The 115,343-nt window shown below is 73.5% G+C and carries 94 protein-coding genes (2 of these 94 running past the window's edge); 26 read left to right on the top strand and 68 right to left on the bottom strand.

Annotated elements, in window-relative coordinates; translation table 11 throughout:
• The 3 genes in view from ACN27C_RS21990 to ACN27C_RS21980 are tightly spaced (at most 38 nt apart) and all read left to right on the top strand, a layout consistent with a single transcriptional unit that may run on beyond the window.
• Positions 1-489: the 3' portion of an ABC transporter substrate-binding protein gene (locus ACN27C_RS21990; protein WP_121682949.1), read on the top strand. The gene continues 366 nt to the left of window position 1, outside the view; 489 of the gene's 855 nt are visible here — the last part of the coding sequence; its start codon lies off the left edge, out of view; its stop codon occupies positions 487-489.
• A gap of 38 nt (positions 490-527) precedes the next feature.
• Positions 528-1,304, top strand: coding sequence for an amino acid ABC transporter permease (locus ACN27C_RS21985; RefSeq protein ID WP_422747808.1), 777 nt, complete (start codon positions 528-530; stop codon positions 1,302-1,304).
• The gene (locus ACN27C_RS21980) at positions 1,301-2,041 is read left to right on the top strand and encodes an amino acid ABC transporter ATP-binding protein (RefSeq protein ID WP_422747806.1); all 741 of its coding nucleotides are present in this window, start codon (positions 1,301-1,303) and stop codon (positions 2,039-2,041) included. The genes ACN27C_RS21985 and ACN27C_RS21980 overlap by 4 nt, the downstream gene beginning before the upstream one ends.
• A gap of 9 nt (positions 2,042-2,050) precedes the next feature.
• Here ACN27C_RS21980 and ACN27C_RS21975 read toward each other — a convergent pair whose 3' ends face one another.
• From ACN27C_RS21975 to ACN27C_RS21870, 22 genes are all read right to left on the bottom strand, one after another.
• The gene (locus tag ACN27C_RS21975) at positions 2,051-2,971 is read right to left on the bottom strand and encodes a carbohydrate ABC transporter permease (RefSeq protein WP_120569535.1); all 921 of its coding nucleotides are present in this window, start codon (positions 2,969-2,971) and stop codon (positions 2,051-2,053) included.
• Positions 2,968-3,993, bottom strand: a complete 1,026-nt coding sequence (locus ACN27C_RS21970) for an ABC transporter permease (RefSeq protein ID WP_252448134.1) — start codon at positions 3,991-3,993, stop codon at positions 2,968-2,970. The genes ACN27C_RS21975 and ACN27C_RS21970 overlap by 4 nt, the downstream gene beginning before the upstream one ends.
• Positions 3,990-5,669: an extracellular solute-binding protein gene (locus tag ACN27C_RS21965; protein ID WP_421501000.1), complete on the bottom strand. Its 1,680-nt coding sequence runs from the start codon at positions 5,667-5,669 to the stop codon at positions 3,990-3,992. The genes ACN27C_RS21970 and ACN27C_RS21965 overlap by 4 nt, the downstream gene beginning before the upstream one ends.
• A 107-nt stretch (positions 5,670-5,776) precedes the next feature.
• A complete protein-coding gene (locus ACN27C_RS21960; protein WP_120569532.1) occupies positions 5,777-6,466 on the bottom strand; it encodes a RibD family protein in 690 nt (229 codons plus the stop codon).
• Positions 6,463-7,092 carry a GTP cyclohydrolase II gene (locus ACN27C_RS21955; RefSeq protein WP_121684974.1) on the bottom strand — a complete coding sequence of 210 codons (630 nt, stop codon included), beginning with the start codon at positions 7,090-7,092 and terminating at the stop codon, positions 6,463-6,465. The genes ACN27C_RS21960 and ACN27C_RS21955 overlap by 4 nt, the downstream gene beginning before the upstream one ends.
• Before the next feature lie 69 nt (positions 7,093-7,161).
• Positions 7,162-8,145 (bottom strand): lysylphosphatidylglycerol synthase transmembrane domain-containing protein, encoded by a 984-nt coding sequence (locus ACN27C_RS21950; protein ID WP_120569530.1) that lies wholly within the window; start codon positions 8,143-8,145, stop codon positions 7,162-7,164.
• A 51-nt stretch (positions 8,146-8,196) separates the two neighbouring features.
• Complete coding sequence (locus ACN27C_RS21945) at positions 8,197-9,006, bottom strand: SAM-dependent methyltransferase (RefSeq protein WP_422747802.1); 810 nt, start codon at positions 9,004-9,006, stop codon at positions 8,197-8,199.
• Positions 9,003-10,040: a glycosyltransferase family 4 protein gene (locus ACN27C_RS21940; protein WP_422747800.1), complete on the bottom strand. Its 1,038-nt coding sequence runs from the start codon at positions 10,038-10,040 to the stop codon at positions 9,003-9,005. The genes ACN27C_RS21945 and ACN27C_RS21940 overlap by 4 nt, the downstream gene beginning before the upstream one ends.
• A 4-nt stretch (positions 10,041-10,044) precedes the next feature.
• Positions 10,045-10,443, bottom strand: a complete 399-nt coding sequence (locus ACN27C_RS21935) for a 6-pyruvoyl trahydropterin synthase family protein (protein ID WP_120573745.1) — start codon at positions 10,441-10,443, stop codon at positions 10,045-10,047.
• Positions 10,444-10,445: 2 nt separating this feature from the next.
• Positions 10,446-11,465, bottom strand: coding sequence for a zinc-dependent alcohol dehydrogenase (locus ACN27C_RS21930; RefSeq protein WP_422747798.1), 1,020 nt, complete (start codon positions 11,463-11,465; stop codon positions 10,446-10,448).
• A 49-nt stretch (positions 11,466-11,514) separates the two neighbouring features.
• On the bottom strand, positions 11,515-11,787 hold the full coding sequence (locus tag ACN27C_RS21925; protein WP_422747796.1) for a hypothetical protein: 273 nt from the start codon (positions 11,785-11,787) through the stop codon (positions 11,515-11,517).
• Positions 11,788-11,882: 95 nt separating this feature from the next.
• Complete coding sequence (locus ACN27C_RS21920; protein WP_422747794.1) at positions 11,883-12,935, bottom strand: ABC transporter ATP-binding protein; 1,053 nt, start codon at positions 12,933-12,935, stop codon at positions 11,883-11,885.
• Complete coding sequence (locus ACN27C_RS21915) at positions 12,932-13,729, bottom strand: ABC transporter permease (protein WP_302907462.1); 798 nt, start codon at positions 13,727-13,729, stop codon at positions 12,932-12,934. Before ACN27C_RS21915 ends, ACN27C_RS21920 begins: the two co-directional genes overlap by 4 nt.
• Positions 13,726-14,508: a molybdate ABC transporter substrate-binding protein gene (modA, locus tag ACN27C_RS21910; RefSeq protein ID WP_422747791.1), complete on the bottom strand. Its 783-nt coding sequence runs from the start codon at positions 14,506-14,508 to the stop codon at positions 13,726-13,728. The genes ACN27C_RS21915 and modA overlap by 4 nt, the downstream gene beginning before the upstream one ends.
• Positions 14,505-14,906 carry a TOBE domain-containing protein gene (locus ACN27C_RS21905; protein WP_121684982.1) on the bottom strand — a complete coding sequence of 134 codons (402 nt, stop codon included), beginning with the start codon at positions 14,904-14,906 and terminating at the stop codon, positions 14,505-14,507. Before ACN27C_RS21905 ends, modA begins: the two co-directional genes overlap by 4 nt.
• A 94-nt stretch (positions 14,907-15,000) precedes the next feature.
• Positions 15,001-17,142, bottom strand: a complete 2,142-nt coding sequence (locus ACN27C_RS21900; protein WP_422747789.1) for a heavy metal translocating P-type ATPase — start codon at positions 17,140-17,142, stop codon at positions 15,001-15,003.
• 127 nt (positions 17,143-17,269) lie between these two features.
• The gene (locus ACN27C_RS21895; RefSeq protein WP_244933326.1) at positions 17,270-17,560 is read right to left on the bottom strand and encodes a hypothetical protein; all 291 of its coding nucleotides are present in this window, start codon (positions 17,558-17,560) and stop codon (positions 17,270-17,272) included.
• A gap of 30 nt (positions 17,561-17,590) precedes the next feature.
• Positions 17,591-17,974: a DUF1622 domain-containing protein gene (locus ACN27C_RS21890; protein ID WP_120569521.1), complete on the bottom strand. Its 384-nt coding sequence runs from the start codon at positions 17,972-17,974 to the stop codon at positions 17,591-17,593.
• Between the two features lie 91 nt (positions 17,975-18,065).
• The gene (locus tag ACN27C_RS21885; protein ID WP_013286776.1) at positions 18,066-18,731 is read right to left on the bottom strand and encodes a TcmI family type II polyketide cyclase; all 666 of its coding nucleotides are present in this window, start codon (positions 18,729-18,731) and stop codon (positions 18,066-18,068) included.
• A gap of 52 nt (positions 18,732-18,783) precedes the next feature.
• The gene (locus tag ACN27C_RS21880; protein ID WP_350816802.1) at positions 18,784-20,010 is read right to left on the bottom strand and encodes a cytochrome P450 family protein; all 1,227 of its coding nucleotides are present in this window, start codon (positions 20,008-20,010) and stop codon (positions 18,784-18,786) included.
• Complete coding sequence (locus tag ACN27C_RS21875) at positions 20,007-20,327, bottom strand: putative quinol monooxygenase (protein WP_120569519.1); 321 nt, start codon at positions 20,325-20,327, stop codon at positions 20,007-20,009. The genes ACN27C_RS21880 and ACN27C_RS21875 overlap by 4 nt, the downstream gene beginning before the upstream one ends.
• Positions 20,324-22,603 (bottom strand): FAD-dependent oxidoreductase, encoded by a 2,280-nt coding sequence (locus tag ACN27C_RS21870; protein ID WP_422747785.1) that lies wholly within the window; start codon positions 22,601-22,603, stop codon positions 20,324-20,326. The genes ACN27C_RS21875 and ACN27C_RS21870 overlap by 4 nt, the downstream gene beginning before the upstream one ends.
• A 183-nt stretch (positions 22,604-22,786) precedes the next feature.
• On the opposite strand from ACN27C_RS21870, the gene ACN27C_RS21865 reads away from it, so the two are divergent.
• The gene (locus ACN27C_RS21865) at positions 22,787-23,545 is read left to right on the top strand and encodes a class I SAM-dependent methyltransferase (RefSeq protein ID WP_422747783.1); all 759 of its coding nucleotides are present in this window, start codon (positions 22,787-22,789) and stop codon (positions 23,543-23,545) included.
• Between the two features lie 129 nt (positions 23,546-23,674).
• Here the strand turns inward: ACN27C_RS21865 and ACN27C_RS21860 are convergent, their stop codons facing one another.
• Together ACN27C_RS21860 and ACN27C_RS21855 are read right to left on the bottom strand one after the other, a co-directional pair.
• Positions 23,675-26,389 carry a LuxR C-terminal-related transcriptional regulator gene (locus ACN27C_RS21860; protein WP_422747781.1) on the bottom strand — a complete coding sequence of 905 codons (2,715 nt, stop codon included), beginning with the start codon at positions 26,387-26,389 and terminating at the stop codon, positions 23,675-23,677.
• Between the two features lie 95 nt (positions 26,390-26,484).
• On the bottom strand, positions 26,485-27,372 hold the full coding sequence (locus ACN27C_RS21855) for an alpha/beta hydrolase family protein (protein WP_393159110.1): 888 nt from the start codon (positions 27,370-27,372) through the stop codon (positions 26,485-26,487).
• Positions 27,373-27,506: 134 nt separating this feature from the next.
• Here ACN27C_RS21855 and ACN27C_RS21850 point away from each other — a divergent pair, with 134 nt between their 5' ends.
• Complete coding sequence (locus tag ACN27C_RS21850) at positions 27,507-28,832, top strand: aminotransferase class V-fold PLP-dependent enzyme (RefSeq protein ID WP_422747779.1); 1,326 nt, start codon at positions 27,507-27,509, stop codon at positions 28,830-28,832.
• Positions 28,833-28,845: 13 nt separating this feature from the next.
• Here the strand turns inward: ACN27C_RS21850 and ACN27C_RS21845 are convergent, their stop codons facing one another.
• The 8 genes from ACN27C_RS21845 to ACN27C_RS21810 all read right to left on the bottom strand — a co-directional run bounded on the left by ACN27C_RS21845 (position 28,846) and on the right by ACN27C_RS21810 (position 39,711).
• Positions 28,846-29,727: a DUF1963 domain-containing protein gene (locus tag ACN27C_RS21845; protein WP_422747777.1), complete on the bottom strand. Its 882-nt coding sequence runs from the start codon at positions 29,725-29,727 to the stop codon at positions 28,846-28,848.
• Between the two features lie 55 nt (positions 29,728-29,782).
• Positions 29,783-30,916 (bottom strand): glycoside hydrolase family 26 protein, encoded by a 1,134-nt coding sequence (locus ACN27C_RS21840; RefSeq protein ID WP_233585523.1) that lies wholly within the window; start codon positions 30,914-30,916, stop codon positions 29,783-29,785.
• 17 nt (positions 30,917-30,933) lie between these two features.
• On the bottom strand, positions 30,934-32,802 hold the full coding sequence (locus ACN27C_RS21835; RefSeq protein ID WP_422747774.1) for a glycosyltransferase family 2 protein: 1,869 nt from the start codon (positions 32,800-32,802) through the stop codon (positions 30,934-30,936).
• 110 nt (positions 32,803-32,912) lie between these two features.
• Positions 32,913-34,019: a glycosyltransferase family 39 protein gene (locus ACN27C_RS21830; protein ID WP_350816810.1), complete on the bottom strand. Its 1,107-nt coding sequence runs from the start codon at positions 34,017-34,019 to the stop codon at positions 32,913-32,915.
• A gap of 201 nt (positions 34,020-34,220) precedes the next feature.
• On the bottom strand, positions 34,221-36,545 hold the full coding sequence (locus ACN27C_RS21825; RefSeq protein ID WP_422747772.1) for a glycoside hydrolase family 3 N-terminal domain-containing protein: 2,325 nt from the start codon (positions 36,543-36,545) through the stop codon (positions 34,221-34,223).
• A gap of 39 nt (positions 36,546-36,584) precedes the next feature.
• Positions 36,585-37,451, bottom strand: a complete 867-nt coding sequence (locus tag ACN27C_RS21820; RefSeq protein WP_121683748.1) for a carbohydrate ABC transporter permease — start codon at positions 37,449-37,451, stop codon at positions 36,585-36,587.
• Complete coding sequence (locus ACN27C_RS21815; RefSeq protein WP_121683747.1) at positions 37,448-38,446, bottom strand: carbohydrate ABC transporter permease; 999 nt, start codon at positions 38,444-38,446, stop codon at positions 37,448-37,450. The genes ACN27C_RS21820 and ACN27C_RS21815 overlap by 4 nt, the downstream gene beginning before the upstream one ends.
• Positions 38,443-39,711 carry an ABC transporter substrate-binding protein gene (locus tag ACN27C_RS21810; RefSeq protein WP_233585521.1) on the bottom strand — a complete coding sequence of 423 codons (1,269 nt, stop codon included), beginning with the start codon at positions 39,709-39,711 and terminating at the stop codon, positions 38,443-38,445. Before ACN27C_RS21810 ends, ACN27C_RS21815 begins: the two co-directional genes overlap by 4 nt.
• A 177-nt stretch (positions 39,712-39,888) precedes the next feature.
• On the opposite strand from ACN27C_RS21810, the gene ACN27C_RS21805 reads away from it, so the two are divergent.
• Positions 39,889-40,893, top strand: a complete 1,005-nt coding sequence (locus tag ACN27C_RS21805) for a LacI family DNA-binding transcriptional regulator (RefSeq protein WP_120569507.1) — start codon at positions 39,889-39,891, stop codon at positions 40,891-40,893.
• 209 nt (positions 40,894-41,102) lie between these two features.
• A complete protein-coding gene (locus tag ACN27C_RS21800) occupies positions 41,103-42,296 on the top strand; it encodes an endo-1,4-beta-xylanase (RefSeq protein ID WP_121683745.1) in 1,194 nt (397 codons plus the stop codon).
• Between the two features lie 69 nt (positions 42,297-42,365).
• Here ACN27C_RS21800 and ACN27C_RS21795 read toward each other — a convergent pair whose 3' ends face one another.
• The 4 genes from ACN27C_RS21795 to ACN27C_RS21780 form a co-directional block, all read right to left on the bottom strand.
• Complete coding sequence (locus ACN27C_RS21795) at positions 42,366-42,926, bottom strand: DUF5872 domain-containing protein (protein ID WP_121683744.1); 561 nt, start codon at positions 42,924-42,926, stop codon at positions 42,366-42,368.
• A gap of 45 nt (positions 42,927-42,971) precedes the next feature.
• Entirely contained in the window at positions 42,972-43,502 is a 531-nt protein-coding gene (locus ACN27C_RS21790; protein WP_422747767.1) for a hypothetical protein, read from the bottom strand.
• A 65-nt stretch (positions 43,503-43,567) separates the two neighbouring features.
• Positions 43,568-44,281, bottom strand: coding sequence for a hypothetical protein (locus ACN27C_RS21785; protein ID WP_121683742.1), 714 nt, complete (start codon positions 44,279-44,281; stop codon positions 43,568-43,570).
• The gene (locus tag ACN27C_RS21780; protein ID WP_121683741.1) at positions 44,274-44,882 is read right to left on the bottom strand and encodes an RNA polymerase sigma factor; all 609 of its coding nucleotides are present in this window, start codon (positions 44,880-44,882) and stop codon (positions 44,274-44,276) included. Before ACN27C_RS21780 ends, ACN27C_RS21785 begins: the two co-directional genes overlap by 8 nt.
• Before the next feature lie 40 nt (positions 44,883-44,922).
• Between ACN27C_RS21780 and ACN27C_RS21775 the strand changes: the two genes are divergently transcribed.
• A complete protein-coding gene (locus ACN27C_RS21775) occupies positions 44,923-46,497 on the top strand; it encodes an FMN-binding glutamate synthase family protein (protein WP_364809012.1) in 1,575 nt (524 codons plus the stop codon).
• A 56-nt stretch (positions 46,498-46,553) separates the two neighbouring features.
• The gene (locus ACN27C_RS21770; protein WP_422747764.1) at positions 46,554-47,756 is read left to right on the top strand and encodes a sugar efflux transporter; all 1,203 of its coding nucleotides are present in this window, start codon (positions 46,554-46,556) and stop codon (positions 47,754-47,756) included.
• A gap of 12 nt (positions 47,757-47,768) precedes the next feature.
• Here the strand turns inward: ACN27C_RS21770 and ACN27C_RS21765 are convergent, their stop codons facing one another.
• The gene (locus ACN27C_RS21765; RefSeq protein WP_120569499.1) at positions 47,769-48,419 is read right to left on the bottom strand and encodes a class I SAM-dependent methyltransferase; all 651 of its coding nucleotides are present in this window, start codon (positions 48,417-48,419) and stop codon (positions 47,769-47,771) included.
• Positions 48,420-48,594: 175 nt separating this feature from the next.
• Between ACN27C_RS21765 and ACN27C_RS21760 the strand changes: the two genes are divergently transcribed.
• From ACN27C_RS21760 to ACN27C_RS21750, 3 genes are all read left to right on the top strand, one after another.
• Entirely contained in the window at positions 48,595-48,825 is a 231-nt protein-coding gene (locus ACN27C_RS21760) for a DUF2188 domain-containing protein (protein WP_013286814.1), read from the top strand.
• Positions 48,826-49,060: 235 nt separating this feature from the next.
• A complete protein-coding gene (locus ACN27C_RS21755) occupies positions 49,061-54,526 on the top strand; it encodes a carboxyl transferase domain-containing protein (protein WP_422747762.1) in 5,466 nt (1,821 codons plus the stop codon).
• Between the two features lie 138 nt (positions 54,527-54,664).
• Complete coding sequence (locus ACN27C_RS21750) at positions 54,665-55,057, top strand: SCO5389 family protein (RefSeq protein ID WP_252448093.1); 393 nt, start codon at positions 54,665-54,667, stop codon at positions 55,055-55,057.
• Positions 55,058-55,097: 40 nt separating this feature from the next.
• Here the strand turns inward: ACN27C_RS21750 and ACN27C_RS21745 are convergent, their stop codons facing one another.
• A complete protein-coding gene (locus tag ACN27C_RS21745; protein ID WP_013286817.1) occupies positions 55,098-55,502 on the bottom strand; it encodes a Fur family transcriptional regulator in 405 nt (134 codons plus the stop codon).
• A gap of 229 nt (positions 55,503-55,731) precedes the next feature.
• On the opposite strand from ACN27C_RS21745, the gene ACN27C_RS21740 reads away from it, so the two are divergent.
• The 3 genes from ACN27C_RS21740 to ACN27C_RS21730 are packed head-to-tail and all read left to right on the top strand — an operon-like array spanning position 55,732 to position 58,114.
• A complete protein-coding gene (locus ACN27C_RS21740) occupies positions 55,732-56,283 on the top strand; it encodes a copper chaperone PCu(A)C (RefSeq protein WP_357829097.1) in 552 nt (183 codons plus the stop codon).
• The gene (locus ACN27C_RS21735; protein WP_422747758.1) at positions 56,280-57,506 is read left to right on the top strand and encodes a Dyp-type peroxidase; all 1,227 of its coding nucleotides are present in this window, start codon (positions 56,280-56,282) and stop codon (positions 57,504-57,506) included. Before ACN27C_RS21740 ends, ACN27C_RS21735 begins: the two co-directional genes overlap by 4 nt.
• Before the next feature lie 20 nt (positions 57,507-57,526).
• Positions 57,527-58,114, top strand: a complete 588-nt coding sequence (locus ACN27C_RS21730; RefSeq protein ID WP_421501019.1) for a copper resistance CopC family protein — start codon at positions 57,527-57,529, stop codon at positions 58,112-58,114.
• Positions 58,115-58,232: 118 nt separating this feature from the next.
• On the opposite strand, the gene ACN27C_RS21725 is transcribed toward ACN27C_RS21730, so the two are convergent.
• From ACN27C_RS21725 to araB, 9 genes are all read right to left on the bottom strand, one after another.
• Positions 58,233-59,222, bottom strand: a complete 990-nt coding sequence (locus tag ACN27C_RS21725) for a LacI family DNA-binding transcriptional regulator (RefSeq protein ID WP_199733094.1) — start codon at positions 59,220-59,222, stop codon at positions 58,233-58,235.
• Positions 59,223-59,539: 317 nt separating this feature from the next.
• Positions 59,540-61,609 carry an RICIN domain-containing protein gene (locus tag ACN27C_RS21720; RefSeq protein ID WP_120573741.1) on the bottom strand — a complete coding sequence of 690 codons (2,070 nt, stop codon included), beginning with the start codon at positions 61,607-61,609 and terminating at the stop codon, positions 59,540-59,542.
• A gap of 248 nt (positions 61,610-61,857) precedes the next feature.
• On the bottom strand, positions 61,858-63,360 hold the full coding sequence (gene araA / locus ACN27C_RS21715; protein ID WP_120569493.1) for an L-arabinose isomerase: 1,503 nt from the start codon (positions 63,358-63,360) through the stop codon (positions 61,858-61,860).
• Positions 63,361-63,386: 26 nt separating this feature from the next.
• Positions 63,387-64,379, bottom strand: a complete 993-nt coding sequence (gene yjfF, locus ACN27C_RS21710) for a galactofuranose ABC transporter, permease protein YjfF (protein WP_091417258.1) — start codon at positions 64,377-64,379, stop codon at positions 63,387-63,389.
• Complete coding sequence (locus tag ACN27C_RS21705) at positions 64,376-65,446, bottom strand: ABC transporter permease (RefSeq protein ID WP_422747754.1); 1,071 nt, start codon at positions 65,444-65,446, stop codon at positions 64,376-64,378. Before ACN27C_RS21705 ends, yjfF begins: the two co-directional genes overlap by 4 nt.
• A complete protein-coding gene (locus tag ACN27C_RS21700) occupies positions 65,443-66,984 on the bottom strand; it encodes a sugar ABC transporter ATP-binding protein (RefSeq protein ID WP_422747752.1) in 1,542 nt (513 codons plus the stop codon). The genes ACN27C_RS21705 and ACN27C_RS21700 overlap by 4 nt, the downstream gene beginning before the upstream one ends.
• A gap of 75 nt (positions 66,985-67,059) precedes the next feature.
• Entirely contained in the window at positions 67,060-68,055 is a 996-nt protein-coding gene (locus tag ACN27C_RS21695) for an ABC transporter substrate-binding protein (RefSeq protein WP_120569490.1), read from the bottom strand.
• 96 nt (positions 68,056-68,151) lie between these two features.
• Positions 68,152-68,835: an L-ribulose-5-phosphate 4-epimerase gene (locus ACN27C_RS21690; protein ID WP_422747750.1), complete on the bottom strand. Its 684-nt coding sequence runs from the start codon at positions 68,833-68,835 to the stop codon at positions 68,152-68,154.
• A complete protein-coding gene (araB, locus tag ACN27C_RS21685) occupies positions 68,832-70,514 on the bottom strand; it encodes a ribulokinase (protein ID WP_422747748.1) in 1,683 nt (560 codons plus the stop codon). The genes ACN27C_RS21690 and araB overlap by 4 nt, the downstream gene beginning before the upstream one ends.
• Before the next feature lie 639 nt (positions 70,515-71,153).
• Here araB and ACN27C_RS21680 point away from each other — a divergent pair.
• Positions 71,154-72,809 (top strand): glycoside hydrolase family 27 protein, encoded by a 1,656-nt coding sequence (locus ACN27C_RS21680; RefSeq protein WP_120569488.1) that lies wholly within the window; start codon positions 71,154-71,156, stop codon positions 72,807-72,809.
• Positions 72,810-72,868: 59 nt separating this feature from the next.
• On the opposite strand, the gene mmsB is transcribed toward ACN27C_RS21680, so the two are convergent.
• The 7 genes from mmsB to rph all read right to left on the bottom strand — a co-directional run bounded on the left by mmsB (position 72,869) and on the right by rph (position 82,764).
• Positions 72,869-74,119: a multiple monosaccharide ABC transporter permease gene (gene mmsB, locus ACN27C_RS21675; RefSeq protein ID WP_091417239.1), complete on the bottom strand. Its 1,251-nt coding sequence runs from the start codon at positions 74,117-74,119 to the stop codon at positions 72,869-72,871.
• Positions 74,116-75,654 (bottom strand): multiple monosaccharide ABC transporter ATP-binding protein, encoded by a 1,539-nt coding sequence (gene mmsA / locus ACN27C_RS21670; protein ID WP_422747744.1) that lies wholly within the window; start codon positions 75,652-75,654, stop codon positions 74,116-74,118. The genes mmsB and mmsA overlap by 4 nt, the downstream gene beginning before the upstream one ends.
• A gap of 83 nt (positions 75,655-75,737) precedes the next feature.
• Positions 75,738-76,877 carry a multiple monosaccharide ABC transporter substrate-binding protein gene (chvE, locus tag ACN27C_RS21665; RefSeq protein ID WP_422747742.1) on the bottom strand — a complete coding sequence of 380 codons (1,140 nt, stop codon included), beginning with the start codon at positions 76,875-76,877 and terminating at the stop codon, positions 75,738-75,740.
• Between the two features lie 201 nt (positions 76,878-77,078).
• The gene (locus tag ACN27C_RS21660; protein WP_120569484.1) at positions 77,079-78,431 is read right to left on the bottom strand and encodes an endo-1,4-beta-xylanase; all 1,353 of its coding nucleotides are present in this window, start codon (positions 78,429-78,431) and stop codon (positions 77,079-77,081) included.
• Between the two features lie 184 nt (positions 78,432-78,615).
• The gene (locus ACN27C_RS21655; RefSeq protein WP_422747740.1) at positions 78,616-79,710 is read right to left on the bottom strand and encodes a 12-oxophytodienoate reductase; all 1,095 of its coding nucleotides are present in this window, start codon (positions 79,708-79,710) and stop codon (positions 78,616-78,618) included.
• A 42-nt stretch (positions 79,711-79,752) separates the two neighbouring features.
• Positions 79,753-80,121 carry a MerR family transcriptional regulator gene (locus tag ACN27C_RS21650; RefSeq protein ID WP_091417166.1) on the bottom strand — a complete coding sequence of 123 codons (369 nt, stop codon included), beginning with the start codon at positions 80,119-80,121 and terminating at the stop codon, positions 79,753-79,755.
• 48 nt (positions 80,122-80,169) lie between these two features.
• A complete protein-coding gene (rph, locus tag ACN27C_RS21645; protein WP_422747738.1) occupies positions 80,170-82,764 on the bottom strand; it encodes a rifamycin-inactivating phosphotransferase in 2,595 nt (864 codons plus the stop codon).
• A 299-nt stretch (positions 82,765-83,063) separates the two neighbouring features.
• Between rph and ACN27C_RS21640 the strand changes: the two genes are divergently transcribed.
• Both ACN27C_RS21640 and ACN27C_RS21635 read left to right on the top strand, forming a co-directional pair.
• The gene (locus ACN27C_RS21640; protein WP_422747736.1) at positions 83,064-87,212 is read left to right on the top strand and encodes a SpoIIE family protein phosphatase; all 4,149 of its coding nucleotides are present in this window, start codon (positions 83,064-83,066) and stop codon (positions 87,210-87,212) included.
• Positions 87,209-87,508, top strand: coding sequence for an STAS domain-containing protein (locus tag ACN27C_RS21635; protein ID WP_120569480.1), 300 nt, complete (start codon positions 87,209-87,211; stop codon positions 87,506-87,508). The genes ACN27C_RS21640 and ACN27C_RS21635 overlap by 4 nt, the downstream gene beginning before the upstream one ends.
• Positions 87,509-87,539: 31 nt before the next feature.
• Here ACN27C_RS21635 and ACN27C_RS21630 read toward each other — a convergent pair whose 3' ends face one another.
• Positions 87,540-88,421, bottom strand: coding sequence for a universal stress protein (locus ACN27C_RS21630; RefSeq protein WP_422747734.1), 882 nt, complete (start codon positions 88,419-88,421; stop codon positions 87,540-87,542).
• Between the two features lie 21 nt (positions 88,422-88,442).
• Positions 88,443-91,136, bottom strand: a complete 2,694-nt coding sequence (locus tag ACN27C_RS21625) for a cation-translocating P-type ATPase (protein WP_422747732.1) — start codon at positions 91,134-91,136, stop codon at positions 88,443-88,445.
• A gap of 109 nt (positions 91,137-91,245) precedes the next feature.
• Between ACN27C_RS21625 and ACN27C_RS21620 the strand changes: the two genes are divergently transcribed.
• The 4 genes from ACN27C_RS21620 to ACN27C_RS21605 all read left to right on the top strand — a co-directional run bounded on the left by ACN27C_RS21620 (position 91,246) and on the right by ACN27C_RS21605 (position 94,070).
• Entirely contained in the window at positions 91,246-92,058 is an 813-nt protein-coding gene (locus ACN27C_RS21620) for a hypothetical protein (RefSeq protein ID WP_422747730.1), read from the top strand.
• 41 nt (positions 92,059-92,099) lie between these two features.
• Positions 92,100-92,288: a ribonuclease gene (locus tag ACN27C_RS21615; protein ID WP_422747728.1), complete on the top strand. Its 189-nt coding sequence runs from the start codon at positions 92,100-92,102 to the stop codon at positions 92,286-92,288.
• A gap of 35 nt (positions 92,289-92,323) precedes the next feature.
• Positions 92,324-92,797 (top strand): hypothetical protein, encoded by a 474-nt coding sequence (locus ACN27C_RS21610; protein ID WP_422747726.1) that lies wholly within the window; start codon positions 92,324-92,326, stop codon positions 92,795-92,797.
• Positions 92,798-92,873: 76 nt separating this feature from the next.
• On the top strand, positions 92,874-94,070 hold the full coding sequence (locus ACN27C_RS21605; RefSeq protein WP_422747724.1) for an MFS transporter: 1,197 nt from the start codon (positions 92,874-92,876) through the stop codon (positions 94,068-94,070).
• 48 nt (positions 94,071-94,118) lie between these two features.
• Here ACN27C_RS21605 and ACN27C_RS21600 read toward each other — a convergent pair whose 3' ends face one another.
• Positions 94,119-96,323 (bottom strand): carbohydrate-binding module family 20 domain-containing protein, encoded by a 2,205-nt coding sequence (locus ACN27C_RS21600; RefSeq protein WP_422747722.1) that lies wholly within the window; start codon positions 96,321-96,323, stop codon positions 94,119-94,121.
• Between the two features lie 411 nt (positions 96,324-96,734).
• Between ACN27C_RS21600 and ACN27C_RS21595 the strand changes: the two genes are divergently transcribed.
• Both ACN27C_RS21595 and ACN27C_RS21590 read left to right on the top strand, forming a co-directional pair.
• Positions 96,735-98,381 (top strand): right-handed parallel beta-helix repeat-containing protein, encoded by a 1,647-nt coding sequence (locus ACN27C_RS21595; protein WP_120569473.1) that lies wholly within the window; start codon positions 96,735-96,737, stop codon positions 98,379-98,381.
• A 42-nt stretch (positions 98,382-98,423) separates the two neighbouring features.
• Positions 98,424-98,924 carry a DUF421 domain-containing protein gene (locus ACN27C_RS21590; protein WP_120569472.1) on the top strand — a complete coding sequence of 167 codons (501 nt, stop codon included), beginning with the start codon at positions 98,424-98,426 and terminating at the stop codon, positions 98,922-98,924.
• 66 nt (positions 98,925-98,990) lie between these two features.
• Here the strand turns inward: ACN27C_RS21590 and katG are convergent, their stop codons facing one another.
• From katG to ACN27C_RS21575, 3 genes are all read right to left on the bottom strand, one after another.
• Positions 98,991-101,267, bottom strand: a complete 2,277-nt coding sequence (gene katG / locus ACN27C_RS21585) for a catalase/peroxidase HPI (RefSeq protein ID WP_422747719.1) — start codon at positions 101,265-101,267, stop codon at positions 98,991-98,993.
• Positions 101,264-101,719, bottom strand: coding sequence for a Fur family transcriptional regulator (locus ACN27C_RS21580; protein WP_422747716.1), 456 nt, complete (start codon positions 101,717-101,719; stop codon positions 101,264-101,266). The genes katG and ACN27C_RS21580 overlap by 4 nt, the downstream gene beginning before the upstream one ends.
• Positions 101,720-101,858: 139 nt before the next feature.
• Positions 101,859-102,860 carry a glycoside hydrolase family 11 protein gene (locus ACN27C_RS21575; RefSeq protein WP_120569470.1) on the bottom strand — a complete coding sequence of 334 codons (1,002 nt, stop codon included), beginning with the start codon at positions 102,858-102,860 and terminating at the stop codon, positions 101,859-101,861.
• Between the two features lie 518 nt (positions 102,861-103,378).
• Here ACN27C_RS21575 and ACN27C_RS21570 point away from each other — a divergent pair.
• A complete protein-coding gene (locus tag ACN27C_RS21570) occupies positions 103,379-104,956 on the top strand; it encodes a ricin-type beta-trefoil lectin domain protein (RefSeq protein WP_422747714.1) in 1,578 nt (525 codons plus the stop codon).
• A 31-nt stretch (positions 104,957-104,987) separates the two neighbouring features.
• Here the strand turns inward: ACN27C_RS21570 and ACN27C_RS21565 are convergent, their stop codons facing one another.
• From ACN27C_RS21565 to ACN27C_RS21545, 5 genes are all read right to left on the bottom strand, one after another.
• Entirely contained in the window at positions 104,988-105,467 is a 480-nt protein-coding gene (locus ACN27C_RS21565; RefSeq protein WP_121685343.1) for a hypothetical protein, read from the bottom strand.
• 44 nt (positions 105,468-105,511) lie between these two features.
• Positions 105,512-107,164, bottom strand: a complete 1,653-nt coding sequence (locus ACN27C_RS21560; RefSeq protein WP_422747712.1) for a class I adenylate-forming enzyme family protein — start codon at positions 107,162-107,164, stop codon at positions 105,512-105,514.
• A 116-nt stretch (positions 107,165-107,280) separates the two neighbouring features.
• Positions 107,281-108,045 (bottom strand): ABC transporter permease, encoded by a 765-nt coding sequence (locus ACN27C_RS21555; protein WP_121685341.1) that lies wholly within the window; start codon positions 108,043-108,045, stop codon positions 107,281-107,283.
• 23 nt (positions 108,046-108,068) lie between these two features.
• Positions 108,069-109,043, bottom strand: coding sequence for an ATP-binding cassette domain-containing protein (locus tag ACN27C_RS21550; RefSeq protein WP_357794824.1), 975 nt, complete (start codon positions 109,041-109,043; stop codon positions 108,069-108,071).
• Positions 109,044-109,091: 48 nt separating this feature from the next.
• Positions 109,092-110,288, bottom strand: a complete 1,197-nt coding sequence (locus ACN27C_RS21545) for a glycosyltransferase (RefSeq protein WP_422747709.1) — start codon at positions 110,286-110,288, stop codon at positions 109,092-109,094.
• A gap of 71 nt (positions 110,289-110,359) precedes the next feature.
• On the opposite strand from ACN27C_RS21545, the gene ACN27C_RS21540 reads away from it, so the two are divergent.
• Positions 110,360-111,298: a 3-oxoacyl-[acyl-carrier-protein] synthase III C-terminal domain-containing protein gene (locus ACN27C_RS21540; RefSeq protein ID WP_422747707.1), complete on the top strand. Its 939-nt coding sequence runs from the start codon at positions 110,360-110,362 to the stop codon at positions 111,296-111,298.
• Between the two features lie 977 nt (positions 111,299-112,275).
• Here ACN27C_RS21540 and ACN27C_RS21535 read toward each other — a convergent pair.
• The 3 genes in view from ACN27C_RS21535 to ACN27C_RS21525 are tightly spaced (each overlapping or abutting the next) and all read right to left on the bottom strand, a layout consistent with a single transcriptional unit that may run on beyond the window.
• Positions 112,276-113,301 carry an aminotransferase class I/II-fold pyridoxal phosphate-dependent enzyme gene (locus ACN27C_RS21535; RefSeq protein WP_422747705.1) on the bottom strand — a complete coding sequence of 342 codons (1,026 nt, stop codon included), beginning with the start codon at positions 113,299-113,301 and terminating at the stop codon, positions 112,276-112,278.
• A complete protein-coding gene (locus ACN27C_RS21530; protein ID WP_422747703.1) occupies positions 113,301-114,575 on the bottom strand; it encodes an FAD-dependent oxidoreductase in 1,275 nt (424 codons plus the stop codon). The genes ACN27C_RS21535 and ACN27C_RS21530 overlap by 1 nt, the downstream gene beginning before the upstream one ends.
• A protein-coding gene (locus ACN27C_RS21525) for a prenyltransferase (RefSeq protein WP_422747701.1) crosses the window boundary here: on the bottom strand, positions 114,572-115,343 show its 3' end. It continues 929 nt past the right edge of the window; 772 of the gene's 1,701 nt are visible here — the last part of the coding sequence; its start codon lies beyond the right edge, outside the window; its stop codon occupies positions 114,572-114,574. The genes ACN27C_RS21530 and ACN27C_RS21525 overlap by 4 nt, the downstream gene beginning before the upstream one ends.

Below are 115,343 nucleotides of genomic sequence, written 5' to 3'. Positions count from 1 at the left end.
TTCGGCAACGGCTACGACTTCGGCTACTTCGGCCTGGACGTGCCCGCGGGCTCCCCGATCACCGGCTTCGACCAGCTCGCCGGCAAGCGGGTGGTGGTCGTCCAGGGCACCGTGCAGGACGACTACGCCACCAAGCAGAACCTCGACCCGGTGCGGGTGCCGGACTACAACAGCGCGATCAACCAGCTCAAGGCCGGCACGGCCGACGCCTGGATCGCCCCGGCCGAGATCGGCGACAAGTCCGCCGCCGACAGCAACGGCAAGATCAAGGTCGCGGCGAAGCAGCTCAGCCCCACCCCGACCGCGTACGCGGTGGCCAAGGGCGACGACAAGCTGCGCGAGGCGCTGAACAAGGGCCTGGACGAGGTGATCGCCGACGGCACCTGGAGCCGTCTGCAGGCCGAGTACTACCCGGGACGGCCGATCCCGGCCGACTTCAAGCCCGGCAGCGGGTCGGTGGCCGTGCCGTCGCCGTCGGCCGCCTCCTGAACCGGTAACCGAGCACGAGCGGGGCGGACGGAGCGGACATGGATCCACTGAGCACGCTGTGGGAGACGTTCTTCGACTGGGACTCGATGCGCGAGGCGCTGCCCGAGATGCTCACCGTCGGGCTGCCCAACACGCTCACCCTGGCGGTCTCCGCCGCCCTGCTCGGCTCGGTGCTGGGCATGCTGCTGGCCGTCGCCGGCATCTCGCGTACCCGATGGTTGCGGTGGCCGGCGCGGGTCTACACCGACGTGTTCCGCGGCCTGCCGGCCGCGGCGACAATCCTGCTCATCGGCGTCGGCCTGGCGCCGCTGGGCATGCAGGTGTGGGGCCCGAACCCGTATCCGCTGGGCGTGCTGGCGCTGTCGCTGATCGCCGCCGCCTACCTGGGTGAGATCTTCCGGGCCGGCATCCTGAGCGTGGAGGCCGCCCAGTTGGAGGGCGCGCGGGCGCTCGGCTTCTCCTGGGGCGAGGCGATGCGCCTGGTGATCATCCCGCAGGGCGTACGCCGGGTGCTGCCCGCCTGGGTCAACCAGCTCATCGCGCTGATCAAGGACTCCAGCCTGGTCTACTTCCTCGGCCTGCTGGCCAGCCAGCGGGAGTTGTTCCGGATCGGGCAGGACTACGCGGCGAACACCGGCAACCAGTCCGCGCTGCTGCTGGCCGGTTTGTTCTACCTGTTGCTGACCGTGCCGCTGACCCACGCGGTCAACTGGCTGGACCGGCGCCTGCGGCAGGGCCGGCCGGTCGCGCCGCCCGAGCCCGAGCCCAACGCCGAGCCGGCGGACCTCACTCCGTCCGGAAAGGATCCGCGATGACCACCACCACGACCTCGGTCAGCCTGGCCGTCCGCGACGTGCACCTGGCCTTCGGCGCGCACCGGGTGCTGCGCGGCGCGGACCTGGACGTGGCCCGGGGCCGGGCGGCCTGCGTGATCGGCCCGTCCGGGTCCGGCAAGTCGACGCTGCTGCGCACCGTCAACCGGCTGATCGAGCCGGACCGGGGCGACGTGCTGCTGGACGGGCGCAGCGTGCTGCGCGACGACCCGGACGCGCTGCGCCAGCGCATCGGCATGGTGTTCCAGCAGTTCAACCTGTTCCCGCACCTGAGCGTGCTGCGCAACATCACCCTGGCGCTGCGCAAGCTGAAGAAGCTGAGCGAGGACGAGGCGGTGGCGCTGGCCCGCGCCCAGCTCGACCTGGTCGGCCTGGCCGGCAAGGCGGACGCGCGGCCGGCGCAGCTCTCCGGCGGCCAGCAGCAGCGCGTCGCCATCGCGCGGGCGCTCGCGCTGCGCCCGCAGGTGATGCTGTTCGACGAGGCGACGAGCGCGCTGGACCCGGAGCTGGTCAAGGGTGTGCTCGCGGTGATGGCGGACCTGGCCTCCGCCGGGATGACCATGGTCGTGGTGACGCACGAGATGGGGTTCGCGCGCAGCGTCGCCGACACGGTGGCGTTCATGGACGCGGGCGTGGTGCTGGAGGCCGGGCCGCCGGAGGCGGTGTTCGAGGCACCGGAGCACCCGCGGCTGCGGCGTTTCCTGTCCCAGGTGCTCTGAGCAGGCCGGTCAGCCCTTCACCGCACCGATCAGCACGCCCTTGACGAAGTGCCGCTGGATGAACGGGTAGACCGCGACGATCGGCGCGACGGTCAGCACCACCACGGCCATCTTGATCGCCTCGGTCGGCGGCATGGTCACCCCGCTGCTGGCGCCGGACGTGTGCGGGGCCTGCCCGGCCAGCAGGTAGCTCTGGAGCACCCGCTGGATCGGGTACATGTCGTTGCGGTCGATGAACAGCAGCGCGTCGAACCACACGTTCCAGTAGCTGACCGCGTAGAACAGGCCGACCACGGCGATCACCGCGCGGGACAGCGGCAGCACGATGCGCGCGAGCGTACGGAAGTCACTCGCGCCGTCGATGCGGGCGCTGTCCAGCAGTTCCGACGGGATGCCCTGGAAGAACCCGCGCACCACGACCAGGTTGAACACGCTGATCGCCGGCGGCAGGACCAGCGCCCAGATGGTGTCCTTCAGGCCCAGCCCGGTGACCACCAGGTAGCGCGGCACCAGCGGCGGGTAGACCAGGAACGGGATCAGGAAGTACGCGAGCAGCCAGCGGTGGCCCAGCGTGCCCGGCCGGGACAGCCCGTACGCGGCGAGCACGGTGACGGTCAGCGCGATGGCGGTGCCGAAGACGGTGACGAGCGTGCTGATCCACAGCGCCCGGGTCACAGCGCCACCGGCGAAGATCGTCTCGTACGCGGACGTGTCGACGCCGCGGGGCACGACCACCAGGCCGCCGGCCCGCGCGATGGTCTCCCGGGAGGAGAGGCTGGTCACCAGGATCACCCAGAGCGGGAACAGCACGCCCGCCACCAGCACGGTGAGCGCGACGGCCTTGAGCCCTTGCCCGAGGCGGGTGGGCGGCTCCTGCCACACCGGCCGGCGGGATCGGTCGCCGGCGGCCCGGCGGATGAGCGTGGTCATGACTTCGAGTAGATCCCTCGTTCGCCGAGCATGTGCGCCACGCGGTTCGCGGCCAGGATCAGCACCAGCCCGATGACGGCCTTGAACAGTCCGGCCGCCGCGCCGTAGCCGTAGTTCCCGGTGGCGATGGAGAAGTGGTAGACGAAGGTGTCCAGCACCTCGGCGGCCTGCCGGCCGACGGCGTCGCGTTGCAGGAGGAACTGCTCGAAGCCGACCGAGAGCGCGTCGCCCAGCCGCAGGATGAGCAGCAGCACGATCACCGGGCGCAGGCCGGGCAGCGTGATGTGCCAGAGCCGCCGCCACCGGCCGGCGCCGTCCGCGGCGGCGGCCTCGTAGAGGTTCTGGTCGATCGTGGACAGCGCGGCGAGGAAGACGATGGTGCCCCAGCCGACGTCCTTCCACACCGCCTCGACGGTGACCAGGACGATGAACGTGTCCGGGTTGGTCATCACGTTCCACGGCTGCATGCCGGCCTCGCGCATGCTCTGGGCGAGCAGCCCGGCGCCGCCGAGCATCGCGACGAAGAACGTGACCACGAGCACCCAGCTGAAGAAGTGCGGCAGGTAGACGACGGTCTGGATGAGCCCGCGCAGCCGGCTGGACAGCAGGTTGTGCAGCGCGATCGCCAGCAGGATCGGCAGCGGGAAGAAGAACACGAGCTGGAACGCGGTGATCGCCAGTGTGTTGCGGAACGCGTCCCAGAAGGCCGGGTCGTCGAACAGCAGCTGGAACTGCCCGAAGCCGATCCAGTCGCTGTGCAGGAACGCCTGCCACGGGTTGTCGCCCAGGTAGGGGTTGTAGTCCTGGAAGGCGATGACGTTGCCGGCGATCGGCAGGTAGCTGAAGATCAGCAGGACGAGGAAGCCGGGCGCCACCATGGCGAGCAGTTGCCAGTCCCGGCGCAGCCGGGTGCGCAGCGGCACCCGGCGGCGGGACGGGCGGCGGCGGGGCGGGCGGCCGGGTGGGGCCGGCGCGTCCGGCCGGGCCCGCTCGGGCCCGGCCAGGACGGCCGGCTCGTTCACCGGCCCTCCTTGGGCAGCGAGTCGGCGAGCAGTTTGCGGGCCTCCTCGCCGCCGTTCGCCTTCCACTCCGCGACGATGGCGTCCACGTCGGCGAGCGGGCGGCGGCCGCGCAGCACGTCGGTGAACTTGTCCTCGGTGGGCACCTGGTTGGCCTTGTAGGCGGCGGGCATCTCCAGCTTCACCCCGGCCCACGGGTTGGGCTCCAGGTGCTTCACCATCTCGTTGGAGTAGGCGAGCGCGTCCGGCACGAAGCGCGGAGTGTCCGGGAAGGGCCCGATGGTGGGGTTGCGGCCGCTGATGAAGAAGTACTGGTTGGCGATCTCCTTGAACGCCAGGTCGGTCTTCACCGGCCCGTTCGGCGACGGGGTGTGGTGCTTGCCCGCGACGCCGAAGTCCCGTAGCTGGGCCTCCTGGCTGCCGAGCGGCGCGGAACACCAGTTGATGATCCGCAGCAGCTCCTGGACCCGGTCCTTGCCGAGGCCCTTCTTGACGAACGTGTAGGAGATCGGCTCGTCGTCGCCCCAGACCAGCGGGTCGCCGCCGGTGGCGGAGAAGACCGGCACCGGCTGGATGTTCAGCGCGCGGTTGGTCTTCTGGTGCTCGGCCTGGGCGCCCTGCCAGAAGCCGAAGCCGTCCTGGAGGAACACGATCGCGCCGTTCTTGGCGAACAACTGCTTGGCGTCCGCGCCCTTGCTGGCCACGATGTCCGGGTGGACCAGGCCGTCCGCGTAGATCTTGGCCATCACCTCCAGCGCGCGGCGGAACTCCTGGGTCTCGTACTTGAACTCGGGGGTGCCGTCGGACTTGACCCGCCATCCGCCCTTGTGGCCCGGCACCCGGTGGAACATCTGGATCATGGCGAAGACGTCGTTGAACGCCCACACCTTGCGCGCCGGGTCGGTGACCTGCCTGGCCACGGCGAGCAGGTCGTCCAGGTTCGCGGGCACGGCGAGGCCGCGCGCGTCGAGCAGGTCCTTGCGGGTGAACAGTGCCCAGGGGAACGGCCCGTCCGTGGGGTTGGGCACGGACATGATCCGCTCGTTCCAGACCGCACGCCGCCAGGCCCCGGTGGGGAAGGTCGCCAGCATCGGGTACGCGGCGGCGGCGTCGCCCTTCAGGTGGTCGGTCAGGTCCTCGAAGAGCACCTTGATCGCCTCGGCGAAGCGCGGGATCTTCTCCACCTCCCACCCCGGCACGCACAGCAGGTCCGGCACGTCCCGCGCGCCGAGCATCGCGTTGAGCTTGTCGGCGTACGTGACGCCGTCCTGGATGGTGAAGTTGACCGGCGTGCCCAGCTCGGCGTTCACGGCCTGGAGGTAGGCGCTCTGCGCCACGCCGGGCGGCGCCGGGCCCCAGGCCGGGGTCATCGCGGTGACCTGCTTGCCGCTGGTGCCGGGCTTGCCGGTGACGGCGTCGACGAGGCTCGCCGGATAGCGGGTGTAGCCGTCGGGCACCGGGCGGGTGCCCGCGATGTCGGGCTTGACCGCACCGGGCAGGTCCTTGCGGGTGGGCAGCAGGCCGGAGACGGCGTCGAGGTCCTGGGCGGCGCCGGAGCCGGCCGGCTTCTCGGAGCAGCCGGCGAGCAGCGGGCCGGTGGCGGTGGCGGCCACGCCGAGGCCGACCAGGCCGAGGAAGCGGCGGCGCGAGGAGCCCGGGTCGGGGTGGTGCGCGGTCATCGGTCCCCCTTCAGGAAGGGAAGCGCAGTGGATTAGTTCGTATGGATGGTCAACAAACTAATCACGTCGATGAGCTTGCACAAGGGCGGACCGGATCGACGCGGCGGTCAGGCCGGGCAGCGGTCGGACAGCGCGTACCGGGTGAGCACCACGTCGCCGATCTGGCGCACCTCGACCACCCGGGCCCGGCGCCCCGGGTGCCACGGGAAGCGGCCGTCCCCGACGAAGCGCGGCGCCCGCCGGTCCCCCACGAAGAACGGCGCCACCACCAGGTGCAACTCGTCGGCCAGGCCGGCGGTGAGGAACTGGCGGTGCACCGAGCCGCCGCCCTCCACCATCAGGCGCGACACGCCGCGCCCGGCCAGGTCGGCCACCACCGCCTCCGGAGTGGCCGGATCACCGGCGTCGACCACCGTGGACACCGCGCCCACCTGCTCGCGGGCCTTGTCCACCACGCCGCTCGGGCAGTACACCAGCTTGAGGCCGTCGCCGGCGGTGAAGAACCGGGCCCGCGGATCGAGGTCGCCGCTGCCGGTCACAGTCACCTTCACCGGCGACGGCGGCAACCCGCGCGCCACCCGCTCGGCACGCCGGCGCTCGCTGCGCACCAGCAGGCGCGGATCGTCGCGGCGGACGGTGGCCGCCCCCACCATGATCGCGTCACACCCGGCCCGGGTCGCGTCGACCCGGTCCAGGTCGTCGTCGTTCGACAGCAGCAACCGCTCGGCGGTCGCGTCGTCGATGTAGCCGTCGATCGACATCGCGCAGCTGAGCAGCACGTACGGGCGGGTGGTCACGGCACGAACGGCAGGTCGAGGGCATGGTCGGCACGGGTCACCTTGGCCGCCAGGTAGCCCGCGTTGGCAGGCGACAGGTGCACGCCGGTGGAGACCCGGTCGGCCACCGTCACGCCCAGCCGTTCGAGCTGGGCCGCCTTGTCCGGGTTGTTGCTGAGCAGGGCCACCCGGTCCACGCCCAGCGCGGCGAGCATCTGCGCGGCCACCGTGTAGTCGCGCTCGTCCGCGCCGCGCCCGAGCGCCAGGTTCGCCTCGTACGTGTCCAGGCCGCCGTCCTGCAGGGCGTACGCGTCGAGCTTGGCGTACAGGCCGATGCCGCGCCCCTCCTGCCGCAGGTAGAGCAGGTAGCCGCCGGCCTCGGCGATCCGCTCGACCGCCTCGCGCAACTGCGGGCCGCAGTCGCAGCGCTGGCTGCCGAACACGTCCCCGGTGAGGCACTCGCTGTGCGGACGGACCAGCGGCGGGTCGGCGTCGGCGTGCTCACCGAGCCCGAACGCCAGGTGCTCGCGGCCGTCGACGAGACCGTGGAAGGTGTGCACGCGGGCCGTGGTCACGTAGCCGTCGGGGAACCGGAGCGGAACCGTCACGCGGGTCCGGACCGTCGCGGTGGGCAGCGTTTCGTCCATGGTTCTCCTGTCGTCCGGTCGCCGGGCGGACCCGGCGACGCACACCTCGCTCCCCCACCGTAGGCGGGATCACCGACAGTTGCCGGGCTCGCGCCGGGGCATCCGCCGTGCCAGCAGCACCGCGGCGCCCGGCAGGCTGGCCACGAGGACCAGCGCGCCGTACACCGTGCCGGTCGCCACACCCTGCGCGGCGGTCAGCCCGGCCGAGGCGAACGCCCACGCGGCCACCCCCTCGCGCGGCCCGAATCCGCCCACGTTCAGCGGCACCGCCATGGCCAGCAGCGCGAGCAGCGTCAGCGGCAGCAGGTGCGACAGCGGCGCGTCCGCGCCGGCCGTGCGCGCGGCCACCACGAACGTGGCCAGGTGACCGGCGAACACCACTGTCGAGGCGATCACCACACCGGCCCAGGTCCGGCGGCCCAGCACCCCGGAGCGCACGTCGGCGAGCGCCGTCCGGGCCGCCCGGGCGAAGCGGGACGCCCCGGAGCGGGGCACCGCGCGGGCGGCCAGCACCAGCGCCAACGCCACCACTGCCAGTACGGCGGCCAGCGCCGGCAGGTACCGGCGCACCGGCGACGGGAACGCGGCCAGCAGCGCCACCGCGATGACCACCTGCACCACCTGCCCGGCGGTGCGCTCCCACACCACCGCCCGGACGCCGCGCGCCACGTCACCGGCGTCGCGGCCGTGCCGTACCGCCCGGTGCACGTCGCCGAGCACGCCGCCGGGGAGCGTGGAGTTGAGGAAGACCGCCCGGTAGCAGTGCGCCACCGCGGCGCGCATCGGCAGCCGTACGCCCAGCCCACCGGCGACGAGCGACCAGCGCCAGGCGCAGCAGACGGTGGTGACCACGCCGATGCCGAGCGCGGCGGCCAGCGCCGGCGCGTCGATCAGCCGCAGCCCGGCCAGGAACGGGCCGGTGCCCACCGAGGCGACGAGCGCGGCGAGCACCGCGAGCCCGAGCAGCGGGCGTACCCATGCCCGGCCGGTCCGGGCCCGGCGCGGGGCGGGCGTGACGGCCGGTACGGGCCCGGCGACGGCGACGTGTGACAAACGGTCCTCCCTTGTTCCCACCGGTTGTCACGTGCCGACGGCCGGTACGGTTCAGCCGGCGAGCAGGTCGGCGTGATGCAGCACCACCTCGAGCCGGCCGGCGGCGGCCTCGGTGAGCCGCCACTTCTGATACGTCGCGGCGGGCCCGGACAGATGCGGTCGTTCCTCGACCGCAGCGCCGACCCAGCCGGTGAGCCACTCGGCGGCCAGTTCCGCCTGCTCCGGCCCGAGCCGCCACGGGGTCAGCCGCACGCGCGTCTCGACGCCGTGACGGCGGAACGCGGCCACGGCGACGTCCACCGCGTCCGGTCCGAGCAGCGTCCGGCCGTCGACGGTGCGGCGCTGGTGGGCGTTGAACGCGGCGGTCAGCTCGGCGTCGAGCGGATCCGGCGGGGTGAACTCGGCCCGCCCGGTCACGGTCAGCGCGAACAGCGTCGGGTGGCCGGCGCACACCGCCGCCATCCGTTCGACCTCCTCGGCGGTGAGCATGTCCAGCAGCGCGGACGCGGTGACCAGGTGGGCGTCGGCCAGGTCGGCGGGGGTCAGCCTCGTGACGTCGGAGCCGCGGGTGGTCACCGTGACCTCGGCGCCGTCGGCGGCGGTGAGCCGTCCGGCCCGGGCCAGCGCCAGCAGGTCCGCGTCACGTTCGTGCAGCACCCAGTGTTGCGGGCCGGGCAGCCGCGGGGCGAGCCAGCGGGCCATCGAGCCGGTGCCGCTGCCCAGGTCGTGCACGACGAGCGGACGGTCGGCGGGCAGCCGGTCGCGGACCGCGTCGGCCAGCTCGGCGCTGCGGGCCGCCGCATCGGCGGGCTCGCGCAGCCGCAGCCAGTCCGCGAAGCCGGGCGGGAGTGAGGTGGTCATGCCTCGGTCGCCTCCTTGAGCGCCGTCGCCAGCCGGTCCACTGTGGTCGGCCAGCCGGTGAGGGTGTGCCGCCGCTGCCGGGCGGCGCGGCGCAGCCGGTCCCGCAGGCCCGGGTCGGTGAGCCAGCGGCGCAGCGCCGCGGCGGTCGCGCCCGGGTCGCCCGCCGGCACCAGCAGGCCGGGCCGGTCGCCGCCGGGGGCGTGCCCGAGCGTGTCCGGCAGGCCGCCGGTGTCGCTCGCCAGCACCGGTACGCCCCTGGCCAGCGCCTCGGTGACCACCATGCCGTACGTCTCCCGCCGGGAGGGCGCAACCAGCAGATCGGCGGCGGCGTACGTGGCGGCCAGGTCGGGGCCGGTGCGTGGACCGGTGAGCCGGACCCGGCCGCCGAGACCGGTCGCGGCCAGCCGCTCGCGCAGCCGGTCGGCGAACGCCCGGTCCCGGTCCGGCGGACCCACCCAGTCGCAGGTCCAGTCCAGGTCCGCGACCTCGGTGAGCGCGGCGGCGAGCACGTCGTGGCCCTTGACCGGGGTGACCGCCGCGACGCAGAGCAGCCGTCCCCCGCCGGGCGTGCCGGAGGCGACGGGCGCCGGGTCGACGCCGGGCGGGGCGACGGTCACCCGTCCGGGTGGCAGCCGGTAGCGGTCGAGCAGCCGGTCGCGGGTCCACTCGCTGGTGGCGACCACGGCGGTGGCCGCCGCCAGCGACCGCGCCTCCGTCTCGCCCTCGATCGGCAGGTGCACCAGGATCACCAGGCGCAGCCGCGCGGCGTGCGGGGCGAGCACGTCCGGCACGGTCGAGGCGACCAGACCGTCGAGGAGCACCGGAACGCCGTCGGGCAGCCCGCCGAGCAGCCCGGCCAGGTCGGCGCGTTCCCGCGGCCCGGGGTGCGGCCAGCCGCCCGGCACCTGGTGCTCGCGTACCGTCCAGCCGCGCCCGGCCAGGCCCCGGCAGACGTGCCGGTCGTAGGCGTTGCCGCCGCTGGGTTCCGCCGGGTCGTCGATGTCGCCCGGCAGCACCACGTGGACGACTGTCATCCGGTCAGAGCGACCGCTCGTAGCTCGCCCACGCGATGTGCGACTCGTGCAGGGTGACGGTGATCCCGGCCAGGCCGCGCGCACCCTCCCCCAGCCGGCCGTCGTGCACCCCGTCGGCGAGCCGGTCGGCGATCGTCCGCGCGAGCACCTCCGTGGTGGTGTTCACCCCGGCGAAGGCGGGCTCATCGTCGAGGTTGCGGTAGTTCAGCTCGGCGAGCACGGCCTTGAGCTGCTCGGTGGCCAGCCCGATGTCGACCACGATCCCGTCGTCGTCCAGCTCGGCGCGGCGGAACGTGGCGTCGACGACGAACGTCGCCCCGTGCAGCCGCTGGGCCGGGCCGAAGACCTCGCCGCGGAAGCTGTGGGCGACCATCATGTGGTCCCGGACGGTCACGCTGAACACGATCACTCCTCGCCGTAGGTGATGAGATGGCACAGCGCCGGCAGCTCGCCAGAGGCGAGCCGGTCCAGCACGTCGGGCAGGTCGTCGAAGCGGGACCGGCCGGTGAGCAGCGCGTCGAACGCCGGGTCGGCCAGCAGGTCCAGGGCCAGCGCGAGCCGGTCGGCGTAGCTGCGGTCGGCCCGCCGGGGCGACACGGTGCCGACCTGGCTGCTGCGGATGCCCAGCCGTCGGGAGTGGAACGCGCCGCCCAGCGCGAGCGTGACCGGCCGGTCGCCGTACCAGCTCAGCTCCAGCACCGTGCCCTCGGGACGCAGCAGTTCCAGGCCGCGCTGCAGCCCGTCGGCGGTGGCGCTGGCGTGCACCACGAGGTCGCGCTCGCCGGTCGCGTCGGCGGGCGTGGCGAAGCCGGCGCCGAGCGCGGCGGCCACCTCGGCGCGGGCCGGGTCGGCGTCGACGAGTTCGACCCGGACGCCGGGGAAACGGGCCAGCAGCGCGGTGACCGCGCAGCCCACCATCCCGCCCCCGATCACCGTGACCCGGTCGCCAACCAGCGGGGCGGCGTCCCAGAGCGCGTTCACAGCGGTCTCCACGGTGCCGGCCAGCACCGCACGCTCGGCCGGTACGCCGTCCGGCACGACGGTCACGGCGTCGGCCGGTACCACGTACGCGCTCTGGTGCGGGTAGAGGCAGAAGACGGTACGGCCGAGCAGCCGCTCGTCGCCCGCCTCGACGGTGCCGACGTTCAGGTAGCCGTACTTGACCGGGGCCGGGAAGTCGCCCTCCTGGAACGGCGCGCGCATGGCGTCGTGCTGGTCGGCCGGGACGCGGCCGGTGAACACCAGCGTCTCGGTGCCGCGGCTGACGCCGGAGAAGCGGGTCCGGACCAGCACCTCGCCGGGGCCGGGGGCGGCGAGCCGGACCGGCCGGATCTCGCCCTCGCCGGGGGCGCGGAGCCAGAACGCGTGGGCGTCGACCGTCACGAACTCTCCTCTTCCCCGCATTCCGACCGAGTTGTCGATCATAAACACGGAAGCGGGGCGTCCACGGTTCGAACCGCCCGCGACCCGATGCTCAGGCGGCGCGCCGGCGCTGCTCCGTACGCCAGGTCTCCGGATCGGCCCGGTCGGCGTGCCGGTCCCCGGCCAGTTCCATTGCCCGGTGGGCGGCGGTCAGCGCGTCACACGGCGCTACCTGGCCGTCACACAGCAGGCTCGCGCACCGGCCGGACTCGTCGGGCCGGTGGGCGACGGCCACGTCGTACGCGGCCCGCCAGAGCAACGGGTCGGTGACTCCCCGTGGCAGGTCGGCGTCCAGACTGGACCTGTTGCGGATCGTGTCGGGCACCGTGTCCCCCTTTGCGTCGTCGCTACCGTCCCAGTGACCGGTTGAGCGCAGATCAAACCTCTCACCTGCGGACACGTCGCGACCAGCGGTGTTTGTCACGCCGGATAGGCGCGTGTCTCGGCTGCCTTGACCGCCGCCCAGACCGCGCGGCCGGGGATCAGTCCGAGATGGGCCGCGGCGGCGGGCGTGACGTCGGCGGCGACCTCGACCGGCCCGGCCAGCTGCACGCGCAGGTTGTCGCCGTGGCGTTGGACGCCTGTGACGGTGGCGGCCCACACGTTGCGCGGGCTGCCCTCCGGCCGGGACGGGTGCAGCGCGACGGCGGCCGGCGGGTACGCGACGAACGCCTCACCGTGGACGGTGTCGGCGGTGGTGAGCGTCAGCTCACCGACGGTCACGGTGTGTCCGTCGGCGCGGCCGCGGTGCAGGTTGAGGCCGACCAGCCGGGCCACGTAGTCGGTGCGCGGCCGGGCCGTGACGGTTGCGGCGTCGCCCTCCTGCACCACCCGGCCGTCCTCCACGATGACCAGTCGGTCGGCGAGCACCAGGGCGTCGAGGGGGTCGTGGGTGACGAGCAGCGTCGCGCCGGGGTGCGCGCCGAGGTGGCGCTGGAGTTCGGCGCGGGTGTCCAGCCGGGTCCGGGCGTCGAGCGCGGCGAGCGGCTCGTCGAGCAGCAGCAGCGCCGGGTCGACGGCGAGCGCGCGGGCCAGCGCGACCCGCTGCGCCTGCCCGCCGGAGAGCTGCCGGGGCCGGCGCCGGGCCTGGTCGCCGAGGCCGACCCGGTCCAGCCACTCCTGGGCCCTGGTGCGGGCGGCCCGCTTGTCCGCGCCCCGGCGGCGCGGCCCGAACGCCACGTTGTCCAGCGCGCTGAGGTGCGGGAACAGCAGGTAGTCCTGGAACACCACGCCCACCGGCCGGCGCTCCGGCGGCGTCCACACCCGGCGGTCCGGCCGGTCCAGGTCGGCGCCGCCGAGCGTGAGGTGACCGGCGGTGAGGGGGTGCAGCCCGGCGAGCACCCGCAGCGCTGTGGTCTTGCCGGCGCCGTTGGGGCCGAGCAGCGCCACCACCTCACCGGCGGCGATGCGCAGCCGCACGTCGAGGGTGAACCCGTCCCGCTCGGCGACCAGATGCGCGTCCAGCACACTCATGTCGTACCGACCCATTTGTCGCGCAGGGCGGCGAGGATGACCACGGAGACGGTGAGCAGGATCAGGCTCAGCACGATCGCGGCCTGCAGGTCGGTCTCCAGCGCCAGGTAGACCGCCAGCGGCATGGTCTGGGTGCGGCCGGGATAGTTGCCGGCAAACGTGATGGTGGCCCCGAACTCGCCGAGCGCGCGCGCCCAGCAGAGCACCGCGCCGGCCGCCACGCCCGGGGCGACGAGCGGCAACGTGACCCGGGTGAAGGTGGTGAACCGCCCGGCGCCGAGCGTGGCGGCTGCCTCCTCGTACCGGGGGTCGGCGCCACGGAGCGCGCCCTCGACGGCGATGACCAGGAACGGCATGGCCACGAACGCCTCGGCCAGCACCACCCCGGCGGTGGTGAACGGCAGCGTCACGCCGAACGTCTCGTCCAGCCACGACCCGATCAGCCCGCGCCGGCCGAAGACCAGCAGCAGCGCCACGCCGCCGACCACCGGCGGGAGCACCAGCGGCACCGTGACCAGCGCCCGGACCAGCCGCCGCCCGGGGAACTCCACCCGGGCCAACAGCCACGCCAGGGGTACGCCGAGCGCCACGCAGAGCAGGGTGGCGACGGTGGCGGTCTCCAGCGACAGCCGAAGCGCGGTGAGCACACCCGGTTCGGTCAGCCGCCGGGGCAGCGTGGTCCAGGGTGCCCGGAGCAGCAGACCGGCGAGCGGCAGGACGAGGAAGGCGAGTCCGAGCCCGGCGGGCACGAGCAGGGCGATCGGCACCCGCTGCCGGCGTACGGTGCGGCTCATGCGCCCGGCGGCGCCTGGAACCCGGCGGCGGTGAGCACGGCGAGCCCGGCGTCGGAGCGGACGAAGTCGACGAAGGCGCGGGCGCCGGCCGGGTTGCCGGCGGCGCGAAGCACCACGATCGGATAGTCGTTGACGGCGCGCGCCGACTCGGGGAACTCGACCGCGTCGAGCCCGGGAGCGGCGCGTACGTCGGTGCGGTAGACCAGCGCGGCGTCGACCTCGCCGAGGCGCAGCTTGGCCAGCGCGCCCTTGACGTCCTGTTCGAGCGTGGCGGGCGTGAGCCGCACACCCGCCGCGTCGAGCGCGGTGCGCGCGGCGGCGCCGCAGGGCACCTGCTCCGCGCAGAGCGCCACCTTGACGCCAGGGCGGGCCAGGTCGGCCGGCCCGCCGACCCGCGCCGGGTTGCCAGAGGGTACGGCGACGACGAGCTGGTTGCGGACCAGCACGGCCGGTTCGCCGGCGGCGTCACCGGCGTCGGTGACCGTCTTCATGGTGGCCGGGGAGGCGGCGGCGAACACGTCGGCCGGCGCACCCTGGGTGATCTGGGTGGCGAGCCCGGAACTGCCGCCGAAGTTGAACGTGACGGTGCGGCCCGGGTGTGCGGCCTCGTACTCCTGGCCGAGCCGGGTGAACGACTCGGTGAGCGAGGCGGCGGCGAACACGGTCACCGGGCCGGCGCCGTCGGGCCCGGCCGGTTCGTCCGCGCCGCCGCAGGCGGTCAGGCCGAGTGCCGCCACCAGCGCGGCGGCGAGCGCGGCGCGGCTCCACCGTACGGTCACGGGCTGGTCCTTCCCCTGGGGGTGGAGGCGCGCTCGACCACGACGGTGGTCGACTTGATCACCGCGACGGCGACGGAGCCGACCTGGAGGTCGAGGTCGTCGACGGCCTCGCGGCTCATCAGCGACACCACCCGGAACGGCCCGGCCTGGATGTCGACCTGGGCCATCACGGTGTCCTTGACGACGGCGGTGACGATGCCGCGCAGCCGGTTGCGGGCCGAGGACAGCTCGGGGTGGCCGGGAGCGCGGACGAACGCGGCCACGTCGGCGCCGTCGAGCACCCGGTGGCCGTGCTCGTCGCGGGTGGCCGGCAGCTTGCCGGCGTCGATCCAGCGGCGGACCGTGTCCGCGCTGACCCCGAGCAGCTCGGCCGCCTCGCCGATCCGGAACACCGTCACGCGCTCACCCTAGCCGGACGCAGGTGCGGGCCGGAAGGGGCATTGTCGCTCGCAACCGCGAGCCTCCGGGTGGTCGCCGGGCCGGAACTGCGGCTCAGTCGGCCGGGGCGATCCGGACCCGGCGCAGCAGTTGGGCGTTGAGCGCGACCACGATCGTGGAGGCGGACATCAGCACCGCACCCAGCGCCGGGCTGAGCGCGACGCCCGCCCACGCGAGGACCCCGGCGGCGAGCGGGATCGCGACCACGTTGTAGCCGGCCGCCCAGGCCAGGTTCTGCCGCATCTTCCGGTACGACGCGCGGGACAGCCGGATCACGCCGCCGACACCGCGCGGGTCGGAGCCGGCGAGCACCACCCCGGCGGACTCGATCGCCACGTCGGTGCCGGCGCCGATGGCCAGCCCGACGTCGGCGCGAGCCAGCGCCGGCGCGTCGTTCACGCCGTCGCCGACCATCGCCACCGTCAGTCCCCGATCGCGCAGCTCGGCCACCGCCTTGTCCTTGTCGGCGGGGAGCACCTCGGCGAAGACCTCGTCGACGCCGGGCCGGAACCCGAGGTCGGCGGCCACCGCCTCGGCCACCGGGCGCGCGTCCCCGGTGATCATCACGATCTTGCCTACGCCGAGGTCGCGCAGCTCCGCCACGGCGGCCCGCGCCTCCGGGCGCACCTGGTCCTCCATCCCGAACGCGGCGGTCACCTCGGGCCGGACGCCCTCGGGCAGGCGGACCAGATGCAGCACCGCGGCGCCCCGGCCCGACCACTCCTGCGCGGCCCGGGCCAAGTTGTCCGGCACCGGGGCGTCGAGTTCGCGCAGCAGCGCCGGCCCGCCGACCGCCCAGTCGACGCCGTCCACAGTGGCGCGCACGCCCCGGCCGGTCAGCGCGCGAAAGCCGTGCGCCGCCGGACGCGCCGTCCCCGCTTCCCGGCTGCTCCGGCCCGCCTCCCGCGCGTCCGGATGCCGGTCGGGCTCGGCCGGACCCGCCGCGCGCGCGTCGGCGGCGGCGACCAGCGCCCGGGCCAGCGGGTGCTCGCTGTCGGCCTCCACCGCGCCGGCCAGGGCCAGGGCGGCGTTCTCGTCCAGCCCGCCGGTGGTGGCCACGCCGGTGACCGTGTGCCGGCCGGTGGTGAGCGTGCCGGTCTTGTCGAACAGGACGGTGTCCACGGTGCGCATCCGCTCCAGCGCCAGCCGGTCCTTGACCAGGATGCCGGCGCGGGCCGACAGCGCGGTCGACAGCGCCACCACCAGCGGGATCGCCAGGCCGAGGGCGTGCGGGCAGGCGATCACCAGCACCGTCACGGTGCGTACCACCGCCTGGTCGGGGTCGCCGAGCAGCGCCCAGACCGCGAACGTGGCCAGGCCGGCGAACGCCGCCAGGTAGAACAGCAGCGCGGCGAACCGGTCGGCGAGCACCTGCGCGCGCCCGCCGGAGGCCTGCGCCTGCGCCACGAGCCGCCCGATGCCGGCCAGCGCGGTGTCCGCGCCGACCGCCTCGACGCGTACCCGGAGGGTGGAGTCGGTGGCGACGGTGCCGGCGACCACCCGGTCCCCGGCGGCGCGTGCCACCGGCCGCGACTCCCCCGTGATCATCGACTCGTCCAGCTCGGCGGCACCCTCGACGATCCGGCCGTCGGCCGGCACCCGCCCGCCGGGGCGCACCAGCACCAGGTCGCCCACCCGCAGCTCGCCGACCGGCACCGGATGCGGCCGCCCGGCGTCGTCCAGGCGCTCGGCGTCGTCGGGCAGCAGCGCTGCGAGCGCACCGAGCGCGCCGCGCGCCTGCCCGACCGCCCGCATCTCCTGCCAGTGGCCGAGCAGCATGATGGTGACCAGCGCGGCCAGCTCCCACCAGAAGTCCAGATCGAACAGGCCGATGCTGGTGGCGGCCGAGGCGAGGTACGCGACCACGATCGCCATCGAGATCAGCAGCATCATCCCGGGGGTGCGTTCGCGCAGCTCACGCAGGCCGCCGGTGAGGAACGGCCAGCCGCCGTAGAGGAAGACCACGGTGCCGAGCACCGGGCCGACCCAGCGCACACCCGGGAAGTCCAGCGTGTAGCCGAACCAGTCCATCACCATGTGGCTGGTGGCGACGATCGGCACGGTGAGCGCCAGGCTCAGCCAGAACCGGCGGCGGAACTGCTCCGGGTCGTGCCCGGCGTGCGCGCCGTGGCCGCCGCCATGACCGCCGCCGTGGTCGCCGTGGTGGCCCGTGTCGTGACCGGATCCGTGCTCCATCGCACCACCATACCCCCTGGGGGTACCGGCCGGCATCGCCTCGGCGAAGTGGCGAGGGCGACAGGCGGAGGTCACTACCGGTCGTAGACGGTCACCGGGATGCCGCGCTCGGACAACGCGCGCCGGATCAACGGCTCGATCCGCTGCCCCGGCGCATCCCGCGCTGGCCCACCATGTTGGCCACCCACAGGTCCGGCGCGACCCGGACCAGCCGGACGGCGCCCAGCCCGAAGTCGTTGCCGGCCCGGTGCCGGTGCCACTCCCGGTAGTCGCGTTCCGGCTCGGGCCACCGCCGCGAGACGGCGAGGACGAAGCCCTTTCCCCAGCCGCCCAGGTCGTTGCAGACGTGCGCGACGATCTTGGGGCCCTTCGCCTGCGGGCTCGTCGCGTCACCGCGCACGATCCGGAACTCCGCCATGCCCGGCATGCTGCCGCAGGGGTACGACGCTCAGCGCTGGGGGCGGGCGCCGACGCTCGGCCGCTCGGCGGGAGTCCGGCTCTGCCAGGGCCAGCGGCCGTCCAGCTCCACTTCGAGGGAGAAGCTGAGGAACGTACGGACCAGCACGATCAGCGCCAGCACGCCGACGCTGGTGAACGTGGGCGACACCGCGACGGTCCGGATGATGTCGCCGCCGACCAGGAACTCCAGGCCGAGCAGGATGGCCCGGCCGACCCCCTGCCGGTACGCCCGGTAGTGCGCGACCACCTGACGGGTCCGGGCGCAGCGCACCGCGAACACCGCCGTGGCGACCGCGACGCCGACCGCGATGACGAGCACCCCGGCCAGGTCCAGCAGCGTCCCGACGTGCTGGACGATCTCCTTCGTCGACACCCGGCACCCCCGCACCAGCCTGGCGTACGGCCGGTCGCGGGGGCGGCGTTTCCGCGCTCCCGCCACCCGGTGGGCGGGGACGCGGATCGGGTCAGTCCTGGGCCTGCCAGCGGTAGAAGACGGTGGCCACCGAGTCCTGCGGGCCCTGCCACCGGTCCGGCCGGTACGGCTCGATGTACGGGCCGAGGTCCTGCATCACCTTGCCGAAGGCGGGCTTGTCGCCGTGCTGGTCCCGGGTGGCCTCGGCTGCCGACGACTCCTGTTCGAGCAGGTGCACGTAGACGTCGTCGATCGAGTAGAGCCAGCGCCCGGTCACGCCGAGGTCGGCCGGGAGCGACCCGGCGTCGGACTCGGCGAAGACCCGGGCCACGTCCGGTTCGGCGCCGGGCTTGATCCGGCCGACGATCACGGTGAGCGTGGTGTCGGCGGGCGGCTCGCCCTCGGGCGCCCAGTGGTAGAACTCCTTGGCCACCGAGTCCGACGGGTTCTTCCAGTAGCGCGGGTACGGCGTCACGTACGGGCCGATCTCCTCGGCGATCTTCTGGAAGGCGGGCAGGCCGCGGGTCTGCCCGGAGATCCGCGGGTCCTGCTCCCGCTCGATCACGTGGATGTAGAGGTCGTGGTGCGACAGCAGGTACCGGCCGATGACGCCCAGGTCCTGCGGCCGGGTGGCCTGGTCGTAGTGGCCGAACACGCCGCCGACGATCTGCTCGCTGCCGGGGACCATGTGACAGACGATCACGTTGCGGAAGACCATGACTGCTCCTTGATGGTTGCGACGGGGGCGGCGGCGCGCGGCGGCGGCGCCGTCAGGCGGTGAAGGTGACAGGCAGTTCCAGCAGGCCGCGGAACGGCGAGGCGGCGGGGAGCCGGCGCACCTGCGCGAGCGGTACGCCGAGACGCAGTCCGGGCAGCCGCCGCAGCAGCGCGCCGAGCGCGAGTTCGGCCTCCATCCGGGCCAGCGAGACGCCCAGGCAGTAGTGGACACCGTGACCGAACCCGAGGTGCGGGCCCCGGACCCGGCGCAGGTCCAGCCGGTCCGGGTCGGCGAAGTGGGCCGGGTCGTGGTTCGCCGCGTTGATCGCCACCCCGACGATCGCGCCGCGCGGGATGCAGACGCCCTGGTAGTCGACGTCCTCGGTGGCGATGCGCGGGCTGGCCACCGGCAGCGGCCCGTCGAAGCGCAACAGCTCCTCGATGGCGGCCGGCAGCAGGCGGGGCGTGGCGCGCAGCAGTTCCATCTGCTCGGGGTGGGTGAGCAGGGCCAGCACGGCGTTGCCGAGGAAGTCGGCGGTGGTCTGGTGCCCGGCGAACAGCAGCAGGAACGTGGTGGTGACCAGTTCCGCCTCGGACAGCGTCCCGTCCTGGTCGACGGCCTTGATCAGCGCGCCGATGATGTCGTCGGCCGGGTCGTCGCGCTTGGCGCGGACCAGCCCGGCAAGGTACTGGTGCAGCCGGAGCTGGGCCTCCTGCACCGCCGCCCGTTCCTCGGCCGGGGGCCGGCTGGTGGAGCCGGAGGTGCGGATGACCTGGGTCCAGTCGAGCACCCGGCCGTGGTCGGCCGGCGGCACGCCGAGCAGTTCGCAGATGACCGTCATCGGCAGCGGGATGGCGAAGTCGTGCATGAGGTCCGCCTCGCCGTGCGGCGCCATCTTGTCGATGAGCTGGTCGACGATCGACGCCACCCGGGGGCGCAACGCCTCGATCCGCCGGGGCGCGAACGCCTGCGACACGACCCGGCGCAGCCGGGTGTGCTCCGGCGGATCGGAGTTGAGCATGTTGCGGTTCAGGCCCTCGGAGTTCGGACCGAAGATCTTCAGGTAGTGCTGCTCCGGGCCGTACAGGTCCTTGGACAGGCGCGGGTCGGTCAGCGCGGTGCGCGCGTCGTCGAAGCGGGTGATCAGCCAGGAGTCGAAGCGCGGCGAGCCGACCGGGCAGACCGGCCGCTGCGCGCGCAGCCGGGCCAGCGTGGGGTACGGATCGGCCGCGAACGCGTCGGTGTAGAGCTCGCTCGCCGGCACCACGTCGTCGGTCATCGCCCCTCCCCCGGCTCGCCGGCCACGCTGTGCAGTACCTGGTAGGTGTGCCGGTCGGCGGACTCGCGCAGCTCGCGGATGATGCTCAGCAGCCGGTCCCGGTGCGTGCTGCGGCCGAACGCGTCGAGCCGTTCGCGGTCGGCCCAGTCGCTGATGATCAGATAGCTGCGCGGGTCGTCGGCGTCGCGGACCAGGTCCTGGTGCAGGCAGCCGTCCAGCGTGCGGATCTGTTCGGCCGCGGTGAGCCACTCCGCCTCGAAGCGCTCCTCGCAGCCCTCCCGGGTCCGCATCGACAGCACGGTCCGGACCCGGCTCACCTCGCGCTCCCGAAGACCAGGTGCAGGTGCTTGCGCAGCGCGTCCGGGTCGACCGGCGCACCCCGGAACCCGACGTGCCCGTCCGGCCGGATCAGGTACAGGCCGGTGCCGGCCAGCCCGTACGCGGTGCGGAAGCGCCGCTCGGCGTCGCGCACCACCGGTGGGTCGAGCAGTCGCGGTTCGTCGGCGTCCGGGTCGAGCAGCAGGTACGCCTCGATCTCCCCGCCGGCCAGCCTTCGCGCGTCAGCGCACAGCCCGGCGAACGCGGCCAGTTCCCCCGCGCCGGCCGTGCGGTCGGCGTAGAGCAGCAGCGTGTGCCGGGTGCCCCGGGTCAGGTCGCGCAGCCGCAGCGGGTGGCCGACGCCGCGCCGGCGCAGCCCGTCCACGTCGGGCGCGATGTCGCCGGGGCGGGGCGCGTCACCGAGCGCGGCCGGGTCGGCGACCGTCTCCCCGACCAGTGGGCTGCCGGCGTAGCTGAGCAGCATGGACATCTCCTGGAGGAACTGGCGTTCCAGGTCGGCGCGGTCCACCTCCTCGGTGCCGGCCATCCGGACCGCCCGGCCGACGATCTCCTCGCCCTCCGGGCGCCGCTCGGTCTCGTAGCTGTCCAGCAGGCCGGGCGCGGCCAGCCCGCGTACCGCCAGGGCGAGCTTCCAGGCCAGGTTCCAGGTGTCCTGGATGCCGGTGTTCATGCCCTGCCCGCCGGCGGGCGGGTGCAGGTGGGCGGCGTCCCCGGCGACGAACACGCGGCCGTCGCGGTAGCGGCCGACGATGCCGTGGCTGATCCGGAACACCGACGACCAGCGCAGGTTGCTCGCCCGGGTGCCCGGTGGCGCGAGGCGGTCCAGTGCGGCCTGCACGTCGGAGATGGTCGGTTCGTCGAGTTCCTCGCTGAACCCGGGCGGGGCGTCGCGCCCGCCGGTCTGGGCGAAGAACCGGGGTGGCGCGAGCGTGGCGATGCGGTAGCGGTGCTCGCCGCGCAGCGGTACGCAGACGAGCATCCCGTCCATCTGCCCGTCGGTCATGTGCAGGAACCGCAGCAGGTGCCCGTCCGGCATGTCCCAGTTCACGTCGACGTCCACCAGCATGAACAGCTGCGGGAACCGGCCCAGCCCGCCGGTGAACGTGAGACCCAGCCGCTCCCGTACCCGGCTGTGCGCGCCGTCGGCACCGACCAGGTACGCCGCGCGTACCGTCTCGGTGCCGCCGTCGGCGGTGCGGACGGTGGCGGTCACGCCCTCGTCGTCCTGGGTGAAGTCGACGAGTTCGGCGCCGCGCTGCGGGCGCACCCCGAGCGTGGCCAGCCGGGCGGTGAGGATCCGCTCGGTCTCGTACTGCGGCAGGCCGAGGTGGGCGTACGGCAGGCCGGGCAGCTCCCAGCTCATCCGGTGGGTCTGCTCGCCGTTGACGAAGACCATGTTGCCGGTGAGCCAGATGCCGGCGTCCATGGCCTCCCGGACGACGCCCTGCTCCTCCCAGATCTCCATGGTGCGGCAGTGCACGCCGATCGCCTTGTCCGCGTGACCGGGCGGGGTGACCTGTTTGTCGATCACCAGGCAGTCGATGCCCCGCCGGGCCAGTTCGACGGCGGCGGTCAGCCCGGTGGGCCCCGCCCCGACGACGAGTACGTCTGTTGTCCTGTGCACGTCGGCCTCCCAGCCCGTGGTGGGGTGTCGGCGGTCGTCCGCGTCGGGCACGACGTGGAACAGCCGGCGCCGGATGTCGAGAAGGAACGGTGCGATCGGTCCGGCCTGCGCCGAGGCGTGGGCCGGGTCACCGATCCAGGCGAGGAACGGCGCGGCGCCGTCCCACTCGGCGAAGATGTGGTGGATGTCCGAGCCGGGTTCGCGCAGCAGCTGTTCGCGGCGGTAGCCGGGTATCGCGGCCATCCGCCGGACCACCTCGGGGTAGCCCCGGTGGAACTCGGCGAGCCGGTCGAGCGGCACGGTGAGCTCGACGTCCACGTAGACCGGGCCCGTTCCGTCCCCGGTCTCGCGCATCAGCGGGTACTCGGGGCCGTCCGCCGGCTCGGTCAGCGGCCGGAGCAGGCCGGCCAGGCGGGCCGCCACCGGCCCGCGCCGGTACGCGCGCAGCGCCGCCTCGTCGGCCCACTCGGTGACGACGACGAAGCCGCGCGGGTCGAGGGCGTCGCGCAGCAGCTCGTGCCGCAGGTTGCCGGCCAGCGCGCCGAGCTGCCCGGCGACCGTCTCGAAGGCCGGCCCGACCGCGGGCTCGCAGCCGGTGCGCGCGCGCAGCCGGAGCATCGTCCTGATCATGCAGCCCCCTCGAACGGTGCCGTCGTCGTGCCGCGACCCTGCCGCAGCGCGCGTCACCCGCTCGTCACCGTCGACCCGCCGCACGTCCGGTCCCGGTGACGCCGCCGGGACGCCCGTCGCTTATTGCAAAACTTTGGCAACAAGCCTCGACAGGGTCGCCTGCCGGTAACTATCGTGAGCGGCATGACTCCTTACGACTTGGATGTGCGCGCCTGGCAGGAGAGCTGGGATCGGCAGCAGGAGACGTTCATGCCGGACCGGGAGCACCGCTTCGACGCGATGCTCGACGCCGTCGAGGCGGTCACCGGCGACCGGCCGCCACGGGTGCTCGACCTGGCCGGCGGCACCGGCTCGATCAGCCTGCGGACGCTGGCCCGCCGGCCCGACGCCGAGGTGACGGTGCTCGACCTCGACCCGGTGCTGCTCACCCTCGCCGAGGCGGCGCTGGCCGGGCGGGCCGCTGTGGTGACCGCCGACCTCAACCGGTCCGACTGGGCCGCCACGCTGCCGCACCGCGACTACGACGCGGTGCTCACCGCCACCGCGCTGCACTGGGTGGACGGTCCGCGCCTGGCCGAGCTCTACCGCGAGATCCGCGACGTGTTGCGCCCCGGCGGCGTGTTCGTCAACGCCGACCACATGCCCGACGCCGCGATGCCGACGCTCACCGCACGGCTCGGCGAGCGCGCGCGGGCGCGCCGGGACGCCCGGCACCGTGCCGGCGCGGCGCTGTCCTGGCCGGACTGGTGGGCGCAGGCGGCCGACGACCCGGTGCTCGGCCCGCTCGTGGAGAAGCGGCGGCAGATCTACCCGACCGGGCACAGCCCGGAGTGGAGCCCGCCCGCGGCGTGGCACCTGGACGCGCTGCGCGCTGCCGGCTTCGCCGAGGCCGGCGTGCTCTGGCGCGGCGGCGGGGACGCCGCGGTGGCCGCGCTGCGCTGACGGCGTCGCGGCCGGACGCCGCTCGCCCCGCGGCCCGGCCCGACTCGCGCCGCCGGGGCTCGGCACAGCCCGCGCGTGGCCGGCCCGACGACCGCCGCGACACGACGCGTACCGAACCGGCCCGCCCGGTCAGGACAGCAGGCGGGCCAGTTCGGTACGCGAGCGCACACCGAGCCGGTGGAAGACGTTGCGCAGGTGGTGGTCGACGGTCCGCGTGGACAGGCACATCCGGGTGGCGATCTCCCGGTTGGTCGCCCCCTCCGCGACCAGCCGGGCGATGTGCAGCTGCTGCCCGGTCAGCAACTCCTCCGGACCGTGCCGCACCGGCCCGACCGACTCCCCCGCCGCGCGCAGCTCCTCCCCCGCCCGGTCGGCCCAGACGGTCGCGCCGAGCAGCGTGAACGCCTCCCGGGCCCGGTGCAGGTGCGCGCGGGCGTCCCGGGGCCGGCGCCGGCGGCGCAGTTCGCGGCCGAACAGCAGCTCGGTGCGGGCGCGCTCGAACCGGTCGGTGTCGGCCGGGTGCAACCGCAGCGCCGCGTGGAACTCCCGTTCGGCCTCCGGGCCGCCGCGGGGCGCGAGCAGCGCCCGGCAGCGCGCGGCGAGCGCCCGCCGCGACGGGCTAGCCGTGCTGCTGGCCCAGTGGTCGAACACGGCCAGCGCGGCGGCCGGCCGCCCGCCGTCCTGGGCGGCGGCCTCCACCAGGTACGGCGTGGCCATCACCTGGACCAGCACCTGCCCCCGGCCGGTGCCGGTACGGGCCAGCGCGGACAGCCGGGCCACCGCGTCGGCGTACCGGCCGTCGATCAGGTCCAGCACGCCGAGCGCCCAGCGGGCGTACGCGTCCGGCCGGCTCCCCGGCGCGGCCCCGTCACCGATCTCGGCGATCCGGGCCAGCGCGGCGTCCCGGTCGGCGCGTACCGCGGCCAGCACGGCGAGGATGCCGAGATGCACCTGGGCGCACACGTGCTGGCCGCCGGCGCGGGCGGCGCTTACGCCCTCGCGGGCGGTCTCCGCCGCGGCCTCGTGCCGGCCCAGCCAGTATTCGGCGACGGCCCGCAGCTCCAGCGCCCGGGGCAGCAGCGACAGCTCGCCGCGTGCGCGGGCCACCTCCACCGCCCGGCCGGCGAGCCGGTGCGCGGGACCGTCCACGGCGACCAGCAGGGCGGCTGCGGCGGCGCAGACGAGCGCGCCGGGGGTGAGCGCGGGCCCGGTCAGCCGGCCGCCGATGACGACGACCCGGCGCAGCGCCGGGCCGCCGCGCGCGTGGTCACCCCGCAGCGTCGCCCCGACGCCCGTGGCGAACGTGGCCAGCAGGTCGAGTTCGGGCGGGTCGCCGGGCCGTCGCAGCGCCTCGGCCCGGCGGGCCACCTCGGCGTACCGGTACTGGTCGCCGGTGACGCAGATGGCCTCGCCGGCCCGGACCAGCGCGAGCAGCGCGGCCCGCCGGTCGGCCGGCGCGATCGCGTCGGCGGCGGCCAGCAGCGTGGCGACCGCGGCGGCGGGCGCGTCGCAGCGCAGTTGCATGTCGCCGCGGAGCAGGTCGGCCCGGCTGTGCGCCGGTCCGGCGGTCAGGCGGCGCAGCAGCCCTCGGGCCTGGTCCGGGTCGCCGGCGGTCCAGGCACATCGCGCGGCGGCGATGGTCAGCTCGGCGGCGCGGCCGGGGTCGGGGCTCAGTTCGGCGGCGCGGCGCAGCACGACCGCCGCGGCGGCGCGGTCCGGCACCTCGTCGACCGCCGCCGTCAGCTCGGCGGCGAGCACGTCGGACGGACAGTCGGCGGCGGTGGCGTGGCGCAGCGCCCGGCCCAGCGCGCCCTCGGCGAGCGTGCCGGCCAGCAGCAGGTGGGCCGCGCGCAGGTCGGCGAGCGGCGCGACGGCGGTGATCATCGTGCGGGCGAGCGGGTGCGGGAACGTCACCCCGCCGGGCCCGGTGCGCAGCAGGCCGGCGGCCTCGGCGGGGGCGAGCGCCTCGACGGTCAGGCCGGCCGCCCACGCGGCGCGCACCAGCGTGCCCGGGTCGTCTCCGGGGTCGAGCGCGGCGAGCAGCACCATCCGCCGGGTCGGCACCGGCAGCCGGTCCAGGCGGGCCCGGTACGCGGCGGCGAGCGCGCCGTCCACCGGCGGCGCGTCGGGCAGCGGCGCCTCGCCCCGCCACTGGGCGGGGGTGAGCGTGCCGGCCAGGTCGGCGAGCGCGGCCGGGCTGCCCCGGCTGAGCGCGGCCAGTGCGGCGGCCACCGGAGCGGGTGGCCGCTCCCGCAGTCCGGCGAGCATCGCGTGGCACTCGTGGGCGTCCAGCGGACGCAGCACGTGGGCCGGCACACCGTCGACAGTGGCCGGGGCGGTCGCGGTCAGCAGCATCGCCACCGGCAGCCGGCGCAGCCGGCGCGCCACCACGGCGAGCGTCCAGGCGCTCTGCGGATCGCCGGTGTCGAGATCGTCCACCGTGCACAGCAGTGGGCGGTCCGCCGCCACGGCGGCGAGCAGGGACCGCACCGCCGCGGCCAGGGCCAGCCGCTGCTCGGCCGGGCACCCGTCGCCGCCGATCGCGCGGCGCAGCAGCCGCCGCTGCCGCACCGGGAGGGCCGCGTCCGCGTCCAGCACCGGGTCGAGCAGTCGGTGCAGCCCGGCGTAGGGCAGTGTCGCCTCGTCGGCGAGGCCGGCGCCGGCGAGCACCGCGCGCTGCCCGGCCCACCTGCGGGCGTACGCCAGCAGGGCGCTGCGCCCGGAGCCGGGCGGCCCGTGGAACAGCAGCGCGCCGCCGTCGTCGCGGTCGAGGAGGCGGCGGATCGCGTCGCACTCGTCGTCCCGGCCCCACAAGGCTATATGCACTGTCGATGCAGAAACCATGCATCCAGTGTCACCTATGGGCAACCCGCCGGAAAAGAGGCGGACACGCTGTCGGGGTGGTCGCCGCGCGGCGACCACCCCGACAGCGGTGGGGATCAGGAGCTGGGGCAGGTGTTGCGGTACTCCTGGATCGCCGACCCGCTCGGGCCCGGGCAGAGGAACTGCTCGTAGCGGGTGTCGTCGTCGACGAACCGCTTCAGCCAGGCCACCATCTGCTTCGCCGTCGGCGTGTTCGTCGTCTGCGGGAAGAAGTGGCTCGCGCCGTCCAGCTCCAGGTACGCCTTCTCCGACGACGCCGGGATGCTGTTGTAGAACGGGATCGAGTGGGTCGCCACCGGCGCCACGCTGTCGGTCTCGCCGCCGATGATGAGCGTCGGCACCCGCACCTCGGACCAGGTCTTGTCCAGGTTCCACGGCGCGAGCGGGACGGCGGCCTGCAACGACGGCCGGGCCGCCGCGGCCTCCAGGCTGCCGCCGCCACCCATCGAGTGCCCGGCCACGGCGAGCCGCGAGGAGTCGATCCGGCCGCGCACCGAACTGCGCTGGGTCAGGTAGTCCAGCGCGGCCAGGAGCTGGCGGCCCCGGCTGTCCGGCTGGTCCAGCCGGGTGTTGGTCTCGATGCCGATCACCACGAAGCCGTGCGAGGCGATCCGCGGTCCGAGCCAGCTCAGGCTGGACCAGGAGGCGGTGTAGCCGGGCGAGATGGCGACCGCGCCGAAGGTGCCCTCGGCGGTGCTGGTCGGGTAGTAGATGACGCCGCCACCGAAGCCGGTCACGCTCAACGAGGAGACGTTGATCGACGAGGTGGCGAACGGGCCGCGGCTGGCCTCCAGGATGGCGCTCGTGGGCGCCGGGCCGCGCTCGTAGGGGCTGGCCGCGCTCGCCGCGGCCGGGACGGCGAGGGCGCCGCCGGTGGCGAGCAGTGCCGCCACGGCGAGACGGGCGAGGGCACGGACGGGGGTACGGGAACGGGTGGTGGGCACGTCGGTCACTCCTTGCGCCGGAATTACATCGACATGCGTCAGCATCCGCGTCCGGGTCACCGGCGCGCATCGGTGAAATCACCGGTCCCGGGGCGGTGACCCGGCCGTGACATGCACAGCGGACGATTGACCCCATGCATCCGACCCGACGGCGCCTGACCCGGCGGCACCTGCTCGGCGCGACCGCGGCGGCGGGCGTCACCGGCCTGGCCACCGGCTGCGACCCGGACCGCCCGGCGGGCGGGACCGCGGTGTCCGACGACGCGCCCGCCCTGGATCCGGCCAGTTGGGACAGCGTCCGCGCCCAGTTCGCGCTCGACCGCTCCCGGGCGCACCTGGCCACGTTCGTCTTCGCCCCGCACCCGGCCCCGGTACGGGCCGCCGTGGCCACCCACCGCGCCGGCCTCGACCGGGACGCCTCCGGCTACCTGGCCGCGAACGAGGAACGGCTGGACCGGGCGGTGCTCGCCGCGGCGGCGGGGCACCTCGGCGCCCGCTCGGACCACATCGCGCTCACCGACTCCACGACCATGGGCCTCGGCCTGGTCTACAGCGCGATCCGGCTGCGACCGGGCGACGAGGTGCTGACCACCGAGCACGACTTCTACGCCACCCACGAGTCGCTGCGGCTGCGCGCCGAACGCGACGGGGTGACCGTGCGCCGGGCACGCCTCTACCGCGACGCGGCCACGGCCGGGGCGGACGAGATGGTCGCGGGCCTCACCGCGGCGCTCACGCCGCGTACCCGGGTGGTGGCGCTGACCTGGGTGCACTCCAGCACCGGCGTGAAGCTGCCGGTACGCCGGCTGGCCGAGGCGGTACGCGAGCGCAGCCCGGAGGCGTTGCTCTGCCTCGACGCGGTGCACGGCTTCGGCGCCGACGCGTCCACGCCCGAGCAGCTCGGCTGCGACGTGCTGGTCTCCGGCTGCCACAAGTGGCTGCTCGGGCCGCGCGGCACCGGCCTGGTCTGGGCCGCCGAGCGGGCGTGGGCACGGATGACTCCGGTGATCCCCAGCTTCGACGGACGCGGCATCGGTCGCTGGCTCGCCGGCGGCGCGGGTGGGCAGCCCGTGCCGCCGGGCCCGGCGCACACGCCCGGCGGCTACCACAGCTTCGAGCATCGCTGGGCGCTCGCCGACGCGTTCGCGTTCCACCGGCGCATCGGCCCGGCCCGGGTCGCCGAGCGCACCCGGGAGCTGGCCGACCGGCTCAAGGAGGGGCTCGCCGGCATCCGGGGCGTCCGGCTGGTCACGCCGCGCGCCGCCGACCTGTCAGCCGGTGTGGTCTGCTGCGAGGTGACCGGCGTGCCGGTGGGCGAGGCGGTGAACCGGATGTGGTCGGCCGGTGTGGTCGCCAGCAGCACCCCCTACCGGCCGTCGTACCTGCGCTTCGGCGCGACGATCGCCAACGGGGAGCAGGACGTGGAGGCGGCGCTGCGGGCGGTCCGCACGCTGGTGTGAGCCGGCACGGTCGTCACTCGGTGAACTCGCAGAAGGACAGCGCCCTGTCGAACCGCCCGGCGGCGAGGTCGTCGTGGCGGATCAGGAACCGCGCGTTGACGAACTCCTCGTCCGGCACGCCGAACTGGGCCAGTGGCACCCACTCGCGCATCACCCGCTGCCGTTCCTCGTACAGGGCCACCATCCGCTCCGGGCGGGGCAGGGACCTCGCCTGCCGCTCCCGCTCGGGATCCACCATGATCACCTCAGGGGGGTCCTGCGCCGAGATGGTGTAGCCGCCGATGAAGACGTCCTCCGGCAGCCACCAGTTCCGCTCCGGCCAGAGCTGCTCGAGCAGCGCGCTCATCTCCTTGCGGTGCGGCATGTCGCGCAGGAGCTGGATCTGGGTGGCGCTCAGCCACTCCTCCGAGCGGTCGAGCCAGTCCGGCAGCTCCGCCTGGAGCCCCGCGTACATCTCGTGCTCGGGGGCGAGGAACGGCTCCATCTCGGTGTCGGCGGGCACGACGTACTCACCGTCCACCGTCTCGGCGCCGGCCGGGACGTACACGACCCGCGCGAACTCCTGCTCGGGCTCGATGCCGCAGGCGTCCAGTGCGCTCTCCTGGTCGAGGAAGAACAGCAGCGTGCCGTCGGCCGGCAGGGCGAGGTCGGGAACCCGGGGCAGCGCCGCGCAGTCGAGTCGCAGCAGGAACGGCAACGGGAAACCCTCCGAGCACGTGGGCCACGGCATGCCCACCGGCAGCCGCGGCCGCCCGCCCCGCCGCCCGACGTGCACACCTTCCTCGCGCTGGCAGGCGTGGATCTGGAACCGGATCAGCTCCGCGAAGCGGGCCACCTCGTCCTCGGGCACACCCTGCTCGATCGCCGCCCGCCGGAATTGATCTCTCTCGTTCATGATCGTGGAGAGTAGCCGCACCGTCCGACATGGAGCCTGTACGGCACGGGCGGGATCAGGGCCCGGCTCGCGGCCGCACCGCCGGTGACCAGGTCACGTCGTAGCGCTCGGCGGCCACCGCCTCGGCGAACGCGGTCGCCGCCGCCGGCGAGCCGGCGATGCGCCAGTCCTTCTCCTTGTCCACCTCGAACCAGATCAGCCCGATCAGGTTCGGATAGCGGGGCAGGGTGCGGAACGTGTCCCGGATCCACCGCGCCTTGTGCCCGGCGGCGTCGGCGGCGCCGGTCTCGGTGACCACGAGCGGTTTGCCGGTGACCTTGCGGATCTCCGCGATCGTCGGGCCGAAGATCTGGTCGAACGACCAGTACGTCTTGGTGAACGCGCCGCTGCCGTAGTAGCCGGTGACGCCGACCCAGTCGACGTACTCGTCGCCCGGGTAGAGGCCGGTGAGCCCGGCGGTGGTCTTGTCCCAGCGGGCGTTCGGGCTCCACACCCAGGTGACGTTCGTGGCGCCGGCCTCGGCGAAGAGGTCGTGCACGTGCCGCCAGGCCCGGACGTAGTCGCCGGGGCGGTTGCCGTTGGCCCGCTCGCACCACGGGTACCAGTCGCCGTTCATCTCGTGCGCGAAGCGGATCGCCACCGGGTAGCCCAGCGACCGGACGCCGTCGGCCCAGGAGCGCACGTACGCGTCGAAGTCGCCGCGCGCGATGCGGGCCAGCCGGTAGTCCGGCTGGGTGGCGCGCAGCCGGTCGATCTGCCGGTCGGTCAGGCCGGTGCGGCGGGCCGCCTTGTCGACCGTGTGGTCCCACGGCTCCCAGCCGAGCATCGGCATCATGCCCCGCTCGGCGATCCGGTCGAACAGGCTCCGGTCGAACGCGGCCGACGCCCAGTCGGCGCCGAAGAGCATCACCTGCGGCGATCGCCCGGCCGCCTCGGCGAACCGGTCCACCGGCGCGAAGTCGTACGGGCCCTTGTCCGTCATCACCCCGAAGAACGCCTGCCCGGCCGGGGGGAACGGGCCGCCGCGCGGGCTCGGCAGGACCGCGGCCGGCACGTCGGTGCTGGCCTGCGGCGTCGCCCGGGCGGGCCGCTGCGCCGAGGCGCCCGTCCCCGGGTCGTCACGCCACGCGCCCGGTGCCACCACGAAGGCGTACGCGAGCAGCAGCAACCCGGCCAGTGCCAGGCCCATCCGGGGCAGCGTCGGCCTCAGCACGGCACACCGCCGTCGGTCACGGGCCGGGGCACCACCTGGGGCTCCCGGGCCGGTTCGGCGGCCCGGTCCCGCCGGGCCTGCAGACTCTCCACCCAGGAGATCAGCGGCGGCGCGAGCCCGGTCAGCAGCGTCAGCGCCGGCCAGACCCGCAGCAGCGGGTAGTCGTGGTCGAGCGCGAAGCTCGCCGCGAGCAGCCCCGCGGCGGCGAGCGCCCAGCCCAGGTGCAGCCGGAACGTGCGCGGCGACTCGACGGTGCGCAGCGCGCCCTTGGCGGTGACCACGAACCCGAGCTTGCGGCGCAGCAGCGCGCCCACCGCGGCGGCCACGTAGACCGGTCCGGCGAACAGCGCGAGCGCCATGCCGACCATGCCCACCTCCTCCCGCTCGTGCGGGGCGATGTTGAAGCGGCGCAGCCACAGCCAGAGCAGGAACCAGGTGCCGATGGTGGAGCCCCACAGCGTCGCCCAGACCTGCGGGTCGAGCCGGCCCGCGTCGACGCCGGTCAGCAGGTACAGCGCGGTGGCGGCGTTGCCCAGCAGCAGGCTCACGGCCACGCTCGGGTAGTAGAACTGGAGCAGGCGGTACTGCCAGCGACGGCGCGACGGCAGGTCGCGTGGCGTGCGCAGCTCGCGCCGGAGCAGGATCTCGCAGATCCCGGCCGCCCAGCGCTTCTGCTGGTTGAAGTAGTCCGCCCAGGAGGTCGGTCCCTCGCCGAGCGCCACCACGTCGGGGGTGTAGACGCCCTTCCACCGGTTGCCGGTGGCCGGGTTGACGGCGGCGTGCACGCGGATGCTGGTGAGGTGGTCCTCGATGATCGAGTCCTGGTAGCCGCCGATGGTCCGCCAGGCCGCCGGACGGTAGAGGTGCCCGGTGCCGGTCAGCAGCGGCGCGTCCAGGCCGTTGCCGCCGCGGGCGATCAGCCCGTTGTAGAGGTACTGCTGCACCGAGGCGCCGTGGGCGACGAAGTTCTGGTGCATGTTGCCGTACACCTGGGGGGTCACCACGAACGCGACGTCCGGGTCGCGGAAGTAGCCGAGCGTGCGCTCCAGGAAGTTCGGCAGCGGCACGTGGTCCGGGTCGACGTTCGCGACCACGTCGTAGCGGTGCTCGTGCTCGGCCCGCCAGGCGTTGTGGTTGCCGGACTTGGTGCGGGCCCGGAACTCGCCGCCGGGCCGGTTGTACTCGGGCCGGCCCTTGCGGGTGAAGTGGCGTACGCCCAGCCGCGCGGCCATCGCCCGGACCGCCGGGTCGTCGCCCTCGTCGAGGATCCACACGTCGACGTGGCCGCAGTAGACGATCTCGCGGAGCCGGCGCAGTGTCCGCTCGGCGACCTCGATCGGCTCCTTGCTCGGCACGATGGTGGTGAGCAGGGCGACCCGCAGGCCGACCGGCGGGTCGACCGGCACCGGGTCCCGGGCGTGGTAGGCGAAGACCCAGACCACCACGTTCTGCGCCAGGCGGATCAGCTCGACGCCGACGACGACGCAGAACGCGAGCCGGGCGGCGACGGTCTGCCAGCCGCCGAGCCCCACGACGCCGGGGCCGGGCACGTGCTGGGGCAGCAGCAGCCAGCCGACGAAGACCAGTCCGGCGGCGCTGTTGACGAGCACCAGCAGCGTCAGGACCAGCCGCGCGGCGACCGAGGCGGTGGGGCGGAACTCGACCGCCGAGTCGGGGCGCCGGGGCGGCCGCAGCGGCCCGGCGGTGGCGCCGCAGCGGGCGTACGCGAGGCGGGCGCGGACGTTGCGCTGCCGGCGGTCCGGATCGGCCGGCGTCCCGGGCGGGACGGGCGCGATCGGGCGGGCGCCCGGTGTCCCGGCCGTCGTGGCGCGGGACGGGCGTGTATCGGCGGCGACGGCCACGTTTCCCCCATGGTCTGCAGGCTCTGGAGCCGACAGAATGCTAAGCCGACAATCAACCGCAAAAAGGGCGAATCAGGCAGACATCGCCCGTTCGTCGACGGGTCACCGGGTCACGCGGGAAGCTGGGCCGCCACGGCGAGCAGCGCGACGAGCGCCAGCACGGCGACGGCCCCGGCGGCACGCGCCCGGGACAGCGCGACCCCGCCGAGCACCGCCCAGGCGGGCACCGTGAACAGCAGGTTCCCCGCCGACCAGACCGGCACCGCCTGCGCCAGCGCCAGCAGCCCGAGCGCGGGCACCAGCGCCCAGGCGGTGCAGATCGCGGCGGCGTACCGCAGCGGGAGGCTGAACAGGGCCAGCCCGGCCAGCACGCCGCCGAACGCGGCGACGCCGAACAGGTCTCCGGGCGTGGCCGCCAGCACGGCGGCACCGGGCCGCACGCCGGACGCCAGATGACCGCCGTCGCGCAGGGCGTAACCGAGCAGCGCGGCGACCGGGAGCAGCCCGAGGACCACGGCGGCCAGCCATCTGACCGCGACGCGGCGGCGGAACGCCAGCACGATCCAGCCGTGGCCGGCGAGCAGCAGCAACGCCACCGGCTGGCACAGGCCCAGCAGCAGCACCGCGCCCGCGTAGGGCACGAGCCGCCGCGGGCCCGGCCGGTCCAGCGCGGGCACCAGCAGCCAGGTGGCGAGCACGGCGGCGAACACCGCCGGGGCGTACGGCTGCGCCTCCTGCGCGTACCGGATCGAGGTCGGCAGCACCGCGAAGATCACCCCGGCCGCCAGGCCCGCGGCGGGCGTGGCGATCCGGGCGGCGAGCGCGCCGACGAGCGCCGCGGCCCCGATCATGGCCAGCAGGGACGGTACGCGCAGCGCGAGGTCCGTCGCGCCGAACAGCGCCGCCCAGCCGCGCACGAGCAGGTGGTACGGCCCGAGCGCGACGTCGTCGCCGGTCAGCGCGGCGCCGATCCCCGGCCACTGCGACGTGGCCGCGCGCCGGGTCGCCACCTCGCCGGCACTCGGCCCCGATGTCGTGATCCGGGCGGCGCCGAGCGCGCCCATCAGGAGCGCGGGCACCAGCCACGCCGCGATCCGCCACCGGAGCACGCCGGTCGCGGAGCGGACGGCGACCCGGTGCGGCCGGGCCTCGCCCCACGGGTCCTCGACCGCGGCGTCCCCGAGGCGGGGCAGGACCATGGTGTCCGCGTCCATCATCGTGACTCACGCATCCCTGTGGGTGCCGGCGACCGGGACCAGCCGGCCGGGCGGCGAGACGCGACCCGCGCGTGGCGGGCGGCACCGTCCCGGGTCACGGGCTGGATGACATCCTGGAGCCTACTGAGTCAAAAACGACATAACGCCAATATGAGCTGAAAGGGTCCGCCGGTCGCCCCGTGGACGACCGGCGGACCCGGCTCAGCGGAGGTCGGTCGTCGTCCAGCGGGGCGATTCGGCGGTGATCGCGACGGTGTCGCCGGTCAGCGTCGTCCGCGCCTGGACGTCGCGCCGGGCGCTCGTGCCGACCCAGACGTCGACCTCACCGGGCTCCACCACACGGGTCAGCGTGCGGTCGCTGAACGCCAGCCGCGTGGTCGGCACGGTCAGCTCGACCGTGACCGAGGCGCCCGGCTCCAGGCTCACCCGCCGGTAGCCGAGCAGCTGCGCGACCGGCCGGGTCACCGAGGCGACCAGGTCGCGGCCGTAGAGCTGCACCACGTCGTCACCGGCGACCGGGCCGGTGTTCGTCACGCGCACCGACACCCGCAGCGTCCCGTCGGTCGGCACCTCGGTCGGCACGGTCAGATCGGTGTACGCGAACGTGGTGAAGGACAGCCCGTGCCCGAACGGCGCCACCGGGGTCGCCGGCAGGTTGGTGCCGTTCATGCCCTCCCCCAGCTCGGGGTGCAGGTACGAGTACGGCTGCGCGCCGGCCGAGCCGGGCAGGGTGACCGGCAGCCGGCCGGACGGGTTGACCCGCCCGGACAGCACGCCCGCGATCGCTCCGGCGCCCTCCTCACCCGGGAAGAACGTCTGCACCACCGCCGCGCAGCGGGACAGCGCCCAGCCGAGCGTGTACGGGCGGCCGGTGAGCAGCACCAGGACGACCGGGGTGCCGGTGTCCAGCACCGCCTCGACGAGCTGGCGCTGCACGCCGGGCAGCTCCAGGTCGTCCCGGTCGCAGCCCTCGCCGACGGTGCCGCGGCCGAACAGGCTGGCGTGGTCGCCCATCACGAGCACCGCCACGTCGGCGGCGGACGCGGCGGCGACCGCCTCGTCGAACCCGGACCGGTCCGCCGAGTCCACCTCGCAGCCGGCCGCGAAGGTGACCGAGCCGGCGCCGAACTCGGCGCGCACCGCCTCCAGCACGGTCGGCACCTCGAAGCCGGTCTCCACACCCGGGTGGTGGGCCAGCACGTGGTTGAGGAAGGAGTAGCAGCCGAACAGCGCGCCCTGCCGGTCCGCGTTCGGGCCGACGACCGCCACCCGGCGGCCCGCCGGCAGCGGGAGCACACCCTCGTTGGCGACCAGGACGACCGACTCCTCGGCGAGCCGGCGGGCGATCGACCGGTGCTCCGGCGAGTCGAGGTCGATCGCGCCCGGCGGCTCGTCGTCGAACGTGGCGTCGAGCAGCCCGAGTTCCTGCTTCTGGCGCAGGACGCGCAGCACCGCCCGGTCGACCAGCGCCTCGTCGACGGCCCCGGCCCGCACCGACTCGGTCAGGGTCAGGTAGGCGTCACCGGTGGGCAGCTCGATGTCGAGGCCCGCGCTCAGCGCCTGCACCGCCGCGTCCGCGTTGTCGGCCGCGACGTGGTGCAGCAGGTTGAGGAAGGCCACCCCGTAGTAGTCGGCCACCACCGTGCCGTCGAAGCCCCACCGGTCCCGCAGCAGGTCGGTGAGCATGGTCGGGTCGGCGGCGACCGGCACGCCGTCGATCTCGGCGTACGAGTGCATGACGCTGCGGGCGTCGCCGTCGAGCAGCGCCATCTCGAACGGCGGCAGCAGCACGTCGGCGAGTTCCCGGGGACCGGCGTGCACCGGGCCGAAGTTGCGCCCGGCCCGCGAGGCGGAGTAGCCGGCGAAGTGCTTCAGCGTGGCGAGCACGCCCTGCGACTGCAGTCCCCGCACGTACGAGGTGGCGATGGTGCCGACGAGGTACGGGTCCTCGGCGATGCACTCGTCGACCCGGCCCCAGCGGGGATCCCGGATCACGTCCAGCACCGGGGACAGTCCCTGGTGGATGCCGAGCGCGCGCATCGAGGCCCCGATCGCCGCCGCCATCTCGGTGACCAGGTCGGGATCGAACGCGGCGCCCCAGGCCAGCGGCGTCGGGAAGGTGGCCGCCTTCCACGCCGACAGGCCGGTCAGGCACTCCTCGTGCACGATGGCCGGGATGCCCAGCCGGGTGCCCGTCACCAGGTCCCGCTGGAACTTCCACAGCCAGGCCGCGCGGGCGGCGGCGTCGACCGGGCGGGTGCCGTAGGCGCGGGTCAGGTGACCCAGCCCGTGCCGGGAGAAGTCCTCGAGCCGGCCGGTGTCGGCGAACTCGCCCTGCAGGGGCGCGACCGCCTCACCGTCCTCCTTCTCCCAGAACCCGACGAGCTGCGCGACCTTCTCCTCGATCGTCATACGAGCGAGCAGTTCCCGTACGCGCGCCTCGGCGTCGGGCCCGTCCGGCCGGTCGTGGCCCGAACCTGCCTGAGCCGGTACCGGCCCGTCCACCAGCGCGTGGACCTCTGTCATGGTGTGCCTTTCCACTGGTTGTGCTGGTACCGCTGCCGCTCAGCCCTTGACCGCGCCCTGGAGACCGCCCACGATCTGCTTCTCCGCCAGGGTGAAGAACAGCAGCGCCGGCAACATCGCCAGCGACGTGAAGGCGAGGACTCCCGCGGTGTCGGTGGTGTACTGGCTGGAGAAGTTCTGCACGCCCAGCGGCAGGGTGTGCAGGTTGACGTCCCCGAGGACGAGCAGCGGCAGGAGGAACGCGTTCCAGCTCGCCACGAACGCGAGGATGCCGACGGTGACGACCGCGGGCCGCGACAGCGGCAGCACGATCCGCCAGAGGAAGCCGAGCCGGCCGGCGCCGTCGATGGCGGCCGCGTCCTCCAGCTCCCGCGGGATGGCCGACAGGAACGGCCGCAGGATGACGATCGTGAGCGGCAGCGAGAAGGCCACCTGCGGAAGGATCACCGCGTAGTAGGAGTTGATCAGGTTCAGGTCACGCAGCAGGAGGTACAGCGGCAGGATCGCCGCGCCGGCCGGGAACAGCAGGCCGAGGGTGAAGAAGGTGTAGAGCGCCTCGCGTCCCCGGAACGTGTAACGGGCCAGCACGAACGCGGCGGCCATGCCGAGCACCACCACGCCGAGCGTGGTGCCGAACGCGACCACGGCGCTGTTGAACGCCTGCCGCCAGAAGCCGCTCTGCGTGAGCACCCGGTAGTAGTTCTCCCAGACCCACGGGTCCGGCAGGCCGGCCGGGTCGTCCACGATCTGCGGCGTGGTGCGGAAACCGCCGACGATGACGTACACGACGGGCGCGATCGACACGGCCGCGACCGCGAGCGCCAGCGCGTACGTCAGCGGCGTGTTCCACTGCACCGGCCGGCGCCCGGCGGAGGGGGCGGGTACGGAGTTCACGGCCACTGTCACTTCCCCTTCCGGGTGATGGCGCCCTCGATGTCACGGCGGAGCAGGAACCGCTGGAACAGCAGCGCCGCGACGAAGGAGATGGCGAACAGGATCACGGCCACCGCGTTGCCGTAGCCCCACAGCCGGGCGAAGAAGCCGTTGTCCACCATGTACGTGGCCATGGTGGCCGAGGCGCCGAGCGAGCGCACCGCGGGCACCGAGGTCACCCAGACCATGTCGAAGACCTGCAACGAGCCGATCATCGACAGGAACATCCAGATCCGGATGGTGGGGCCGAGCAGCGGCAGCGTGACGTGACGCTGGATCTGCCACCAGCTCGCGCCGTCGATCTCGGCCGCCTCGTTCAGCTCCGGCGGCACGTTCGACAGGCCGGCGAGCAGGAGGATGATGGCGAAGCCGACGTACTTCCAGGTGAGGACGAACAGCAGCGTCCAGATGACCACGTCGAGGTCGGCCAGCCACGCCTGCACGAAGCCGCCCAGGCCGATCGACCGCAGCAGCGCGTCGAGCGTGCCGCCGTCGGTCAGGATCAGCTTCCACATGATGCCGACGGTGACCTCGGCCAGCACGTACGGCACGAAGACCAGCAGGCGGAACGCCGAGCGTCCGCGGAAGCGGCGGTTGAGCAGCAGGGCGATGCCGAGTGCGACGGGGCCCTGGATGAGCAGCGACCCGAACACGATGATCGCGTTGTTGCGCAGCGCGTCGAGGAAGATCGGGTCCTGGAACGCGAGCGTGTAGTTGCGGAAGCCGACGTACTCGGTGGGCGGCCCGACGCCGCGCCAGCGGAACAGGCTGTAGTAGAACGCGAAGCCCATCGGCACCAGCACGAACAGCACGTAGATGAGGACCGCCGGCGTGGTCAGCCCGATGATCTCGTACCACTTGCGGCGGGTCTCGGCGCGGCGTGAGGCGGCTCGTGCGCCGGGCCGGAGGCCCGCCGGCGGCGCGGTCACGCCGCCGGCGGGCATACGGGTCTGCGATGCGGACGTCACTTGCTTGCGGCCGCCTTCATGGCCGAGACGACCTTCTCAGGTGTCCCGTTGCCGGCGAAGATCGCGACGATCGCGTCGTTCATCGCGTTGCCGACGGTGCTGCCGAAGGCGGTGTCGAGCCAGAGCTGCACGTAGGTGGCCGAGGAGGTGGACTCCAGGATGGACTTCAGGGCCGGGTCGGTGACGCCGTCGGCCGCGCCCTTGGCGACCGGCAGGCCGGTGCCGGTGGCGGCGTAGCCCTTCTGCACCTCGGGGCTGACGAGGTACTTGAGGAACTCGACGCACTCGGCCGGGGCGTTCTTGGAGCAGGCGAAGCCGTCGCCGCCGCCCAGGGCGGCCTTCGGGTCACCGGCGGAGCCGGAGATCGCCGGCACCGGGAACCAGCCGAGGAACTTACCCAGGGCCGCCTTGTCGGTGGCCACGGTGTCCAGGGTGCCGCGGTTCCAGTCGCCCATCAGCTCCATCGCGGCCTTGCCGTTGGCGAGCAGGCCGTTGGCGCTGGTCGGGTCGTTCTGGCCCGGCGTGGCGATGAAGTTGTTCTGGAACGGCTTGGTGTCGATGAACGCCTTCAGATCCTGGCCGGCCTTGACGAAGCACGGGTCGTCGAAGGTCCGGTCGGTGGTGGCCTTCTTCAGCGTGTCGACCGAGCAGGCACGCAGCGCGAAGTTGTACCACCAGTGCGCGGCGGGCCACTTGTCACCGGCGCCGAGGGCGATCGGGACGACGTTGATGGCCTTGAGCTTGGTGACCGCGGCGTTGAGTTCCTCGAAGGTGGCCGGCGGCGCCGTGATGCCCGCCCTCGCGAACATGTCCTTGTTGTACCAGATGCCCTCGATGCCCATCCGGTACGGCAGACCGTACTGCTTGCCGTTCACCTGCCAGATCTCCGAGGCGCTGCCGATGTCGGCCACCTCGTCCTTCACCTGGTCGGTGATGTCCTTGAGGTAGTCGGCCTCGACCTGCTCGCGCATCTCGCCGCCGCCCCAGGCCTGGAAGACGTCCGGCGGGTCGTTGCTCAGCAGCGCGGCGGGGAGCCGGGTGCGCTGGAGCTGGTTCGTCTCGATCGCCTCGATCTCGATCTTGACGGTCGGGTGGGCTGCGGAGAAGTCCTTGGCGACCTTCTCCCAGTACGTCTTGCCGGGCCCGTCCTGCGAGGCGTTGTGCCACCAGGTCAACGTCACCGGGTTCTTGTACAGCTCGCTCTCGGCGGCCTTCTCCTCCTCGCCACCACCACTGCACGCGGAGGCCAGCAGAGCGCTTGTCACAAACAGTGCCAGGACGGCACCAGCACGGCGCTTCATCGCCATAGATGTCTCCTCGACCACTTAGCCGGGTTACCTGCGGGGGAGTTTTACAGGGCCGTAACGTGAAGTCAATCGGTATCGATAACGTTTTCGACATCGTCTTCGATCCCGCCGGAGGAGCCCTCTATCATCGTCCGCGTGGTGTTCGAGCAGCGCGTCAAGATGTCGGACGTGGCACGTACGGCCGGCGTCTCGGTGGCAACCGTATCCAAGGTTGTCAATGGAAGGTACGGCGTAGCGCAGGCCACCGTCGAGCGCGTCCAGCAGGTCATCCACGAGCTCGGCTACGAGGCCAGCCTCGGGGCGCAGAGCCTGCGCAGCCACCGCACGAACGTGCTGGGCATCCTGGTCGCCGAGTTCGAGCCGTTCTCCACCGAGTTGCTCAAGGGCGCCTCCCGGGAGGTCGCCGGCAGCGGCTACCAGCTGCTCGCCTACTCCAGCGGCGACGGCGAGGGCGCGGCCATAGGGTGGGAGCGGCGCTCGCTGGCCCGGCTGTCCGGGACGCTCATCGACGGCGCGGTGATCGTGACGCCGACCGTGGTCGAGACCAAGCACGGCTTCCACGTGGTGGCCGTCGACCCGCACACCGGCCCGTCCGGCCTGCCCACCGTCGACTCCGACAACTTCGCCGGTGCGGTGCTGGCCACCGACCACCTGCTGTCGCTCGGGCACCGGCGGATCGCGCACATCAGCGGCCGGCCCGACCTGGAGTCGGCCCGCCTGCGCGAGGCCGGGTTCCGCAAGGCGATGGCCGACGCGGGCGTGCCCGTCGACGAGCAGCTCGTCCGGGTCGGCGGCTTCCGCACCGAGACCGCCGCCAGCACCGCCGCCGAACTGCTCGCGCTCCCCGACCGGCCGACCGCGATCTTCGCCGGCAACGACCTCTCGGCGATCTCCACGGTGGACGTCGCCCGCGGCCTCGGCCTCGGCGTACCGGACGACCTGTCGGTCATCGGCTTCGACAACATCCCGGAGTCGGCACTCGTCGACCCACCGCTCACCACGATCCGGCAGCCGCTGCAACGCATGGGCGCCGAGTCGCTGCGCCTGCTGATCGACCTCATCGCCGGCGTCGAGCGGGACACGCACATCCAGCTCCCCACCGAGCTGGTCGTCCGGGCCTCCTGCCGCCCGCTGCGCTGAGGCGTCACCTCACCCTCCCGATCCGGTGATTGACGGACGGCTATCGGCGTCCGTAATGTTTCGGGCTACTTCCGGAAGTGAGACCGGAAGTTTCGGAAGCCCGCACCGTCCGTCCACCCGGGCGCCCGCCGGTCCGTTCCACGCCGCGGCGTTCCCGGCACCGCCACCGCCGGCCCCCGGCCGTGCGCACCCTCCCGAAAGGAACGACCATGAAGCTGAGACGTTGGCTCGCCGCCGGCGCCGTCGCCGTCGTGACCGCCACCGCCCTCAACGTCGTCCCCGCGACGGCCGGACGGCCGTACGACCCGGCCGCGCAGAGCCTGCGCGAGCTGGCCAAGCGCCACGGCCTGTACGTGGGCACCGCAGTGGACATGGCCGCCCTCAACGACGCCAGCGAGCCGCAGTACCGCCAGATAGCCGCGTCCGAGTTCTCCACTGTCACCGCCGAGAACGTGATGAAGTGGGAGAGCCTCGAACCCACCCGCGGCACCTACAACTGGGGCCCGGCCGACGAGCTGATCGACTTCGCCCGCAAGAACAACCAGCGGGTCCGGGGCCACGTGCTGGTCTGGCACAACCAGTTGCCCGCGTGGCTGACCAGCGGGGTCGCGGACGGCTCGATCAGCAAGGCCGAGCTGCGCCAGATCCTGCGCGACCACATCACCGCTGTGGTCACCCACTTCAAGGGCAAGATCTGGCAGTGGGACGTGGTGAACGAGGCGGTCAGCGACCCCTGGGACACCCCGTCCACCCTGCACTACAAGGGGTTCTGGGCGCAGAACCTCGGGCCCGGCTACATCGCCGACGCGTTCCGCTGGGCCCGCGCCGCCGACCCGAAGGCGCTGCTGTTCTACAACGACTACAACATCGAGGCGTTCGGCTCCGGCAACCCGGCCGACGACAAGACGCAGTTCGTCTACAACATGGCCCGTGACCTGCGGGCCAAGGGCGTGCCGATCGACGGCGTGGGCGCACAGGGCCACCTGGGCACCCAGTACGGCAACTTCAGCACGCTCCAGGTGGCCGCGGCGCTGCGCAAGTTCGCCGGGCTCGGGCTGGCCACGGCCCTCACCGAGGTGGACGTGCGCAGCCAGATCACCGAAGGGGTGGAGGCCGGCGACTCCGCGGAGATCAACCCTCGCCTGCAGGCGTCCGCGGCGAACTTCAGCGTGCTGATGCAGGCCTGCCTGGCCGAGCGGCACTGCCTGTCGTTCACCCTCTGGGGCTTCACCGACAAGCACTCCTGGGTGCCCGGGGCGTTCTCCGACCCGCCGGAGGGCCTGGCCACCGTCTACGACGAGAACTACCAGCCGAAGCTCGCGTACCACGAGCTGAAGTCGGACCTGATCTTCTCCGGTCCGCCCTACGTGCTGCCGCGCATCCCGCAGCACCCGCGCCGCTAGACGACCGGCGCACCACGGCGGGGCCGGTCCGGTGACCGGCCCCGCCGCCTGTGTCCGGCCGGTCCGCGCTCACGCCGCCCGGCGCCGGCCCAGTTCCGACTCCAGCCGTCCGATGAGCGTCTTGCGGGCCTTGCCGCCGCGCTCCCGGCGCAGCGCCGCGCCGAGCTGGCGGGTGTCGAGGTCGCGGACCAGCTTGACCGCCTCGGTCACCGGCAGCTCGTTGATCTGCTCGGCGGCCGTGGCGTCCCGGCGGGCCCGCTTCGCCGGGCCGGTGTTCGGCACGTACTGGCGGCCGGAGCGCGACGCGCGGCGCTTGCGGGTGTCGGTGGCGCGCCGTTCGTTCTCCGACAGCTCCTTCCACGCCTGTTCGGGCAGGTAACGGCGCGTTTCGCCACCGTTGCGGGCGCGCGTGTCACCGCTGCGGGTCTGCCACTTCTCGCCGCCCCAGCGTTGCAGCGAGCGCTGCCGTGCGTCCTTCGGGCCCTCGAATCCCCCGCCGGCCTTCTTGTACTCGTTCGTCAGCAGCTGCGACTTGCGGGCCGACCACTGCCCCGGCCGTCCGCCCCTGTCGGAGGCGCGGATCTCGGCCTTGAGGCGTTCCCGCAGTTCCGGCTCGGTGTACTTCGCCATGACGCAGCGTTACCCGGACCGGGAGCGGCCATGCCGGTCAGCCGGTCAGCCGGACGCCGGCCGGTACACCAGATCCATCGTGTCGGCGCGCCCCGACCAGTCCAGCCGCAGCCGCCAGCACCCGGCGGCCGGCAGGTCGACGATGGACGGCCCGGGCCCGCCGTCCACCCGGCGGACGACCGGACTGTCCGTCCCGTCGCGCGTCGCGGTGATCACCAGGGGTGTCCGCTGCGCCGGCTCGGACCGGCCCGGCTCGGGGCGCGCCACCCAGAGGATCTTGTTGTTCGCGCCGTCGCCGCGCGCGTGCACCAGCGGGTACGCGAACAGGATCGCCACGATGTCGCCCCGGGTGCCGAAGACGTGCCGCACCCGGGTGTCGCCGGTGAACCCGGCATCCGCCCAGTCCGGCAGCCGGCCGGTCTCCAGCCGCTCCGCGCAGGCCGCCGGCACGGCCGGTTCCGCGGCGGGCGTGGTGGCCGGGACCGTGGCCGGCGCGCCCGCCGGGACCGCAGCCGGGCCGCTGCAACCGGCCAGCAGCAGGACCGGCACCAGCAGGACTCTTCTCCGAACGGACATCCGGCCTCCCCCGTCGACGACTCTCGTCACCAGGACACCGCCCGGCGCCCCGAGGTTCCCGCCGCTCACTGGACCGAGGACGCGACGTCCAGCGCCTGCTCACGGGTGAGGTCGCCCTCCAGCCGGTAGCTCACCCCGGCCCGCTCCCAGATCAGCGTGGCGGCGGACAACCGCGCGGTGGCGACCCGTTCCGTCCCCGAGCGGTCCACGTACGCCAGCGCATGCGGACCGCCCACCCAGATCGCGAACTCGCCGCCGACCTGGGTGAGCGTCACGTCCGCCCCGGCGGACCGCTTGTGGAACACGATGTCGAGCGAGCCGTCGAACGCGTCCAGCCGCACCGTCCCGCCCCGGTAGAGCAGGCTGACGACCCGGTGCGCGCCGGCGCCGTCCGGATCGGCGACGAGCACACGTTCGGGCGGGCCGAGGCGGGCCGGCACGCGGACCGGGAAGCGGACCTGCCGCTGCGCCTCGGCGAGCGCGACCTGGTGCTGCGCGGGCAGCGGCGAGGGCGTACCCGCCGGTGGCGGCGCGGGTGCGGTGTCGATGACGACCCCGGAGATCCGCAGCAGCCCGGTCACCGCGCCGGCGAGTGCGGCCCGGCCCGGCGGCAGCGCCGCCACGAGCAGGGCGGCGAGCGCGGCGGCCAGCACGTACCGCCACCGGCGGCGCGGCGCGGGCGCGTCGAGCCGGGCGCGGACCCGCGCGGTGAGGTCGGGCGTCCGCGCCGGCTCCAGCCAGCCGGTCAGCTCACGCAGCTCCCGTTCCAGGTCATCCACGGTGCGCCACCTCCCGGTCCAGCAGGGCACGCAGCTTCGCCAGCGCCCGGTGGGTCCGTGACTTCACGGTGCCCCGGGGCAGCCCCAGCACGGTCACCGTCTCGTCCTCGCCGAGGTCGAGCAGGTAGCGGCAGACGATCACCTCCCGATCGCGGACGGGCAGCCGGCGCAGCGCCCCGACCAGCGCGGCCCGGCGCTCGGCCGCCAGCACGGCGTCGAGCCCGTCGTCGGCGGTGACCGTCGCGACCGGGTCCACCGCCGCCGCGCGCAGCGTCAGCCCGTCGCGCCGGGTGCGCGTCCGGTGCAGGTTCCGGGTCTCGTTGGCGACGATCGCGAGCAGCCAGGACCGGAACGACGCCTCGGCCCGGTAGCGGGACAGTTTCCGGTACGCCTTCACGAACGCCTCCTGGACCACGTCCTCGGCGTCCGGACCGGCTCCGAGCAGCACCGCAGTCCGGTACGCGGGCGCGGTGTGCCGGGCGACCAGGGCGTCGTACGCCTCCCGGTCGCCGGCGCGTACGCGGGTGACGAGTTCGTCGTCGTCCAGGGCAGCCTCCGTCGGTCCGCTTCCATGACACCGCTCGCGCCGCCCGGGTTCCACCGGGAGTTTGGCCGGGTGCCGGGGCGGAAAGAGTGGCGGGATGAGCTGGGCGAAGAGAGCCGTACCCGCAGCCGTCGCCGCCGTCGCCGCGCTGGCGGCGCGGGACCTGCTGCAACGCGACCACGCGCTGCGCCGCAACTTCCCGGTGCTGGGCCGGGCCCGGTACCTGATCGAGTCGATCGGCCCGGAGCTGCGGCAGTACATCGTGGCCGGCAACGACGAGGAACGGCCGTTCACCCGCGACCAGCGGCGCTGGGTGTACGCCTCGGCCAAGCAGGAGAACAACTACTTCGGTTTCGGCACCGACAACGACATCGAGCACACGTCCGGCTATCCGATCATCAAGCACCGCACGTTCGGCCGGGCGGTCCCGCCGTCGGCGCCGACCGCCGGGCACGACGTGACGCTGCCCTGCGCCAAGGTGCTCGGCGCGGCGCGCGGCCGGGCGCACGCGTTCCGGCCGGAGTCGGTGGTGAACATCTCCGGGATGAGCTTCGGGTCGCTGTCCGGCAACGCGGTCGAGGCGCTCAACCGGGGCGCCGCGCTGGCCGGGTGCCTGCACAACACCGGTGAGGGCGGGCTGTCGCCGTACCACCGCAACGGCGGCGAGCTGGTCTTCCAGCTCGGCACCGCGTACTTCGGCTGCCGCGACGAGCAGGGCCGGTTCAGCCTGGAACGGCTCAAGGACCTGGTGGCGTCGGCGCCGGTACGCGCGCTGGAGATCAAGCTCAGCCAGGGCGCCAAGCCGAGCCTCGGCGGGCTGCTGCCGGCGGCGAAGGTCTCCGCCGAGATCGCCGCCACCCGGGGCATCCCGGCCGGACGCGACTGCGTCAGCCCGTCCCGGCACGCCGAGTTCTCCGACTGCGACAGCCTGCTGGACTGGGTGGAGCTGCTCGCCGCCGAGACCGGGCTGCCGGTCGGCATCAAGTCCGCCGTCGGCGACCTGGGGTTCTGGGAGGAGCTGACCACGCTGATGCGCGACACCGGCCGCGGCGTGGACTTCGTGACCGTCGACGGCGGCGAGGGCGGCACCGGCGCCGCGCCGCTGATCTTCAGCGACTCCGTCTCGCTGCCGTTCCAGCAGGGCTTCTCCCGGGTCTACCGGACGTTCGCCGAACGCGACCTGCACGAGAGCGTGGTGTTCGTCGGCGCCGGCAAGCTGGGCCTGCCGGACAACGCCGTGGTGGCGTTCGCGCTCGGCGCCGACATGGTCAACGTCGGGCGGGAGGCGATGCTGGCGATCGGCTGCATCCAGGCGCAGAAGTGCCACACCGACACCTGCCCGACCGGCGTCGCCACGCAGAACGCCTGGCTGGCCCGGGGTCTGGACCCGGCCCGCAAGTCGGTCCGGGCCGCGAACTACATCCGTACGCTGCGCCGCGACCTGGTCAAGGTGGCCGAGGCGTGTGGCGTCGAGCATCCCGGGCTGATCGGCACCGACTCGGTGGAGATCCTCGACGGCCGGACCTCCTCGATCCCGCTGGACCGGGCGTTCGGCTACCGGCCGGAGTGGGGGATGCCGTCGGCGGCCGACCGGTCGGAGATCGTCCGGCTGATGACGGCCGAGGCGCCGCAGGGCGGCAGCGCGCCGCCCTCCCCCACCGCCGTCGGCTGACCCGGGCGGCGGAAACTCGGTCGGCCGCCGCACCGCCGCCGCGTACAGTCCGCCGCATGGCTCTGGACACGAGGCCGGCGGTGCGCGCCGGCCGATTCCGGCTGCTCCCGCTGGGTGTGGTGTTCCTGACCGTCGGCCTCTCCACCGCCGTGGTGCTGCCGTTCCTGTCGCTGTTCCTCGACCGCGAGGTGCACGCCAGTCCGTTACGGGTGACCGTGTTCCTGGTCGTCGCCCCGCTGTCCGGGGTGGTCGCCTCGGCGCTGATCGGCCGGCTGTCGGACCGCCTGCCGATCCGGCGCGCGCTGCTCGTCGGCGCCGCGCTGGCCGGCGTGGTGGGCGCGGGTCTGACCGCGTACGTCCGCGACTACTGGATCCTGCTGGGGCTCACCGCGACCGCCACGGCGCTGGCGAACTCGCTGTTCCCGCAGTCGTTCGCGTACACCCGGGCGCTGTTCGACAGGGACGATCCGGCGCGGGCCGCGTTCGGCGTCAGCCTCATGCGTACCGTGTTCTCGCTGGCCTGGGTGGCCGGGCCGGCGCTGGCCGCGGTGCTGCTCGATGTCGGCGGCTTCCGCCTGGTCTACGGCATGGCCGCCGTCATGTACGCGCTGGCCGCGCTGGTGGCCGCGTTCCGGCTGGATGAGCTGCCGCTGCCGGCGCGGCCGGTCGCGGGCGATCCGGACGGCGCCGCGCCCGGCCCACCCGGCGCGTCCCGGCTGCGGCTGGCGCTGACGGTGCTCGCGTTCGTCCTGCTCCAGTGCCCGCTGACGGTCGGTGTGCAGGCGCTGCCGCTGTTCATCGACACCGAACTGAACGACGACCCCTCCCGCGCCGGTCTGGTGCTCGGCCTGTGCGCGGCGCTGGAGATCCCGCTGATGCTCGGGCTGGGCGCGCTGACCGCGCGGGTCCGGCTGCGGACGCTGGTCCTGGTCGGCGGTGCCTGCGGGGTCGCCTACTACGCGACCGCCGCGCTGGCGCCGAACGTGCCGGTCCTGCTGTTCACGCAGCCGGTGAACGCACTGTTCATCGCCGCGGTGTCCGGCGTCGGCATCGCCTACGTGCAGGATCTGCTGCCGGGCGAGCCGGGCCGGGCCACCACGCTGTTCACCAACACGTTCCCGATCGGGGCCATGCTCGCCGGGCCGCTGCTCGGGATCTCCGCGCAGGTCGGCTACCGGTGGGCGTACGGCATGAGCACCGCGCTGTGCGCGGCCGGGCTGCTGGTGCTGCTGCTGACCCGGCCGCGAGCGCGGGCCTGACCGGCGCGGCGGTCAGCGGCGCCGCACCAGGACCACGTGGTCGATCAGCTCGCCGGTCTGGCCGTCCGGGCCGGTGGCGGTGCGGCGTGCCGCGCCCAGCCGCTCGGTGTCCCAGCCGTCCGGGTCGAGGCTCATCGCGGCCAGGATCTCCTCCGGCTCGGCGAACCGGTGGTGGCCGGTGTCGGACCCGGCCCACGGCGGCGGCGCGCCGTGCTCGACGACGAGCAGCCGGCCGCCGGGCGCGACCGCCTCGGCCGCCGGGGGCAGCACCGTCTCCCGGGGCAGGACCAGTGGCGACTGGAAGAACTGCGCGGACACGAGGTCGTACCGGCCGGGCGGGAAGCCCTGCGTCAGGTCGTGCCGGACGGTGGTGATCCGCTCCGCCACTCCGGCCCGCTCGGCCTCGACGGCGAGGCGGTCCAGCGCGACGGACGAGATGTCCACTGCGGTGACCCGCCAGCCCTTCGACGCCAGCCACACCGCGTCGCCGCCCTCACCGGACCCCAGGTCGAGCACGGTGCCCGGGGGCAGCGCGGCGGCCACCTCGGCCAGGACCGGGTTCACCCGGCCGCTCCAGATCCGGTCCCGCTGGCCGTACCGCTCGTCCCAGAACCGGGCCGGGTCGGTGTCCGCCGCCGGATGCTCGTGGTGGTGCCCCGTCATGTCTGCCTCCTCGCCGCCGGTCGCCTCCCGACCGGCCCCGCCATCGTGCGTCGCCTCGGACCGGACAGCAAGGAACCTTGCCGATCCGGCAAACCACCGAGCCACCGCAGGATTAACGCACCGCGCTCGTGGGCAGACATTTGTCATCGGACACGCGAACGAGGGAGCTGACGGCATGGCGAAGGGCGACATCGACACCTACCAGCAGGACGGGCAGTGGAAGAACCGCCCGGAGGGCAACGAGCGCGCGACCAGCCGCCACGACACCAAGGCGGAGGCCGAGGCGGCCGGCCGGGAGATGGCGGCCGAGCGCGGCGCCGAGCACGTGATCAAGAAGCAGGACGGCACGATCGGCGAGAAGAACACCTACCCCCGCAGCCGCGACCCCCGGGAGATCCCGGGCTGAGCACTCAGCGCAGACGCGATACGGCGTCGGATCCGAACGGGTCCGGCGCCGTATCGCGTACCGGCGGGTAGTGAGTGGCTGGCTAAAAACTTTTGTTCGGTTCCTACAACGGTCCCCGCTCAGGCTTCGGCCGTTACGACATGGCGCCGCCCGCGCACAGGCGGAAAGGTGAGGCAGGCCGGGGGCATCGCCGCGCCCGGCGCACAGGAGTGGGTCAACCGAAGGGGACGGTCACGTGTTCACCCGTGTCGCCATCGTCAACCGTGGTGAGGCCGCGATGCGGCTCATCCACGCGGTCCGGGAACTGGCCGCGGAGACCGGCAGCCGGATCGAGACCGTCGCGCTGTACACCGACGTCGACCGTACCGCCACCTTCGTCCGCGAGGCGGACGTCGCCTACGACCTGGGCCCAGCGTCCGCCCGCCCGTACCTGGACCTCAAGGCCCTGGAGCGCGCGCTGGTCGAGACCGGCGCGGACGCCGCGTGGGTGGGCTGGGGTTTCGTGGCCGAGGACCCGGCGTTCGCCGAGCTGTGCGAGAAGATCGGCGTGACGTTCGTCGGGCCGAGCCCGGACGCCATGCGCAAGCTCGGCGACAAGATCGGCGCGAAGCTGATCGCCGAGGAGGTCGGCGTGCCGGTCGCGCCGTGGAGCCGCGGCGCGGTGGAGAGCCTGGAGGACGCGCTGCGCGCGGCGGCCTCGATCGGCTACCCGCTGATGCTCAAGGCCACAGCCGGTGGCGGCGGGCGCGGCATCCGGGTGATCCGCAGCGACGCCGAGCTGGCCGACGCCTACGAGCGCACCAGCCAGGAGGCCGCGCGGGCGTTCGGCAGCGGCGTGGTGTTCCTGGAGCGCCTGGTCACCGGCGCCCGGCACGTCGAGGTCCAGGTGATCGCCGACGGTCAGGGCACCGCGTGGGCGCTCGGCGTCCGGGACTGCTCGGTGCAGCGGCGCAACCAGAAGGTGATCGAGGAGTCCGCGTCGCCGGTGCTGAGCCCGGAGCAGACCGCGGAACTGAAGGCGTCGGCCGAACGGCTGGCGGTCGCCGTCGGCTACCGGGGCGCGGCCACAGTCGAGTTCCTCTACCACCCGGGCGACCGGCTGTTCGCGTTCCTGGAGGTCAACACGCGCCTTCAGGTCGAGCACCCGATCACCGAGTCGACCACCGGGTTCGATTTGGTCAAGGCCCAGCTGCACGTGGCCGGCGGCGGCCGGCTCACCGGCGAGCCGCCGGTCGAGCGCGGGCACGCGATCGAGGCGCGGCTCAACGCCGAGGACCCGGACCGCGACTTCGCCCCCTCCCCCGGCCGGATCACCCGGCTGGACCTGCCCGCCGGTCCCGGTATCCGGGTCGACACCGGGGTCAGCGAGGGTGACACCATCCCGGCCGACTTCGACTCCATGATCGCCAAGATCATCGCGTACGGCCGGGACCGGGACGAGGCGCTGGGCCGCCTGCGCCGGGCGATGGCGAACACCACTGTGGTCATCGCCGGCGGCGCGACGAACAAGAGCTTCGTGCTCGACCTGCTCGACCAGCCCGAGGTGATCGACGCCAGCGCGGACACCGGCTGGATCGACCGGGTACGCGGCGAGGGCCGCCTGGTCGCGCACCGGCACTCCGCCGTGGCGCTCGCCGCCGCCGCGATCGAGGCGTACGAGGAGGACGAGACCGCCGAACGGCAGCGGCTGCTGTCCACGGCGGCCGGTGGACGTCCGCAGGTGCAGCACCGCAGCGGCCGGCCGCTGGACCTGAAGCTGCGCGGCGTGACCTACCGGATGCGGGTGGCCCGGGTCGGCGCGCACCGGTTCCGGGTCGGTGTCGAGGCCGGTGGCGACGTCCGCACCGCCGACGTCGAGCTGGACCGCTTCGACCGGCACACCGGCCAGATCGCCGTCAACGGCGCCCGGTTCCGCCTGCTCACCGACACCCACGGCCCGGTCCACCTGGTCGAGGTGGACGGCGTGACGCACCGGATCAGCCGCGACGAGGGCGGCGTGCTGCGCTCCCCCATGCCGGCGCTCGTGGTCGCCACGCCGCTCGCCGTCGGCGCGGAGGTCGAGGCCGGGGCGCCGGTGCTGGTGCTGGAGGCGATGAAGATGGAGACGGTGCTGCGGGCACCGTTCCGGGCCCGCCTCAAGGAGTCGTCGGTGGCGGTGGGCACCCAGGTGGAGGCCGGCGCGCCGCTGCTGCGTCTGGAGCCGGTCGCCGAGGACGACGCCGAGGCCGCCGACGGCCCGGCCGGACCGGCGGTCGAGCTGGACCTGCCCGCCGCGCCCGCGGACGTGCCGGCGCGGTCCCGGGCCGAGCGCGGCCAGGAGGACCTGTGCGCGCTGCTGCTCGGCTACGACGTGGACCCGCACGACGAGCGCCGGGTGCTCGACGACTACCTGGACGCGCGGCGGGCGGCCACCGAGGCCGGGCACCGGCCGCTGGCCGAGGAACTGGAACTGGTGAACGTCTTCGCCGACCTGGCGGAGCTGAGCCGGAACCGGCCCGGCGGCGACGACGGGCCGGGCGGGCACGTGCACAGCGCCCGCGAGTACTTCCACACCTACCTGCAGAGCCTCGACGTCGAGCGGGCCGGTTCCCCCGAGTCGTTCCGGACCCGCCTGGCGAAGGCGCTCGCCCACTACGGCGTCACCGAACTGGACCGCTCCCCCGAACTGGAGGCCGCGGTCTTCCGGATCTTCCTGGCCCAGCAGCGGGCCGCCGCCGACGCCACTGTGATCGCCGCGCTGCTGCGCTCCTGGCTGCGCGAGCCGCCGCCGGACGAGGCGCTGCGCGAGCCGGCCGGCCTCACGCTGGAGCGGCTCGTCGCGGCCACCCAGGTCCGCTTCCCGGTGGTCGCCGACCTGGCCCGGGGCGTGGTGTTCGCCTGGTTCGCCCAGCCGCTGCTGCGCCGCAACCGGGCCCGGGTCTACGCCCAGGTCCGTACCCACCTGCGGCACCTCGACGCGCAGCCGGACGCGCCGGACCGCGCCGAGCGGATCGCCGAGATGGTCCGCAGCACCGAACCGCTGGTCCGGCTGCTCGGCCAGCGCCTGGTCCGCAACGACCTGGACAACGCGGCCATGCTGGAGGTGCTGACCCGCCGCTACTACGGCAACAAGGCGCTCACCGAGGTGCGTACCCGCACCGCCGGTGGTTGCACGTTCGTGGTGGCCGGGCGGGACGGGTCGAGTGTGGTCTCGGCCGCCGTACGCTTCGACGCGCTCGGCGACGCGCTGCGCGGCCTGGCCGAGGTGGCCCGCGACTGCGAGGCCGTCGACGCGGACGTCTACCTGGCCTGGGAGAACCAGCCGGAGGACCTGGACACCACCGCCGCCGCGCTGCTGGACGTGGTCAACGCGCACCCGCTGCCGCAGCAGGTACGCCGCCTCACCACCACCGTCGCCGGGCGTGGCGGCGCGGTGATGCACCACCACGTCACGTTCCGCCCGGCGGAGGGCGGCGGGATGGCCGAGGAGCGGCTGATCCGCGGCCTGCACCCGTACATCGCGCAGCGGATGCAGCTGGAACGGCTGCGCGAGTTCGACCTGACCCGGCTGCCGTCGCTGGACGAGGAGGTCTACCTGTTCCAGGCGGTGGCCCGGCAGAACCCGTCCGACCAGCGGCTGGTGGCGTTCGCGCAGGTGCGTGACCTGACCGAGCTGCGGGAGCAGGACGGCCGTCTGGTGGCGCTGCCGACCACCGAGGACACGGTGGCGGCCTGCATCGACTCGATCCGCCGGGCGCAGTCGCGGCGGCCGTCGAAGTCGCGGTTCCCGACCAACCGGATCGTCGTCTACGTGTGGCCGCCGAGCGAGCTGACCCGCGAGGAGATGGAGCTGATCGCCGGGCGGGTACGCCCGACCACTGTGGGCGCCGAGCTGGAGGAGATCCTGTTCATCGCGCGGCAGCGCGACCGGCGTACCGGCGAGCTGACCAAGGTGGGCGTGCGGATCACGTTCGACGTGACCGGGCACGCGCAGCTGACGGTGGGCGAGCCGCCGGCCGAGCCGGTCGAGCCGCTGGACGACTACCGGCTGAAGGTGCTGCGGGCGGCCGGGCGCAACACGGTCTACCCGTACGAGCTGACCGGCCTGCTGGGCGACTTCGTCGAGCACGACCTGGACGCGGACCACCAGCTGGTGCCGGTGGACCGGCCGAAGGGGCGCAACAGCGCGGCGATCGTGGCCGGTGTGGTGACCACCCCGACGCCGCGGCACCCGCAGGGCGTGACCCGGGTGGTGCTGCTGGGCGACCCGACCAAGTCGCTGGGCGCGCTGTCCGAGCCGGAGTGCCGGCGGGTGATCGCCGCGCTGGACCTGGCGCAGCGGATGGGCGTGCCGCTGGAGTGGTACGCGCTGAGCGCCGGCGCCCGGATCTCGATGACCTCCGGCACCGAGAACATGGACTGGGTGGCCGCGGCGCTCAAGCGCATCGTCGAGTTCACCCAGGACGGCGGTGAGATCAACATCGTGGTGGCCGGCATCAACGTCGGCGCCCAGCCGTACTGGAACGCCGAGGCGACGATGCTCATGCACACCAAGGGCGTGCTGGTCATGACGCCGGACTCGGCGATGGTGCTCACCGGCAAGCAGTCGCTCGACTTCTCCGGCGGCGTCTCCGCCGAGGACAACTTCGGCATCGGCGGCTACGACCGGGTGATGGGCCCGAACGGGCAGGCGCAGTACTGGGCGCCGGACCTGCCGGCCGCGCGGGACGTGCTGATGGCGCACTACGACCACACGTACGTCGCGCCGGGCGAGCACGCCCCGCGCCGGGCCGTCACGATGGACCCGGTGGACCGGGACGTCTGCGGCTATCCGCACGCGGTGGCCGGCAGCGACTTCGCCACGGTGGGCGAGATCTTCTCCGCCACCGCCAACCCGGACCGCAAGAAGCCGTTCGACATCCGTACCGTCATGCGGGCGCTCGCCGACCAGGACCACCCGGTGCTGGAGCGCTGGGCCGGCATGGCCGACGCGGAGACCGCCGTAGTGCAGGACGTGCACCTCGGCGGCATCCCGGTGTGCCTGCTCGGCATCGAGTCCCGCTCGGTGCCCCGGCACGGCTTTCCGCCCACCGACGGCCCGGACACCTACACCGCGGGCACGCTGTTCCCGCGTTCGTCGAAGAAGGCCGCGCGGGCGATCAACGCGGCCAGCGGCAACCGGCCGCTGGTCGTGCTGGCCAACCTGTCCGGCTTCGACGGCTCACCCGAGTCGATGCGCAAGCTGCAACTGGAGTACGGCGCGGAGATCGGCCGGGCGATCGTCAACTTCCGCGGCCCGATCGTGTTCTGCGTGATCTCGCGCTACCACGGCGGCGCGTTCGTGGTCTTCTCCAAGGCGCTGAACCCGGACATGACGGTGCTGGCGATCGAGGGGTCGTTCGCCTCGGTGCTCGGTGGCGCGCCCGCCGCGGCAGTGGTGTTCGCCGGCGAGGTCGCCGCCCGCACCGCTGCCGATCCCCGGGTACGCGACCTGGAGGCGCAGGTCGTCGCCGCGGCCGGTACCGAGCGGGCGACGCTCACCGCCGAGCTGGACGAGCTGCGCTCGTCGGTGCGGGCGGAGAAGCTGGGCGAGGTGGCCGCCGAGTTCGACCGGGTGCACAGCATCCAGCGCGCGGTCGAGGTCGGTTCGGTCGACGCGGTGATCCGGGCCGCCGAGCTGCGTCCCCGCGTCATCGAGGCGATCGAGGCGCGCCTGCGCTGACACGTTCCATCGCCGGACGGCGGGTGGGCCTGCGGGTCCGCCCGCCGTTTCGCGTGCGCCGGTGCTTGACGGGCCGCCGGTCGCGTGGTGTGCTCAGTTGGTAATGGAAACCGTGTTCGTTAGCGCTTCGGAGGAGACATGTCGCTCACCGTTCCGCCCGCCCTGCTGCACGCCGCCGAGACCGGTCCCGTGAACGAGGAGGAGTTCGTCGCCTGCGTCCGCGACTCCCTGCCGTACGCCTGGGAGACGGTCAGCCGGGTCGCTGCCGACCTGGCCGCGTCCGACGCCGAGTTCGCCGACAACGTGGTGCCGCCGCCCGGCGACGCCGAGCGCGGGCAACTGCTGCGCGCGCTGGCCAGCGACGCGATCCGCGCCGGCCTGGAGCGGCACTTCGGGGTGACGCTGGCGTTCCAGAACTGCCACCGGGTCGCGGCGTTCCGCCCCGGCGCGGCCGGCTCCGAGGCGTACCGCCGGTTCACCTCCAGCCGCGGCCAGTTGCTCAACCAGTCGCCGGCGCTGCGCAACTGCTGACCGGACGCGCGGGCGGGCCACCGCCCGCCCGCGGCACCGCTCAGGCGGCGCAGCGGTCGCAGGTGCCGAAGATCTCCAGCGTGTGCCCGACGTCGGTGAAACCGTGCTGGGCGGCGACCTGGTCGGCCCACCGCTCGACGGCCGGGCCGGCCACCTCCACGGCCCGGCCGCAGCGGCGGCAGACCAGGTGGTGGTGATGGCGGCTCTGGCTGCACCGGCGGTAAAGGTGCTCGCCGCCGGGCAACCGCGCCGAGTCGATCTCGCCGTTGTCGACGAGCATCTGGAGCGTCCGGTACACCGTGGTCAGGCCGACCTTCGCCTGCCGCTGGACGAGCATCTGGTGCAGCTGCTGCGCGCTGTGGAAGCCGTCCAACTCCCGCAGCAGCGCCAGCACCTCGGCGCGCTGACGGGTGTTGCGGGTCGCCCCGGTCGTCGCCTGGGTCACCGTCGCCTCCCTCGTCCGGGCGCCCGCCCGGCACCCTCGTCCGGCCGCGGCCGCGCCCGGCGCGCCACGTGACACCCGGAACCATTATGCCTTCCGGCCGCACCGCCGATCCCGGGTCCGGGACGCTCCGCCGCCTGCGGTGTGACGTGCCCGACCGCCCCGGCCGGAACTATCCGGCGTACCGCGCCGACAAACGGTACGAACACCGGATCTTCGAGGGGACGACGTCATGCCCAGCACCACCAGCCGCCGCTTCCTGCGCCCGGCGGCCCTGATCGGCGCCGCCGTGCTCGCCGCGTCGGTCACCGCCTGCGGGTCCTCCGGCACGCCGTCCGCCGCCCCGCCGGGCTCGGCGTCGGCGAGCGCGGCGGCGGGCGTGCTCACCGTCCGCGACCCGTGGGTGAAGGCCGCCGACAAGGGCATGACCGCCGCGTTCGCCACGCTCGCCAACGACGGCGACACCGACGTCACGATCACCGGGGTGACCACCGACGTGTCCCGGGCCGAGATCCACGAGATGGCCATGACCGACGGGACGATGACGATGCGGCAGAAGCAGGGCGGCGTCGTGGTCGCCGCCCGCTCCCGGGCCGCCCTGGAACCCGGCGGCGACCACCTGATGCTGATGGACCTGACCCGCCCGGTGCGGGCCGGCGACCAGCTCGACATCACGCTCACCTTCGCCGACGGCCGGACCCAGACGTTCACCGCCGTGGCGAAGCCGTTCACCGGCGCCCAGGAGACGTACGCGCCCGGACACGGCGCGAGCCCGGCGTCATGACCGGCACCGGCACACCCGCCCGCCGGGTGAGCCGGCGTGGCCTGCTCACTGGCGGCGCGATGGCCGCCGGGGGCGCGCTGACCGGCGCGGGCGCCCTCGCCGCCGTCCATCCCCAGGGGGTACGCCCCGACGACGCCGCCCCGGTGGCACACGTCGGCAGCGCGGTCGAGCCGTTCCACGGCACCCGGCAGTCCGGCGTCACCACCGATCCGCAGGCACACGCGGCGTTCGTCGCGTTCACGCTGCGCCCCGGCACCGACCGGGCGGCGCTCAAGCGGATGCTGCGGCTGCTCTCCGACGACGCGGCCCGGCTTACCCAGGGCGGCCCGGCGTTGGCCGACACCGAGCCGGAACTGAGCGTGCTGCCGGCCCGGCTCACCGTCACGTTCGGCTTCGGTCCCGGGCTCTACGCCGCCGCCGGGCTCGACGACCGCCGGCCCGCCTCGGTGGCCGAGCTGCCCGCGTTCGGCATCGACCGGCTGCAACCCCGCTGGTCCGGCGGGGACCTGCTGCTCCAGATCTGCGCCGACGACCCGCTCACCGTCGCCCACGCCCAGCGGGTCCTGGTCAAGGACAGCCGCCCGTTCGCCGTCGTCCGCTGGGTGCAGCAGGGCTTCCGCCGGGCGGCCGGCGCCGAGCCGGGGCGTACCCAGCGCAACCTGTTCGGGCAGCTCGACGGCACCGCCAACCCGAAGCCCGGCACGCCGGCCGACACCGCGGTGTGGGTGACCGACGGACCGGACTGGCTGCGCGACTCGACGACGCTCGTGGTGCGGCGGATCAGCATGAACCTGGAGACCTGGGACCTGCTGGGCCGCACCGACCGGGAACTCGCCGTCGGGCGGCGTCTCGACACCGGCGCGCCGCTGACCGGCCGGGCCGAACACGACGAGCCGGACTTCGCCGCGCTCGGCCCGGACGGACTCACCGTCATCCCCGACTTCTCGCACCTGACCCGGGCCCACGTCACCGACGACCGGCAGAAGATCCTGCGCCGGCCCTACAACTACGACGGCGTGCCGACCCCCGAGGGGAACGCGGACAGCGGCCTCGTCTTCGCCTCGTACCAGGCCGACGTCGCCCGCCAGTTCCTGCCCGTCCAACGCCGGCTCGCCGAGCGCGACCTGCTCAACGAGTGGACCACCCCGATCGGCTCCGCCGTGTTCGCCGTACCGCCCGGCTGCCCCGAGGGCGGCTGGATCGGCCGGCAACTGCTCGGCTGACCACCACAGGAAGGCGCGTCATGCGTACCCGTTCCGTCACCGCGCTGCTCGCCGCGGTCCTCACCGCACTGCTGCTGGTCCCGGCCACGCCCGCGGCGGCGCACAACTCGCTCCAGGAGGCCACGCCCGCGCGCGACGCCCGGCTCACCGCCGCGCCGACGCAGGTCACGCTGCGGTTCCTGCAACGGCTGAACCCCTCGTTCACCACCATCACGGTCAGCGACGCCGGTCAGCGCACGGTGCCCACCTCCGCACCGGCGGTGGACGGCGCCACCGGCACCGTGACGATCGACGAGCCGCTGGGCAACGGCACCTACACCGTCGCCTACCGGGTGGTGTCCCGCGACGGCCACCCGGTCCAGGGGTCGTACCGCTTCACCGTCGCCGACCCGGCCGCGCCCGCGCCGTCGGCTCCCGCGTCGTCGGCGGCTCCCGCGTCGACCGGCACGGACGCCGCGGGCGAGCCGGATGCCTCGGTCGCGCGGTCCGGCGACGACGACCGGCCGGTCGCACTGCTGGCCGGTGGGGCGGTCGCCGGGCTGCTCGTGGTCGCCGGGATCGCGCTGCTGGTCGCGCGCCGGGCGCGCGCTCGTCGCACTGACCACTGACGACCGGACCGCACGGCGGGATCGGCGGCGGGGTGCACGGGCCCTCGGCGGGCCGGCCCCGGGTGAGTGAGCGCCGGCCCGTCGGCGGGCCGGCGACGGTGAGCGGGCCGCGAGCGGCTCAGCGGGCGGGCGGCGGGCCGACGCTGCGGCGCGGCACCAGCGTCGGCGCGATCGTCTGCCGCAGCGGCCCGACGGTCGGCGACTCGATCTGTGCCAGGAGCAGGTCGAGGCTGGCCGCGGCGACCGCGCCGAAGTCCGGCCGCACCGTGGTCAGCGGCGGGATGAAGTACGCCGCCTCGGGGACGTCGTCGAACCCGACCACGCTGATGTCGTCGGGGACGCGGCGGCCGTGCTCGTGCAGCGCCCGCAGCACGCCCAGCGCCAGGTGGTCGTTGGCGGTGAAGACGGCGGTGACCTCCGGCATCCGGGCCAGCATCTGCCCGCACCGGTAGCCCGCCGCCGCCGACCAGTCGGCCGGGACCAGCGGCGGGATCTCGGCGCCGGCCTGCCGCAGCGCCTCGCGCCACCCCTCGATCCGGCCGGCGCTGTCGAACCAGTCCGACGGGCCGGACACGTGCCACACCGTGCGGTGCCCGGCGGCGAGGAGGTGCTCGGTGGCGGCCCGGGCGCCGGCGACCTGGTCGACAGTCACCAAGGGGATCGGCCGGCGCGGGTCGCCGTCGACAGTCACCAGCGGCACGTCCTGGGGCAGCCGTTCCAGCGCCTCCCCGGCCGACTCGACCGGCGCGATGACCACTATGCCGGCGACCCGGTGCGCCAGGTGCCGTTCCACGGCGGCCGAGATGGAACGGTGGTCGAGGTCGCGGACGCTGCCGACGCTCACCGCGAAACCGGCCTCGGCGGCCGCCTGCTCCAGCGCGGCCAGCAGTGACGCCGGGCCGTAGAGCGTGGTGTTCTGCGCGACCACGCCGATCACCTGGGACCGGCCGGTCACCAGCGCGCGGGCCGCGCGGTTGGGCCGGTAGCCGAGTTCGGTGATCGCGGCCTGCACCCGCAGCCGGGTCTGCTCACGCACGTTGGGATGCCCGTTGAGCACCCGGGAGACCGTCTGGTGCGACACCCCGGCGAGGCGGGCCACGTCCGTCATCGCAGGACCGCGCACGGCCACCTCACTTTCGCCACTGCCCGCGGCCACACCCGGTCGATCTCGACCGGACCGGCCCGGGTGGCGACAGTCTACGCCAGCGGTCCCATCGGTATCGGCACCGTGGATCGACCGTTCACATCGTGGCGCGGCGATATCGCGGAATCGACCGACGGCTCATTCCCTTCCGTTACGCAGCGGCGTGAACAGGCAGCTCGGGAGCTGTGGAATTGAGCCCGGGGTGCGGCATTTCCGGTGATTGCCGGTGCCCCACCCCGGGCTATTGAAGATGTGTCAACGGCCGCGAATGGTGACCGTTGTCACGGTGTTGTCAGCGAGAACTGCCGCACCGTCACCGCGCCACCCAGCGATTGGGTGGCGTAGTTGAAGAAGCCGAACCGGTACCCCATGAAGAACTGCCACGCGTTGTTGAGCGTCAGCGCGTTCCCGAGCGGTACGAAGTTCACCCCGTCGGTGCTGTAGGAGAACCGCGCCTGCCGTCCGGAGCCGGGCCGGATGTCGGCGTTGGCCCGCAGCCAGATCCGCCCGCCGGACACCGCCGCACTGGCGATCTCCGTACCGGTGCTGGTGGTGTTCCAGTTGTTCGAGCCCATGGTCAGGCCGTTCGTCATCACCACTCGCGTCGCGCCGTTGTCCCGCCGTACGCCGATCCAGGCCGAACTGTCGCGCAGCATCGCCAGGCCGGCCCGGTCACCGTCGCGCATGCCCGAGTAGTCCAGCTCGATCGTGCCGGTCGAGGTGGGGCCCTGGATGCGGTGGGTGAGCGTGTTGCGGGCCCGGTACAGGTCGTTCGTCACGCTGGCGGTCTGCAGGCGCAGGCCGTTGTTCACCGACCACCGGCTGTTGTCCGGGTTGTGGTTCCACTCGTACTGCACCCCGAGCGTGGTGCCGGAGAACGTGTCGGTGCCGGTGAGCGGCTTGACCGGGCGGGTCGGCAGCGGGTTGGGGTAGCTCGCGCCCCAGGCGCCGTTGACGGTCTGCACCTGCGGCCAGCCGTCGGAGGTCCAGGTGATCGGCGCCAGCGTCGGCATCCGGCCGCCCGGGTAGGCGTCGGTGAACGCCATGTAGTACCAGGCGCCGGTCTGCGTCTGCACCAGCCCGCCCTGGTGCGGCACGCCGCCGCCGGAGATCGGGCCGGGCAGGTTGAGCAGCACCTGCCGCTGCTCGTACGGGCCGAACGGGCCGTTCGTGGACTTCAGCACGTACTGGCCGTTGGCCGGACGGGTCAGCCAGATGTAGTACGCGCCGTTGCGCTTGTAGAAGCGCGCGCCCTCCAGCGTGCCGATGCTCGACGGCGTCTGGTAGACCTGCTGGGCTCGGACCTGGCTGCGCCCGTCGGCGGAGAGCTGGGCCACGCTGATCGTGCCGTTGCCGTACGCGACGTACATGGTGTCGTTGTCGTCGATCAGCATGCCGGCGTCGTAGTAGCAGTTGGGGATGGTGGCCAGGCGGCTCCACGCCCCGTCGACGGCGCCCGCGGTGTAGATGTGGGTCTGCGCGAAGTCGATGCACCCGGCCCAGTAGAACGTGCGGTTGCTCGGCCGGTAGTTCAGCGTCGACGCCCAGATGCCGTCCACGTACGCGTGCTCACTGCTGCTCAGGTCGTACTTCGAGCCGAAGTCCAGCCGCGGTACGGAGTGCCCGGCGAACTCCCAGTTCACCAGGTCCCAGGAGCGCAGCACCGGCGCGCCCGGCGAGTAGTGCATGGTGGAGGCGGACATGTAGTAGACGTCGCCGACCCGGATGATGTCGACGTCGGCGAAGTCCTGCCAGACGGCCGGGTTGGTGAAGCTGCCGCCCGGGTTGCCCGGGTTGTCGCCCACGCGGACGAGCTGCCACTGCTGGTTCGCGCCGTTCCAGTCGTCGTACTGGACGATGTTGCCGCCGTCGGCGGTGGAGGCGTTCTGCACCTCCATCACCTTGTTCGAGTTCCGGTTGATCAGCCGGACGTACCCGCTGTCGGAGTCGGCCAGCCGGAACTGCTGGTTGGTGCCGCCGTGGTCGGTCCACTGGACCACCGCCGCGCCGTTGGCGGTGGACGCGCCGGTCACGTCGAGCACCTTGCCCGAGTGCCGGGAGCGCAGCCGGTAGTAGCCACCGCCGGAGTCCACGAACTGCCACTGCTGCCAGGCGCCGTCGTTGCGCGTCCACTGGGTGATCCGCGCGCCGTCGTTGGTTGCCTGGTTGTACAGGTCCAGCGCCTTGCCGCTGTTGCGGTTCACCAGCACGTAGTACGCGCTGGTGTCCACCGTGGCGGCCGACACCGGCGCCGGCACGGCGCCCACCACCACGCCGCCGACAAGCAGCGCCACCACCCCGGCCAGCAGCCGGGACAGGCTTCCACGTCCACGGGACAGTCGAGCCGTCACCACGATCCTCCTTCGTCGACCGGAGCCCGGGCGCGGCGGCACGCGCCGACGACGGCGGCGTTATCGCTAACAGCGACGCCCGCCCAGGCGAGAGTCGGATCCCTGGCAACTGCGGCGCAGATCGCGCCCGGAACGGCCCGCGAGCGGTGCCGGTGACCCTATCCATCGACTGTGAGCGATAACATGCCGTTCGTCAAGGCGTAACGTGCGGCCCGCCGCGCGGGCCGGCACGGACGGCGGGCGGCGGCTCAGAAACCCCGGGCGAGCCGGTAGTACGCCTGGTTCCAGCGCAGCTCGTCGGCGAAGCGGTGCGGGCGCGTCTCGGCGTCGATGACCACCAGTTCGGTCCGGGCCATCGCGGCCAGGTCGCGCAGCTCCTCCACGCCGACGGCCTGGGAGAGCACGGTGTGGTGCGGTGCGCCGGCGGTGATCCACGCCTCCGCCGAGCCGGCCAGGTCGGGCTGCGGACGCCAGACCGCGCGGGCCACCGGGAGGCGGCGCAGCGGGTGCGGCGGCGGCACCACGTCCACCGCGTTGGCGACCAGCCGGAACCGCTCCCCCATGTCCGCCATGCCCAGCACGACAGCCGGGCCCGGCGCCGCGTCGAACACCAGGCGGACCGGGTCCTCCCGCCCGCCGATGCTCAGCGGGTGCACCTCCGCGCTCGGCACGTCGGCGGCGATGCTCGGGCACACCTCCAGCATGTGCGCGCCGAGGATCAGCTCCTGACCGAACGTCAGGTCGTAGGTGTAGTCCTCCATGAACGAGGTACCGCCCGGCACGCCGACGGCCATCGCCTTGAGCGTGTGCACCAGCACCGAGGTCTTCCAGTCCCCCTCGCCGCCGAAGCCGTAGCCGTCGGCCATCAGGCGCTGCACCGCGATGCCGGGGAGCTGCCGCAGCCCGCCGAGGTCCTCGAAGTTCGTGGTGAACGCCCGGAAACCACCGGCGTCGAGGAACGCGCGCAGGCCCAGCTCCTGGCGCGCCGCGTACCGCAGGGAGTCGTGCCGGTCCCCACCGGGCCGCAGCTCGGACGCGACGCGGTAGGTGTCGTCGTACTCCTTGACCAGGTCGTCGACCTGGGCCTCGGGCACCTGGTCGACGGCGGCGACCAGGTCGTTGACGCCGTAGGTGTTGACCGAGACGCCGAAGCGCAGCTCGGCCTCGACCTTGTCCCCCTCGGTGACCGCGACGTCGCGCATGTTGTCGCCGAAGCGGGCCAGCCGCAGGGTCCGCACCGCCGACCAGCCGATCGCGGCGCGGGCCCACGCCGCGACCCGCCCGACGACCCGCGGGTCGGTGACGTGGCCGGCGACGGTCTTGCGGGCCACCCCGAGCCGGGTCTGGATGAACCCGAACTCCCGGTCGCCGTGCGCGGCCTGGTTGAGGTTCATGAAGTCCATGTCGATCTCGTCCCACGGCAGCGCCACGTTGGCCTGCGTGTGCAGGTGCAGCAGCGGCGTGCGCAGCGCGTCCAGCCCGGAGATCCACATCTTGGCCGGGGAGAACGTGTGCATCCAGGCGATCACCCCGACCGCGCCCTGCGCCGCCGCGTCCCGGCAGGCCGCGAGGATGTCCGCGCTGGAGGTGAGGACCGGCTTCCAGACCACGCGTACGGGGATGTCCGGCGACTCGTCCAGGCGCGCGGCGATCTGCCGGGACTGCTCGGCGACCTGCCGCAGGGTGTCCTCGCCGTAGAGGCCCTGGCTGCCGGTGAGGAACCAGACCTCGGGCTGGGGGTGAGTTGCCATGTTGTTGCCTTCCGCGCTAGGAACCGTCACTTGAACCGGATGCCGATGAGGCGCTGGAGGAGGATGAACGCGAACAGCAGGCCGCCGATCACGATCTTGGTCCACCAGGAGTTGAGGCTGCCGTCGAACGTGATCAGGGTCTGGATCACGCCCAGCACCAGCACGCCGAGCACGGTGCCGAAGACGTACCCGGAACCGCCGGTGAGCACGGTGCCGCCGATCACCACGGCGGCGATCACGTCCAGCTCCATCCCGACGGCGATCAGCGGCGCGCCGGACAGCGTGTAGAACGACAGCAGGATGCCGCCGATCGCCGAGCAGAGCCCGCTGATCGTGTAGACGGCGATCCGGGTCCGCGCCACCGGCAGGCCCATCAGCAGCGCCGACTGCGCGTTGCCGCCGACCGCGTACACGTTGCGGCCGAACCGGGTGTACGCCAGCACGTACGCCGCGATCAGCACCACCGCGAACGCGATCAGCACGCTGATCGACACGAAGTTGCCGGCCGGGTCGCCGATGCGCTGCTGCGACATCGAGGTCCAGAAACCGTCGGTGATGGAGATGGAGGAGTCGCTGATGAACGTGCACATGCCCCGGGCGAAGAACATCCCGGCGAGTGTCACGATGAACGGCTGGATCTCGAAGAAGTGGATCGCGCAGCCCATCAGGAAACCGAGCGTCGGGCCGATCAGCAGCGCGATCACCAGCACCAGGGCCGCGGGCAGGCCGTCGCGCAGCAACGACGCCGACACCATCGCGGTCATCGCCACCACCGAGCCGACTGACAGGTCGATACCGCCGGTGAGGATCACGAACGTCATGCCCACCGCGACGACGAGCAGGAACCCGTTGTCGATGAAGACGTTGAAGACGACCTGGACGTTGGAGAAGGCGCGGTACTGGGACACGCCGATGCCGTACATGACCAGCAGCAGGGCGAGCGTGGCCAGCACCGGGACGTGCCGCCGGGGCAGGCTGGGCCGCCAGGACCGGCCGGTGGTCAACGACGTGCTGCTCATGCCGGCACCTGCTCCTTCTCCCGCTGCGGGGCCGCCGGGCCGGGTTCGGCCCCGCGCCGGCGCCGGCGCAGCCGGGCCCGGAACGCCGGAGCCTGGACGAGGCAGACGGCGATGACGACGACCGCCTTGAACAGCAGCGACGTCTGCGGCGAGATGTTCATGGCGTACACCGTGGTGGTCAGGGTCTGGATGATCAGCGCGCCGAGGACGGTGCCGCCGAGGGAGAACCGGCCGCCGGCCAGCGAGGTGCCGCCGATGACGACCGCCAGGATCGCGTCGAGCTCGATCCACAGACCGGCGGCGTTGCCGTCGGCGCTGGAGACGTTGGCGGTGACCATGAAACCGGCGAGCGCCGCGCAGACGGCGCTGATCACGTAGACGAGGAAGACGATGCGCCGCGACCGGATGCCGGCGAGCCGGCTGGCCTCGGCGTTGCCGCCGACCGACTCGACGATCAGCCCCAGCGCCGTGCGCCGGGTGAACGCGGCCACGAGCAGCGCGGCGGCGAGCGCGATCAGGATGGCCAGCGGCAGCGTCAGGAAGTGCCCGAGCCCGATCGCCCGGTACGGACCGGAGTTGATGGTGATGATCTGGCCCTCGGTGACGAGCTGGGCGATGCCCCGCCCGGCCACCATGAGGATCAGCGTGGCGATGATCGGCTGGATGCCGATGACCGCCACGAGTATCCCGTTCCACGCGCCGAGCACGAGCGCGGCGCCGAAGGCCAGGGCGAGCGCGGTGGCCACCGTGGCCGGGCTGTTCTGGTCGGCCGCCCCGCTGATGTGCAGGCAGGCGATCGCGCCGCTGATCGCGCAGAGCGAGCCGACCGACAGGTCGATGCCGCCGGTGGCGATGACGAGCGTCATGCCGAGCGCGACCAGGATCAGCGGCGCGCTCAGCCGGAGGATGTCGACCGGCGTGCCGTACAGATGGCCGTTCTTGACCTCGACGGCGAGGAAGCCGGGACGGTAGACGGTGTTCGCGGCGATCATGACCACGAGCACGAGTGCCGGCCAGAACAGGCGGTGGCCGGTCAGCGGGCGGAGGCGGTCGGCGACGGCGGTCATCGGGTCACCTCCTCCCGGGGCGTTCCACTGGCGATGGTGCGCATGACGCGGCCGGCGTCGAGCGTGTCGTCGTTGTCGAGCTGGGCGACCATCTCCCGGTCGCGCATGACCGCGACCCGGTGGCTCAGGCGCAGCACCTCCTCCAGCTCGGCGGAGATGAACAGCACCGCCATGCCGCCGTCGGAGAGCTGCACCACCAGCTTCTGGATCTCGGCCTTGGCACCGACGTCGATGCCGCGGGTCGGCTCGTCCAGGATCAGCAGGCGCGGTTCGGTGATCAGCCAGCGGGCCAGCAGCACCTTCTGCTGGTTGCCGCCGGAGAGGTTGCGCACCGGCAGCTCCGGGTTGGCCGGGCGGATGCTCAGCGCCTCGACGTACTTGCGGACCAGCTCGTCCTGGCGGCGGCGCGGGATCGGCCGCAGCCAGCCGCGCGCGGCCTGCATCGCCAGGATCATGTTCTCCCGCACCGTGAGTTCCGGGACGATGCCCTCGGCCCGGCGGTTCTCCGAGCAGAACCCGACGCCCTGGCCGATGGCCTGGATCGGGTTGCGCACCGGCGCCCGGCCGCCGTCGAGCCGGACCTGGCCGTGGTCGGCCCGGTCCGCGCCGAAGATCAGCCGTGCCACCTCGGTGCGGCCGGAGCCGAGCAGGCCGGCCAGGCCGACCACCTCGCCGGCGTGGATGCGCAGGCTGAACGGGGCGACCGCGCCGCGCCGGCCCAGCTCGGCGGCGTCCACGAGCGGGGCCTCGTCACCGGCGTCGACGGTGGCACGCTTCTGCTGCTCGTCGAGCCGCTCCAGCACGTCCAGCTCCTGCCCGATCATCTTCTCGACCAGGCTGAACTGCGGCAGCTCCTCGGTGCGGTACTCCCCCACGAGCCGGCCGTTGCGCAGCACGGTGATCCGGTCGGCGATGCCGTAGACCTGGTCGAGGAAGTGGGTGACGAACAGGATCGCGATCCCCTCGTCACGCAGTTGCCGCATGATCCGGAACAGCTGCGCCACCTCGCCGGCGTCCAGGCTGGACGTCGGCTCGTCCAGGATCAGCACCCGGGCCCGCACGTCGATCGCCCGGGCGATGGCGACCATCTGCTGCACCGCCAGCGAGTACGAACCGAGCGGCGCGGAGACGTCGAGGTCGAGGTCGAGCCGGGCCAGCAGGTCGCGGGCCCGGCGGCGCATCTCGCCCCAGCGCACCGCGCCGAACCGGCGGGGCTCCCGGCCGATGAAGACGTTCTCCGCCACCGACAGGTTGGTGCAGAGGTTGACCTCCTGGTAGACGGTGCTGACACCGGCCGCGGCGGCCTGCATCGGACCGGTGAACGAGACCTGCTCGCCGTCGAGCGTGACGACGCCCGCGTCGGTCCCGTAGACGCCGGTCAACACCTTGATCAGGGTGGACTTGCCGGCGCCGTTCTCGCCCATCAGGGCGTGGACCTCGCCCGGGAACAGCCGGAAGTCGACGTCGTGCAGCGCGCGGACCCCGGGGAAGGTCTTGCTGATGCCGGTCATGGTCAGGACCGGACGGTTACCCGTCATCCCATCGGACCTCTTCTTCGACGGTGGTGGTACGGGGGCCGCCGTCGGTTGCGACGGCGACCCCCGGGGGGTGACTCAGTACTTGCGGTTGGGCAGTGCCTCCTTGGCCTGCTCCTGGGTGAACGTGGTCTCCTCGGTCTCGATCCGGGCGGGCACCTCCTCGCCGGCCTTGACCTTCTTGACCAGGTCCATCAGCTGCGGGCCGAGCAGCGGGCTGCACTCGGCGATGAAGTTGAACTTGCCGTCCGCGAGGGCCTGCATGCCGTCCTTCACCGCGTCGACGGTGATGATGGTGATGTCCTTGCCGGGCGTCTTGCCGGCCGCGGTGATCGCCTCGAGCGCGCCCAGGCCCATGTCGTCGTTGTGCGCGAAGAGCACGTCGATCTTCGGGTTGGCCTTGAGGAACTGCTCCATCACCTGCTTGCCGCCGGCGCGGGTGAAGTCACCGGACTGGGAGGCGACGATCTTCAGGTTGGGGTTGGCGGCGATGGCCTCGGCGAAGCCCTTCTTCCGGTCGTTGGCCGGCGCCGAGCCGGTGGTGCCCTGAAGCTCCACGATGGTGACCGGGCCGGACGCCGCCTTCTTCTGCTCCACCAGCCACTCGCCGGCGAGGCGGCCCTCCTTGACGAAGTCCGAGCCGAGGAACGTCTTGTAGAGCGACTTGTCGGCCGAGTCGACGGCGCGGTCGGTCAGGATCACCGGGATCTTGGCGTCCTTGGCCTCCTTGAGCACGGTGTCCCAGCCGGACTCCACCACCGGCGAGAAGGCGATCACGTCGACCTTCTGCTGGATGAAGTTGCGGATCGCCTTGATCTGGTTCTCCTGCTTCTGCTGGGCGTCGTCGAACTTCAGCTCGATGCCCGCCTCGGCCGCCGCCTCCTTGATCGAGGTGGTGTTGGCGGTACGCCAGCCACTCTCGGCGCCCACCTGGGAGAAGCCCAGGACGATCTTGTCGTTGCCGTCGCCGGAACCGCCGCCGGTGTCGCTGTTGCCGCACGCGGCCATGCTGGCGGCGAGCAGCACGCCGGCGAAGGCCGCTATGACCGTGCGTGCCGTGCTCCTGCTTCTCATCGATTCTCCTCCGGGGTTGGATGTTCCGGGCGCACGACCGGCGGGAGCCGGCGCGGCCCGGGTGTGGTGGTGGGGGGTGCGCGGCGCTGTCCGGGGTCAGGGCGCCGGCGGGCGTTGGCCGTACACGTTCTGGTAGCGGTCGTAGAGCGAGTCGATGTCGGCCGGCGCGATCGGCACGGGCTGCCCGAGCGCGCGGGCCAGGTGTGCGGTACGGGCGACGTCCTCGCACATCACCGCGGCCTTGACCGCCGCCCGGGCGTCGCGGCCGATGGTGAAGACGCCGTGGTTGCGCATGAGCACCGCGGGTGATCGGTGCCCGGACAGCGTGCTGACGATGCCCTTGCCGATGTCGTCGCCGCCGATCAGCGCGAACGGCCCGATCGGGATCTCCCCGCCGAACTCGTCGGCCTGCGCGGTCAGCCAGCACGGGATCGCCTCGCCGCGGGCCGCCCAGGCGGTGGCGTACCCGCTGTGCGTGTGCACGACGCCGCCGACCTCGGGCATCGCGCGATAGACGTAGGCGTGCGCGGCGGTGTCGCTGGACGGGGCGCCGTCGCCGTCGACGACCGCGCCGTTGAGGTCGCAGACCACCATGGCCTCGGCGGTCAGGTCGTCGTAGTCGACCCCGCTGGGCTTGATGACCATCAGCTCCTGACCGGGTACGCGGGCCGACACGTTGCCGGCGGTCCAGGCCACCAGGTCGTAGCGGGTCAGCTCGCGGTGCAGGCGGGCCACCGTCTCGCGCAGCGCGGCCACCTCGCGGGTCACCTCGGTGTTCATCCGACCACCTCCAGGGTCGCGGCGGCGCGGTCCGCGGCGGCGTCGACGGCCGCGTTGCGGATCGCCCGCAGGCGGAGCATGACGTCGTTCGCGCCGCGACCGAAGTGGTCGTGCAACGCGCGGTACTCGGCGTACAGGGCGTCGTAGGCGCGCACGTTCTCCGGTACGGGCCGATAGACGGCCTCGTCGATGCGCCCCATCGCGGCGGACGCCTCGTGGATCGTCGGGTACGCCCCGGCGGCCACCGCCGCGTGGATGGCCGAGCCGAGCGCCGGGCCCTGGGCGGAGCCGATGATGCTCAGCGGCCGGTTCGTGACGTCGGCGTAGATCTGCATGAGCAGCCGGTTGGAGGTGAGTCCACCGGCCACCACCAGGTCGTCGACCGGCACGCCGGCCTGCGCGAACGCCTCGACGATCATCCGGGTGCCGTACGCGGTGGCCTCCAGCAGCGCCCGGTAGACGTCCGGCGGCCGGGTGGCGAGCGTCAGCCCGACGACCATCCCGCTGAGGTCGTGATTGACCAGCAGGGACCGGTTGCCGTTCCACCAGTCCAGCGCCACCAGCCCGTGCGCGCCGACCGGCTGGGCGGCGGCGGCCTCGGTGAGCTGCTCGTGCGAGTCGAAACCGGCCGGGGCGGCGTGGCGTACGAACCAGCCGAAGATGTCCCCCACGCCGCTCTGCCCGGCCTCGAAGCCCCAGGCGCCGGGGCTGATGCCGCCGTCGACGACACCGCACATGCCCGGCACCTCGGCCGGGTGCGTGCCGTTGAGGACGTGGCAGGTGGAGGTGCCCATGATGGCGACCAGCCGGCCGGGCCGCAACGCCTGGGCCGCGGCGGCGGTGACGTGCGCGTCGACGTTGCCGGCCGCGACCGCGATGCCCTCGGGCAGCCCGGTCCAGGCGGCGGCGCGGGCGCTGAGCGAGCCGGCCCGCACGCCCAGCGGCAGCAGCGGACCGTCCAGCTTGGTCACGAAGTCGGCGAAGCCGGGGGCGAGCGCGGCCAGGTAGTCGGCCGACGGGTAGTGGTCGTCCTGCCGGATGCCCTTGTAGCCGGCGGTGCAGACGTTGCGCGTCTCGGCGCCGCACAGCTGCCACACGATCCAGTCGGCGGCCTCGATGAAGCGCTCGGCCCGGCGGTAGACCTCCGGGTCCTCCTCCAGGATCTGCAGGCCCTTGGCGAACTGCCACTCCGCGGAGATCTTGCCGCCGTAGCGGCCGAGCCACGGCTCGCCGCGTTCGGCCGCCAGCGCGTTGATCCGGTCGGCGTGCGGCTGCGCGGCGTGGTGCTTCCAGAGCTTCACCCAGGCGTGCGGCCGGTCGCGCAACTGCGGGATCTCGCACAGCGGCGTGCCGTCGGCGAGCGTCGGGAGCACGGTGCAGGCGGTGAAGTCGATGCCGATGCCCACCACCCGGGACGGGTCCACGCCGGCCTCGGCGAGCGCGGCCGGCACCGCGTGGCGCAGCACGTCGCGGTAGTCGTCGGGGTCCTGCAGGGCCCAGTCCGGGGGCAGCGCCGGGCCGCCGTCGGGAAGCGCGGTCTCGATGACCCCGCGCCGGTACTCGTGCACCGCCGTACCCAGTTCGGCGCCGTCACGGACGCGGACCACCAGTGCCCGCCCGGACAGCGTGCCGAAGTCGACGCCGATCACGTACCGGTCGGACGCGTCCACTTCGCTCATTTGCACCTCCGCCGTGTCACGGAGTTAGTGTTAGCGCTCACATATACATCCGTCAAGACACGTCCAAGCAACAGCTGCGTAACGAGCGGCGGCGCCCGGAACCGGCGTCCGCCGCCCCGCACGGACCGGCCCGGCCGCCGGCCCGGAGATCCACGCCGACGGCGCGGCCAGACCCCGGACCGACGGCCTGTTAGCGACAACAATCGATGGAACTTCCGGAAAATCTCTCGGCACCTCCGGCACCCCTGACCCGAGCCCTCGGGCGCCGCCGCGGACCGCTCAAAGGGCCGCTCAGCGGCCCTTTTTCTCGCGACGACGCCCTCGGCAGCCGGTCGCCGCAGGCCACCCGAAGGTGGTGAGCCTATTTACAGTGTTTGATGTCAGCGATAACATTTCGCCATCCCCACACACTGTGGCGCCGCTGTCCGGGAAACCCCGGCGCCGCAGCCGGGCGGCGACGGACGGCGACCCCGTCGACCGCCGGAACCCCACCACCCACGAGCGCCCGCCGGCACCGACCGGCCGCTGGAACTGCCGTGCCGCATCCGTCCCCTGGACCACGGGCGACGCCGTGCGACCGGCGGGCCGCTCCCCTCCGGGCGCCGGCACGGACGGCGCCCGGCCACCGAGGAGGACGCAGTGCGCAAATGGACCCGACGGACGCTCGCCGTCCTGGGTGTCGCGGCGGTGGCGCTCGCTGCCACAGTCACCGACCAGGCCGTGGCCCCACGCCCCGCCCGGGCGCTGGACAACGGCGTCGCCCGGACCCCGCCGATGGGGTGGAACACCTGGAACACCTTCGGCTGCAACATCAACGAGACGCTCATCCGCCAGACCGCTGACGCGATCGTCGCCAACGGCCTGCGCGACCTCGGATACAAGTACGTCGTCGTGGACGACTGCTGGTTCAACCCGAACCGGGACGCGCAGGGCAACCTCCAGGCGCACCCGCAGCGGTTCCCCAGCGGGATGAAGTCGCTCGGTGACTACCTGCACGCCCGCGGCCTGCTGTTCGGCATCTACCAGGTGCCGCTGGACAAGACCTGCGCCCAGGTCGGCGGCGCGTTCCCCGGCGCCACCGGCAGCCTCAACCACGAGTACCAGGACGCGCGGCAGTTCGCCGCCTGGGGCGTGGACTACCTCAAGTACGACTGGTGCTCCGGCACCGGGACGATCAACGACCAGGTGGCGCGGTTCGGCATCATGCGCGACGCGCTGGCGTCCACCGGCCGGCCGATCGTCTACAGCATCAACCCCAACAGCTACCACGCCAAGACCGGGCCGCAGCGCAACTGGAGCGACGTGGCGAACCTCTGGCGGACCACCGAGGACATCACCAACGCCTGGAACACCGGCCAGACCAACGGCTACCCGATGGGCATCCAGAACATCGTCGACGTCACGGTGCCGCTGGCCGGGTACGCCGCCCCCGGCGGGTTCAACGACCCGGACATGCTCGAGGTCGGCAACGGTGGCATGAACGACACCGAGATGCGCAGCCACTTCGCGCTCTGGTCGATGCTCGCGGCGCCGCTGATGATGGGCAACGACGTACGCTCGGCGAGCGCGGCCACGCTGGCGATCCTGCGCAACGCGAACCTGGTCGCGATCAACCAGGACACGCTCGGCCGCCAGGCGGTCCAGGTCTCCTTCGACGGCACCCGGCGGGTGCTGGCCAAGCCGCTGGCCAACGGCGACGTGGCGGTCGCCCTGTTCAACCAGGGCAGCTCGACCACCACGGTCTCCACCACGGCGGCGGCGGTCGGCAAGAGCGGCAGCTCGTTCACCTTGCGCGACGCCTGGACCGACGCCACCTCCAGCAGCAGCGGCGCGATCTCCGCCAGCGTCCCGGCGCACGGCACGGTGGTCTACCGGGTCAGCGGCGGCGGCACCACCACCCCGCCGCCGGTCCCGACCACGTTCCGGCTGCGCAGCGAGTCGTCCGGCCGGTGCCTCGACGTCGACAACGCCGGCACCGCGAACGGCACCGGGACGCTGATCTGGGACTGCCACAACAACGCCAACCAGCAGTTCACCGCCAACGGGCAGGCATTGCAGGTGCTGGGCAAGTGCCTGGACGTGCCGACGAACGCGACGGCCGGCACCCGGGTGCAGATCTGGGACTGCAACGGCGGCACCAACCAGCAGTGGACGATCAACGGCAACGGCACGGTGAGCAACGTGCGCTTCCCGTCCCTGTGCCTCGACGTCGACAACGCGGGCACCGCCAACGGCACGCGGGTGATCGTCTGGACCTGCCACGGCAACACCAACCAACGGTGGAGCCGGGTGTGAGCGGCTGCGGCCGGTGAACGGCGGTCGGCCGGACGAAGGGGCGAGCGTCCGGCCGGCCGTCACCGGGCGCCGGCGGCCCGGCGCTTGTTCCAGATGTCGAACGCCACCGCGACGAGCAGCACCAGGCCCTTGACCACCGACTGGACGGACTGATCGACGCCCATGAGCTGCATCCCGTTGCTCATCACCGCCATGATCAGGCCACCCACCATGGCGCCGACCACGGTGCCGACGCCGCCGGTGACGGCAGCGCCGCCGATGAACGCCGCCGCGATCGCGTCCAGCTCGAACATGTTGCCCGCCGCCGGCTGGGCCCCGTTGGACCGGGACGAGTAGATCACGCCCGCCACGGCGGACAGGAAGCCCATGTTCACGAAGATCCAGAAGTTGACCCGCTTCACCCGTACGCCGGACAACATCGCCGCGGGCAGGTTGCCGCCGATCGCGTACACCTGACGGCCGAACACCGTACGGCGGGTGAGCAGGCCGTAGATCAGCACCAGCACTGCGAGCACGATCAGCACGATCGGCAGGCCCCGGGCGTGGGCGAGCTGCCAGGCGAACCACATGACCACGGCGCCGACCACCACGATCCGCAGGACGAACAGCGGGAACGACTCCACCGGCTGCTCGTGGCGCACCCGGGCGACGCGGGTGCGGAACACGCTCACCGCGTACCCGACCACGGCGAACGCGCCGATGAACAGCGTGAAGGCGTCGAAGCCCTGGCCGCCCAGCAGTCCGTTGAGGAATCCGGCGGCGACCCGCTGGTACTCCTCGGGGAACGGCGACAGCGAGATGTTGTCCAGCACGCGCAGCGTCAGGCCACGGAACAGGAGCATGCCGGCCAGGGTGACGATGAACGCCGGGATGCCGGCGTACGCGACCCAGAGCCCGTGCCACGCGCCGACCGCGACGCCCACCGCGAGCGCGGCCAGGACGCCGGCCCACCAGGGCATGCCCTCGCGGATGACGAGAACCGCCGAGACCGCTCCGGTGAGCGCCACCACCGATCCCACGGACAGGTCGATGTGCCCGCCGATGATCACGATGACCATGCCGATCGCGAGCACCAGGATGTAGGAGTACTGAAGGACGATGTTCGTCAGGTTGCCGGGGCTCAGCGAGACGCCGTCGGTGAGGACCGCGAACAGCGCCACGATCACCACCAGGGCGATGTAGATGCCGCTCTGCCGCAGGTTGCCCAGGATCAGCGCACGCGGGTCGCTGGTGCCGGTGTGCAGGGTCGCCGCCGCGCCGGTGTCCGGGGTGGCGATCTTCGAGGCGGGGGGAGGCTTCGTGCTGGTCATCGGACGAGATCCCTGTCCTTGGTCATGAGTTCCATCAGGTTCTCCTGGGTGGCCTCGGCCACCGGCATCTCCCCGGTGACCCGGCCGGCCGCCAGGGTGTAGATGCGGTCGCACATGCCGAGCAGCTCGGGCAGTTCGGAGGAGATGAGCACGACGGCCTTGCCGTCGGCCACCAGCCGGTTGACGATCGTGTAGATCTCGAACTTCGCGCCCACGTCGATGCCCCGGGTCGGCTCGTCGAGGATCAGCACGTCCGGGTCGGTGAACAGCCACTTCGCCAGCACGACCTTCTGCTGGTTGCCGCCGGAGAGCTTGCCCACCACGGACATCACCGTCGGCGCCTTGATGTTCATGTCGCGCCGGCCCCGCTCGGCGACCTGGATCTCACGGTTGCCGTCGATCCAGCCGCGCCGGGCCAGCTTGTCGAGCGCGGCGGCCGAGATGTTTCCCCGCACGTCGTCGATGAGGTTGAGGCCGTAGTGCTTGCGGTCCTCGGTGGCGTACGCGATGCCGTTCGCGATCGCCTCGGCCACCGTCCGCGCCCGTACCTCGCGGCCCCGGACGAAGAGCCGGCCGCTGATGTCGCGGCCGTACGCCCGGCCGAACACGCTCATCGCCAGCTCGGTGCGCCCGGCGCCCATCAGGCCGGCGATGCCGACGACCTCCCCGGCCCGTACGTGCAGCGAGGCCCGGTCGACGACCAGGCGGTCCTGCGTCGGGTGGCGCACCGACCAGTCCTCGATGCGCAGCACCTCGTCGCCGGGCGTCACGCTGCGGGTCGGGTAGAAGGCGGCCAGGTCGCGGCCGACCATGCCGCGGATGATCCGGTCCTGGGTGACGGCGCCGTCGGACATGTCCAGCGTCTCGACGGTACGGCCGTCGCGGATGACAGTTGTCGAGTCGGCGACGGCGGTGATCTCGCCGAGCTTGTGCGAGATCATGATGCAGGTGATGCCCTGGTCGCGCAGCCGGCGCATCAGGTCCAGCAGGTGCGCCGAGTCGATGTCGTTGAGGGCCGCGGTCGGCTCGTCGAGGATCAGCAGCCGCACCTTCTTGGACAGCGCCTTGGCGATCTCCACGAGCTGCTGCTTGCCGACGCCGAGCTGGATGACCGGGGTGACCGGGTTCTCGTGCAGCCCGACCGACCGCAGCAGCGCCGCGGCCTCCGCGTTGGTCCGGTGCCAGTCGATGAGCCCGCCGCGGCCGCGGCGCTCGTTGCCGAGGAAGATGTTCTCGGCGATCGACAGGTACGGCACCAGGGCGAGTTCCTGGTGGATGATGACGATGCCGCGGGACTCGCTGTCCTGGATGCCCCGGAACCCGACCGGCTCGCCGTCGAAGACGATCTGGCCGTCGTAGCTGCCCGCCGGGTAGACGCCGGACAGCACCTTCATCAGGGTGGACTTGCCGGCGCCGTTCTCACCGCAGATCGCGTGGATCTCGCCGCGCCGTACGGCGAGCGAGACGTCCTGGAGCGCGGTCACGCCCGGGAAGGTCTTCGTGATGCCACGCATCTCGAGGATGTGATCGCTCATGGGTATCCGTCCTGCTCGTGGTCGTGGTGTCCGGAGCGGACGGGCCCGGTGGCGCGGGTGGCCGCCGGGCCCGTCGCCGCGGGTCAGCCGGCCCGGCCCGCGGCGACCTCCTGCTCGGTCAGGTAGCCGGAGTCGATCAGGACGGACTTGATGTCCTCCTTGTAGACGGTCTGCACCGGCAGCAGGAACGCCGGCACGACCTTGACGCCGTTGTTGTACGCCTTGGTCTCGTTGGCCTTCGGCTCCTCCTTGCGCAGGAACGCCTCGGCGGCGATGACCGCCTGCTCGGCCAGCAGCCGGGTGTCCTTGAACACCGTCGAGCCCTGCACGCCGTCGTTGATGAGCTTGACCGAGGCGACCTCGGCGTCCTGGCCGGTCACCACCGGCATCTTCTTGGCGCCGCCGCGGTAGCCGGCGTTCTGCAGCGCGGTGATGATGCCCCGGGACAGGCCGTCGAACGGCGAGAGCACGCCGTCGACCTTGCTGCCGTCGTTGTAGCTGGAGGTGAGCAGGTCCTCCATCCGCTTCTGCGCGGTCTCCTGCTGCCAGCGCAGGATGGCGGCCTGCTCGATCTTGGTCTGCCCGGACTTGACCTTCAGCGTCCCGGCGTCGAAGTACGGCTTGAGCGTGTCCATCGCGCCGTTGAAGAAGAACCCGGCGTTGTTGTCGTCGAGCGAGCCGGCGAACAGCTCCACGTTGAACGGGCCGGTCGCGGTGCCCTTGGCGCCGTCCTTGGTGAGCAGGCCGAGCCCGACCAGGAGCGCGTTGGCCTGCGCCACGCCGACCTTGTAGTTGTCGAAGCTGACGTAGAAGCTGACGTTCGGGCTGTTGCGGATGAGCCGGTCGTAGGAGATGACCGGGATCTTCGCCGCCGCGGCGGCCTGGAGCTGGCCGCTGAGCGCGGTGCCGTCGATCGGGGCGATGACCAGCACGTCCGCGCCCTGGGTGATCATCTGGTCGATCTGCTGCGACTGGGTCGGGATGTCGTCCCCGGCGTACTGGAGGTCGACCTTGTAGCCCTTCGCCTGGAGCTTCTCCTTCACCGCGTTGCCGTCGGCGATCCACCGTTCCGAGGTCTGCGTCGGCATCGAGACGCCGATCGTCAGGTCGCCGGGCTTGGCCGAGCTGGTGTCTCCGCCGCCTCCCGCGCCCTCGCCGCTGCAGGCGGCCAGGCTGATCGCGAGCGCGGCACCGCTGAGTGCGGCCAGAAGTCGTCTGCGCACGAGCGTCCTCCCTGTCGTGGCGGTCCCTGTGACACAGGTAACCCTCACGGGGAGTGTTAACGCTCACAAGTTGCCCCGTCAACCAATCGCGCGAAATGCGCATGTCTCTTTCTCGTAACAGAGACGGCAGTCCAGGTCGGACGGGACGGCGTGGCGGGGCACCGCAGGGGCGACGGCGTGCCGCCCCCGCGGTGGCCCGGCTCAGGTCGCGGAGCAGGTGGGCGTCATGCCCGATCCGCTGCCGTTGCCCTGGAACCCGAACTCGGTGCTCTGACCGGCACCCAGCTGGCCGTTGTAGTCGACGTTGGTGAACCGCACCGTGCCGCTGTTACCGCTCGCGGTGGCGCTCCAGGTGTTGGTGATGCTCGCGCCGCCCGGCAGCGTCATGGTGACAGTCCATCCCCGGGTGCCCGACGAGCCGGCTGTCACCTTCACGTTGGCGACGAAGCCACCGGTCCAGGAGTTCAGCGTCACCGATGCCGTACACCCGCCCTGACCCGGCGGCGGCGTGGTCGGGTTGTTCGGCGGCGGGGTCGTGGTCGGCGGCGGGTTGTTCCCGCCCGCGTTGAGCGCGTCCAGCACGGCGTTGTACGCCGCCTTCTTGTTGCCCGAGCAGTCGAACAGCAGCGCGTTGTCCGAGCCGCGCCACGAGTCGCAGTCCCGCACGCCCCACACCGTGATGCCGGTGCAGCGCGACACCGCCAGGCAGGCGCGGGTGACGGCGGCGTAGATGTTCGCCTGGTTGCCGCCGGTCATCACGTCCAGCTCGGTGATCTGCACCTCCACGCCCAGGTCCGCGAAGCGCTGGAGGTTGGCCTGGTAGTCACCGGGAAGCGTGGTGCCCAGGTGCGACTGGAAGCCGACGCAGTCGATCGGCACGCCACGCGACTTGAAGTCGCGCACCATGTTGTAGATGCCCGTCGACTTCGCGTTGATGCCGTCGGTGTTGTAGTCGTTGTAGCAGAGCTTCGCGCCCGGGTCCGCGGCGCGGGCCGCCCGGAACGCGGCCTCGATCCAGTCGTTGCCGGTGCGCTGCAGGTTCGAGTCGCGACGCCCGCCGCTGCCGCCGTCGGCGAACGCCTCGTTCACCACGTCCCAGGAGTGGATCTGCCCCCGGAAGTGGGTGGCGACCTGGGTGACGTGGTTGATCGCGGCGTTGCGCAGCGCGCTGCCGGACAGGCCCTGCGCCCACGACGGCTGCTGCTGGTGCCAGAGCAGCGCGTGCCCGCGCACCGACATTCCGTTCGCGCGGGCGTGACTGACCAGCCGGTCGCCGCCGCCGTAGCTGAACCGCCCCTGCTGCGGCTCGGTGGCGTCCCACTTCATCTCGTTCTCGGCCACCACGGAGTTGAACTCGCGGTTCAGCACCGTGGCGTACGTGTTGTCGGACAGCTTGCCGGTGGCGACAGCGGCGCCGAAGTAGCGGCCCTTCTCGGCTGCCGCCGCGCGCAGCGTGGTGCCGGCGCTCGCGGCCGGCGCCAGGGCCACCGCCATCCCGGCGGCGAGCGCGCCGGCCAGGATGCCGGTGGTCAGCAAGGCTCTCTTTCGTCTCATGCGGATTCCTCTTCCGGGGGTTGCGCGATGGTGGTGGTGCGACTCCTCGACCCCCGCGTCCGGTGGCGGTGGTGTCGAGGTACGACCAGCGCGGCTCGCCCGGTGAGCCTTGCGGCGCTCGTGCCCTGTCATCGACTGTGAGCGATAACATCCCCCGGCGTCAACCCCTGCGGGCACCCCGGTCCTAGGGGTACACGTCCTCGTGCGCCTTGCGGTAGTCGGCGATCTCACCCAGCCGTCCGGCGGCGGCGTGCGTCACCCACGCCGGGTTGCCGAGCAGCGCGCGACCGAGCGCCACCAGGTCGAACTCCCCGTCCGCCAGCCGCGCGGTCAGGCCCGCCACCGACTCCGGACCGTCCGGGCGCAGGAAGTCCCGCCGCAGCCCCACCGAGCCCACGGTGATCGACGGCAGACCGGTGAGAAGCTTCGCCCATCCGGCCAGGTTCAGCGCCGAGCCGGGGAACACGGGCTGCCAGAAGCGACGTTGCGAGGCGTGCAGGACGTCCGCGCCGGCCTCGGCGAACGCGGTGAGGATCTGCGCCAGCTCGGCCGGGCTCTCGGCGATCCACGCGTCGAACGCCCGCTCCTTGAACTGGGAGAACCGCACGATCACCGGGTGACGCGCCGGGACCTGCGCGCGTACCGCACGCACCACGGCCGCCGGGAACGCCGCCCGCCGCGCCGGTGAGCCGCCGAACGCGTCGGTCCGGCGGTTCGTGTACGGCCACAGGAACTCGTCCAGCAGGTAACCGTGCGCGGCGTGGATCTCGATCGCGTCGAACCCGGCCCGCACCGCGACCCGTGCCGCGTCCGCGTACGCCGCCAGCAGCACGTCCGCGTCCGCTGCGGTCATCGCGTGCGGCGCCGGGCGGCCCGGCTCGCGTACCCCCGAGGGGGTCCACGCCGGACGGCCGTCCACCGGCTCGCGCAGGCTGCCCAGGTGCCACAGCTGCGCGGCGATCCGGCCGCCGGCGGCGTGCACCGCCTCGACCACCCCCCGCCAGCCGGCCTCCGCGGCGCCGGCGGTCATCCGGGGCACCGTGTCCTCGTGCCCGGCGCTGGGATGGTCGACCAGCACGCCCTCGGTGACGACGAGGCCGATGCCCGCCGCGGCGCGGCGCCGGTAGTAGTCGGCCATCGCCGGCGTCGGCACGCCGCCCGGCGCGCGGTTACGGGTCATCGGCGCCATCACGAAGCGGGACGGCAGCGGCAGTCCGGCGACGGTGACGGGTGCCAGCAGCGGCGCCACCGGCGATGCGGTGTCCAGGATCGCGTTCATGACCCGACGCTAGGAGTTGACACCGGTGTCAAGGGCAAGCGCTCAGGCGGCCGGATCCCGGGTGTCCTCGGTCACGCTCATGTCGGACACCACGTCGTCGAGCACCGCGACGGCGTGCGCGAGCCGTGCCATCTCCGCGGTCATCCGGGTCCGCTCCTCCCGCAGCCGGTCGGTGAGCCACGAGGTGCGGATCTCCGGATCGGTCACGCAGGGCAGCAGCTCGGCCATCCTGCGGCTGCTCAGCCCGGCGTCGAACAGCCGCTGGATGAGCCGGACCCGGTCCACCGCCGACTCGGCGAAGACCCGCTGCCCGCTCGCGGTACGCATGGCGGCGAGCAGGCCCTGCTGCTCGTAGTACCGGATGGACCGGGCACTGACCCCGGTACGCGCCGACAGCTCCCCGATCCGCATCGTGCCCTCCCGCTCGCCGAACCTCCATCATCGAGCATGCCGCGCCGGTCAGGACAGCAGCTCCACGTACCCGTCGCTGCCGTGCACCCGGATCCGCCCGCCGTCGCGGATCAGCCGGGTCGCGTCCGGCACCGCCACCACGGCCGGCAGGCCGTACTCCCGGGCGATCACCGCGCCGTGCGTCATCAGGCCGCCCACCTCCGTCACCAGGCCCGCGGCGCCCACGAACAGCGGCGTCCAGCTCGGGTCGGTGTGCGCGGTGACGAGGATGTCGCCCGGCTCCAGGTCGGCGCCGGCCAGGTCCGTCACGACCCGCGCCCGTCCCTCGACGACGCCGGCCGAGACCGGCAGCCCGACCAGGGCGCCGGCGGGAGCGTCGTCGCGCCGGTACGAGCCGTTGATCGCCTCGCCCTCGGAGGTGAGGACCCGGGGCGGAGTGAGCGCCTGGTGCGCCCGGAACTCCTCCCGGCGCCCGCGGATCAGCCCGGCGTCGACCCGGCCCGTGGCCGCGACCTCGCGGAACTCGTCGAACGTCAGGTAGAAGACGTCCTCGGCGGCGGCGAGCACACCGGCGCGGGCGAGCCGGCCGGCCTCGGCCATGAGCGCCTGCTTGTAGACGGCGTAGCGGCTCACGATGTCGTACTTCGGGTACTCCCGGTAGCCGACGAACGTCCGTACCCGCTCGATCATCGCCTGCGTCTCGGCGGCCTTGCGCTCACCGTCGGGCAGCGCGCGCAGGCGGTCGAGCACCTCCCGTGCCTTCGCCTCGGCCCGCTCCCGGCCCTGCGCGAAGCGGCGCGCGGCGGCGCCCGGGGCGAAGTTGCGGACGTTGTCCAGGATCAGCGGCACCAGCGTGGCGGGGCGCTCGCTCCACCGCGGCCGGGTGATGTCGATCTCGCCGACGCAGCGCATGCCGTACCGGTCGAGGTAGCCCTCGATGGCCTCGCGCGCCTCCGGGCCGCCCGGCAGCTTCGGCAGGTCGTCCAGGAACCCGTCGTCGGCGACCTCCCGCAGGAACGCCACCACCTCGGGGTACGCGCGGATCACGTCGGCCACGTCGAGCAGCGCGAGCCCCATCTCGGAGGTGACGTTGCCGGGCGCGGACAGCGTGAGCGTGTCGGCCGCGTCGCGCTCGCCGAGCCACTCCCCCAGCTTGTCGTTGAGCCACCAGGTGGCCTGCATCCCCGCCATGATCGCCTGACCGCTCAGCGGATCGGTGAGCACCCGCTTGTGCTCGGCGAACGCCTCGGTCAGGAAGTCGAACAGCTCGGGTCCGGACCGGGTGCCGACGTCGCGGCGCAGGGCGGCGACGGACGCCTGGCTGCGCTCGACGAGCGTGGCGACGATCGCCGGGTCGGTGTCGACCGGCTGTGGCGGCCCGCCCGCGGGCGGGCCGGCCGGGGCCGGGTCCGGCGCGACCGGCAGGACGTCGCGGGCGAGGACCGTCTCCAGCGCGTCCCGGGTGAGCGGGTCGGCCCGGCCGATCATGCCCAGGAACGCGGTACGGCCCGCCGGGGTGGACAGGTGCGGCGTGGCGTCGACGAACAACCGGCTGCCCGCCTCGTGCATCGGCGCCATGGCGGTGAGCCGCCACATCGACAGGCCCAGCGGCTTCATGGCGTCGGTCATCATCTGCTGGTGGCCGACCGACAGGTAGACGTGGAACCGCCCGTCGGCGGCGGCCGCCGGCACCGGGAACAGCGTGGTGATCGGCCGGCCCTGCAGGATGTGGACGTCGTCCCCGGTCACGGCCCACTCGATGTCCTGCGGTCGGCCGAAGCGCGCCTCGATCCGCCGGCCCAGCGCGGCGAGGCGTACCGCCTGCGCGTCGGTCAGCGCGGCAGACGCCTGCCGCGCCGGGTCGACGGGAGTCTCCCGGGTGCCGCCGCCGGGCGCCGCGTGCACCGCCCGTGACTTCGCGCCGATCGCCCGGCCCACCACCGCGCCGTCGCGCACCGTGAAGACGTCCGGGTTCACCAGTCCGGAGACCAGGGCCTCGCCGAGACCGAAGCCGGCCTCCACCGACACCACCGTCCGATTCCCGGTGACCGGGTCGGCGGTGAACATGATCCCGGCCGCGTCCGGGAAGACCATCCGCTGCACCACCACGGCCATGTCCACGGCCCGGTCGTCGATGCCGTGGCGCCGCCGGTAGGTCACCGCGCGGTCGGTGAACAGGGAGGCCCAGCAGCGGCTGACGTGCCGCAGCACCTCGGCCGTGCCGACCACGTTCAGATAGGTGTCCTGCTGACCCGCGAACGAGGCGGTCGGCAGGTCCTCCGCCGTCGCGCTGGACCGCACCGCGTACGCCGCGTCCGGACCGAGCCGGGACAGCGCGGCGGTGACCGCCGCCGCCACGTCGGCGGGCAGCGCGGTCCGCTCGACGGCGCGACGGACCTCGGCGGCGGCCGTCCGGATCGCCGCCGGGTCGTCCGCGTCCGCGCCGGCGAGCCGGTCCAGCAGGCCGGCCAGCGACGGCGCCCGCGCCACCAGCCGGAAGGCGTCCGTGGTGACGCAGAAGCCAGGGGGTACGCGCACCCCGTCGATCCGCGTCAGCGCCCCCAGATGCGCACCCTTCCCGCCGACCGCGCCGATCCGCGTCTCGTCGACCTCGTGCAGCTCCCACACGTACCGTCCGGTCATGCCGTGCCCCCGTTTTCGCAGCTCAACCCGTATCGGCCGATGATTGTGCGGCACGACCGGGGCCTTGCGGCAAGACCCGGGGTGCGATATATGTTGATAGTGGCGAGGAGACCTGTCTCCCCGCCTTTCGTTTTGTGGTCGTCACGTCTCCCTGCCCTGACCCGCCGCCGTCACGTGAGTCAGATCTCCCCGCCCCGGGTGGAGTGCCGGGGGCGCCACGGGGCAAGAAGCGACCACGGGGCCGCGGTGCGACGCGGCCCGGACGAGCGGGATCGGGTGGGGTGGGGGAGACTCGTGCGATGAGCGGCGCTGACACCGACCCGCGTACGCGTGCCGACGTCTTCGCCGTCGACGGTGAGATCGGGCCGGACCTGGCGCGCATCGACTGGTCGGCGCACCCCCTGGGCCCACCGGACACCTGGCCGCAGAGCCTGCGGACCGCGGTGCGGATCCTGCTGTCCTCCCGGTTCCCGATGTGGATGGCCTGGGGGCCGCAGCTCACCTTCTTCTGCAACGCCGCCTACCGGCGGGACACGCTCGGCCGCAAGTACCCGTGGGCGCTGGGGCGTCCGGCGAACGAGGTGTGGGCGGAGATCTGGGACGACATCGGCCCCCGCGTCGACACCGTCCTGCGCACCGGCGAGGCGACCTGGGACGAGGGGCTGCTGCTGTTCCTGGAGCGGGCCGGCTACCGCGAGGAGACGTACCACACGTTCTCCTACAGCCCGTTGCGCGCCGACGACGGCAGCCTGGTCGGGATGCTCTGCGTGGTCAGCGAGGACACCGAGCGGGTCATCGGTGAGCGGCGGATGGCCACGCTGCGCGACCTCGGCTCGGACCCGAGCGTCATCCGCACCGAGCAGGAGACGCTCGCGTTCGTCAGCCGCCAGCTGGCGCGCAACCCGCAGGACCTGCCGTTCACCCTCACCTACCTGTACGACGACGACGGCGGTGCCCGGCTGGTGGAGGCGACCGGGCTGGCGGCGGACCACCCGGCGGCCCCGGCCACGCTGTCCCCCGGCGACCCGGCCGCCCCGTGGCCGTCCGGCGCCCTGACCGAGGGCGATTCGGTGCGGGTCGCGCTCGACGGCCCGGCCTTCACGGACCTGCCGGCCGGGGTCTGGCCCGCCGCGCCGACCGAGGCGCTCCTGGTGCCGCTGCGGCAGCAGGGCGGGGCGCCGTACGGGTTCCTGGTCGCCGGGCTGAACCGCTACCGGGCGCTGGACGACGGGTACCGCGGCTTCGTCGAGCTGACCGCCGGGCATTTGGCCACCGGCATCGCCAGCGCCCGCAGCTACCAGGCGCAGCAGCGGCGGGCCGAGGAGCTCGCCGAGCTGGACCGCGCGAAGACCGCGTTCTTCTCCAACATCAGTCACGAGTTCCGCACCCCGCTCACCCTGATCATGGGTCCGCTGGACGAGCTGCGCGGCCGGTTGCAGGGCGCCGACGAGCGGGTCCGCGCCGAGCTGGACGTGATCCGCCGCAACGGGCTGCGCCTGGGCAAGCTGGTCAACAGCCTGCTCGACTTCTCCCGGATCGAGGCCGGGCGGATGCAGGCCCGCTACGAGCCGGTGGACCTGGCCGCGGTGACCGCCGACCTGGCGAGCGTCTTCCGGTCGGCGATCGAACGGGCCGGCCTGTCCTTCGAGGTGGACTGCCCGCCGCTGTCCGAGCCGGTGCACCTGGACCGCGGCATGTGGGAGAAGGTGGTGCTGAACCTGCTCAGCAACGCGCTGAAGTTCACCTTCGACGGCACGATCCGGGTGGAGCTGCGCGACGAGGGCGACTCGGCGGTGCTGCGGATCTCCGACACCGGCATCGGCGTCCCCGCCGACGAGATGCCGCGCCTGTTCGAGCGGTTCCACCGCATCGAGAACGCCCGCTCCCGTTCCGACGAGGGCAGCGGGATCGGCCTCGCTCTGGTCAAGGAGCTGGTCATGCTGCACGGCGGCGACATCGACGCGGACAGCGCGGTGGGCCGGGGCACCACCTTCACGATCCGGTTGCCGTTCGGCACCGCGCACCTGCCCGCCGACGCGCTCGCCCCGGCGGGCAGCGGCCGGACGCCGGCGTCGGCCGAGCCGTTCGTGCAGGAGGCGCTGCGCTGGCTGCCCGCCGGCCCGGGCGACGCCGTCGGCGCGGACACCCCGGCCGACGGGCCGGTGCAGCCGCTGCCCGGCGGGGCGCCGGCCCGCGTCCTGGTGGCCGACGACAACGCCGACATGCGGGAGTACCTCACCCGGCTGCTGCGCTCGGCCGGGCACGAGGTGCAGGCGGTCGCCGACGGGCGGGCCGCGCTGGACGCCGCCCGCGCGCACACCCCCGACCTGGTGGTCAGCGACGTGATGATGCCCCGGCTCGACGGCCTGCAACTGGTGGCCGCGCTGCGCGCCGACCAGCGCACGGCCGGCACTCCGGTGCTGCTGCTGTCCGCCCGCGCCGGTCAGGAGGCCTCGATCGAAGGGCTGGAGGCCGGCGCCGACGACTACCTGGTCAAGCCGTTCCCGGCCGCCGAGCTGCTGGCCCGCGTACGCGCGAACGTGGAGCTGGCCCGGCTGCGCAACCACCACGCCCGCTGGCGTACCGCACTCGTCGACTCGTTGCAGGAGGCGTTCTTCGTCTGCGACGAGGACGGCGCGGTCGTCGAGATCAACGCGGCGTTCACCGGCATCCTCGGCTACGGCACCGAAGGGCTGCCGTACCCGGCGGTGCACCCGTGGTGGCCGGACCGGGAGGCCGAGCCCGAGGCGCACCGCCAGGTGGCGGCCGCGTTCTCGACGCTCGTGGGGCAGACGCGGGGCACGTACACCGTGCCGGTCACCCACCGCGACGGGCACCGGATCTGGATCTCGGCCGCGTTCAACCAGGTCGACGACCCGGACACCGGCCGCCGGATGATCGTCGGCACGTTCCGCGACGTGACCGCCGAGCACTACGCCGTGCAGCGGGAGACCGCCCTGGCCGGGCTCAGCATGCGGCTGTCGCAGGCGGACGACCTCACCGACGCGCTGCTCGGGGTGCTGGACGAACTGCGCAAGCTGTGGCGGGCCGCCGGCGTGCTCACCGCCGTCTTCGGCGACCTGCCCGCCCCCGAGGTGACCGCCACCGACCCGGCGGCACGCTGGGACACGTTGCCGCAGGAGCGCCGGCAGGCGTTGCTCGCGCTTCGGGACACCCCGCTGCTGACGCCGGTGGCGACGCGTACGCACGGCGCCGGGATCGCCGTCGAGCACCCGTACGGCACCATGGCGCTCTGGATCGACCTGGGCGAGAAGCGGCCCTTCACCGAACAGGACCAGACCCTGCTGGCGCTGCTGGCCGGCCACATCGGCCAGGGGCTGCACCGGGTGCACCAGATCGACCAGCAGCGGGAGACCGCGCTGGCCCTGCAACGGGCCATCCTCGGTCCGGCGCAGCTGCCTGCCGGCTTCGCGGTCCGGTACTCCCCCGCCGCGATGCCGCTCAAGGTCGGCGGCGACTGGTACGACACCGTCGAGCTGCCGGACGGGCGCATCGGCATCGTGGTCGGCGACTGCGTGGGCCACGGCCTCCAGGCCGCGACGGTGATGGGGCAGCTGCGCAGCGCCTGCCGCGCCCTGCTGTTGCAGGACCCGAGCCCGGCCCGCACGCTCGTGGCCCTGGACCGGTTCGCCGCGCTACTGCCCGGCGCCTCCTGCGCCACCGTCTTCTGCGGCGTGCTGGACCCGGCCACCGGCCTGATGCGCTACTCCAGCGCCGGTCACCCGCCGGCCATCGTGGTCCGCGCCGACGGCACTCCCGAGCTGCTGCGACACGGCCGGTCCCGGCCACTGGCCGTACGTCCGGGTGAGGAACGCCCGGAGGCGGAGGCGACGGTGCAGCCGCGCGCCACCCTGATGCTCTACACCGACGGCCTGGTGGAACGCCGCCGCCAGCCGATCACGGCCGGCATCGCCCGCGCCACCGACGCCATCCAGCAGGGACACCACGCGCCGGTCGAGGTCCTGGCGACCGAGATCATGGAGCGGCTCGCCCCGGACGGCGGCTACCACGACGACGTGGCGCTGCTGCTCTACCGCCACCCCGGGCCGCTGGAGCTGGAGTTCCCGGCCGAGTCGACCCGGCTGGCCGAGGTCCGCACAGTGCTGCGGGGATGGCTGGACCGCTGCGGGCTGGCCCCGGCCCACGCCTACAACATCCTGGTGGCGGCCGGGGAGGCGTGCGCCAACGCGATCGAGCACGGGCACCGCGACGATCCGGGCGGGCGGATCCGGCTGCGCGCCGCCGCCACGGCCGGCAACCTGCGCCTGAGCGTCACCGACAGCGGCCGGTGGCGAGACCGCAACCGGCCCCCCGACCCGCACCGCGGCCGGGGAATCGTGCTCATGCGCGCGTTGATGGACGACATCAGCGTCATCCCGGGAGCCACCGGCACCACAGTCGACATGCAGGCGAGGATCACGCCATGAGCACGTCTCTGACCCTGACGACGAGCGACAGTCCCGACGGCGCCCGCGTGCTGGCCGCCGTCGGCGAGATCGACATGAGCAACGCGTCCACCTTCGCCGACGCGCTGGCCGAAGCGGTACGCCCCGATGGTGAGCCTCTGGTCGTGGACCTCACCAAGGTGGAGTACCTGGACAGCGCCGGGCTGGCCGCGTTGTTCCCGCACGCCGACCGGATCACGCTGATCGCGGGCCCGCTGCTGGAGCCGCTGCTGACCATCTCCGGGCTGGCCGACCTCACCACGGTCCGCAGCGCCTGACGCCGTCGCGGCGTCAGGCGCCGTCGCGGCGTCAGGCGCCGTCGCGGACGATCACCAACGGCGAGTGGGCGTGGTGCAGCACCGCGTGGCTGACCGAGCCGAGCAGCAGCCCGCCCAGGGCGCCACGGCCGTGCGCGCCGACCACCACCAGCTGGGCGTCCTTCGACTCCTCCACCAGGACCCGGGCCGGGGCGCCGCGGATCGACCGCTGCCGCACCGGCACGTCCGGGTAACGCTCGGCCCATCCGGCGATCGACTCGGCGACGACCCGCCGGGACTCCTCGGCGAAGGCCTCGGGGTCGTACACCAGCGGAAGGATGTCGCCGGGGCCGATCGGAGTGGGGTACAGCCAGGCGTGCACCACGATCAGCGACGCGCCCCGGCGGGCGGCCTCCTCGTACGCGAACCCGACCGCCGCGGTGGACAGCTCGGAGCCGTCCACACCGACCACGACCGGGCCGTCGGCGCGCGCCTCGCCGCGTGTCACCAGCACCGGGCAGTGCGCGCGGGCCGAAACCTGGAGCGTGACCGAGCCGATCAGCAGGCCGGCGAACCCGCCCAGCCCGCGGTGACCGAGCACGATCAGCGCCGCCTCGCGGGACTCGGCGACCAGCACCGCCGCCGGCGCGCCGTCGACCACCACGCCGGTGACCGGCACCTCCGAGGCGACCTTGCCGACCTCGGCGACCGCCTCGGCGACAACCCGTTCGGCCTGGTTGCGCAGGCCGGCGCCGGCGGGCGCACCCGGGGCCGGAGTGAGCGGCGCGCGGGTCAGCGGCCAGATGAACGCGTGCACCACCTGCAGCGGCCGGTTCCGGTCGGCGGCCTCGCGGGCGGCCACCCGGACCGCGTCCAGCGACGCGGCGGAGCCGTCCACGCCCACCACGACGGGGGCCTGCGAGTGGATCGTCATGACGTCCTCCTTCACTCGTCCTCAGCCTGCCCGTCCGGCGGCCGGCCCGGCAGGGCCGGCGGTCCCGGCGTGGGGGTCGTTGGTCCCGGCCCGCGGGGCGTTGCTCCCGCGGAAGCGGCGGGTCAGCCGCAGCACCAGCCCGGGCAGCACGCCGATCGCGGCGCAGGCGAGCAGGTCGAGCGCGCTGAGCGGGGACGTGCCGAGCAGCTCCCGTAGCGGCGGCAGCAGCACACCCGCCACCTGGAGCACAGCGGAGATCGCGACCGCCACCGGCAGCGCGAGGTTGCGCTCGCGGGAGCCCGGGGTACGGATCGCGCGGACCGCCAGCGCCACGCCGAGCTGGGACAGACCGAGCACCACGAACACCACCGACTGCCACGGCCGGTCGGCCGCCGCGGCCCACACCCCGGCGCCCAGCGTCGCCGCGGCGATCAGCCCGCCGGTGACGAGCACGTCCCGGCCCAGGCCGCCGCCGAGCACCGACTCCTGCGGCGAGCGGGGCGGCCGGCGCAGCGTGCCCGGCTCGGCCGGCTCCGCGCCGAGCGCCACACCGGGTACGCCGTGGGTGAGCAGGTTGATCCAGAGGATCTGCGCCGGCAGCAGCGGCACCGGCAGGCCGAACAGCGGGCCGAGCAGCATCACCGCGATCTCGGCGACGCCACCGGCGAGCGCGTAGCGCAGGAACCGGCGGATGTTGTCGTAGATCCGGCGGCCCTCGCCGATGGCGGTCGCCACGGTGGTCAGGTCGTCGTCGACGAGCACCAGGTCGGAGGCCTGCCGGGCCACCTCGGTGCCGCCGCCCATGGCCACGCCGATGTCCGCGCGGCGCAGCGCCGGGGCGTCGTTGACGCCGTCGCCGGTCATCGCCACCACGTGCCCCCGGGTCTGCAGGCCGGCGATGATGTCGAGCTTCTGTTCCGGCTGGGTCCGCGCGTACACCCGGGTCTCGGGGTGGGCGCGGCCGGGGTCGCCGTCGTCGCCGTTGGCCAGCGGGTCGCCGTCGCGCCAGAGCCCGAGCCGCCCGCCGATGGCGGCGGCGGTCGCCGGGTGGTCGCCGGTGATGAGGACCAGCCGGATGCCGGCCTCCTCGAAGCCCGCGGCGATGCCGGGTGCCGCCGCGCGCAGCGGGTCGCCGACCGCGACCAGGCCCAGCGGGCGCAGGCCGGCCGGCCGGGCCGGGTCCGGCGGGGTGTCGACCACCGCCGAGGCCACCGCCAGCACCCGCAGCCCTTCGGTGGCGAGCCGGTGCGCGGCGTCGGTCAGCTCGGCCAGTTCCCCGGCGTCGGCGTCCACCAGCGGCGCGGCCAGCAGGTTCTCCGGCGCGCCCTTGCAGACCACCAGGTAGCGCCCGTCGCAGCGGCGGTGCACCGTGGTCATCCGGCGCAGGTCCTGGTCGAACGGCGCCTCCGCCACGCGGGGCCAGGCGTCGCGGGTGGCGTCCGGGTCCAGCCCGCAGCGGGCGCCGAACGTGACCAGCGCCGCCTCCAGCGGGTCACCGATCGCGGTCCACTCCGGCCGCTCGTCGGTCGGCGGCGTCACCGTGGCGTCGTTGCAGAGCAGCCCGGCGCGGGCGAGGGCGCGCAGCTCGTCCGGGGCGCTCACCGGTTCGCCCCGGTGGTGCACCTCGCCGTCGGGCGCGTAGCCGGTGCCGGTGACGGCGTAGCGGTCGTCGCCGGGGACGACGGCGTACTGCACCGCCATCCGGCCCTCGGTGAGCGTGCCGGTCTTGTCGGAGGCGATCACGGTGACCGAGCCGAGGGTCTCCACGGCGTGCAGCCGGCGGGGGATGGCCCGGCTGCCGGCCATCCGGCGCGCGCCGAGGGCGAGCGCGAGCGTGACGACGGCGGGCAGCGACTCCGGCACGGCTGCCACCACGAGGCTGACAGCGGTGACCGCCATCTGCGTGACCGGCCGCCCGTCGAGCACGCCGATGGCGAAGACCAGCCCGGAGAGCACCACGGCGGTCAGGCCGAGCACCCGGCCGAGCGAGGACAGGCGCCGTTGCAGCGGGGTGGGCGCCGGCCGGGTCGCCGCGACCAGGGCGCTGATCCGGCCCAGCGCGCTCGCCGCGCCGGTGCGCACCACGGTCCCGGTGGCGCGGCCGGTGGTGACCACCGTGCCCGCGCTGGCCTCCTCCCCCGCGACCCGGGCCACCGGCACCGACTCGCCGGTCAGCGCCGACTCGTCCAGGCTGAGGCGTACCGCGTCGGTGAGGTCCAGGTCGGCGGGCACCACGTCGCCGGCTTCCAGCCGGACCAGGTCGCCGCGGACCAGGTCGGCGGCGGGCAGCACGAGGTCACGGCCGTCGCGGACCACGCGCGCGGTCGGTGCGGCGAGCCGGTCCAGCGCGGCGACGGCCCGGTCGGCGCGTACCTCCTGCACCACGCCGATCGCCGTGTTGATCAGGACGACCAGCACGATCACGGCGGTGTCCGGGTAGTCGCGCAGCAGCGTGGTCACCACGGCGGCGGCCAGCAGGAGCGCCACCAGCGGGTCGGTGAGCTGGCGGAACACCCGGCCGGCCAACCCGCGCTTGCGCGGCGCGGCCACGGTGTTCGGCCCCTCGGCGCGCAGCCGGGCGGCCGCCTCGGCCGAGCCGAGCCCGGTCGCGGGAGCCGGAGAGATCTCGGTGGGCGTCGTCGCTGTAGCGGGCCCGCCGTTGATCACCACATCGTCCTCCATGTCGTCGCCGCCCACGCCGGGCAACCCCAGCATGCCGCGCGGGCGGGCCCGGGTCGCAGGGCCGAGGGCCTGTCGGACCCGGGACCAACGGCCCCCGCGTACGGGGCGGCGCGGCGCCCGGTTCGCCGGTACCGTCGGCGCGGTGAGCCGGACACGCAGCGCCGCCGGGCCGAAACCTCCGTCCCGTCACCGGGGGATCCGGTGGACGCTCGCGGTGCTCCTCGTCGCGTCGGCCGGATGCGGGAAGGGGATCGGGGAGGAGAGCGGCGACACGCTGGCGCGCGACGCCGCGGCCGTGGAGGCGAAGCAGCTCAACACGGAGCTGGGGCACCGCAACCGGGTACGCGACGCCGGGTCGATCGCGGCGGCCGAGATCGTCCGGGAGCCGCGGGACGCCGCGTCCGGCGGTGGTGCGACGGTCCGGCGGGAGGCGCTGGCCTGGTCCGGCCGCACCGCCGGGGACGAGCGGGCCACAGTCGACGTGCGGTTCGTGGTGACGGTGCCGGAGCAGCCGCCGGTGTCGATCGGCGGCGCGAGCAACACCGCCGGTGAGGCCGCCCGCTGCTACCGGTACGAGTTCGAGCTCTACCGCTACACGACGTACCACGAGATCGACTGCCCGAGCGGCCCCGCTCCCCCGCCGCCCACCGCCGCGCCGGTGCCGAGGGTGCCCGAGGACGGGCGGCAGCGGCTGACCGCCGTGCTGCGCACCGCCACCCCGGACACGCTGGCGGGCGCCGTACGGGCGGCCTTCCCGCAGGACTGGATCACCGTCGACACGACGGTGCACGAGGGCGCGCTCGTCGCCGCCGTCGGCGTACCGGCCGAACGGGACTGCCTGCTGCTCGTCCGCACGCCGGCTGGGAAGATCGAATCCCCCGGGTACGACCGGATCTGGCTGGAACCGGGCGAGACCGGCTGCCGGACGGGCCTGTACGTCGCGCCGCCGCGCTGACGCACCGGTTTGCCGCGCGGCCGCCGGGGCACCTGACGGTCATGACTGATCCGCAGCAGTTCCAGCGACAGCAGGAGGGCGCGCTCGAGCGCGGGAAGGTGTTCCAGGACGCCGAGGGGCGGCGTACCCGGGATCCGGGTGCCGGGGCGGAGAACGCGGAGAGCGAGGCCGACCGCAACGCCGAGCACCTGGCGCGCGGCGAGGTGGGCCCGGGCGTCCCGGAGGACTGACGCCCGACGCAGGGGTGTCAATGTAACGTTGACGGGTGAGCCTGGCCCGCCTGTCCGAGATCGTCGCGGCCCGGGCCCGGCTGGACGACCGCGAACTGGACCTGATCGACCGGGCCCGCCACGACGGCGCCACCTGGGCCGAGATCGCGCGGGCGCTCGGCCTGGGCAGCCGGCAGGCCGCCGAGCAGCGCCGGCAACGCCTCGTGGCGGCCCGGCGGGGCCGCCTGGCCGCGCTCGACCCGGCCGCCTCCCCCGACGTGCCGGCGCTCCGAGCCGCAGTCGCCGACCTGCACCGCTGGATCGGGACGGACCGCTCCTGGGACGGCCGTTTCCCCCGCGCGGCGTTGACGCGCCGCACCTGCCTGCTCGCGCTCGACGCACCGGCCGGGCCGCTGTACGCGCTGGCCACGCACCTCGCCGACGACCTGGCCGGGGCCGGGCGCCGGCTGCCCGCGCCGGTACGCGACGCCGCCCACCGCATCACGACAGTCCTGTCAACGGAGCGTTGACGCACGCGGAAGCTATTGCCGTGCCCTGACTCAACTACCGAGGATGAGTCCTCCAGGCTCAACTCTCGGGGGACCCATGCGCCGCAACGCGTTCCTGTTCGTGGCCGTCTCGCTGCTGTCCGGCCTCGGCGGCAGCGCCATGGCCCTGGTCTCCGGCATCTGGATCCTCGATCTCACCGGTTCCACCGGGCTCGCCGCGCTGGCCGGTCTCTGCGTCTACGCGCCGACGCTGGCCGGACCGTGGCTCGGCGGCCTGCTCGACCGGGTGCCCCGGCGCCGGCTGGTGATCGGCGCCGACCTCGCGCTCGCCGCCGCGTTGCTGAGCCTGCTGGCGGTACGAGGGCCCGGCCAGGCGTGGCTGATCTACGCCGTCTCGCTCGCCTACGGCGTCGGGTACGTGCTCGTCGACGCCGGCGAGACCGCGTTGCTGCCCGCCGCGCTCCCCCCGGCCCGGCTGGCCGACGTCAACGGCTGGCGGTCGAGCGCGCAGGAGGGCATGAAGCTGGTGGCACCGCTGGCCGGGGCGGGCCTGTACGCGTGGCGGGGCGGGCACGTCGTCGCGGTGCTCGCCGCCGCCGTACCGATGCTCGCGGCCGCCCTGTACGGCGCCTTGCGCCTGACCCGGACCGTCCCCGCTCCCCCGGCCGCACGCCCGGCGGGAGTGCGGGACGGACTCGCCGCGCTCCTGGCCCGGCGGGCGGTACGCGTACCCGTGACGCTCGCGGCGGTGTCCATCGCGATGTCCGGCTTCACCACCGCGGCGCTGTACGACGTGGTGGTGACGGACCTGGCGCTGCCCTCGACGTTCCTCGGTGTGCTCGCCAGCGCGCAGGGCGCCGGGTCGCTGCTCGCCGGGCTCGTGGTCGGCCGGCTCGCCCGTCGCCACGGTGAGATCGCGGTCGGCGTCGCGGGTGCGGTCCTGTTCGCCGCCGGTTGTCTGGGGCGCTGCCTGCCGTGGTGGCCGGGCACCGTGGCCGCCTCGGTGGTGGCCGGTGTGGGTCTGCCGTGGACGCTCGTCGCGGCGGTCACCGCCGTGCAGACGTGCACGCCACCGGCGATGCTCGGGCGGGTCGCCGGGACCGCGAACACGGCGATGTTCGGTCCGATCACGCTCGCCATCCCGCTCGGGTCGGCGGCGGTAGCCGTCGGCGGGCGGCCCCCACTGGTGGTCGCCGCCGTGGTGTGCCTGGCCGCCGCGCTGACGGCGGCCCGGGGCGGAGGCCGCGAAGGCGTCATCACCGCGTCGGAGGCCGAGGCCCGGGTCCGGACCTGACCGGATGCGGCCCGTCCCCAGGGGTGAGGGGGACGGGCCGCACGGTCGTCAGCGCCAGGTGTCGCTGACGGCCCGGGTGCCGCCGGCCGGCGTGGTGAGCGTCCGGTTCGCGCCGGACTCCCAGATCACCGTGCCGTCCGGGTTCTTCTTGACGTACTTGTACTCGACGGCGGTGTTCGCGGGCAGGTCGACGGTGGCCCGCCAGACCGGGTAGGCGGCGGACGAGAGCGCGACGGCGGCGGCCGGGTTCCAGCCACCCAGCGCCGGTATGTTGCCGACGACGAACACGTTCTGCCCGTAGACGGTGGTCGCGGTGACGGAGAACGTGGTGGCGACCGCCGTGGTGACAGTGTCACCGCGGAACGTCTCGGTCACCGTGTACGTGCCGGTCGCGGGGGTGGTGAACGTCCGGTTCGCGCCGGACTCCCAGGTGACGGCACCGGCGGCGGTCAGCTTGACGAACTTGAACTCCAGGCCGGTGGACCGGGGCAGGTTGACGGTGGCCCGGTAGGTGCCGCCGCCCTGCGCGGCGAGCTTGACGCCGTTCGCGGGCGTCCACGAGCCCAGCTCGGGGATGCTGCCGACGACGTAGACGTCCTGCCCGGCGGCCAGGTTCGCGGCGACGGTGAACGTGGTGGCGATCCGGTCACCCGGGCTGACCGTGGGGGACGCGGTCGGCGAGGCCGTCGGCGACGTGGTCGGCGAGGCGGTCGGGGACGGGCTCGCGCCCGGCCGGGCGTTCACGTGGATCGCGACCGCGTCGTTGGCCGGGACGGTCACTGTGGCCCGGCCGCCGGACACGGTCACCGTGGAGCCGGTGCAGCCGCTGCCGGTGGCGACGCCGGAGATGACGTCGCAGTACCGGCCGTCGGCGAGCCCGGTGACGAAGGTGGCGGTGGTGGCGGAGCCGGAGTCGTTGACGCCGATCCATGCCCGGTCGCCCCGGTGGAAGCCGATCACGTTGCTGTTCACCGTGGTGAAGTCCGAGACGGTCTTCACCGGCCGGGCGGCGTTGGCCCAGCCGACCATGCCCTTGACGCCCGTGGTCCGGCTCAGGCAGTTCCAGGCGGCGCCGCAGACCGTGTCGGTGACCCGTCCGGTGCCGTCGTGCGGCGGGGACTGGTTGCGGTTGGACCAGGTGAAGCTGTCGTAGACCGACGGTTTGCCGTGCGGGTACGCCAGCGCGAAGTAGTTGGCCAGCACGTAGTCGGTGCCGTTCTTGTACGACAGCACCACGCCGTCGCGCTCCAGGTCGTGGTTGGTGACCATGGAGAAGACGTTGGCGCTCGGCGCGTCGAGGTTCCAGCTCGGCACGTTCGCCAGCGCCGAGATGGAGCCCTGGAACGCCGAGCGGATGCCCTTGGCGTACGCGAAGTCGAGCACGTCGCCGTTGCCGATGTACGCGCGGGCCTGCAACGCCGGGTTGCTCGCCCCGTCGAAGATCTCCTGCGCGACGTAGGGTCGCCGGCCCTCGGCAACGGTGTCGTTCAGCTTGCCGAGGATGGCCGCGAAGTCGTCCTTGCGGATGTGCTTGACCGCGTCGACCCGGAAGCCGTCGACGCCGAGCCCGATCAGATCGTTGAGGTACGCCGCGATCTTGTTCCGGACCGCTTCCTTCTCGGTGTAGAGGTCCGACAGCGACAGCAGCTCGCAGCTGGTCACCTGGGACTCGTTGTTCCAGTCGCTGATCGTGCCGCCGGTCGGGCAGTTGTCGCCGGGGCGGTGGAAGTCGCCGTTGCCGTACGGCACGGCCGGGTAGCTGTAGCCGGAGAACTCGGTGCCGGCGTAGCCGCGCGTACCGGCCGGGTTGTTGGTGCCGGCCATGTGGTTGACCACCGCGTCGACGTAGACGCGCACCCCGGCGTCGTGGCACGCGGTGACCATGGCGGCAAACTGCTGGCGGTTGCCGAACCGGCTGTCCAGCTTGTAGGAGACCGGTTGGTACACCTCGTACCAGGGGTACGCACCGTCGGCGCTGGCGGGCAGTTTCACCGACTCCTGCGGCGGCGCCACCTGCACCGCGCCGTAGCCGGCCGGTCCGAGGTGGTCGGTGCAGGCGGCGGCCACCGAGGTCCAGTTCCATTCCCAGAGGTTGGCGGTCACCTCGCTGTCGTTGAGCGCGACGGCGGCGCGGGCGGGGGCGGGGACGGTGGTGGCAGCGGCGACGGTCACCGTGCCGCCGGCCGCGACGAGCGCGGCGGCGAGCAGCAGGCGACCGGCGCGGCCACGGGGGTGTGGCCTGACGGATTGCATGGCTGGGGGACCTCTTCCGTGGGTTCGAAAGGGTGAGCGGGGGTGGGGCGGCCGTCCCGGGTGACGAACACGATGCGCCATCCATGAAAGTCTTTGCAATAGCTTGCGGCAAAGTTTTCGAAACCAGCAGGCAACACGAAGCGGTCCGGATTCGCGGCTACCAGCGGAGATCCACGCTGGACCGAGCGGCCTGCCACCGGTCGCGATTCCCGCTGCGCGGGACGCGGCGAACCGCTTTGCGGGACGCCCGCAACTTCCGAGCAGATTTTCCAACGTTTGCGGGCGGCGACTCCGACGTGAGCCGATCCGGGCCTGCCGCGGGCCGCCGGCACGTACCGTGTCGGTAGATCCCGCTCACGGACGGCTCACCCGCCGTGCCCGTGCGCGCCGTCCCGGCCCGAGGGAGATGCCGTGACCACAGCCGGTGTCCGCCGGTACGCCGTGGCCGGTGCGCCGCTGCGGTGCGACGCCCGGGAACACGGCCTGACCGGCGACGGGGTGACGAACGACCAGCCGGCGCTCGCCGCGCTCGTCGACCGGCTCGGGGACGCGTACGACGCCGACGGCCGGGCCCGGGTGATCTACTGCCCACCCGGGGTGTACGCCGTCCGCGACGCCGCCACCGTCTGGCGCAGCGGCGTGTCGCTGATCGGCGCCGGGCCGGGCGTGACCCGGTTCGTGCTGAGCAACGAGGGCAACCGGGCGCAGCCGGTCCCGCTGGCGTTCCACACCGTCGAGCAGCACGGGGCGAGCCCGGACCGGCACCTCGCCCACTGCACGTTCGCCGACTTCGAGATCGACGGCTCCGGCGTCGCGTCGACCGACTACAACCCGCTGGCGAAAGGGCTGGGGTTGCAGTACGTGACCGGCGGGGTGTTCCGCAACCTGTTCATCCACCACACCGCCGCGACCGGGTTCGGATGCGACTTCCTCCAGGACACCGTGATCGAGGGCGTCCGCGTGCTGGAGTGCGGCCGGATGGACGACGGCCTGGAGATGGGCGGCGCCGGTATCGGCATCGGCATCGGCGGGTGGGGGCCGGTCGAGCGGCTGATCATCGCCGACTGCACGGCCGTCGGCAACGCCACAAACGGGATCTTCGTCGAGATGCAGCACGCGGACCGGCCCCAGCCGCGTGGCATCCGGATCATCGGCTGCCACGCCGAGGGCAACCGGTTCGGCATCTCCGACTGGGGCGCCGACGGCCTGATCGTCACCGGGTGCAGCATGGTCGGCAACCTGGAGGCCGGCTTCCAGGTCTCGGCGAAGGGCACCACGGGTGTGCCCGGCCGGGGCGGCCTGCTCACCGACTGCCTGATCGACGGCAACATGCGCGACGGGGTGAACATCGGCAACACCCGGGGCCCGTACACCGTGCGGGGCAACCGGATCACCGGCAACGGCCGCTACGGCTACCACCACCAGGATCTCGGCGAGGGCAACCGGGCCACCGCCGAGGAGATCGTCATCGAGAGCAACGACATCTGGGGCAACAGCCTCGACGGGATCCGGTCGGACCGCCCGCTGCGCGACGCGGTGATCATCAACAACCGCATCCGCAACAACGGCCGCCAGTGCGCCCCGGCCGCCACCGGCGGCGGTGAGTCGGTGCGCTACACCGAGAACACGCTCGTCGACCAGCGGGCGACCTGGCCGGAGGACGGCCACCGGGGCAAGGTGCTCCGCGTCGGGCGGCGCTTCGCGGTGGTCGCCAGCAACGACGGGACCACGCTCGTGCTCGCGTCGAACCGGCCGGGCGTCGCCAGCGCCTGGAGCGCCGACATCCCCGCTCCCGGCACCCCGTACGAGCTGCCGGGCCCGCCACCGAACCGGGCCGGTGTCACGCTGAACGCCACCTGCGACTCGGTCACGGTACGCGGGAACCTGATCCGGGACAGCGGCTCCGGCACGCAGACCGCCGGCATCTGGATCACCGAGCGCGGAAGTTGTCTGAACTGCCGGGTGGTCGAGAACGACCTGGACGGCAACCACACCGCGATCCGCGCCGACACCCCCGCCCTCGGCGGGCACTGGGAGGGCAACCACGGCGACCAGTGACCGCCCCTGGTGTGGGACGGCGGGTTCCGGGTAGGAGCGGGCGTGGGCGACTGGCGGCAGCTGCTGATCCCCGACACCCCGCTGTGGGAGATCGCGCTGCGGGGCAGCGTCGTCTACCTGACGATCTTCGTCCTGCTGCGCGTGCTGCTCAAGCGGGAGAGCGGCAGCACCGGCGTGACCGACCTGCTGGTGATCGTGCTGATCGCCGACGCGGCGCAGAACGCGATGGCCGACGACTACCGGTCCATCACCGACGGGGTGCTGCTGGTCGCCGTGATCATCGGATGGGCGTACCTGCTCGACGTGCTGTCCTACCGCTGGCCCGTGGTCGCGCGCCTGGTCAACCCCGGTCCCCTGCTGCTCGTCCGCGACGGCCGCATCCTGCACCGCAACATGCGCCGGGAGCTGATCACCGAGGACGAGCTGTTCAGCCAGCTCCGCCAGCACGGGGTCGAGCGCCTGGACCAGGTCAAGGAGGTGCGGATGGAGTCCCAGGGCCAGTTCAGCGTGATCACCCGGGGGAACAGGGAGCGCCGGGGCTGAGCCGGACGCGGGCGAGCCCCGGCCCGTCGCGGCGCGACGGACCGGGGCTCGGGGAGGTACGGCGGATCAGGCCAGGTCGAAGCGGTCCAGCTCCATGACCTTCGTCCAGGCGGCCACGAAGTCGCGGACGAACTTCTCCCGCGCGTCGTCGCTGGCGTAGACCTCGGCCAACGCCCGCAGCTGCGAGTTGGAGCCGAAGATGAGGTCGACCGCGGTGGCGGTCCACTTCACCTGGTCGGTCGCCAGGTCCCGGATCTCGTACACGTGCTCCTCGGACTCCGCCGCCTTCCACCGGGTGCCCGGGGAGAGCAGGTTGACGAAGAAGTCGTTGGTGAGCACGCCGGGCCGGTCGGTGAGCACGCCGTGCGCGGCGCCGCCGACGTTGTTGCCGAGCGCGCGCAGGCCGCCGACCAGCACGGTCATCTCCGGCGCGGTCAGGTTCAACATGTACGCGCGGTCGATGAGCAGCACCTCCGGCTGGGTCTTCTCGCCCGGCCGCAGGTAGTTGCGGAACCCGTCGGCGCGCGGCTCCATCACCCGGAACGACTCGACGTCGGTCTGCTCCTGCGTGGCGTCGGTACGACCCGCGTGGAACGGCACCGTCACCTCGACGCCGGCGTCCCGCGCCGCCTGCTCGACAGCGGCCGAGCCGGCCAGCACGATCAGGTCGGCGAGCGAGATCTGGGCGCCGCCGGCCGCGTTGAACTCCTGCTGGATGCCCTCCAGGGTGCTCAGCACGGTGGCGAGCTGCTCCGGCTGGTTGACCTCCCAGTTGCGCTGCGGCTCCAGCCGGATCCGCGCGCCGTTGGCGCCACCGCGCTTGTCGGTGGAGCGGTAGCTCGCGGCCGAGGCCCACGCGGTGGAGACCAGCTGGGCGGTGGTGAGGCCGGACTCCAGCACCTTCGCCTTGAGCGCGGCGATGTCGGCGTCGTTCACCAGCTCGTGCGCGACGGCCGGCACCGGGTCCTGCCAGAGCTGGGCCTCGGGCACCCACGGGCCGAGGAAGCGGCTGACCGGGCCCATGTCGCGGTGCAGCAGCTTGTACCAGGCCTTGGCGAACGCCAGCGCGAACTCGTCCGGGTTCTCCAGGAACCGGCGCGAGATCTTCTCGTACGCCGGGTCGACCCGCAGCGACAGGTCGGTCGTCAGCATCGTCGGCCGGTGCTTCTTGGACGGGTCGTGGGCGTCCGGGATGATCGCCTCGGCGTCCTTGGCGACCCACTGCTTGGCTCCACCGGGGCTGGTGGTCAGCTCCCACTCGTAGCCGAAGAGGATCTCGAAGAACCGGTTGCTCCACTGCGTCGGGCGGTCGGTCCAGGTCACCTCGAGACCGCTGGTGATCGTGTCGCCGCCCTTGCCCTCGCCGTACGTGCTCAGCCAGCCCAGGCCCTGCGACTCCAGCGGCGCGGCCTCCGGCTCGGGGCCGACGTGGCCGTCGGCGGGGCCGGCGCCGTGGGTCTTGCCGAAGGTGTGGCCGCCGGCGATCAGCGCGACGGTCTCCTCGTCGTTCATCGCCATCCGGCGGAACGTCTCGCGGATGAAGTGCGCCGCGGCGAGCGGGTCGGCGTTGCCGCGCGGGCCCTCCGGGTTGACGTAGATCAGGCCCATCTCGGTGGCGCCGACGCCGGCCACCATCTCCTTCTCGGAGGCGTAGCGCTCGTCGCCGAGCCAGGCGTCCTCGGGGCCCCAGAAGATCTCCTCCGGCTCCCAGACGTCCTCACGGCCGAAACCGAAGCCGAAGGTCTTGAAGCCCATCGACTCCAGGGCCACGTTGCCGGCGAGCACCAGCAGGTCGGCCCAGGAGATCTTCTGGCCGTACTTCTGCTTGACCGGCCAGAGCAGCCGGCGGGCCTTGTCCAGGTTGGCGTTGTCCGGCCAGCTGTTCAGCGGGGCGAACCGCTGCCCGCCGTCGCCGGCGCCACCGCGGCCGTCCTCGATGCGGTAGGTGCCCGCGGCGTGCCAGCTCATCCGGATCATCAGACCGCCGTAGTGGCCGAAGTCGGCCGGCCACCAGTCCTGCGAGGTGGTGAGGACCTCGGTGATGTCCCGCTTGAGCGCATCGACGTCGAGCTTGGCGAACTCCCTGGCGTAGCTGAACTCCGGGCCCAGCGGGTTGCCCTTGGAGGAGTGGGCGTGCAGCACCGACAGGTCGAGCTGGTTGGGCCACCAGTCGCGGTTGCTGCGCGGACGACCGCCGGTCTTCGGGGTCGGCGAGTCGATCGCCGGGTTCTCGCTCTCGCTGCCGTGCGCGGTCACGGAGTCGTGCGCGACCGGGCAGCCGGCCGCCTCCTTGGCGTCCACGCCCTGCGGGCTGACGGGCCGGTTGTCCTGGGTGTCGCTCATCTGTTTCCTTCCGAACTGGCGGATCGCTGGGCGGTACGGTCGGCCGCGCAACCGGGACAGGTGCCCCAGTAGACGACCTCCGCCTCGTCCACCACGAAGCCGTGGTCGTCCGAGGCGGTGAGACAGGGGGCGCGGCCGACGGCGCACTCGACGTCGGCGATGGCGCCGCAGGAACGGCACACGACGTGGTGGTGGTTGTCTCCCACCCTCGACTCGTAGCGGGCCGTGGCGCCGGCCGGCTGGATGCGCCGGATCAGCCCGGCGTCGGTGAGTGCCCGGAGCACATCGTAGACCGCCTGGTGGGACACGGTGGGCTGCTCGGCGCGGACCAGGGCGATCACCGTGTCGGTGTCGACGTGCGGGTGGTCGCGCAGCGCGGACAGCACCGCCAGGCGGGGCCGGGTCACCCGCAACGAGACCGCCCGGAGCTGCGTCTCGAAGTCGGCCGTCATGCGACGACCTTAGTCCGCTCTTTTGGAATGAATCAAGTTTTTGCGCGGGTGTGTCGGCTGTCACACGACAGTGGTCCGGGCACGCGAAAACGGGGGTGCCGCGCGCCTGGCGCGCGGCACCCCCTCCCCGGAAGAGGGCTCAGGCGGCGGAACAGCTCGCCGTCGGTGTGTTGCTGTTGCCGTTCTTGTAGAGCGTGATGCCGAAGTTGTTGCCGTTGCCGTTCGGGCGTGCGGTGAGCGTGCCGCTGGTGCCGCTGACGGACGCGTTCCAGCTGTTCTGGAGGCTCTGCCCGCCCTGGGTCTGGATGCTGACCACCCAGTTGCTGGTGCCGCTGACCGAGAAGGTCACGTTGAACCGGTCGCCCCACTCCTCGGCCCGACTGACGCTGACCGTGCAGCCACCGTTGTTCGGCGGCGGGGTGGTCGGGTTGCCACCGCTGGTCCCGCCGATCGTGATGTTGGAGTTGCCGCTGCTCTGGTAGCCCTCGGTGGCCAGGATCTGGTAGTCGTGCGAGCCGAGGTTCATGCCGTAGCGCGACCAGGCGTCGAAGTGGTTGCCGGCGGTGATGGTGCCGCCCACGCGCTTCGACTGCCGGACGCTCCAGTACTGGTAGAACGTCCGCGTCCCCTCGATCGAGGGGGCGTTGACCCGCTGGGTGCGGTAGACGTCGTACGTGCCGCCGTCGGAGGACACCGAGCCCATGTAACCGCTGCCCGGCGGGCGCCAGCTGCCCCAGCTGTCCACGATGTAGTACTCGACGAGCGGGTTGCGCGTCCAGCCGTAGAGCGTCAGGTACGCGTTGCCGGACGGGTTGAAGCTGCCGGAGTAGCTGACCGTCCGCCGCCCGCCCGGGTTCCAGCCCTTGCCGGCGACGAAGTTGTTGATGTTGCTCCACTGGGTGCTGTACTGACCGCCGTTGCCCATGGTCATGGACACGTTGCCACTGTCTTTCCAGAAGGAATAGAAGTAGCCGTTGTTGGTGCCGGTCGAGTTCGACGTGACGGTGGTGTCGGCGTAGGCCGGACCGGACGTGACCGCCGTCGCCCCGGCGGCGATCAGCGCCACGGCGCAGGCTCCGCCGAGGACCATCCTGAGGCGTCCGCGCCTGCGGATGCCCGTGCGGACGGGGGCGTCTTTCATGGACGGGTTTCCTCCCTGTGACGGCTGGCGGGCGGCCAGCCGGGTGGCGCGAGCCGCGGTGTGCTCGCCCGCCCGCGGACGGCGGGACCGGGCGACAACCGCGCCACGGTGGTGGTCGGACATCGACGTCAATCGAGATACGCCGATGGCCACAGTATTGGAGGCCCGGTTCATCCTGTCAACAAGTTCCGGAAATGTTGTGGTAACCGCACGCCGAGCCCTGAACGGGCGTTACGGCTGCCGGAAAGGGCGTCCGATCAGCACCGACGGGCCGGTGGCAGCCGCTGAGCCATCGTCCGAGGCGAGGAATCTCCGAAACTTTTCGGGCTCGTTCCGGATCAACACGGTCGCCGTCTCCGCGGATGCCGCGACGGCGGCGGCCGGACCGTCCACATTTGACGGCTCGCCGGTCGGTCGGTTCAATGACGGCCGGACCGGAGTCGGACCCGATTCCGGCCGGGTGAACCGAGGACGTCGCGCACCCGTCCGGCGTACGTCATCACCGGAAGGACCGCCCTGTGACAGCCGATGCCCCCGGGCCGCGCCCGCGCCGGATCCCGCGCGGCCCGGTCGCCGCCGGCGCCGCCGGGCTGGCGGCGCTGATCCTGGTGGTCGCCGCCCTCAGCGGAACCGTCGCCGCCGCCCCTGACGACGAACCGGCCGGGCGGGCGGTCTCCCCCGAGCACCTGACCGCGATCCGGACCGCGGCCCGGGCCTGCCCCGCGCTGACCCCGGCACGGCTGGCCGGGCAGCTCATGGCCGAGTCGGGTCTGGACGGGCGGGCCGAGCGGACCGCGTCCGGCGGCCGGGGACTGGCCGGCCTGGACGACGAGCGGTGGCGGACCTGGGCGCCGTGGCCGGACGCGCAGCGCACGGACGCCGCCGCCAACATCCTCGCGCTCGCCCACCACATGTGCGACCTGGCCGGGCAACTACGCGCGGCAGCAGTCCCCAGCGACCCGTGGCGGCTGTCGCTCGCCGCGTTCCACACCGGCCTCGACGCGGTCCGCGAAGCCGAGGGGGTGCCCCCGGCAGCAGTCCCGTACGTCGACGAGGCGAGCCGGTACGCCGCCTACTACGGGCGGCAGGACGGCTTCGCCGAAACCGGCCCGGCGGGCGGCGAGGCCGAGCGCCGGCAGCCCAAGGCGGTCCCCGCCGCGTACGTCCGCCTGGTGGTGCGGGCCGGCTCGGTGTGCCCGCAGGTGCCGCCGGCCACTGTCGCCGCCCAGCTCATGGCCTCCTCCGGCTTCGACCCGAACCTGCTCGGCGACGGCGGCCGCAAGGGCGTCGCCCAGTTCCGGCCCGAGCTGTGGCGTGCCCACGGGCCGTCCGGCGCCTCGCCGTGGGACCCGCAGGCGGCCGTACCGGCGGTCGGCGCCACGCTCTGCGCGCTGCGGCGGGAACTGGCCGCGCTCGACGGCGATCCGGACCTGCTGGCGCTGGCCGCGTACCGCGACGGAACCGACGCCGTGCGGCACACCGGCGGCGACTTCGACGCCGGGACGCAGGCGTTCCTGCGTACCGTCCGGGAGTTCGCCGACTTCTACGCCCTCGACGGCCGGCTGCGCGGCACGCCGGCGAGTTCCGGCGCACCCGCCACCCCGACGCCCACGGCGAAGCCGCCGTCCTCGTCGGTCGCGCGCCCGTCCACGCCGACGCCCACCGCGGGCACGTCGAAGGAGCCGGAGAAGCCGTCCGCACCGGTCCGCCCGGCCGGCGCGAAGCAACTCGTCGGCAAGGAGACCGGGCTGTGCGCGAGCGGCGGCAGCGGGGACGGCGTACGCGTCGTCCTGCGGGCCTGCCGGGAGGAGCGTGCCCAGTGGTGGACGTTCGCGTCCGACGGCAGCGTCCGGGTCAACGGCGACCTCTGCCTGGACGTGGCCTGGGGCGAGAAGCGCGACGGCGTACCGGTGCAGACCGCGTGGTGCAGCGGCAACCCGGCGCAGAAGTGGGAGTGGATCGAGAGCCAGGGCCGGCGGTCGCTGTTCAACCGGGCGACCGATCGCTGCCTGGACGTCGACGGGCACGCCGCGGGCGCGCCGCTGAACGCCTGGACCTGCGTGTTCAACGTGAAGCAGACCTGGTCGCTGCGCTAGCGGCGCGACCAGGTCTGCCGACCGGACCGGGTCAGGGATTCGAGCCCAGGACCAGCCCGAACGCCCCGCAGCAGACCACGCCGAGGACGGCCAGCAGGACCAGCATGACGCTGTAGTTGGACCACAGGCCGAACCGGGTGACGTCGGTGCCGTACCCGTCGTAGACCCGGTTGCGCCATCCGCCGAAGCGGAACGCGAGGTGGTGCGCGGCCCCCGGCTGCACCGCGAGCGTGGTGGTGACGAGCGGGACGCCCATGAAGTCGGTGTACCGGACGTCGTGCGAGCCGGCCGGCACCGCGACGTGCCAGGTCCCCTCGCCGGGGATCGCGACCACCTGGCGGTCGATCTTGAAGCGGCTGGTCACCGGCACGGGGATCAGGTACGGCCCGCGGTTCACCGAGACGACGAGCACGCCGCAGCCGGGCGGCGGGGTGATCGGGTGCGGGTAGGCGATCAGCGGGCTGACGCCGCCGGGCATCGGCGGGTACGGCTGCGAGGGGAGGTAGGACACGGCTGGATTCTGGCACGCCCCCGCCAGCCGTCGATCTCCCCCGGTCAGCCCGCGCCGGGCGCTCCGGCGTCGGCCAGCAGCCGCTGTCGCATCAGGAACTTGCGGACCTTCCCGGTCGGCCCCGTCACCACGTCGTCGTCGGGGACCGTCACCACCCGGCGCAGCGTCGCGGCCACCGCCGGCCCCAGCGCGGCCCGGACCCGGCCGGTCCGGTCCTGCGCCGGATCGGCGTCGTCGGCGAGCAGGAGCAGGACGTCGGTGACGGTCGTGCCGTCCTCCCCCGTCGCCGCGAGGACGGTGCAGTCGCGGACGTCCGGGCAGTGCCTGAGGATGCGCTCCTCGGACAACGCGGTGTACAGCCAGGTGCCGCCGCCCAGGTCGACCGCGTCGCTGGCCCGGTCGACGTGGTGGTAGTCGCCGGCCGCGTCGCGGTACATCAGGTCACCGGTCAGGTAGTAGCCGCCCAGCCGGGTGCGGTACGTGGTGACCGAGTCGTTCCAGTAGCCGAGCGCCAGCGTCGGCGACTTGAGGCCGACGTGCCCCACCTGCCCCGGCGCGACCTCCTCGCCGGTGTCCACGTCGAGCAGCGCGATCTCGGCGAACGGGTACGGCCTGCCGACGCAGCGGTCGTAGCGGTCGCTGCCGAGCCGGTGGGTGATCCGGAACGCGCCGTGACCCATCTCGGTGGAGCCGAGCATGTCGACGAACTTGGAGCCGGGCACGTCGACCATGCCGTCGCGGGTGTACGCGGGGTGGCTGCCGACCGCGACCAGCCGGCGTACGTGGGCCTCGTGCGCGCAGTCACCGGTGTTGAACCAGTTGCGCACCGAGCTGAGGTCGCGGGTGGTGAGGTCGACCCGGGCCAGCTCGGACCAGGTCACCGCGAAGCCGAAGACGCCGGTGGGACGCCACCGCTCGATCGCGTCCAGGATCGTCTCCGCGCTGCGCTCGAACGGACCGCCCTGCGCGGACAGGCACAGCAGCTGGTAGCCGTTGCAGAGCGCCTGGTTGAGCGTGATGATGCCGGCGGCGTGCGCGGCCGGCAGCGCGGACATCTCCCGCACCTCGCCGTACGGCCGGGACTCGGTGAGCCGGACCGCGCGGATGGCGGCGAACAGGCCGTGGTGCGAGTGGACGATCGCCGCCGGAACCCGGGTGGTGCCCGAGGAGTGGGTGATGACCACCGGATCCCCGGGGTGGTGCCGGTGGTGCGGCGGCGCCTGCGCCGGGTCGCCGGTGCCGGTCTGCGCCGCGTCGCCGAGGATCTCCACGCCGAGGTCGTGCTCGGCCAGGGCGGCGTGGTCGGCGTCGACCAGCACCCCGGCTCCGCGCAGCCGCCTGACGAACTCGGCGGCCAGCGGGATCGGCATGTTGCCGTTCATCAGCGCCGGGATCGCGCCGAGCCAGGTCAGCGCCAGGAAGTTGAGGAACACGTCGGGCGCGGAGGTCACGTACACCGCGATCGGGTCGGCCCGGCGGACGCCGCGGTCCCGGAACCACGCCGCGCGCGCCGCGACCCGCTCGGTCAGGGTGGCGAGCGACAGCGGCGTCCAGGCGGGGATGCCGTCGACGTCGGCGTCGAACGTCACCCGGGGCATCTCCATGTCGGCGCCGTGCTCGGCCAGCCGGAGCAGCACGTTGCCCGCGCCCAGCTCCATGTCGGCCGCCAGCGTCGCCCGGAAGTTGTCGGCACCCAACTCGTCGCCTCCTCAGCTGACACGCGTCACGGCCGCGCCCCGTACCGGCCGCCGAGCGGGGACACGATCAGGCTAGAGCGCCCGCCACGCTGAGACAATGGTCGATGTACGCGCGGTCAGGACACGTCGCGGTTGAACAGGTGCGACGACCAGAACAGACTGGCGGCGGCCAGCCCGGACATGATGAGCGCGCCCTGCCACACCACGTTCTGGGTGATCTGGCCGGCGAACAGCGCCCGCATGCCGTCGGTGGCCCAGGCGAACGGGTTCCACACCGCGACCCGCTGGATCCACATCGGTGCCAGCACGAGCGGGATGAGCACGCCGGCGAGCAGCGACACCGGCTGCCCGACGGTGTTCACCAGCACGCCGAGGCTGTTCTCGTTGCGCACCAGCAGCGCGATGTCGTACGAGATCGAGGTGCTCAGCAGCACCATCACCGACAGCAGCGCGTACGACACCAGCAGGTTGGCCAGGTGCACGCGCAGGCCGAACGGCAGCGCCACCAGCGTGACCACGACGGCCTGCACCACGTTGAGGCACACGTGCATCAGTGCCCGGCCCAGCAGCAGACCGGTCCGGCTCACCGGCGTCACCCGGCACCTGTCGATGATGCCCGCGCGCAGCGCGCTGAGCAGCCCGTACCCGGCGAACAGGCCACCGAACAGGCCCATCGCCACGAACAGGCCCGGTACGTAGATGCGGTACGCGTCGGCGTAGGTCGAGGCGCCCCGGTCTACCATCACCACCTTGAGGAACGGCGCGAAGAGGATCAGGTAGGTGATCGGCTGGGCCAGGCTGAACGCGACCATCACCGGGTTGCGCACCATCAGGCCGGCCTCCTGCTGGAAGATCAGCCAGGTGTCGCGGACGAGCTTCACGCCGTACTCCTCTCGGCGTCCGGTCACTCGGCGAGCGACCGGCCGGTCTTGGCCAGGAACACGTCGTCGAGGCTGGGCCGGCGGGCCTCGATCGCGCCGGGCTCGATGCCCCGGTCGTAGAGCGCCCGCATGATCTGCGGAATGGCGGTGGCGGCGCTGTCCACGTAGAGCCGCAGCGTGCCGTCGACCGGCTCGGCCGCGTGCACGTACGGCGCCTCGGCCAGCAGCTTCGTCGCGGCCGGCAGGTCGCCGGTCTCGCCCGCGACGTCGGCGGCGGCGAAGTCGACGGCGACCACGTCGCCGGAGATCTCCCGTTTGAGCGCCGACGGGGTGCCCTCGGCCACGATCCGCCCGGCGTCGATGATCGAGACCCGGTCGCAGAGGCTGTCGGCCTCGTCCAGGTAGTGCGTGGTGAGGAAGATGGTCATGCCCTCCTCGCGCAGCCGCCGCACCTCCTGCCACATCCGGACCCGGCTGGGCGGGTCCAGCCCGGCGGTGGGCTCGTCCAGGAACATGACCTGCGGCGAGTGGATGACGCCGAGCGCCACGTCGAGGCGGCGGCGCTGCCCGCCCGAGTACGTCTTGATCTTGCGGTCGGCGAAGTCGTCGAGCTGGAACGCGCGGATCGCCCCGACAGCCAGCTCCCGGGCGACCGACTTCGACAGCCCGTGCATCCGGGCCTGGAGCACCAGGTCCCGCCGGGCGGTGGAGTCGTCGTAGGTGCCGCTGGCCTGCGCCACGAAACCGATCCGCCGCCGGACCTGCGCGGGCGCGCGCAGCAGGTCGACGCCGGCGATGGTGGCCGCTCCCCCGCTGGGCCGGATCAGCGTGGCGAGCATCCGCAGCGTGGTGGACTTGCCCGCGCCGTTCGGGCCGAGGAAACCGACGATCTCGCCGCGCCCCACCGCGAAGTCGACACCGCGTACCGCGTCGACTGTGGTGGCGCCGCGCCCGCGCCCGACCCGGAAGGACTTGCGTAGGCCGGTGGCCTCGATCATCGAGCCTCCTCGTGCGGCACGACGCCTGAGCGGGTGCGTCAGGTCAGGCTAGTTCGGCCCCGACTGTTGGACAACGGTCGATGCGTCAGGCGCCGGGACCGTCCGTGCCAACGCGGCGAGGTGTGCCGCCGCCGCGCGGGCGCCGCCGGCCGCCGCGAACGACCTACCCACCCGGCGCGCCCCCGTCCGGTACGCGGGTTCGTCGAGCACCGCGCTCAGCGCGGCGGTCAGCTGCGCCGGAGTCGCCGAGTGGAAGGAGACCTCCAGGCCGGCGCCGGCCCGGCGCACCTGACGCGCCACCGCCGGGTGGTCGTGCCGGATCGGCGCGACCACCACCGGCACGCCGTGGGCCAGCGCCTCGGACACGGTGCCCAGTCCGCCGTGGGACACCAGCGCGTCCAGCCGCGGCATCAGCTCCAGCACCGGCACCCGCGGCGCGACCAGCACGTGCGGCGGCGGGTCGGGTACCAGGCCGGCGGCGGCGGTGAGGACCACCTGGACCCGGTCGGCGAGCGGCGCGGTGGCCGCCGTGATCCGCCGGTAGAAGTCGGCGGCCAGGTGCTCGGCCATCGTCCCGACCGTGACCAGCACGTGCCGGCGGCCGGGATCCCACTCCTGCCAGGCGAACGCGGGCGCGTTCGGCCGCCGTCCCAGCGCCGGCCCGGTGAGCACGCAGCGCGGCGGAAGCGGCACCGGGCCGGTCAGCGCCGTCGTGGTCAGGCCGATCACGAGGTACGGCGAGAAGCGCAGGTCGATCGTCTCGTCCACCGGCACGTCGGTCATCGCCCACACCCGGCGGACCTGGGCGTCCACCCAGTCGGTGAACTCGGGCATCTCCTCGGTCGGCGGGGTCAGCTCCAGCATGCCGACGCAGAACGTCGCCCACGGCAGCCCGCGGCGGTGCGCGGCCAGCGCGCCCGCGAGCGCGTACTGGTCGGCCACCACCACGTCCGGCCGGTACCGCTCGACCGCCGCGTCGGCGGCGTCGCGGACGAACCGGTTGGCGGGCAGCACGTGCCCCTCCCAGAGGCTGCGCACCGAGGCCGCCCCGGACGCACCGTCGGGGCGGTAGTAGCGCTTGCCGGTGGGGAACAGCGCGGCGTCCGGGCCGACGAGCGGGTGCAGGTCGCTGCGCGGCCCGACCCAGGCCACATCGTGCCCGGCCGCCTCCAGTTCCTGGGCGATGGCGACCGGGGCGTGCAGATGGGACTCCACCGGCAGCACGACGAACAGGAAGCGAGCCACGTCGATATGATCGCACGTGCGTTGACATCCACCTGTGTCACTGATCTGATCCGTGGCGTGACGGTTCGCGTATGACGGCGATCGACGCCGTCTCGGTGTTCCTGCCGCAGCGCCGGGTGCCGGTCGAGGGCCTGGCCGCGCCGCTGGGCCTGAGCGACATGCAGGTCCGCCTGTTCCGCCGCTTCCACGGCCTGACCGAGGTCCGCCGCGACCCCGGGCTGTCCCTGACCGACCTGCTGCTGCGCGCCGCGGCCGGCCTCACCACGCTGTCCGCGCTGCGGCGGCGGGTGCGGTTCGTGGTGTACGGGCGGGCGTTCCCGGTGGTCACCCCCTATCCGGTCAACCCGCTGCACGAGGTGTGCCGCACGCTCGGGCTGGGCCACGCGCTCGCGTTCACGCTCACCCAGCAGTCCTGTGCGAGCGCGCTGGCCGCGATCGACGTGGCCGGGCGGCTGCTCGCGTCCGAACCGGACACACCGGACGGTCCACCGCTCGCGCTGGTGCTCACCGGGGAGAAGGCGTTCACCCGCGACGCCCAGTTCATCCCGGAGACGTCGGTGTTCAGCGAGGGCTCCTCGGCCTGCCTGCTCAGCGCCGGTGGTGGCCGGGACCGGCTGCTCGCGTACGCCTGCCACCAGCGGGGCGAGTTCGACGTGGCAGGCGGCGAGTCCCCGGCACGGTTCCAGCGGGCGTACCGGCCGGCGCTGGCCGAGGTGATCGGCCGGGCGCTGGACCGGGCCGGCACCGGGCTGTCCGAGCTGCGGCTGGTGCTGCCGCACAACGTCAACCTGATGACCTGGAAGCGGCTGTGCCGGCTGATCGGGCTGCCGCTGGACCGGGTGCTGCTGGACAACGTGACCGAGACCGGCCACGTGTTCTGCGCCGACGCGTTCGTCAACTACCGCACCGCTCGGGAGCGCGGCCTGCTCCGGCCGGGTGACCGGTACCTGGTCGCGGCGGTGGGCGCCGGGGACGGCGCGACGTTCGCCGCCATGGTGTTCGAGCACTGACCGGCGGACGGGAGGCCACCATGGACGACGGGCTGCGCCTGCTGCGGGCCGCGCGGCACACCGTCACCGGCCCGGCCGCGCTGCTCGGCGATCCCCTGCTACGCGGCCGTGCCGCCGAGTACGTGGCGGACCTGACCCGGCCGTACGGGCTGCGGGTGCCCGACGGTCTGTTCGACGCGCCGCCGGGGGCGCTCGGGCAGTCGTACGGGGAGATGGCCGCCGAGCTGATCCCGGCCGTCGTGCCGCCGGACGAGCCGGTGGACGTGCTGGTGCTGGCGTTCGCCGTGCACGACGTGCTGCCCGGGCGGGCCACGGCGGCGTACCTCAGTCACGTGTGCCCGGGCACGCCAATGTCGTTCGCGCTCTGCGACCAGGGATCGGCCGCGGCGTTCACCGGGCTGCGGATCGTCCGCGAGTACGGGTGCCGCCGCGCCCTGCTGGTCACCGTCGAACAGGCGGTCCTGCCGTACGACGCGGGGGTGCCCGTACCGGCCCGCCACCGGGCCGTGGCCATGCTCTGGGGCGCGCTCGCCGGCGACGGCGCGCACCGCGGCGACGGCCACGTGACCGGCGGCACCGCGCGGCACGGCGACAACGGCGCGACAGGCGGCGACGGTGGGGCCGGCGGTCCCGAGCGGATCGGGCTCGGCGGCGGGGCGCGGGTGACCGCGCTGCGCCAGCACGCGGACGTCCGGGCGGACGACGTGGCCACGCTCGCGGCGGGCGAGGTGCGCGAGCTGACGGCCGGACGTACCGATGTCGCGGTCGTGCTCGGCGCGGACCTGGCCGCCGCGTGGCCCGGCCACCGCGGTGACACTGTCACGACCGGTCCGGCGAGGCAGCCGTCCACGGGCCTCTGGTGGGCGCTGCTGGACCGTCTGGCCGGGGACGCGACGCGACCCCGGCGGGTGGTGGCGGCCGACTACGAGCCCGGCCTGGGCTACCTGAGCGTGGTCGCGCTGGAGCCGGCCGGACGGTCAGAGCCCGTCGGCGAGCGCGGCGCGCACGAACGCGCACAGCCGCTCGTTGGCCTCCGGGGCGCCGACGGTGATCCGGACCCCGGCGCCGGGCAACGCCATCACCAGGATGCCCGCCTCCCGGGCGCGCTCGGCGAACGGCACGGCCCGCTCCCCCAGCGGTAGCCACACGAAGTTGGCCTCGCTGGGCGCCACGGTGAGCCCGAGGCCGCGCAGCGCGCCGATCAGGCCGGTACGTGCCGCCACCAGTTCCGTGCACCGCCGGGTCAGTTCCGCTTCCACTTCCGGTGTCAGGCTCGCCACCGCCGCGGCCTGGGCGAGCGCGCCCGGGAAGAACACCGCCCCGGTGAGCGCGGCGGCCCGGGTGAGGCGGGGCGGCACCACGGCGTACCCGACGCGCAGCGCGGCCAGCCCGTACGCCTTGGAGAACGTGCGCAGCACGCAGACGTTGTCGTACGCCCGGTACAGGTCCATCCCGTCCGGCGAGCGCGGGTCGGTGACGAACTCGCGGTACGCCTCGTCCACGATCACCGGGACGTCGGCCGGGACGCGGTCCAGGAACGCCTCGACGTCGTCGCGGCGCAGCGCCGCCCCGGTCGGGTTGTTGGGGTTGCACAGCAGCACGCACCGGGTCCGCTCGGTGACCGCGTCCGCCATCGCGGGCAGGTCGTGGTCGTACCCGTCCATCGGGACCGGCACGGCGCGGGCGCCGGCGTTGCCGATGATCAGCGGGTAGCCCTCGAAGGACAGGGCCGGGTGGACGACGTCCGGGCGCGGCCCGAGGGACTGCACGAGGTGCTGGCACAGTCCGGCCGAGCCGGGGCCGACGAGGATCACCTCGGGGCCCACGCCGAGCCGCGCCGACAGCGCCGCCACGAGCGCCGACGACGTCCGGTCCGGATAGCGCTGGAGCATCGCGGCGGCGTCCTCGACCACCCGCCGCACCCCCGGTAACGGCGGGTAGGGCGTCTCGTTCATGGACAGGTCGGCCGGCGGTTGCGTCCCGACGGCGGGGGCAGGCGTCATCATCGCTCACTTTCCGACGGGACCGGTGGGGACGTGGTGTGCGCGTGCCGGTCAGCCAGCAGCCCGAGCTGGTACAGCCGGTCGAGGGCGGAGAGCGGCCGGACGTCGGTGCCGGAGAGGTTCCCGGCGGTGAGCCCGAGCAGCCGCGGGTTGGCGGCGGTGCGGCGCATCATCCGCGCGCCGAGCAGCTTCGGCAGCCCGGACACGGCGGTGATCATGCGGGAGGCGTTGTGGCTGACGGTGGCGACGTGGTCCAGCCGGGGCCGCCGCGCCGCCTCGAAGGCCCGCAGCGCCCGGTCCACGGCGGCCGGTTCCGGCGCGCCGCCCTCGGCGGCCAGGCAGGCGGCGAGCGTCTCGGCGTCGCCGAGGGAGCTGTTGACGCCCTGCGCCGCCATCGGGTGCACCGCGTGGGCGGCCTCGCCGGCGAGCGCGAGACCCGGTACGGCCAGTCGTGCGCTGCGCAGCCGGTAGACCGCGAGCAACTGGCGCCGGTGCAGGCTCGCCCGCACGGCCGGGCCCAGCGGGCGGATCGCCGGCACGTCGGCGAGCAGCCGCTCGCACCACGCGTCCAGGTCGGCCCGGCCCCGGAACTCGTCCGGTGTGACCTGCACGTAGAGGCGGCACCGCCCGTCCGGCAGCGGGTAGACCAGGCAGAGTCCCCGGCCGGTGCGGTAGGCGGACACCTCGTCGGCCACCGCGGCGCCGCCCACGTCGAACGCGACCAGGCCGTGCGGGTACTCCCGGCGCTCCACGCCGATCCCGGCCGCCCGGCGCAGCGGCGAGGACATGCCGTCGGCCGCGACCACGAGCGGCGCCGGGATCTCCCGCTCGGCGCCGTCCGCGACGGCCCGGACGCCGCCGACCCGGCCGTCGCCGTCGCGCCGGACGCCGGTCACCCGCACGCCCCACCGGACCTCCACGGTGGCCGGCAACCCGTCGGCGAGGACCGCGCGCAGGTCGCCGTAGTCGGCGCAGAGGATCTGCCGGTACGCCCCGGGCAGGCCGGCGTAGTCCAGGCAGAGCAACGGCTCGCCGTACGCGTCGCGGATGGCCAGCCGCCCGACCGCACGCGCGCCGGTGGACAGCAGGGCGTCCAGCGCGCCCCAGGAGTCGAGGATGCGTACCGTCTCGGGCTGGAGGATCTCGCCCTTGGCGATCGACGCGGGGGCGCGCTGCCGGTCGAGCACGAGCACCCGCAGGCCGAGCGCGCCGAGCGCGTGCGCGCAGGCCAGCCCGCCGGCGCCGGCGCCGGCCACCACGACGTCGGCGGTCATCGGGCCACCGCGTCCGGTGCGGCGCCGGATCGCGCGGCGGCGGCGCTGCGGTACTCACCGAGCGCCCGCAGCGCGAGCGCCTGGGTGATCACCGCGTTCGGGTACCGCATGTGGTGACGGATGTAGTTGCAGACCCGGGCGGCGGGCCAGGCGCCGTCCGGTCCGGCGGCGGCCACCAGCCGGGCCACGCCCCGGTCGACCGCGTCGGTGGCGTCGGGATCGCCGGTGGCGAGCAGGCCCTGCACCGCCCAGGACGTCTCCTCGACGGTGCCGTCCGTGCCGTCGCCCGGGCCCCACGAGCCGTCGGGCAGCTGGGTGTCGCGCAGCCACCGGGCCGCCCGGCGCACCGCCTCGTGCCGGGCGTGCCCGACCCGGGACAGCGCGGCGACCACCACGGCGGTGCCGGAGGTGTGGTCGCGGTACCAGAGGTTCTCGAACGTGCCGTCGGGCGCGGCGCGGGTCAGCAGCCAGGCCGCCGCCCGGGCGATCGCCGGATGGTCGTCCGGGTGCCCGGCGTCGTGCAGCGCGAGGACCGCCTGGCTGGTGATGGCCGGGCAGGGGCCGTCGTTGGCGAGCCGGGTGTCGCGGACCCACAGGCTCCACGAACCGCGGCTGTCCTGGCGGCCGGCGAGCCACGCCAGTCCCTGGCGCAGCACCGGGTCGGCCCCGGCGCCGGGGAGGCCGGCGAGCGCGGAGAGGATCTCGGCCGACTCCAGCGTGACCGGCCAGCCCCGGGCGTTCGAGTAGCTCCACCCGCCCGGCGGCACG

The organism is Micromonospora sp. WMMD1219, assembly GCF_049315215.1.
Classification (GTDB): Bacteria; Actinomycetota; Actinomycetes; order Mycobacteriales; family Micromonosporaceae; genus Micromonospora; species Micromonospora tulbaghiae.
This window is presented reverse-complemented; position numbering and strand designations above follow the sequence as displayed.

Coding starts and splice junctions, on each gene's coding strand:
- ACN27C_RS21985 (WP_422747808.1), top strand. CDS start 528: ATGGATCCACTGAGCACGCTGTGGGAGACGTTCTTCGACTGGGACTCG.
- ACN27C_RS21980 (WP_422747806.1), top strand. CDS start 1,301: ATGACCACCACCACGACCTCGGTCAGCCTGGCCGTCCGCGACGTGCAC.
- ACN27C_RS21975 (WP_120569535.1), bottom strand. CDS start 2,971: ATGACCACGCTCATCCGCCGGGCCGCCGGCGACCGATCCCGCCGGCCG.
- ACN27C_RS21965 (WP_421501000.1), bottom strand. CDS start 5,669: ATGACCGCGCACCACCCCGACCCGGGCTCCTCGCGCCGCCGCTTCCTC.
- ACN27C_RS21955 (WP_121684974.1), bottom strand. CDS start 7,092: ATGGACGAAACGCTGCCCACCGCGACGGTCCGGACCCGCGTGACGGTT.
- ACN27C_RS21945 (WP_422747802.1), bottom strand. CDS start 9,006: ATGACCACCTCACTCCCGCCCGGCTTCGCGGACTGGCTGCGGCTGCGC.
- ACN27C_RS21940 (WP_422747800.1), bottom strand. CDS start 10,040: ATGACAGTCGTCCACGTGGTGCTGCCGGGCGACATCGACGACCCGGCG.
- ACN27C_RS21930 (WP_422747798.1), bottom strand. CDS start 11,465: ATGATCGACAACTCGGTCGGAATGCGGGGAAGAGGAGAGTTCGTGACG.
- ACN27C_RS21920 (WP_422747794.1), bottom strand. CDS start 12,935: ATGAGTGTGCTGGACGCGCATCTGGTCGCCGAGCGGGACGGGTTCACC.
- ACN27C_RS21915 (WP_302907462.1), bottom strand. CDS start 13,729: ATGAGCCGCACCGTACGCCGGCAGCGGGTGCCGATCGCCCTGCTCGTG.
- ACN27C_RS21900 (WP_422747789.1), bottom strand. CDS start 17,142: ATGGAGCACGGATCCGGTCACGACACGGGCCACCACGGCGACCACGGC.
- ACN27C_RS21895 (WP_244933326.1), bottom strand. CDS start 17,560: ATGGCGGAGTTCCGGATCGTGCGCGGTGACGCGACGAGCCCGCAGGCG.
- ACN27C_RS21885 (WP_013286776.1), bottom strand. CDS start 18,731: ATGGTCTTCCGCAACGTGATCGTCTGTCACATGGTCCCCGGCAGCGAG.
- ACN27C_RS21880 (WP_350816802.1), bottom strand. CDS start 20,010: ATGACCGACGACGTGGTGCCGGCGAGCGAGCTCTACACCGACGCGTTC.
- ACN27C_RS21870 (WP_422747785.1), bottom strand. CDS start 22,603: ATGATCAGGACGATGCTCCGGCTGCGCGCGCGCACCGGCTGCGAGCCC.
- ACN27C_RS21865 (WP_422747783.1), top strand. CDS start 22,787: ATGACTCCTTACGACTTGGATGTGCGCGCCTGGCAGGAGAGCTGGGAT.
- ACN27C_RS21860 (WP_422747781.1), bottom strand. CDS start 26,389: ATGGTTTCTGCATCGACAGTGCATATAGCCTTGTGGGGCCGGGACGAC.
- ACN27C_RS21850 (WP_422747779.1), top strand. CDS start 27,507: ATGCATCCGACCCGACGGCGCCTGACCCGGCGGCACCTGCTCGGCGCG.
- ACN27C_RS21845 (WP_422747777.1), bottom strand. CDS start 29,727: ATGAACGAGAGAGATCAATTCCGGCGGGCGGCGATCGAGCAGGGTGTG.
- ACN27C_RS21840 (WP_233585523.1), bottom strand. CDS start 30,916: ATGGGCCTGGCACTGGCCGGGTTGCTGCTGCTCGCGTACGCCTTCGTG.
- ACN27C_RS21830 (WP_350816810.1), bottom strand. CDS start 34,019: ATGATGGACGCGGACACCATGGTCCTGCCCCGCCTCGGGGACGCCGCG.
- ACN27C_RS21825 (WP_422747772.1), bottom strand. CDS start 36,545: ATGACAGAGGTCCACGCGCTGGTGGACGGGCCGGTACCGGCTCAGGCA.
- ACN27C_RS21800 (WP_121683745.1), top strand. CDS start 41,103: ATGAAGCTGAGACGTTGGCTCGCCGCCGGCGCCGTCGCCGTCGTGACC.
- ACN27C_RS21795 (WP_121683744.1), bottom strand. CDS start 42,926: ATGGCGAAGTACACCGAGCCGGAACTGCGGGAACGCCTCAAGGCCGAG.
- ACN27C_RS21790 (WP_422747767.1), bottom strand. CDS start 43,502: ATGTCCGTTCGGAGAAGAGTCCTGCTGGTGCCGGTCCTGCTGCTGGCC.
- ACN27C_RS21775 (WP_364809012.1), top strand. CDS start 44,923: ATGAGCTGGGCGAAGAGAGCCGTACCCGCAGCCGTCGCCGCCGTCGCC.
- ACN27C_RS21770 (WP_422747764.1), top strand. CDS start 46,554: ATGGCTCTGGACACGAGGCCGGCGGTGCGCGCCGGCCGATTCCGGCTG.
- ACN27C_RS21765 (WP_120569499.1), bottom strand. CDS start 48,419: ATGACGGGGCACCACCACGAGCATCCGGCGGCGGACACCGACCCGGCC.
- ACN27C_RS21760 (WP_013286814.1), top strand. CDS start 48,595: ATGGCGAAGGGCGACATCGACACCTACCAGCAGGACGGGCAGTGGAAG.
- ACN27C_RS21750 (WP_252448093.1), top strand. CDS start 54,665: ATGTCGCTCACCGTTCCGCCCGCCCTGCTGCACGCCGCCGAGACCGGT.
- ACN27C_RS21740 (WP_357829097.1), top strand. CDS start 55,732: ATGCCCAGCACCACCAGCCGCCGCTTCCTGCGCCCGGCGGCCCTGATC.
- ACN27C_RS21735 (WP_422747758.1), top strand. CDS start 56,280: ATGACCGGCACCGGCACACCCGCCCGCCGGGTGAGCCGGCGTGGCCTG.
- ACN27C_RS21730 (WP_421501019.1), top strand. CDS start 57,527: ATGCGTACCCGTTCCGTCACCGCGCTGCTCGCCGCGGTCCTCACCGCA.
- ACN27C_RS21725 (WP_199733094.1), bottom strand. CDS start 59,222: ATGACGGACGTGGCCCGCCTCGCCGGGGTGTCGCACCAGACGGTCTCC.
- araA (WP_120569493.1), bottom strand. CDS start 63,360: ATGGCAACTCACCCCCAGCCCGAGGTCTGGTTCCTCACCGGCAGCCAG.
- yjfF (WP_091417258.1), bottom strand. CDS start 64,379: ATGAGCAGCACGTCGTTGACCACCGGCCGGTCCTGGCGGCCCAGCCTG.
- ACN27C_RS21705 (WP_422747754.1), bottom strand. CDS start 65,446: ATGACCGCCGTCGCCGACCGCCTCCGCCCGCTGACCGGCCACCGCCTG.
- ACN27C_RS21700 (WP_422747752.1), bottom strand. CDS start 66,984: ATGACGGGTAACCGTCCGGTCCTGACCATGACCGGCATCAGCAAGACC.
- ACN27C_RS21695 (WP_120569490.1), bottom strand. CDS start 68,055: ATGAGAAGCAGGAGCACGGCACGCACGGTCATAGCGGCCTTCGCCGGC.
- ACN27C_RS21690 (WP_422747750.1), bottom strand. CDS start 68,835: ATGAACACCGAGGTGACCCGCGAGGTGGCCGCGCTGCGCGAGACGGTG.
- araB (WP_422747748.1), bottom strand. CDS start 70,514: ATGAGCGAAGTGGACGCGTCCGACCGGTACGTGATCGGCGTCGACTTC.
- mmsB (WP_091417239.1), bottom strand. CDS start 74,119: ATGACCAGCACGAAGCCTCCCCCCGCCTCGAAGATCGCCACCCCGGAC.
- mmsA (WP_422747744.1), bottom strand. CDS start 75,654: ATGAGCGATCACATCCTCGAGATGCGTGGCATCACGAAGACCTTCCCG.
- ACN27C_RS21660 (WP_120569484.1), bottom strand. CDS start 78,431: ATGAGACGAAAGAGAGCCTTGCTGACCACCGGCATCCTGGCCGGCGCG.
- ACN27C_RS21655 (WP_422747740.1), bottom strand. CDS start 79,710: ATGAACGCGATCCTGGACACCGCATCGCCGGTGGCGCCGCTGCTGGCA.
- ACN27C_RS21650 (WP_091417166.1), bottom strand. CDS start 80,121: ATGCGGATCGGGGAGCTGTCGGCGCGTACCGGGGTCAGTGCCCGGTCC.
- rph (WP_422747738.1), bottom strand. CDS start 82,764: ATGACCGGACGGTACGTGTGGGAGCTGCACGAGGTCGACGAGACGCGG.
- ACN27C_RS21640 (WP_422747736.1), top strand. CDS start 83,064: ATGAGCGGCGCTGACACCGACCCGCGTACGCGTGCCGACGTCTTCGCC.
- ACN27C_RS21635 (WP_120569480.1), top strand. CDS start 87,209: ATGAGCACGTCTCTGACCCTGACGACGAGCGACAGTCCCGACGGCGCC.
- ACN27C_RS21630 (WP_422747734.1), bottom strand. CDS start 88,421: ATGACGATCCACTCGCAGGCCCCCGTCGTGGTGGGCGTGGACGGCTCC.
- ACN27C_RS21625 (WP_422747732.1), bottom strand. CDS start 91,136: ATGCTGGGGTTGCCCGGCGTGGGCGGCGACGACATGGAGGACGATGTG.
- ACN27C_RS21615 (WP_422747728.1), top strand. CDS start 92,100: ATGACTGATCCGCAGCAGTTCCAGCGACAGCAGGAGGGCGCGCTCGAG.
- ACN27C_RS21605 (WP_422747724.1), top strand. CDS start 92,874: ATGCGCCGCAACGCGTTCCTGTTCGTGGCCGTCTCGCTGCTGTCCGGC.
- ACN27C_RS21600 (WP_422747722.1), bottom strand. CDS start 96,323: ATGCAATCCGTCAGGCCACACCCCCGTGGCCGCGCCGGTCGCCTGCTG.
- katG (WP_422747719.1), bottom strand. CDS start 101,267: ATGAGCGACACCCAGGACAACCGGCCCGTCAGCCCGCAGGGCGTGGAC.
- ACN27C_RS21580 (WP_422747716.1), bottom strand. CDS start 101,719: ATGACGGCCGACTTCGAGACGCAGCTCCGGGCGGTCTCGTTGCGGGTG.
- ACN27C_RS21575 (WP_120569470.1), bottom strand. CDS start 102,860: ATGAAAGACGCCCCCGTCCGCACGGGCATCCGCAGGCGCGGACGCCTC.
- ACN27C_RS21550 (WP_357794824.1), bottom strand. CDS start 109,043: ATGATCGAGGCCACCGGCCTACGCAAGTCCTTCCGGGTCGGGCGCGGG.
- ACN27C_RS21540 (WP_422747707.1), top strand. CDS start 110,360: ATGACGGCGATCGACGCCGTCTCGGTGTTCCTGCCGCAGCGCCGGGTG.
- ACN27C_RS21535 (WP_422747705.1), bottom strand. CDS start 113,301: ATGACGCCTGCCCCCGCCGTCGGGACGCAACCGCCGGCCGACCTGTCC.
- ACN27C_RS21530 (WP_422747703.1), bottom strand. CDS start 114,575: ATGACCGCCGACGTCGTGGTGGCCGGCGCCGGCGCCGGCGGGCTGGCC.